Source organism: Synechococcus sp. UW86 (assembly GCF_900474085.1).
GTDB lineage: Bacteria > Cyanobacteriota > Cyanobacteriia > PCC-6307 > Cyanobiaceae > Parasynechococcus.
This window is the reverse complement of the sequence record NZ_UCNU01000017.1, coordinates 108171-217400: the sequence shown is the minus strand read 5'-3', so window position 1 is coordinate 217400 and position 109230 is coordinate 108171. Positions and strand designations below refer to the sequence as shown.

Genomic DNA, 109230 nt, shown 5'->3' with positions numbered 1-109230 from the left:
GAACCGGCTCCCTCTACAGCCTGCTGCTGGAGCAGAACATTGATGCTTTCTGGCTGCTCAAGCTGCACACAGGACAATTCGGCTGGCTCAATCTCCAGCCCGTGTACCCAATCCTGCTGGGAACTCTCACCATTGTTGTGACCGTGTCTGGGCTGACGATGCTGCTCAGGCCAACCCGTACGACAGGGAATTGATATCACCCCGTCCGCCTACTCCGCGCAAGTGCAGCCGCAGGAGCCACTGCCATGGCATGGCTCGTGGTTGGGATGGCCGGTGGCACAGGCCTCTGAACAGAAACTCTGGCCATCGCGAACAACAGCTTGGGACGCCTGCACCTCACAGGTGCAACGCGGACAGGCACAGGGAGCAGCAGGAGCCATCACAACAAATCAATCAACTGTTGTATAAGCCTAAAAAAGATGACCACAGAGCAAACACACCATTTCCACACACAATTCATACGAAAAGATTGACAATGATTCTCACATCACACAGCGACCTATAAGCAAAGGGCCACTCCCAATAGCAGCAATGAAGAAGAAGAATTACAAGATAAACGCCAACAATCACAGCGCAATAGGCCAAATAGCACAAGCAGAAGCAATTAAATTCACTACGAATCAATCAGAAAGCAGAAAAATAACGAGAGCAGCGCCTCAAAGCACATGAACAGAAATGATCAACTGAGAAGCAATACGCTGCGAGAAATCAATGCATGGTGCTACCGACGCGCATCTCACCTTTCACTCACAGGACACGACCAGGCAGCGCAAGCCCTAACGGAAGAGCACATGGAAGCACTCCAGAACGCTAAGCCCGAAGAGACGCTATGGGTCGAGAACTAACAGACAAAGCCTCTTTATCGCGCCGGCGCAATGTGTCATATCTTACCTCGAAGAAAGCAAATATCACAAGAGCAGACAAAAGCAGCAAGCCACATCGTGCTATAAAAAACATCAAACACGCACAAAATCTTGAACAATCTGTTGATACATAGAAAAAAGATTTTAGCAAAAAAATTAAGCGCATCTAGGCGTAGCAAAAATCACAAGTCAGCACATCAATGAATACGGATAACGACTCCCGACCTAAGAGAGGCAGACCAATATCCCTAAATCCGTCCGAAACAATCGGCCTAGAAAGACCTCAAGCCGGAAAGAAAATAGAATTAATAGTCAAAAACGGAGTCATCCGGATTGCAGCGAAACAATTCAATAACGCAGAAGACATAACTTTAGCCTTTACATGCAAAACAGATGTTTTCAAATTCCAGTATCCAAAAAACCTAAAACTCTCGATAGAGGCCATAACAGACACAACATATACAGTTGAATCAACAAGCAAGACAGAACCCGACACAAGCGATGCAATTATGGACTGGATCATTCAACTGCATATTGTGAGGCATGAGACAAATCTAGAAAATCGACTGATAAAATTTTTTAGATTACTAATAACAAGACTAGGAAAGAGGACATCAGAAGGGCTACTACTAGAGCACACACTGTCTCATGCACGTATTGCTGAAATCGTTGGGTCTACGAGATCAACCGTATCAAGAACGATTAGCACTCTTAGGAAGACCCGTCAAATTTATATTGATGAGCTAAGGGGCCAGATCGTTCTACCCGTGAATTAATTAACGCCCACAACGACATGTTCCACCTTTCCACTTGGAGCATTTGGATTTCTTGCAACCCTTTTTCTTATTTATCGAAAGACGCTTTTCGGAAGAATCAGCCAAGATCCTAGACATTCATTTCAACAACAATACTGCTCATCTCTGGGTTAGAACGACCCTGGAGAAGCAACAAAAGACACAAGCTCGTAAGTCATCTGATCAGAGTCAAGGAATCTCTGCATAAGATTTCGGGTACTCAAGGAGATACAAACAAACAGTAAGGGCCTAAATCAAAAGAACTCTCAGGCGTATAAAAAGCTACTTTGAAATGAAGTAAACGAGTAGCAGGCAAAACAGCGGAAGCGCAATATGGGGTCGCCCGTATGGGCTTTCCTGTGTGAGGAATCCAATGAAGCTTTTCCAGCAACTGCTGGTGGCTCCTGCTGCCCTTGGCCTTCTGGCCACCGGCGCTAATGCCGCCGAGCTGAACATCAACGGCGTTTCTGATTACGCGGCTTCCGCTGATCAGGTCACCAGCGTCACCCAGTTCTCCGACGTCTACCCCACCGACTGGGCCTATCAGGCTTTGGCTGGTTTGGTTGAAACCTACGGCTGCGTCGCCGGTTACCCCAACGGCACCTTCCGTGGCAACCGTGCCATGACCCGCTTCGAAGCGGCTGCCCTGCTGAACGCTTGCCTCGACCGCGTCACTGAAGTGACCGACGAGCTGCGTCGCCTCATGACTGAGTTCGAAACCGAGCTGGCCATCCTCAAGGGTCGCGTTGACGGCCTCGAAGCCAAGGTTGGCGAACTGGAAGCCACTCAGTTCTCCACCACCACCAAGCTGCGTGGTCAAGCGGACTTCTTCTTCGGTGGCGTCTCCTATGACGACCGAAGCGAGTGCAACGCTGAAGGTGGAGATTGCGAGGACGATGGAACCTCTCTGTCATATCGATACACCCTCAATCTCAACACATCCTTTACCGGTAAGGATCGCCTGTACACCCGTCTTCGCGCGGGCAACATGGACAACGTCTGGACTAACAAAAACTCTTATCTGAGTGATGCAAAATCCGGAGACAACACCCTGAAGGTGGACAAGCTCTGGTACAGCTTCCCCGTTGGTGACTTCAAATTCACCGTGGGTGCTCTGGTAGAGAACTACTACATGGTGGAGACACCGACCCGATACAAACCCATCCTCAAGGCTTTCAAGCTTGGTGGATACGGAGCCGTCATGGGTGCAAGCACCGGCCAAGGTGCTGGTGTGCAGTGGCGCCAGAACGGCAGACCTGGAGAAGCTGCGTTCAACATCGCAGCCAACTACGTGGCTGACGGTGGCGAAGGTGCAAAATCCGATTCTGAACTTGGAATGTTCGGTTCAGCAACCGACGGTTATTTCCTGAGCCAAGTCGGTTACGGCAACCGCAAGTGGTACATCTCTGCCTTGTACGCCCACAAGCAAGGTGCGGATGGTTCCAAGCCTGCAATGGGGTATTCCACTCCTGCAGCATCCAGCTACGACGAAGCTCTGAACGCTTTCGGACTTCGCGGCTACTGGACCCCTGAGGAGTCCGGCTTCATCCCTACGATTAGTGCAGGGTTCGATTACGGCGTTTCTGACGCGGATGCTGATGGCAAAACGGAAGAAGTCATCGGCTGGATGGTTGGCCTGAACTGGACTGATGCCTTCATCGATGGCAACAAACTGGGTGTCGGCTTTGGCACTTACTCCAGTTACGCCACTGAAGTTAAAGGAGACAGTGATCCTGGCGATTCCAACTTCGCCATCGAGGGTTACTACGATTTCCAAGTCACCGATAACATCACGGTGACGCCCGCTGTGTTCTGGATCCAGGATGCTGATGGCGATGCATCTGTTGACGGCTCAGACAGCCTGGGCGGTCTTATCAAAACCACATTCAAGTTCTGATCTTTCTCTGAACTAAAACAAGCGCCCTTTGGGGCGCTTTTTCTTGCAAAAAAATAGAGGGGCTAGCGCCCCTCAAACGACCTGAATCACAGATTCACCAGCAGTTCTCACCCTCACCAATGGGAACACAAACATCTTCTTGTTCAGCTTTTTTGCGAAGAGCCTCAGCCTCTTCGTTCATCACACTGTCGTCATCGACAGCTTGATCCGTCGACCACTCCTTCAATCCGCCGCCATCTTGGGCCTGCACTACCGGTAAATCAGCTGAGGCCAACAGCAGAGATGAAGCAGCTAAAAACACAGTGACTGCAGAGGGTTTGGCCATGGTCCAACGCCAAAAAATCATTCTGATTAACGCTAGCGCCCAAGCAGCCACGAATGAGTCAGGTCAACGCATCATTTGAAACACCATCAATCCGAGAGCCGCCGCACGGCGTTGGTATAGGCCTGAAAAATGAGATCAAGCTCATCCGAACGTCCATGTTTGGCCAGCAATCCGCGCGCCCCAGCAGCCAGATTGAACAGCAAGGAACGATCCTCAGCGGATTTCACATAGCTTTCGATCCAGCCGACACAGGCATAGCGCGTCCCCTGCGTTACTGGAGCAACGCAATGCAACAACGAACTGGGGTACACAACAACCTCACCAGCACAACAACGAAATTCCTCACCATTCTGCCCCGTCTGCAATTGCAAAACTCCCCCTTGATAGGAGGACGGCTCGCTTAAAAAAACGGTGAAGGACAGATCGCGCCGGCCATAACGGGAAAACGGATTATCCACATGCCATCCATATCCATCGCCAGGTGCACAGCGGGAAATCAATACACTGTGCACCTTGCGGATCAAAGCGAAACTCTTGATCAAAGGATCTGCTTTCAATGCCTTCGACACCAAGTTCGCCACCCGATTTGCTAAAGGGGATTCAGGATCAAGTTGATGATTCTTTTTAACCGAGGCCGCTTGCTCTCCCGCCGTGAGTCGTCCATCCAGCCAAGGCAAGTCGGCAGCACTCAGTTGCTGATGAATGGAACCAACATCAGCCTGCGAAAGCAGTGGACGCACAAGATGATCCATCCGCAATGAGGGCAAAAGCTTTCCTCACCCTAGGCAGTTGACCAAATGATACGAAAACATCGCACAAACTGACTCAGTGAGATCACATCCAAGACCTATGATAGTGAGATGAAGAGTAAAGCCATGATGAAGGTCCTCGCTGGACTCTGCCTAATCACTCCCTTGGTTGGATGCTCAGCTGTTGGTGCGCAGGAAGTGCGTGTTTATTCAGGTCGCCACTACAACACTGACCGACAGGTTTTTAAACGTTTTAGTGAAACAACAGGAATCAAAGTTCGCCTGATTGAAGCCACCGGTATCTCTCTGGTGGAACGACTCAAGCGAGAGGGAAGCAACTCCAAAGCAGACGTGATTCTGTTGGTGGATGCTGCGCGCATCAATGATGCAGCCATTGCAGGATTGCTGCAGCCGGTTCAGAGCAACACACTCAAAGCGAACATTCCCGAGCGCTATCGGGATCCATCCAACCGCTGGTTTGGCCTAACAAGGCGCGTGCGCTCAATCATCATCAACCCCAAGCTGGTTAATCCCTCCACGATCAACAGCTACGACGATCTCGGTAAGCTGGAATTGAAAGGAAAGCTTTGCCTGCGCAAGAGAAAGAATGTCTACAACCAATCCCTTGTTGCTGACCAAATTGTCTTAAAGGGTCAAGCCGGAGCAACAGTCTGGGTCAGGTCAATGGTGGGCAATGTCAAGCAGCCCTTCTTCTCCGGAGATACATCCCTCATTCGTGCCGTTGGCCAGGGCAAATGTGGCGTTGGCGTTGTGAATCACTACTACCTGGCACGCATGCAAGCCGGAGACAATGGCAAGGGTGATCAGGAGCTAGCAAAGAATGTGAAATTGATCATGCCCAATCCAGCACACGTGAACATCAGTGCGGCGGGCATTGCCACCTCAGCCCAAAACAAACGGGAAGCGCTGAAGTTGATTGAATTTCTCTCATCTCCGAAGGGGAGCCAGACGCTTGCTGGACCAACCCACGAATATCCTCTGAAAAGTCAGGGCTCCTCAAGCGTACTGAAACAGTACGGACGATTCATCCCAGACAACGTCTCCATCAGCGCGATCGGTGCCAACCAGAAGAAAGCGGTTCAAGTGATGGCGCAGGCTGGCTGGCGTTAAAAGCAACTTTCAAGTTATTTACAGGAGAAAGTTCTAAGATCGACTGGTTATTGATAATGAGTCTCATTTAACTTGGTGCAAATGACACGCCAAGAGTGCATTTCAATTCACCGGTATGTATCGTTTAAATATCAGCGGGCAAAAAGTGCTTTCAACATCCAATTCAAGCCCCTTTTCTTCGATTACCTGCGGACCATCAGGTCGTGCAATTGCAGAAGCAATTGACCCTGATCTTCTGAACGCAGTCCAAGCCCACCTCAACATGGAGAGGCAAGCCCATGCCTCCTATTTCGCTGCTGCAATCTGGTTTGCTGAACGGGAGTTGAGAGGATTTTCCCGATTCTTCCGAGACGAATCCAACAGCGAGCATGTACATGCTGCAAAATTCGCGGAATACATCATTGCTCGAGGGCAAAGCGTTGTACTACAAGTGGTCGAAGCCCCCCTGCAGAGCTGGGCATCTCCTGCAGATGTGATGGCAACAGCATTTCAAATGGAGGTTGATGTCACAGCTTCGTTGCAACAGCTGTATTCCATGGCAGAGAGAGTGAACGATACGCGTACCACAGTGTTTCTCGACCCGATAGTGGAAATGCAAACCCAGTCAGAACATGAGTTCGCGCACCTTCTTGGACGCGTGAAGTTTGCAGATAATCAAGCTGCAGCTTTATTACTCATCGACAATGAGCTTGATCAAGGAAATAACAAGCCTGCGTCTCTTCAAGGATAGAAGAGATTAAACGAAAGAAATTCGAATGACATACAAGACCACAAATACTTTCTAACTTTATTCAGCGCATCCAACATGTCATTTGAATAGTATTAAAACACCTTCGGAGCATTTCTTCAAGCAATAGCCTTTGAATCGAATGCGGCTTTGAATAGCAATTAATTTCCGGCAATATAGATTTTATCGACAAACATCGGTAGTGGTAGAAAGATATCTCCGCAAGAAGCCGTTCTACTAATCCCTGATCCTGGCATCGTTGAATTGATCGAGTGGCACATTGCATACGCCGCCAAATCCAATCAACTTCGCTGCAAAGGTCACCAAGTAAACCGAGCGAATTCACAACTTTCAGAATTGGAGTGGTGAAGAATCGATGAGCTCAGGTGAAATTCGCATGCTGACATCTCCAGATGCCATAGCCACCAAACCCGCTTGACGCCATTTGGAGAGGAGACGTGTTGTGGTTACCCGTGTAGCACCAATCAGCTCACCAAAGCGATCATGAGTGAGACGGAAAGGGAGCTGATAACAATCGCTGCAACGGACGCCTAGACGGTTCACCAAAAGGGCCAAAAGAGCATGAAGACGCTGCTCTGCCTGACCGAGATGGCGGACTCTCAGAAGCTGCAATGTCCATTCGTTCACTGCATCAAGACCCAGCTCATCCGTTGAGACAGCATCACGCCGAAATTTCAAGGCTGTAAGGGCCTCGATACACACGCCATCACTGCAGAGACGATCGGTGCGCAGGCGATCGCCAGACTGCAAAAACGCCAGGGTCATTCCCTCCGTTTCTTCGCAGGGGCAATACACGCGGCACACCCCTTCAATCACCTCAAGAACCGTGGCCTGATCACGCCCGGATGGATCAATCAGCACCGTCTGCGAGCGGGGCATGCTCAAAGGAGCAATCGGATTGTCCGGCAAGAAGCGGTAGGCGGACGCGGTCACGGATTATCGCGATTGAGAATTACTCGCAACAGTACAGATCTCTTGTCGATATTGCAAGTCATTCTCAATAAGGCCCCTGATTTGAGACCTTTTCTCAACTGCGGTCGACACCTGCTCGTTGGCTTGCAACAGCAGGGCACGGAGCAACTGGGCATCCCCTTGAATCCGAAGCATTGGCGTGGTGACGGGCTGCCACCACGTTCAACGGGGCCTTCAACACGAGGTTGATCCATTGCAACCGCGCGACGTCGCTATTGATTCACGGCTCAGAACACAAATGTCGTTTTGATCAGGCCGCCCAGTTGCTGGAAGGTTGAACCATTCGGTGTGAACCCACCCATCGGACGCGACAGATAGAACAGCGCCGGGGTGACGCTGATGTTGTCAGTCACTTTGAACTGATACCACCACTCCCAGATGAACTGACCATCAGCAGGGGTGTCACCACCACGCAGATCGGTCGCAAACACGGGCTGGCCGACAGCCATTCCGGCGTTGTTCCCCGCCATCAACACATCGTTCCACTGCAGCCCAGCCCTCCAGGACTGACTGGTCCTCACCTGGCCTTCGCGCTGGGTGTCGGAGTGATTGATGCCCCAACCGAGCGACAGCGATGGAAGCCAGCCGCTCTCCAATGGCTGCCAGAAACCACCCAGTGCATAGGCGTGAGTCACGCCCCGATCACTGAAGCGATCCTTGACGAAGGGCGAGACATACACGATCAGGTCTTGACCGTTCTGAACCTTGGAATACAGGGCAGCAACGCCCCAGTTGTCACCCTCCCAACCCAGCTGCAGGGTGCCGGTGCCTCCCGCCTCGTCGGTGGCGAAACCGCCGGTACGGGTGTCGCTTGATGCACCATTGGCCGCCACATAGTTGGCCGACGCGCGGGCTCCACTTTCCGCAGCCCAGCTGATGCCCACGCCTGCACCTTTGTTTTTGTTGTAGCCCCCCGGCGCTCCATTCACCGTGAGCACATCGAGAATCGGGTCACTGGGATAGACGCTCGGCCAGATCGCGAGCATGTCTTCCTGGCCAACAATCGGGCCGGTGGTGATGGTGATCTCATCCCCCAACGGGAAGGAATAGAAGAGCTTGTCGATCGCCACCAGATTGGGGCGATCACCCTCCTGAAACGCAGTTTCCAGGGTGGCCAGACCCGACGGACCACCACTGCCGAAAACGTTGCCGTCTCCGTCGAAGTTGCCGCCACGCAACACCGTGGTCAGTTGATCCTTGCCGGTGAAGGAGGTGGCCAACCCCAGCTGAAGGTCGTAATTGAATACCGTTCCGCCGAACTCGGAATTGCTGTCCGAACGCAGCCGGGATGCGGACCCTTTGAAGCGGCTGGCTCCGAACACCCAGGAGGCTTGTCCTTTGAGTTTGGTGGTGGTGGAGAACTGGGTGGCTTCCAGTTCGCCCACGCTGGCCTCGAGGCCGTCAACGCGACCCTTGAGGATGGCCAGCTCGGTTTCAAATTCCTTGAGCAGACGACGCAGCTCATCGGTCACTTCAATGATCCGGTCGAGGCAGGCGTTCAGCAGGGCAGCCGCTTCGTAGCGGGTCATGGCCCGGTTGCCACGGAAGGTGCCGTTGGGGTAGCCGGCGACGCAGCCGTAGGTCTCCACCAGGTTGGCCAGAGCCTGATAGGCCCAGTCGGTGGGGACAACGTCGGCGAACTGGGTGACGCTGGTGACCTGATCAAGGCTGTTGCCAATGGCAGTAGCCGCGTAATCAGAAACGCCGTTGATGTTCAGCTCGGTGGCTTGGGCGGCTGGGCTGTTGACCACAGCCAAAGGGGCGATCAGACCAAGGGCGGCGGGCGCCACCAGCAGTTGCTGGACAAACGTCATGACTGGGAAGAGATAAAAAAACCCCAGAGGTGATCCCTGGGGTCAGAAGCTGTGAAACGGCGTGCTCGTGATCAGTCGATCAGGGCCACCCAGGCAAAGGCCATGCCGATGCCCATCCAGATGCCGGCGCCAAGCCGTTGCCCCTGGGAGCCGAGGCGCTCAACCAGAGACTTGGACCAGTTGCTCACCACCAGCAGCAGTGCGCCTTGGCCAATCAGCAGGCCCAGGAAATAGGTGAACAGCGGGGTGGGTTCCGCTCCAACGATGGTGCTCCCCAGCAGAAAACCGTGCAAGGCCACCAGCGGCAGCAACCAACGGGTGGAGGCCACGGTGAGAGCCATCAAACCCTCCACCACCAGGCTGAGGGAGACCATGGCCTCCGCCCAGGGAGCCACGGCATCCGGCAGGGGGATGAACTGCGACAGAACACTGCCGCCCAGGCCTGCAGCCAGCAGAGGAATCACCCAGGCGCGGGGACGTTGCAGGCCGATGAAGATGATGGCCAGCAGGAACAGGAGATGGTCAGGACCCAGCAGCGGGTGACCAATGCCACTGAGCAATCCCTGCAGGGGGGTGAGGGCAGCGCTGTCGCCCATGCCAAAGGGGTGGTGGGCGAACGCCGGACTGGCCAGGAGAAGAACGGCCAGAAGCGAAGGGCCAGCGATCTGCAGCGGCCTGCGCAGGGCCAGTGGCAAAGAATTCAAAAGTCGATCCTCGTCGGTTTGATCTGGCGGGCGTTCTGACTGACGTGGGCGGAGGGCCGACGTTTCACAGCTGCGGGACAGCGGCAGATTTTCACTGCTCTTTCCCCGTTTCCTTCAGCGGCTGTTCCCCACTGAAACCAGCACACCACCCTACCGGCGCTTGGCCGTCGCGCCTGACCAACAATCATTCGGCCTTTGGCGGTGCATCGGCAAGGTCGGTGGTGTGGAAATTCCAGCGATCACCGTCTTCCAGCCAGAGCTCCCAGGCCAGACAGCGGCCGCTGCGTTTCAGTCGCAGCTGGCCGCCAAAACCCGCTGGAGAGGGCTGATAGAGCTCGGTGATGTCGTCAACAGGGGCTCCATCCCGGGTGAACACCTGCTCCACCTGCTCACCAAGCCGGGCCGTCAGGTCGCTGCGCAGCTCATCAACCGTCACGCCGACTGACTCGAGAAATCGAGCACCAGATCGCCAACGTCGTCACGGCTGATCTGAAATCCAAAGCCATCAACGGTGCCGGTCCACAGGCCCGCATAGAGATCCGCCTCGATTCCCTCCAGCTGCTCCACCTTGTGATCAAAGAGCAGGCCGAAGCAATGGGCGGCGACCTGCGCGGCCTGTGACGCATCCATTTCATCGAGTTCGTGGGCTTCCACCGGACACCCATCGAGCAGTTCGGCATCGATGACGTTGCCGGACCCAACGTCCTCCACAAGAGCTTGCAAGCCAGCCAGATCGTTCATTGCCGTCGCCGTTGAAGCAACACACGCACCACCATCATCCCTGGGCCAGAGCGGTGGTGAGGGCCGTGTCCACGCTCAAGGTGCGCGATCCCAGATGCACGGGCTGCGCGATCACCGCCTGGGCCAACTCCAATTCAAACGGCACAAAACCGCCCTCCGGCCCCACCATCACCACAGCCGCCCCCGCTGGGGTGTCGCGCAAGGGAAGGGAGGCCCCCATCTGGGCCATCCAGCAGGGCCGTCCGGCACAGAGATCTTTGAGCTGGTCTTCGACAAAGGGTCGAAAGCGCCTGTGATGATGCACCCGGGGCGCCACCGTGTCGCTGGCGCGCTCCATCCCCGCAAGCAGCGCATCGTGCACCTTTTCGGGTGCGAGCAAAGGCGACTGCCAATAGCTCTTTTCAACCCGGGCGCAGTTGATCAGGTGAAGGTTGGCCACGCCGTATTCGGCCACGGTGCGGAACAGACGGCGCAGCACCTTTGGCCTCGGCAAGGCAAGAACAATGTCAAACCGATGGCGAGGCGGCGGTGGCTGGTTGAGGTCCACCTCCAGCACCACGGCATCTGCATCCAGGGCACAGATGCGGCCCTGGCCCAGATCGCCATTCAGCTCACCAACTCGGATGCTGTCGCCCACCGCAGCTCTAAGCACCGAACGGATGTGATTCGCCCGACGATCCACAAGACGAACCCTCCGTTCATCCAGCCAATCGGAACGGTTGAGAACAACGATGTTCATGGCTGGATCTCAGGGATCAACAGCACGCCGTCACCAACAGATCCGTCAGTTCAGCACAACCATCCCCACGGCCAACAATCCTCAGCAGTGTTCGAACACCCCGGGGATCAACTCCTGCTCGCGGCGCGCCTGAAACTCAACGTCGGCAGCACGCAGCTCCGCAGGATCGTCCTGGAACCAGCAGCCGTAGAGAAGATTCAAGATCCGATCAACATCGAGATCACGATCAGCCACGTCCTGCCAGAGGCGTTGGCTTAATTCGGCATCAGCCAGCTGAAATTGAGCCTGGGCCAGACGTCGTGCTGCGTCGAAATGGGCCTGTTGCAACTGCCGCGACGGTGAGTCGTACTGAAGCAACCGTCCCTGGATCGTTTGAAGCAAACCCATGCCATCAGCTTGGCTGCATTCAGATTGAATCCTCAGATGCCGATCGACAATGGGTCGTCATGCTGGTTTTCAAACAGCGGCACCAAAGCCGATCAGTGTTGATCGATCAAAGGCTCGATCAACACTGATCAAATCCCAAAAGAATCCTGTCCTGCAAGCCAGCGTGATTGAGGCCTGGACGGTGCAATTGCAGGGCCGGAAGAATATCGAGCACAAGATTGTTGGCCCGGCGGGATTCAACGCAAACGCCAACGCGATCCCCCACGGAACGGGCCAGACGGATCTGATCCATCACCAGCTGCAACTGGAACATCTGCTGGTCGAGGCTTCTGGCATGAGCAGCCCCGTTGAGGCTGCAGCCCAGCAGCACGCTCAACCACCAACCCTGTGATCGCATCGGCATCACACCACCAGAAGGCATCCCCCCTCAACGTCCCATGCCGCCTCCCCCTGGGGTGAGCATGCGAATGGCCTCGCCCGCCTGGAGCTCCAACTGCACGGCACCGGGCAGGGGATGGGCCACCCCCTCACGATCCAGCCGCAGGTTCTCGCCACAGGCACCACTGGCCCCACCCTTGAGACCGAACGGGGCAACCTGCCGCGAGCCACTGATCAGCGACACACTCATCGGCTCGAGAAAACGGATCGTGCGCTCCAGTCCGTCGCCTCCTGGCCATCGGCCCTGACCGCCACTGCCGGAGCGCACCGCGAAGGATTCCAAGCGCACCGGATAACGGCTCTCGAGCACCTCGGGATCCGTCAGCCGCGAGTTGGTCATGTGCGACTGCAGCCCCACCGATCCAGCAAAGCCCTCCCCAGCGCCGCCACCACCGGCCACCGTTTCGTAGTACTGGCAGCGGCCATTGCCGAAGCTGACGTTGTTCATCGTTCCCTGGCCGGCCGCCTGGACGCCGAAGGCAGCGAACAGCAGATTGCAGAGGGCCTGAGACACCTCCACGTTGCCCGCCACCACAGCGGCGGGAGGTCGCGGATTCAACAGACAGCCCTCCGGCACCACCAGATCGAGCGGCGCGAAACAGCCCTCGTTCAAGGGGATATCGCTGTCGAGGAGACAACGGATCACGTACAGCACAGCCGCCCGCGTCACCGCCAGGGGGGCATTGAAATTGCCAGGCCGTTGGGGTGATGTTCCGCTGAAATCCAAACTCAACCGTTGGCGGTTGGGATCAAGGCACACCTGCACCACCAGACAAGAGCCGTCATCCAGGGCCAACTGATGCCGGGCGTCCGTCAGGCGCAACAGCAGCCGCTGAACATTGCAGGCTGCGTCCTGCTGCAGCAGGGTCATCTGCCGTTGCACCAGGGTCTGCCCTTCCCGCTCCACGAGGGATTGCAGCGCCACAATCCCCGCCTGATTGGCCGCCACTTGCGCCTGCAGATCGGCCAGCAGTTCCGGAGGGTTGCGGGGCGGGGTCGCCATGCCGCTCCACACCGCTTCCAAATCAGCGGCGAGAACCCGGCCCTGGCACACGAACAGCTGGTTGCGCAGCAGCAGGCCCTCATCGGCAATGGTCCGACTGAAGGACGGCATCGACCCGGGAGCGATGCCACCCACATCGGCGTGATGGCCGCGGCTGGCCACAAAGAAGCTGGGCTGATCCCCGTTGCAGAACACCGGCGAGATGGCGGTGATGTCGGGCAGGTGGGTGCCGCCGTGAAACGGGTCGTTGCTGAGCAGCGTGTCGCCGGGCTGCAGCGGCGCCACATCACCGGTCGCCACCTGGGCCAGCAGGTCGCGAACGCTGTCGCCCATCGATCCGAGGTGCACCGGAATGTGGGGGGCATTGGCCACCAGGCCCCCCGTGGCATCAAACAACGCGCAGGAGAAATCGAGGCGCTCGCGGATGTTCACGGAGCGACTGCTCTGCCGCAGCTGTTCCCCCATCTGTTCAGCGATCGCCATGAAGCGGTGGCGAAACAGTTCCGCCTGCAGCGGATCGTGGGTACCGGCCTGGGCCAGCTCCGGTGATCCTTCTGCGGGATGCGAGCGCTCCAGCAACAGCGTGCCCCCCTCCGCCACCCGGGCCTGCCAGCCCGGCTCCAGCACCGTGCAGCCCGTGGCTTCGGCGATCAGGGCCGGGCCTGCAATCCGCTGATTCAGCCGCAGGGCACTGCGGTTCAGCAACGGCACCTGCGTCCAGCCGCTCAACTCCAGGTGCATCGACACCTGCAGCGATGGCTGCATCTCTGGTGTTGGTTCGGCCTTCTCAGCTGCGGCTGTTGCTTTAGCTGCGGTTGTGGCATCGAACTGTTGGGGAGCTGTGACCTCAACATTGAGCTGTTCAACGATCAGGGCCTGATCGGCATCAATGCAGTAGCCGTAGCGTTGCTGATGGCTCGCCTGGAAGGCCGAGATCACGGCATCAACGCCTTGCTCGTCGAACCAGGTGAGCACCAGGGTTTGCTCAGCAGAGGGATAACGCAGGGCCAGGCTGACCCAGACCTCCGGCTCCCCCTCCTCGGCATCAGCGCGATCCCCCTGGCGACGCAAGGTCTCCTGCGCTTCTCCCATCAGCCGCTTCACCTGATCCGGCAGGGCCGCCAACAGTTCAGGAGAGAGAGCAGCGCCGAGATGCACCTGCCGCCGGCAGCGCTGGCGGGCCTGACCCATGCCAAAAGCGGAGAGAACGCCGGCCATGGGATGCAACAGCACTGTGTTCAGCCCCAGTTCATCAGCCAGGCGACAGGCGTGCTGACCACCAGCCCCCCCGTAGGCCACCAACACCCCGCCGCGAATGTCCTCACCGCGATGCAGCGACACCCTGCGGATCGCAGCGGCCATGGTTTCCACCGCCAGTTGCAACGCCCCGGATGCCACCCGCTCCGGGGTCTGCCCCAGCGCTGCCGCTAGCTCGGCGAAGCGATGCCGCACCACCTCCACATCCGGTGGTAGATCCCCAGACGGGCCGAACACCGCCGGGAAGCGGTCCACCTGCAGACGCCCCAGCAGCAGGTTGGCGTCGGTGATGGTGAGCGGTCCGCCGGCGCGATAACAGGCCGGGCCCGGTTGCGCTCCGGCGGAGCGGGGGCCCACCCGCAACCGCTCTCCCTCGAGCTCCAGCACCGATCCGCCTCCGGCCGCCACGGTTTCAATCGGCAGGCGTGGGGCCAGCAACTGCAGGCCAGCGATCTCGGTCTGCTCCTTCACTTGCCGCAAAGCCTGCACATCGGCGCAAGCCACACAGAACACATCCGTCGACGTGCCCCCCATGTCGAATCCCAGCACCGGCACCCCGTCAAAGCCGGCCATCCGCGCCGCGGCGATCGCCCCAACCATCCCCGCCGCCGGCCCCGAAAGGATGGTGTCTTTGGCCTGCAGCCTGTCTGGAGCCTGCAACGCTCCACTGGAGGTCATCACCCGCAGGGGCGTGGCGGCACCCAACGCCCCTTGCACCTGTTGCAGGTAGCCATCCAGCACCGGATGCACGGCCCCCTCCACCAAGGCCGTCTGCCCCCGCGGCACCAGGCGGGGCATCACACTCACCTGGTGGGAACAAACCACGGTGCGAAAGCTAAGTTCCCGCAGCAATGCAGCACAGCGCTGCTCATGGGATGGGTTGCGCTGGGCATGCAACAACGCCACCACGGCGACGTCCAGGCCGGAACGGCGCAGCTCCTCAAGCCGCCGCCGCAGCGGCTGATCCAGCACCAGGGGCTCCACCTCCTCACCCCGAGCATCGAGCCGACCGGTCAGCTCCAGCACCGTTTGCGCCAGGAAGGGGCGCTGGGGCTGCTCAAGCGCGAACAGATCGTCGCGATGTTGATCGCCGATCCACAGCTGATCCCTCAGCCCGGCGTTGGTGAGCAACAACAAAGGAGCGCCAGCCCCCTCCAGCAGCGCATTGGTGGCCACGGTGGTGCCGAGACGCACGTCGTCGACGTCCCCCAGATCCACGGGCGGTGAAGCCGACGCCAACATCTCTTTCATGGCCGACACCGCAGGGTCTCCAGCACCGGCCTGCTCCGAGAGCACCTTGCGCACGTGCAGCTGGCCTTCTGAATCGCGACCGATCAGATCGGTGAAGGTGCCACCGCGATCAATCCAGAAGCACCACCCCATCTCAGGCCCTGGCCAACGTCGTCCCAGCCTGCCGCGCAGGCCGATCAACAAACCATGTCAACGCCCCCCGATAGGCGAGCTGAACTGAGAACGTTGAGAAGCAACTGCCGCCCGAACGCTTGGACAAGCTCGCCACGGCCTGGGCGATCTTTCAGGGGTTACTGCTGGAAGCCGTTCCGTTTCTGCTGCTCGGCGTTGCCATCGCAGGACTGGCCCGATGGGCCGTGCCATCGGGTGCCTGGATCGAGCGGCTCCCAAAGAACCCAGTGCTGGCACCGATCATCGGGGCCCTGATGGGTTTTGCACTTCCGGCCTGCGAATGCGGCAACGTCCCCGTCGCTCGCCGTCTGCTGGCCAGCGGGGCACCGATGGGCACGGCCTTCGGCTTTCTGTTTGCAGCTCCGGTGCTGAATCCCATCGTGCTGGCCAGCACCTGGGCCGCGTTTCCCGATCAGCCCTGGCTGCTGGTGGCCCGGCCATTGGGAGCCTTTCTGTTGGCGATCCTGCTGAGCTTGTTGCTGGTGCAACTGCCCGAGACGAAGCTCCTGGCCACTGCGCTGCTGGAGGAACGCCGCTTGAGCCAGCCCCTCAGCAACCTGGGGCTGCTGCAGCGGAGCAGTGGTGTGATCGGCGGATCACCCAGCCCCCCCCGATCCATAAACGGAAAGCGCCTCAAGGCCTGGCAGGTGCTGGACCAGAGCTGCCGCGAATTTCTCGATCTGCTGGCTCTGCTGGTGCTGGGGTGCGTGATTGCGGCCCTGGTGCAGACCTGGCTGCCGCGCAGTTGGCTGTTGGCCGTGGGGGGCGCGCCGACGGCATCAATCCTGGCCTTGATGCTGCTGGCGGTGGTGGTGTCGGTCTGCTCCAGCGTGGATGCCTTTCTGGCCCTGGGGTTTGCCGCTCAGATCACCCCCGGAGCCCTGCTGGCCTTCCTCTTGCTGGGGCCCGTTGTGGACCTCAAACTCGCGGGCCTGTTCACCGTGCTGATGCGGCCAAGGGCAATCCTGATCACGGCGATCGGTGCCATTCTTGGCGTGCTGCTGATCGGTCAGTGGATCAACCTGTGGCTGCTGTGAGGGGCCGGTTGTGCTGAAGCGCGGAACCCTGCTGCTGCTCTGGGGCCTGACGCTGTTGTGGAGCCTCCACAGCGGACGCCTCGATCTGCTGCTTCGCGGGGTCTTCCATGGCCTGGTGGGAGTCACCGGCCTGGTCTTGCTGATGCTGGGCGTGGCCCTTCTGCTGAAAAAAGAGAAGCAAAACGAACGCTGGCGCTGGCCCTGGCTGCTCAGCGGCGTGATGGCTGCGCTGGTGCTGGTTCTTCCGCCGAGTCCCTCCTTCAGCGATCTGGCCAGCAACCGCCCCCAGGGCCTGCCCGATCCACCGGAGTTGGCCTTTGTTCTGCCCCCCGAACAACGCAGCCTCACGGAATGGGTACGCTTGCTGCGCAGCCAGCCCGATCCCGACCTTGTGGCCGGCAATCCTGTACGCATCAGCGGTTTTGTCTGGAGGCAACCCCAGGGCCCACCGCTGATCGCCCGGCTCACGGTGCGCTGTTGCCTGGCCGATGCCACACCCGCTGGCCTGGCCGTGGAGTGGCCGGAGTCGTTCATCCCTCAAACCAACCAGTGGTTGGCCATCGAGGGAACGATGAGCGTGCAGACGCGGAAGGAACGGCGCATCCCCGTCGTGATTCCCCAAAACATCACGCCGATTGCCAGGCCCGAGCGGCCCCTGGAACCATGACGCGGCGGCCCTTGCTGCTGATGCTGATGGCCTGCGCCGCTGTTCTGGCGCAGCAACAACTGCTGTTACGCCGGCCTCCGCGGCTGCTGCGCCTGGTGCCCCAGCAGGTGCAAAGCGGCAGCGCGGCCCTGGATCTGCAGTTCAGTCGTCCGATGGATCGGCCGAGGGTCAGAGAGGCCACCCGAATCACTCCATCCGTGCCCCAGCAGTGGCTGGGGGAGACGACAGCACTGCGGATGGTGATCGATGCGGATGTCGTGCTCACGGCTCCGCTCGAGCTATCGATCGCAGGGAAGGACCAACGCGGGCTAGATCTGGGGCAGCAGCAATGGTGGTGGGACCCGAAACCCTGGCTGATCGCAACACGTCCCGTGCAGGGGGGTGAGCAGGTTCAACTGCAGACGCGATCAGGAGCATGGATACCGATCAGTCGGGTCTGGCCCGCCATCCCGAGCGTCGTCCCCCTCGGAAATGGCCGGGGTATCGCCCTGGTGGGACGCGATCAGAGCGGCACCGAACAAGTGTGGTGGGATCAACTGACGCCCCGCAGCACCGCCAACCGTCTGGCGGCCTTGGGGCCACCAACGCTGAGCCGTACGGAACCCCTGCTGAAAGGGGAGGTGCTCTTCGCTCATCTCAGCAGCAATCTCAATGGGGATCTGCTGGTGCAGAGCGGTGGGTTCCAGCCGGGCAGTGACCAAGCCCTTTTGCTGCAGGCCGATGGCAAACGCAAAGCTCTGGCACTGAAACCCTCCGGGCCGATGCAGTTGCTTCCGGCTGGAGGGGGGGTGGTGATGCCCACCAGCAACGGCCTGAGCCTTCGGCCCCTCCAAGCAACCGAGCAAAAGCCGCAGATGCTGCCGGGCAGCCGGGAGCTGGGAGCCTTCTGCGGTGCCTCAGGACGAGCCGTGCTGATCCGGCACTGGCCGGATTACAGGCGCTCGATCGAGCTGGTGGTTCCTGGACAGGCACCGAAGCAACTGCACCTCGGTGATCAGGCGGTGCTGGGGGTGGCCTGCGACAACCGCGGCAAACGGATCTGGGCTGTGCTGGGGCGATGGGAACAGCAACGGGGCAATCACGAACTGGTGCTGATCAGCGAAGCGGGAGAGGTGAGACAACGCAGGGCCCTGGAGCCGTGGACGCTCAAAGCGGGCAGCCCCATCCAGTGGAACCCGGTGACGAACCAGCTTTTGATGACGCTGACACGAGCGAACCAGACCCATGCCCGTGCCGGCCTGATCGATGGCGACAGCTTGAAGCTCATCAAGGTGATCAACACACCCATCAGCGAAGCCCAGTGGCTCAATGCAGGCTGAGCAACAAAAACTGAGCAATAAAAAAGGAGGGCAAAGCTGCCCTCCTGATCAAACAAAGCTCAAACGATTGTTGAAACCTAGAAGGTGAACGTCACGCCAGTGCCGACATGGTGCTGCCAACCTTCACCCCAGCCAGGCGCATCTTCCCAGCTGTAGGTCTGCTGCCAGTGCAGGAACAACGTGGCATCACCGATGGGAACCGAAAGTTCGATTTCACCAGCCAAATCTGTGCGCGGATCCAATCCTGCGTAGCTGCCAGGAACATAAAAACGAGGGCCCGCTTCAATCATCAAGGAGATCTCATCACCACCAAATGTGAAGCCCAGGCCCACACGAGGATCGGTGTAGTTGCCCACATACATCCCGTCGGATTCCCAACCCTGACGGTGATCAACTGACAGATAAACACCATTCACAAGATCTTCGATACCATCGCCAAGGGCGAAATTCACATCTCCATCACCCAAAGCCCAGATCGCCTTGGCACCGAGCTCATTCTTCAAGCCCTGAATGTCCTCACCCTGGTCTTTGGTGACGTAATAGGGGTTCCAGGACAGCTCAAAACTTAAGCGGTCATTCGGTGCATAACGGGCCTGAAGGAAGCCCTTGATATCGGTGCGCTTGAAGTCTGTGTCGTGACTGTGGTCATGACCGTGATCATGTCCTTCGTGATCATCATGATCTTCTTCATGGTCATGATCGTCATGTTCTTCTTCATGGTCATCGCCGTGATCATCAACGTGAACCTTGCCATAAAAGTGTTCTGCTTCTCCCCAAACCAAAGCAGGCCCAATTGCAGCTTCGATCGCAAAAGAACCGCCATTTGCGAGGCCCCACTCAAAGACGCCACCAAACATGCCATCGATGGCGTAGTGCTTGGGATCCCCTTCGAGGTTGGTGTCAAATCCACCATGGCCTTCGATGTTGATGATGGGCGTGAAATCGAATTCACCGGCCTCGAGAGACTCTCCACCACCACCATGGGAGCCATGGGCTTCAGCAGGTGAAATGGAGGCGAACGGGCTCAACAGAAGAGCCAGCAGGGCAAGGCGTGAACGGAGCATGAGACGAGAAGGAAGAAAAAAGAAGACCGAAGAGGAAAAGGCGTTACGTCACCGGATCGATGACCACTGCGTGTTCAAGGCATTAGCCCCAACGGTGTCGCAGGAGCCTCCCTGGCCCTTGACGATCGTGCAGACGTTGAGGGTCGCTGTTGAAACGGCATTACGACCGGCAGCAATGCCCTCTCCATAAAGAGGTGTGGACGCGATCGGCAATCCCGTGGACTTGCTGATGCGCCTCAGGGTTTTGTTCGGAGAAGCCGAAGGGGAAAAGATGGTTTTGGCACCGGATGCTTTCACCTCTTGGGTGATTGTTTTGAGGCTGGAGGGCCGCAAAACGCCACCGGTGGTGTGGCTGTCCAACATCGCGATCTCGACAAGTCCGAAGCGATCCGCGAGATGGCTGTAGGTCCTGTGATCGGTCACCAGGACCCGCTGGGCCGGGGGCAAAGAACTGAACTGCTTGGCTTCCCAGCTCTGCAAAGCCTGTAAAACAGCAACGGCACGAGCCGTGCGTTGCTGCAATGCCGCACGATCACTGGCTGGAAGAACGGGGGCCAGAGAACTTGAGATCACCCGCACCATTGCTGCGGAATTGGCCGGGTCGTGCCAGACATGGGGGTCGCTGCCGCCATAGGACGGCAGAGCGACTTCACCGACGGCCACCACCGTTCCTGGTGACTTGAGCTTATTGGCCGACGGGGTCAGCCCGAAACCGATGTGCAAAACCAGATCACTCTTGGCGGTCTGGCTGCGATCACTGGGCTTCAAGCGATAGGAATGGGGATCACCACCAGGAGGGATCAGGCACGTGACCGACGCGGCACCGGCAGCCAGGGTCTTGGTGAGATCACAGAGCGTGCCGTCGACGGCCACCACCACAGGTTGAGCCGAATGGGCCGGAACTACGGCAGCTCCAATGGCCAAAGCAAGGCTGACCCCCGCCGATCGAGCCAAAACAGGACGCATGGACGTCTTGGTGAGAATGATTATCATTTTGCTGAGCACTTGATCCCTCGCCAACATGGGGTGTGCAAAACATCAAGAGGCCCAAGTCCGGCCACCGAAGAGTTGATGAGCCATTCGTCGTGCGTGCTGAGCACAACCAAGCTGTGCTTCAGCTACGGGGGTCGCAACACCGTTGACCGCGTCAACCTGCAACTCCAAGCGGGAACACTGACGGCGCTGGTGGGGCCCAACGGAGCCGGCAAGTCAACGCTGTTGCACCTGCTGAAGGGGCGACTGAAACCCAGCCAGGGAACGGTCAACTCCAGTAAGCCCATCGGCCTGATGCCCCAGCGGGCCGCCATTGATTGGTCGTTTCCGATCACCGCCCGCGACATGGTGCAGCTGGGGGCGCCCAGAAAGGGCAAAGCCACAGCAGCAGACCACTGCGATCAGCTGCTGGAACGGGTCGGCATGGGAGCCATGGGATCCCAACGCCTCAACCAGCTCTCCGGCGGCCAGCAACAACGCGTCCTGCTGGCCAAAGCGTTGATGCAACAGACCGAGATCCTGCTGCTGGACGAACCCTGCAGCGCCATCGATCCACCAACGCGTGAGCACCTGCTCAAGGTGATGCGGGATCAGGCGGAAGCCGGCCAGACGCTGCTGGTGAGCAGCCACGATTGGGGCAGCGCCCTCGACAGCTACGACCAGGTGGTGGTCATGGACGGCCAGATCCTGGCCAACGGATCACCCGACACGGTCCGCGAAAAACTGAGCGATCTGACTTGCATGATGGGGAGTTCTTGCTGTGGCTGAGCCCGACATCTGGTGGCTTCTGCCACTCACGATCTCGCTGCTGATCGGAGCCATCTGCCCGGCCACGGGAGCGTTGCTGATCACCCAACGCCGGGTGTTGCTGGCCAACCTGATGGCCCATTCCGTTCTGCCCGGCTTGGTGATCGCCCTGGCCATCGGCATCGAGCCAAGCATCGGCGGTCTGATCAGTGGACTGCTGGGCGCCCTGGTGGCTGAACGCCTGAACCGGCGCTTCAAGGGAAGGGAAGAGGGCGCCATGAACACCGTCCTAGCGGGCTTCACGGCCCTGGGCGTGCTGTTGGTTCCACTGCTGGATGCCCGGGTGGACCTGGAAACGATCCTGTTCGGCGACCTGCTTGCCGCCAACACAACAGATCTGCTGCGAACAGCGCTTTCAACCTGCGCCCTGATCGCGATGGTGGCGTGGGGCTACCGCGACCTGGTGTTCGTTGGCATCGACCCTGAGGGAGCAGCCATCGCCAAACGACCGGTGCTCTTGATTCGGCTGATCTGCAGCCTGATCACCGCCCTGGTGGTGATCAGCGCCATCACTGCCGTGGGGGTGATTCTGGTAATTGGGCTGCTGTGCGCTCCGGTGCTGATGCACGTGGAGCGCAGCCGAAGCCTGAAGGAACTCATGCTGCGCAGCGCGAGCACGGGGCTGCTTCTGTGTGGTGGCGGAATGATGCTGGCGATTGCTGTTGACCTGCCACCGGGCCCACTGATCGGAACACTGTGCTTGGCACTTCTGTTCACCTACAAGGTCAACACTGCAGAGCAACAGTGATAAGAGAAGCCTTCTTTACGGCTTTTGCTTCAGGAACATCCGATCAAGGCGGCGACGCATTTTCCGCATCAATGTGCGTTCCTGCTCCAGGCGGAAGGTGCGCCGAAAGGCCAGGAACAACACAGTCAGCGTTGAGGCCATCCCCACGCTGAATAGGGCGATCAAGCTTGCATCGCTCATGGCTCCATCCAACCCGCTACTGAACAACGGCGAACCAACCACCAGCCAGGGCTGCAATCAAGCCACAGGCGAGGGCTTGAAGCACAAATTGGCCTGAATCTTTCTTCTCCCAACGATCAATGGCCTTCAATGCCGTCACAAACGGTTCTTTGTTCCTGATCAACTTATCGATGTACCGCTCGATGAACTGAGCATCGAGGTCAAGCCGCCGCAGCTTGGAACGAATCTGGTTGAGCTCAAACTGATTCATGGCTCAAAACCCCTAAACTTTTCCGCCTATTCATCATTAAAGAGCTATTCCTCAAAACCTCATATTGAATGATCCAGAATTTTAGCGAGACAGTTATCTCAACGTGACCCTCCCGGAGAAGAAAGCCAAATGCATCTGTCTGAATTAATCCTAAGCCGATCAATGAACAGCACGTTGAACAAAACATCTAAAAGCCTTTGGCACGTCCTTGCCCCTTCGGTTGCATCACTTCAATTGTTGTTGGCCGTGTCTTACTGGAATACCAAACGCGTTGCGCTGCGTCGTAGCTCTCGACATCCTTGAACGACCCATCACACAACCAGACGCGGTAATGGTGACGGTCATAGGGGTCGGAACTGGTTTCGGTGAACTGTTTCATGCAACTCAATAACGATCGTGTCGAGCCAGGCCTGTTGGTCAATCAGAGCCAAGCCTGGTGAATGCTGCGCGGCGAGGATCTCGATACCGCTCCGCCACATGTTTGCCCCATAAGCCTTCCCAGTAGAAGAAGATCACGCCATGACCGCGTTGACGGGCCAGGCGAACTTTTTGTTCCAGAACGGCCATCGAGTTGGTGCGTTTGCCGAATCCCGCCAACACGCCAATCTGCGAAGGGATGCCCCAGCTGCGGGCTTTGCGCAGCGCCGGCTGATCCAGGTCTTTGGCGAATCCACGAACCGAATAGGCATAGTTCTGCACCACCAACTCTTCAATTAGCCCGCCCATAGCCCAGAGCTCCCAGTCCTGCAGCCAGAGGTTGTAGGCCGAACGGAAGGGACCTGGAGACAGGCTGATTCGGGTGGAAAGGCGCTCCTGCTTGAGACGTTGCCGCAACTCACGCAAGAGAGAGGTGAGTTGATTGCGCCGCCATTTCATCCACTGCCGATTGCTGTGATCCCGAGGAGGTGCCAGTCCCGTCTCCTGCCGATACAACGCCACGGTGGTGGGGTCATAACCGAACTGAACCGGCCAGGCGAAGTGATCATCCAGTTGCAGGCCATGCATCGGACAGCGCTTCAGGGTTTCCACCACCAATCCAATGAAGCGGGCACGAACCTCCGGATGGGCAGGATTGAGCCAAGCCATCCGATGGTTGCCATGCATCGCCATCCAACGCTGGCCATTGGCTTTGGCCAACACCCAGCTGGGGTTGTTGCGCACAACGGATGAATCGGCCGGCTCCATCAGGCCGTACTCAAACCAGGGCATCACCTTGATGCCACGGCGCCGACCTTCCGCCGCCAGGGTGCAGATGGGATCAAGACTGACCCCAGCCTTTTGCAGCGGCGGCTCCACTGGAGCGAAGCGGCTGCGATGAAACGTGGTGCCACGGCTCCAGACATTCGGCACCACACGATTGAAGCCCGCATCCTGCAGCTGTTGCATTGCAGCGCTGATGCGCTTCCGGTCGTAATAAAGCTGGCTGGGGCTGTTGGTCAGCCACACCCCCATCGTGCTGCGGTTTCGGAGCAACCGGTCCAATCGGGACTCAGCCATCAGAGGTGTGGGAAGCCCCGCCATCAGGCTGGCCAGAGCAACACCAAACAGAGGCTTCCACCGCTGAGCCAACGCCGTTGAAGCACCGGGCCTCAAGGATGGCGCGGATCAACCGTGATCAAGCCGAACCAAGCCCGCTCGTTCAACAGTCCATTGGGCCGCGGCCAACGATCAGCGGAACATCGAGCTCACAGAGCTCTCTTCATGGATGCGCCAGATCGCTTCCCCAAGCATGTTGGCCACGGAGAGCACCTTCAGCTGAGGGAAGACCCGGTCCTGCGGGATCGGGATGCTGTTGGTCACCACCACCTGCTCAAACAGGCCCTCGACGGACAGGCGTTCGCTTGCGGGGGGAGAGAAGACGGCGTGGGTGGCGCAGGCCAGCACCCGCTTGGCCCCTTGCTCCCTCAACAAGCGAGCGCCGGCGCAGATCGTGCCGCCGGTGTCGATCATGTCGTCGATCAGGATCGCTGTCCGCCCCGCCACATCACCAATCACCGTGAGGCTTTCGGCCATGTTGTGGCCGGTGCGGCGCTTGTCGATGATCGCCAGCGGGGCATCGTTCATCTGCTTGGCGAAGGCCCGGGCCCGCGCCACACCGCCCACATCCGGAGACACCACGACGACATCCCCCAGATCCTGGGTGGAGAGGTAGTCCACCAGCACGGGAGAACCGTAGATGTGATCGCAGGGAATATCGAAATAACCCTGAATCTGGGCGGAGTGCAGGTCCATTGCCAGCACGCGGTCAACGCCCGACTTCACCAACAGGTTGGCCGTGAGCTTGGCGGTGATCGATTCACGACCAGCGGTCTTGCGGTCGGCACGGGCGTAGCCGTAGTAGGGCACCACAGCGGTGATCTGCCGTGCAGAAGCCCGTCTGCAGGCATCCACCATGATCAGCAGCTCCATCAGGTGATCGTTCACCGGTGCGCAGGTGGGCTGGATCAGGAACACGTCGCAGCCACGGATCGACTCCTGGATCTGCACGTAGAGCTCACCGTCAGCAAAACGCTTGCAGACGCGGGGACCATCAGGCACCCCGAGATACGCGGAAATCTCCTTGGCCAGAGCAGGGTTCGAAGTGCCGCTGAACAGGCGCAGACGGCGACTGTCCGGGGTCATCTGCTCCTGTTCGGCACGGGCTGCTGTCAGGAAACTTGTCACGGCGCCCGCGGAACGAATTCTGCTGTAATCCGATGGTAGAGGTGAGCAGTGCCCCCATGTCCACAGGTTTCCCACTGTTGGTGGGTGCGGGCCCCCTGCCTGAACTCAAAATGCGTCAGGCCTGTGAAGCCCTGGCAAGGGCTTGCCGATGCCCTCTCACCACGGTGGCCAGTGGTGCATCACCGGCTGAGGTTCTGCAGACCAACCCGGCGGCAACAGGGCTGGTGCGGCTCAGCGGCGACGCAGCCCGGCCGACCCCGCAGGGTGATGCCAGCTGGCTGCAGGCACTGGCCGACTGGCGTCAGCCGGTGCTGCTGCTGACCACTGCTGAACAGGACGGTTCAATCTCTGGCGCAGCCGCGGCCTACGCCGCCCTCTGCCGGGAACTTCAGGTGCCCCTGCTTGGCCTGGTGCAGCTCCAGGGTCCCTGGAATGGCCCAGCGCGACGCCGGGACGGCCTCAGCTGGCTGGGCTGGATTCCCGATGAACAGCATCCGGAACAGAGCGAATGCGTCGACGCCCTCGCCCGGAGACTGCAACTCCGCAGCCCCGCTTAACGCTGGGGCCAGAGGGGAAGGCTTGCGCCGGCGTCGATCTGGCGCAAGGTCTGCTCACCGGCCCGCTTGGCCAGGGGCAGCCGGCTGATCCGTGCGGGTTCAGGGCTGGCGATGATCGCCGCGGCCAAGCTCAGCTGCTCCGAACGACTGAGGTTGGTCTCCAGCTCAGTGTTCAGTTGGTTCACCAAACCAGGGATCACTTCGATTCCACTGGGGGCCTTGACCTGTTCGATCAGACCCTCAACAAGGGTGTTTTGGCGCTGGCGACGCTGGGAGACAGCCTTGGGATCGGGCAGATGGCGCACCAGCTGTTCCGCCTGGGCACCGTCGAGACGCTGTCGTCCGGCCTGAAGCATGACGGTGTAGTCCTGCGTCTTGTCCTGGCGTTTGTAGGAGTCGCTCAACACCACCTCCACCTCGCCCAGACCATCCACCAGGCGGCGCAGGGCGGCACGGGGCATCACCACATAGCGCTTGGGATCACCCTGCTGAAGACCAACAATGTCTCGGATGGCATCGCCGAGAAGACTGACGCCACCCCGTCGCCACAACTGAGCCAAGGGGCCTGGATTCTCTTCGCCAGGGAGCTGAACACTGAGCTCCGTGGGGATCTGGAGCACCTGAAGCGGCTCCTGGGCAGCAATGCGAAGCAGCAGCAGTGCATCGGCATTGGGGGGGGCCTTGGGCGCGGCCTGATTGGAGGCGGCACCCAGCCGATCCGCATCAACACCGACCACCAACACCGTCACCGGGACCTCCGGAAAGGGGGCCAGAGTTTCAGGTTGATCCGCACTCAGCGGAGCGCCCGCGGCAACGCGATCGGGTTTTGGCCAGAGGGTCGCCATCAACCACCCGGTCACACCAATCCCGAGCACGCCAGCACCGACACACAGCGCACCGCGAACTTGGGATGGCGACAACCAGTTCATTTCGCTGGACGAACCGCAATGGCGCTTAGTTTCGCCCAGATCTCCAGTTCCTAGCCTGGGCCCCGTGAAGCCGTCATCGATGTCCCTCCGCCACGACTACCGCAGCCGACCACCCGAACAGGTGCGCGTGGTGGTGTTCGGAGCCACGGGCTACATCGGCCGCTTTGTGGTGAAGGAACTGGTGGACCGGGGCTACCAGGTGATCGCCTTCGCCCGCGAGCGCAGCGGCATCGGTGGTCGTCAGAGCAGGGACGAGGTGATCGCCGATTTCCCGGGTGCTGAGGTGCGCTTCGGGGATGTCATCGATCCAGCCTCAATCGCCGCCGAGGCCTTCGATCAACCCACGGATGTGGTGGTGAGTTGCCTGGCGTCCCGCACCGGCGGGCGAAAGGATTCCTGGGCGATTGACCACGCAGCCACCCTCAACACCTACGAGCAGGGAAGGGCGGCCGGGGTGGCCCACTACGTGCTGCTCTCGGCCATCTGTGTGCAGAAGCCGCTGCTGGAATTTCAGAAGGCGAAGCTGGCCTTCGAAGCCGTGTTGCAGGCGGATGAGGAGATGAGCCACTCCATCGTTCGCCCCACCGCCTTTTTCAAAAGCCTGGGCGGACAGGTGGAAAGCTGCCGCAAGGGCGGCCCCTACGTGATGTTCGGAGGCGGAACCCTGGCCAGCTGCAAGCCGATCAGCGAAGCCGATCTGGCCCGGTTCATGGCCGACTGCATCCATGACGAGTCCAAACGCAACCAGGTGCTGCCCATTGGGGGGCCGGGTCCGGCGCTGAGCGCCCGGGAGCAGGGAGAGATGCTCTTCCGCGCTCTGAACAAGCCCGAACGGATGCTGTCGGTGCCGATTGCCCTGATGGATGCACCGATCGCCGTGCTGGACGCCTTGGCTCGCGTGTTCCCAGGCATCAACGACACGGCGGAATTTGGTCGGATCGGCCGCTACTACGCCAGCGAATCGATGCTCGTCTGGGATGAGCAGAAGCAGTGCTACGACGCGGATGCCACGCCGTCCTATGGAACCGACACGCTGGAGCAGTTCTTTGAACGCGTGGCCCGGGAGGGCATGGCCGGGCAGGACCTGGGGGATGCGGCGCTGTTCTGAAGCCGCCATCCTTGGGTGACCAAGGCCCCCCCATGGATCAGTCCACCGTTGACCCGGCCAAGGCCGGATGGGGGCGCAGCACCGGGGTGCTGCTGCATCCCACCGCTCTGCCGGGCAGCCCCGTCTGCGGCAGCTTTGGTGAGCCCTGCCGCCGTTGGCTCCAGCTGCTGGCCGACCATGGCATCGGCGTCTGGCAGATGCTGCCCCTGTCCCCGCCGGATCCCACCGGCTCGCCCTACAGCTCTCCCTCCTGCAATGCCCTAAACCCTTGGTTCCTCGACGGACAGGACCTGGCCAACGAGGGGTTCATCGGCGAAGAAGCGCTCAGGGCCGCTCCAGGGGCTGATGCACCGCTGGAGGGTGCGGGGCGTGTGGAGTTCAACCTGGCCCAGCAACGGGCCAGTGCCCTGGGGGATGCCCTGCTTGACGCCTGGCCTGAGCAGGATCCAGCGCAACATGACGCCTTCAATCGCTGGGCGCAACAGCAGCGCAGCTGGCTGCAGGACCATGCCCGTTTCCAGGTTCTGCACGATCAACACAACACCGCTTGGTGGGAGTGGCCGCTGCCGCTGGCCCGGCATGACAACAAAGCCCTCAAGGCCTGGGCGCAGCAACACCATGACGCGTTGCTGCGGGAACAGCTGATCCAATGGCAGCTCGACCGGCAGTGGCAGGCGATCCGCCGCCAGGCGACCAACCTGGGCATCCAGCTGTTTAGCGATCTGCCCTTCTATGTGAGCAGTGACAGCGCCGATGTCTGGAGCAACCGTTCGCTCTTCACAGTCAAGGAGAACGGCCAGCTCACCACCCAGAGCGGTGTTCCGCCCGATTACTTCTCGGAAACCGGACAGCTGTGGGGCTCACCGGTGTACCGCTGGGGGAAGCATCGGATCACGCGCTTCCGCTGGTGGCGGCAAAGAATTGCGCGCCAGCGGGAGATGGTGGATCTGCTGCGCCTGGATCACTTCCGGGCCCTTGCGGCCTTCTGGGCTGTCCCCGGAGGGGACAGCACCGCAGAGAACGGTCAGTGGCAGCCCTCGCCGGGTCATGCCCTGCTGCGCAAGCTGCGCAGGGATGCCGGTGGCTCCCTTCCCCTGATTGCCGAGGATCTCGGCGTGATCACACCGGATGTGGAACAACTCCGCGATGCCTTCCGGTTGCCGGGCATGAAAGTGCTGCAGTTCGCGTTCGACGGCGCATCCGACAACCCCTATCTGCCGGAAAACACCGATGGGCATCGCTGGGTCGTCTACACCGGCACCCACGACAACCCCACAACGCTGGGCTGGTGGAACGGGCTGGATGCCGACAGCCGCGCCCGCATCGCCACGCGGGTGAATGGTGAGATCAGTGCTCCGGCCTGGCATCTGCTCGACATGGCCTTTGCCACGACCGCAGGCCTGGTGATCGCCCCATTGCAGGACCTGATGCACCTCGACGACCGGTCCAGGTTCAACACCCCCGGCACCTGCGAAGGCAACTGGAGCTGGAGGCTGGGCAGCTTTGATACCGCGCTGGGGAATGCCCTGGGCGGCTACGGGAGCAGGGGAGCTGTCTGGGGGAGGTCGCTCTCCGGAGCCGGCAATTTGTTGACCCGGTAGATCCCCGGCCGCTCTTGATCCAAAGGCAGAGGCTCTCCATTCCAGAGCACCTGATCCTCAGCACCAGCCGGGGGGTTCAGGCGCACCTCGATCGGGGCTATCAATTGCAAGGTCAGCGTGCCGGCGCTCGTTGCGAATTGAACCCGATCTCCCCCACCGCTGGAGAGCTGCAGCTCTCTTGGCTCAGCCACAACAACCTCCAGCACCCCCTGGGACTGCGGCAGGGCATCCCGCACCAGATCAAGCCACTGCTGAGGCGTGCGTTTCTGAACCTGTTCCAGGGGGCGCAGGGCCGCGATGCCTTCGTCTGAACCCACCGGGTTCGGACCACGGCTGATCGCCTCCACATCAGCACGCACGGGCTCGAGGCTGAGGCTGTTGCGCAGGGCCAGGTCCTGTTGTTGACGGTTGATGGCCAGCAGGCTGAAGGCGATCACCGCCGCATAAACGACCGTTCCCTGCCAGGTGGTGAACACATCGATGTTGCCCAGGGTGAAGCGACCCAGGCCAGCTTTGGCGGGTCCGCGGCGCAGCAACACCGGCGGGGGAAGCAGGGGGTCGAGGCATCCGCCGGGCAGGGCCAGGCGACGCTCGATCTGAGGGAGCATCGAGGCGAGGTAGGCACGCTCGGGCAGGCGATCACGCCAGCCCCGCTCCAGCGCCTCGATCACGGGGGTGGTGATTCGGGTCTCATTGGCCAGATCACGCAATGAGAGGCCCAGCTCCTCGCGGCGCCGTCGCAGCAGCAGCCCCAGATCCTGACGCTGCTGCTCCTGGGCCTCAACCGTGCCGGCATCAGGGATGGAACCCTTGCGCGGACGTCGCCACCAAAGTCCTGGACGCTTCAGTCGCATGGGCTGTTGGGCCACTCCATCGGGTCAGCCCGCTCGAGCAAGGGCTTCCATTCTCCCTCGCTCAACCAGATCCAGCACCCCTCGGCCAGATCACCGAGCGGCAACCCTGCAATGGCCGTGCGCTGCAGGTCCAGCACCGGATGGCCCAGGGCTTCCGCCATCCGGCGGATCTGTCGGTTTCGCCCTTCCCGCAGCTCAATCTCCAGAAGCGAGCGGTCACCCCAGGCCCGCAACCGGCGCACCCGAGCGGGGCGGGTCAAGCAACCATCCAAAGGGAGACCCCGCCGCCAGCGATCGAGGACCGGCTCCGGCGGCACACCCTTGACCCACACCCGGTAGGTCTTGGCGTGGCTGTAACGCGGGTGGGTGAGTTTCAAGGTGAGCTCACCCAGATCGGTGAGCAGAAGCGCACCATGGCTGTCGGCATCCAGGCGGCCAACGGGGTGAAGACCAGCCCGATGCTCCAGGGGCAGCAGGTCCAGCACCGTGCGGCGACCCTGCGGGTCATCGCAGCTGCAGATCACCCCCACCGGCTTATTCATCAGCAGCACCCGCGCCACACCACGGGACGGCAACGGCTGACCATCCACATGAATCGTCTGCTGCTGCGGATCGGCCTGGTCGCCAACGCGGGCGACCTGACCATCCACCGTCACGCGGCCGGCCTGCAGCCATTCCTCAGCGCGGCGCCTGGAGCAGAGGCCTGCAGCAGCGATCAGTTTCTGCAGGCGCTGGCGCGTCATTGCAGAGGTTCCCGTGGCAGGAGCAGATCCATGCAGGCTCCACCGGCGGGATGATTGCGGGCTTCGATGCGGCCGCCATGGTTAACGGCGATCTGCTGCACGATCGCCAGTCCCAGGCCACTGCCGCTGCGGTTGGAGCGGGTGCGGGAGGGATCCCCCCGATAGAAGCGTTGAAACATGCGCGTGAGATCGGCCTCACTCAAGCCAGGGCCATGGTCACGAATGCTGAGCAACCACCATCCGCCGCTCTGGCGGACGGACACGTCGATGCTGCTCTCATCAGGGGAGTAGCGCAGGGCATTGTCGAGAAGGTTGAGCACCGCACGGTGCAACCGGCGCTGATCACCACGCAGGGGGCCGGATTCGCTGCGGTCCAGCTGCAGCGTCACCCGCCGTTCCTCCGCGATCGGGCCAATGGATCCCCAGGCGCTGTCCACCAGATCCTCCAGGGTGAGGGGCACATGCTCGCTGTCGTCCTGCGGCAGGCTGTTTTCCAACCGCGACAGCTCCAGCAGGTCTTCCACCAGCAGCTGAAGACGCCGGAGTTCTTTCTGCAGCCGTTGCACCAGAGCCGTGTCGTCTTCCTTGACGGCCAGTTCCAGCCGATCGCTCACCAGCATCAGGGCGGTGAGGGGGGTCTTGAGCTCATGGGCCACATCACTCACCCAGCGTTCCTGCTGCTGTTGCTGGGCTTCGAGGGACTGACGGCTCTGGATCAGCACCAGCCAGCATTCGTCACTGCCCGGCAGAACAACCGCCTCCAGCGGGGTCCCCTGTTGATCCCATTCACAACGCTGGGAACGCAGCTGATAGCGGCTGCTGAAGATCAACTCCTCCAAGACAGGAATGTCGAGGACATCCCGGAGCTTCATGCCACGAACCAGGCGATTGGAGGGGATATGAAGAAGGCGTTCGGCCCGGTCGTTGATGTAGGCGATGGAGTGGTCCGGGGCCAGGATCATCCAGCCCTGGGTGGCCGCATCAATCCAGGCCAGCAGCTGGGGAGCGTTCAAGACGATGGAGCGATCCTTGGACGTTCGCTTCGACGCCAGAACGCGGCGTCGACGCTGCAGCAGAAGCGTGATCCCAATGCCAGCTGCAAAGCCGAGTGCGGCGGAGATCACCACAGCACCCTCAGCCGAAGCGATACCCGAAGCCGCGAACCGTACGGATCAACTGAGGCGATGAGGGCTCCTGCTCAACCTTTTCCCGCAGCCAGCGGATGTGAACATCCACGGTTTTGGTGTCACCGATGAAGTCGACACCCCAGATTTTCTCCAGCAGCTGATCGCGACTCCAGACGCGCTTGGGGTTCTGGATGAACAGCTCGAGGATCTTGTATTCCTTGGGAGAGAGGGTCAGGTCCGTTCCATCCCGGGTGACCCTGCATTCACTGGGATACAGGCACAGGTTGGCGTGAGTGAAGGAATGCTGTTGGGAGGGCGACCTCTCCGATTGACTTGACCGCCGCAGTAAGGCCCTGCAGCGGGCCACCAGTTCGCGCAGCCCAAAGGGTTTGACCAGGTAATCGTCGGCGCCCACCTCAAGCCCCAGCACCCGATCGGTCTCACTGTCACGGGCGCTGATCACCAGGATCGGGGTGGTGTTGTTGATGCGACGGAGCTCGCGGCAAAGGTCAAGCCCCCCCAAGCCGGGGAGCATCAGATCGAGCACGATCAGATCCACCGGATCTGAAGTTTCAGCGGTGATCAGATTGAGGGCTGAGGCGCCATCGGCGCAGGTTTGCACCTCAAAACCTTCCGCGCGCAGGGCCTCTCCGACTGTTTCCCGGATGCTGTCGTCGTCTTCCACCACGAGGAGACGACGGGTGGAGACGGCCGCAGACAGGGTTGTCACGTCCATGAGGCGGGAGCGCATCCATTCTGACCGAGGACGAAACCCGACAAAGCAGAACAGCGGCTTCGCTTAAGGGCCCAGATCCCAGAGGAACAGGCCCGGCGAAACAACGCTCAAAAGAAAAGGCTTAGAAGAATTCGTCGAAGTTGTCGAAATCAACCGCTTTGAACTTGCCCGCTTCCACCTGCTGCATCAGGCGCTCCAGCTGAGAGAACAAGGCACCACCGGTCAGCAGCGAGAGCAGCAGGGCCACCAGCAGGGCAGCGCCAGAGGCAAACCCGAAAATCTGAAGGCAGCAACCGATGAACAGGGTGACCCCGATGAGGGTGCCGGCATAGCTGAGGTTGATCTCGGCAGTCCCCAGGGGCATCAGAGGGAGTCGGTCCTGCTTCCAGCCATCCAGTTTGTTCTGCACCTGACGGCCGAAGGTGAGGCCGCAGAGCACACCCATCAACAGACCGATGCCCGCCAGCAGGTAGGGGGGCTGGGGCAGGGTCATCATCTGGAGCAGCTGCTCAAGCTCCTGGGCGCTGATCTCCTCAGGCATCGACGCCGATCTCAAAGAGCTGAGACCTTAGCGGTGAGTTCCACAATCTCGCTGGAATCGTGATCTCAGGATCACGCTGCCGCCAACGGGTTGAGGCGCTGCAACAGGCCGCCGGCCAGACGCCCTGGGCCGAAGGTGCGACCCAGCAGGCCGACCAGGGCACGCACGTCGTCGGTGTGCAGACGATCGTCACGGATCAGCGTCATCAGCAGACGCTTGCGCAGGTCGGCACCATCTCGGCTGAGCAGCAGCCGCAGACCTGCCCCAGCCACAGGGATCAATTCCTTCCCAGGAGCGGGAGCGTCCTGACCCACCACATCCAGCAAGCTTTCGAGCCGATCCAGGCGCAGGCGGCCTGATTCATCAAAGATCACCTCCAGCAGCTTCTCGCGCATCTCGCTGGTGTCTCCCGCCAACAGTCGACGGGCCACGTATGGATAGGCCACAGCAATGATTCGAAAGTTTGGATCCAGCCGCAAGGCAAGGCCTTCCTGGCTGACGACGGCCCGGATGATCAAGGCGAAGCGCGCCGGAACCCGGAAGGGGTAATCGAACATCAGCTCCGAAAAACGGTCGGTGATCGCCTTGAAGTTGAACGATCCAACCGAGTCGCCGAGGCTGCCGCCGAGCACCTCTTCAAGGGCAGGAATGATCGACGTGAGATCGGCCGTGGGGCTGAGAAACCCGAGGGATTGGAAGTCCTTGGCCAACCCGGAGAAGTCACGGTTGATCAGGTGCACCACAGCACCGGTGAGGGTGAGCCGGTCGCTGTCGCTGATGGAATCCATCATCCCGAAGTCGACATACCCCACATGGCCGAGATCGCCGGTGCGACCAGGCAGGGCAAAGAGATTGCCGGGGTGAGGGTCGGCATGGAAATAGCCGAACTCCAGGAGTTGCTGCAGGCCGCAGATCACGCCCGTGCGGATCAACGCCGTTGGGTCAAGACGCTGGGAACGCAGCTCTTCGCTGTCACGCATCTTGGCGCCTTCGATCCAGGTGGTGGTCAGCACCCGGGTGGAGCTGAGCATCCGCTCCACCTTCGGGATGTAGACCGCATTGTTATCTGCAAAAAGCGCCGAAAACCGCTCGGCATTGGCCGCTTCCAGGCCGTAATCGATCTCCTCGAACAGGCTGCGGCCGAACTCATCAATGATTCCGCCCAGCCCGAAACCGAGGTTGAGCGGCAGCAGCGGCGCCGTCATCACCCCCAAAGCCCGGATCAACACCAGATCCCGCCGCAGGATGAAGGTGAGATTGGGCCGCTGAACCTTCACCGCAACCCAGTGCTGGCCCTGCAGACGGGCCTTGTACACCTGGCCCAGGCTGGCGGCGGCGATCGGCGTGTCGGGAAACTCCTCAAACAATTCCTCTGCCGGCGCACCGAGTTCCTCGCGAATGCAAGCCAGGGCGGTGGCATGGGGAAAGGCCGGCAAATCGTCCTGCAGGCGTGTCAGTTCCTCCAGCCAGTCCCGACGCACCAGATCAGGTCGGGTGGAGAGGGCCTGTCCCAGCTTGATGAAGCAGGGCCCCAGACCCGTCAGGGTGTTGAGAATGCGACGCGCCAGCCCCTGCTGAACGGCGGGGTCATTGCTGCCTCCACGCAACAGCAGCACCAGCACCAGCCCCGCCAGGGACCACAGCACCTGAACAAGGCGCGGAATGGCGACCCAGGGACGCAGCAGCAGCCAGCCGAGATCCCGCCCGGGGTCGTAACGCATCGCATCGCGCTGAGTACAGAGAGAGACTTTAAGGAGATCAGGGGGATTTGATGGCGCTTCTGCCCCAGCTCACCCGTCGCCTCGGTCAGCCCCTGTTTCTGCCGGCCCACGGACGGGGGGCTGCCCTTCCGGATGGACTGCGTCAATTGCTGCGACGCCGCGCCGGCGTCTGGGACCTGCCGGAACTACCAGCCCTTGGCGGTCCGCTGGAGGCGGACGGCGCCATCGCAGACAGCCAACGCTCCGCCGCGGCAGCGATGGGGGTGGCGCGCTGCTGGTACGGGGTGAACGGGGCCACGGGGTTGCTGCAGGCCGCACTGCTGGCCATGGTCCGGCCCGGAGAGCGGGTGCTGCTGCCCCGCAACGTGCATCGCAGCCTGATTCAGGCTTGCGTTCTTGGGGACCTGCGGCCGGTGCTGTTCGATCTCCCCTTTCAAAGCGACCGGGGCCAACCGGCACCGGCGGATTCGGCCTGGATCGAACGGGTGCTTCAGGCCCTGCCTCGCGATGGAGCCCCCGTCCGTGCTGCAGTTCTGGTGCATCCCACCTACCAGGGCTATGCCAATGACCCAACGGCAGTAATTCAGCGGCTGCAGCAACAGGACTGTTGCGTGCTGGTGGATGAAGCCCACGGCTGTCATTTCGCCGCTGGGGTGGACCATCCCCTCCCCCCCAGCTCTCTGCACTGCGGCGCTGATCTGGTGGTGCATTCCCTGCAGAAGTCTGCTGCAGCACTGGCGCAAACAGCGGTGCTCTGGCTACAGGGGGAGCGTCTGGATCCCGTGCGCGTGGAACGCAGCCTGGGCCTGCTGCAAACCACCAGCCCCAGTGCGCTGCTGCTGGCCTCCTGCGAAGAAGCCCTTCAACACTGGCAGCGGCCCAAGGGACGCCGTGATTTGCTGCAGCGGCTGCAGGAGGCTGAAGCGCTCGCCAATGGCCTTCGCCACAGCGGCGTGCCTCTGCTGAGCAACCAGGATCCGCTGCGCCTGATCCTGCACACGGGGCAGGCGGGCATCACCGGCCTGGATGCCGACGATTGGTTCCTGCCCCGCGGTTTGGTGGGCGAATTGCCGGAGCCAGCCAGCCTCACCCTCTGCCTGGGGCTGGCACGCCACCGAGGGCTGGGACGGCAGATGCGACACCACTGGCAGAACCTGCTGCGGAGCTTCCCCGATCGCCCTCCCTTGCCAGCCTTCGAAGCCCCACCGCTTCCGCTGGTCACCTCCCCAGCCCAGTCACCGACCGAGGCCTGGACGGCGGAGCATCAACAGATGGCATTGAAGGATGCGGAGGGGTGCATCGCGGCTGAATTGCTGTGCCCTTACCCACCGGGCATCCCCCTGCTGATTCCCGGCGAACGCCTCGATCGCCAGCGGCAGCGCTGGCTTGAACGGCAGCAACTGTTCTGGGGAGACCAGATCCCAGACGCACTGGCTGTGGTGAGAGGGGGCTGAGCTGGGACAGCAAAGGTGGCCTCAAGCCTCGAGATCAAACCAACAGCGATTGATAGTGTGAATCCAGGACGCCTCCAATCAGCGTGATCCATGAGGGTGTCCTCGATCTGAGCCAAGCACCAGCAGCCCAAGCAGCCCTGCGCAAGCGGTTGATCAGTGGCCTCGGTGTGGGGGGCTTTGGCCTGCTTGTCGTGAGCCTGGGGGGCTGGTGGTTCACCGCCGCGCTGGGGGGAATGGTGCACCTTGGCCTGCTGGAGTTCTTCCGGATGGCGCAATTCAAGGGAATTCGCCCCGCCACCAAAACCACCCTGGTGGCCTGCCAACTGCTGCTGTTCACCACCCAGTGGGCGATCCAGGGCGGGCTGCCGGCTGATGTGGCCCACGCTGTTCTGCCCCTCTCTGGAGCCGCCATCTGCGGTTGGCTGCTGCTGCAACCGGTGACGGGGTCCATCGCCGACATTGCGGCATCGATCTTCGGGCTGTTCTACCTGGGGTTTTTGCCCAGCCACTGGCTGAGTCTGCGCGGTTTGGACAACGGTCTGGAGATCACCCTGTCGGCCTGCCTGATGATCGTGGCCACCGACATCGGCTCCTGGGCCGTGGGACGGCGTTACGGGCGACGGCCCCTTTCACCGATCTCCCCAGGGAAAACCATCGAGGGGGCGATCGGGGGATTCATCTCGGCCATGCTGATCGGCCTGATCTGCGGCCAGCTGATGGGCTGGGCGCTGCATGGCCTGCCGGGCCTGCTGCTGGGGGCGCTGATCGCTCTGTTCGCCCTGGTGGGAGACCTGACGGAATCGATGATGAAACGCGATGCAGGCGTGAAGGACTCCGGTGACGTGCTGCCCGGCCATGGCGGGATCCTGGACCGGATCGACAGCTATCTGTTCACCCCAGCGGTGGTCTTTTACGCGATCGCTTTATGCCAACCACTGTTGGCCCCATAAGCAGCGCTATGGGGTGACGCTGGCCTGACCTTTGAGGGCCAGCTGGCCCCCCGCCAGCTGCACCTGCTCGATTCGAATGGCGGGGTCCATCGGCAGCAAGGTGCGCGGTTCATCGGCAGTCTCCGGCCGGAAGCACAACGTTCCCTGCTCCGCATTGAGGCGGAAGCGACGGCGAACAGGGTCTTGATGGGCCGCGACGGGCACCTGCAACTCGAGCAGATCCACGTCAATGCGCAGCGCCCCTAACGGGCTGAGCCCCATCAGCTTTTCAGCCATCCAGTCCCCGAGCCAGCGCCAGGGTTCGGCCAGCAACGCGCTGTTGAGCTGACGGCCGTTGAAGCTCACCTCGCCCGCCACCTGGAACGGCTGCTTCAGGGCCAGCATCTGACCGGGACTGAGCAGCTTCATGTCCACCGCAATCGAACCGCTGCGCAACTCAACATGCTGAAAGGGCAGCCCCTGGAAACAGGCATCCCTCGCCGTGAGGGTCACACCATCCAGACGCCCCCGCAGCAATGACCAGCTGGAGCCGTTTAGGGCCAGTTCGAGGCTGCCGATGCTGTCGCATTGGCTGCGAATCCAAAGGCGCAGGGCCCCTGCCAGCACATTGAGAACAGGATCAGCCATGGTTCAACAGCGCCTGACACCGCTCAGCCACCTTGCGGGGCTGATCGATATGGGGGAGATGGCCGCAGGAGAGGAAGGTTTCCACCGGCTGATCCAGCAAAGCCTGAAGCGCCTGCTTCTGCGGAGCAAGCAGAATCCGATCGTTGTCACCCCAGATCACGTGCAGTGATTGAGAGGGGAGTGGAACCCCACATCCGGCGAAACCACCACTGCGTGCGAAGGCCGCCAAGGCCTCCGCCCAGCCAGGGCATTGCAGGTGCAACGAGGCGATTTGCTCTTCCGGAGCACCCACATCCGCATCGGGATCAGCGAAAGCCTGGCGACAAAGTCCCCGCCGCACGCCCGGACGACCCAGGAACCAGGCCCCAAAACGATCCAACAGGGGCGGAACAGGCATCGGACGTCCCGTGAGACCGGCAGGAGCCAGCAGCAGCAGAGAAGCCACACGCTCGGGATGACGCCGGGCCAGCTCCACGGCTACTGACCCTCCCATGGAGGCCCCGATCAGGCTCAGGGGAGCGTCTGTGGGAAGCCGCTCGATCAGGGCATCGAGATGCCGCATGACAGCTTCTGGCCCGTAGGTGAGGCCCCGGGGACGCGGCGAAAAACCAAAACCGAACAGGTCGGGGATGAACAGCTGAAAGCGATCGGCCAGGAGGGGAGCCAGGCGCCGGTATTCGAGAAAACTGCTGTCGAAACCATGCAGCAGCAACAACGGAGCGCCCTGGCCAAGCACCGCCACGGGGAACGGATCATCCACACCCAGACCTGGCAACGTCCACCACTGCACCTCAGCGGCCAGGTACTCGGCCTGCGGGTCAAGCAGAGCCGGCCGCAATTGATCCAGAAGCGTCTTCAAAGGCTGCTGGGGCTGAGTTCGGCAGCGCCCACAAGGGCCTCCAGCAAAGCACCAGGCGTCACAGCAAAAGGCAAATGATGCAGATCGGAACCCTCGCGGCAAGCGAAGCGACACACCTCCTGCAACTCACTGAGGCTGGCCTGCGCCAGACCCAGATCATCAAGGCTGACGGGCAAACCAAGCTGCCGCAGCAACGGCAACAGCTGGCGGTGTGCCTGGCCTGCAAGCCGGTTGCTACCCAGACGTTCCTCCAGGCGAAGCTGCACAAGAATTCCGAAGCCCACCTTCTCGCCATGCAGAACGTGGTGACAGGCCTCCAGCTGGGTGAGGCCATTGTGAACGGCATGGGCCGCAACAGTGCGGCAACGGGCACCGCCCAGTCCCCCCATCACGCCAGCCGTAAGAGCACAAGCTTCGGCGGTGCGCACCCAGGCTTCACTGTCTGGATCCTTCAGCGCCGTAAGGCTGTCGATCAGCAATTGATCCCGCAGCACCCGTGCCATCTGCACGGCCTGCTGCACCAGACCATCGCTGCTGTCGCCGCTGCTCACCGAGGCCTCATACCACTTGGCCAGGGCATCAGCGACACCACTGGCCAGCGTGCGGGGTGGGGCCTGGCGCACCAGGCCGTGATCGAAGACAAGAAGATCAGGACAGCGATCAAGGGCCACATCCCCTTCGAAAGCACCCTGAGGGGAATAGATGTTGGAGAGAGCCGTCCAGCCGGCACAGGTGGAGGCGCTCAGTGGAACGGTGATGCAGGTCAGGGAAAGGCGATGGGCCAGTAACTTGCCGGCGTCCAGCACTTTTCCGCCCCCGGCAGCCAGAACGGCGTCACAGCCCTGGGCTTCAGCAGCCACCCTCTGGAGATCCTGCTCACAGCAGTCGAACTGAAGCTGAGCTTGAAGGGGTTTGAGCCCATGGGCCAAGAGATCCGACACCAAACGCTTTCGCTGATCGGCAGTGAAAGCACTGCGACCCAGCACTAGCGGACGTGAGCAGAGAGATTTGATCTGAGGCAAGGCCTCATCCCAGGCTCCATCCCCCCGCAAGACGCTGGCGGGGGCAATGGAGTGGGACGAGATGGATCGACCCATCAGACGCTGGCACCGGCGAGTTGCGGTGCCGTGTCCACCTGACCTTTGTGACGGACCACCACCTTCTTGTTCTCATCGACATCAACTTCGGCGTGGTCGCCGTCCTTGATCCGACCAGACAGCACCTCTTCGGCGAGGGAATCCTCGAGAAGACGCATGACAGCCCGACGCAGCGGACGTGCGCCATAGGCAGGGTTGTAGCCCTCCTCCACCAGGCGCTCCTTGAACGCATCGGACACGGTGAGGGTGATGCCCTTCTCGCCCATGCGGCCAAAGACCTCCTTGAGCATGATCTCGGCGATCTCCTTCACCTCGTCGCGGTTGAGCTGGCGGAAGACGATGATTTCGTCGAGACGGTTGAGGAATTCAGGCCGGAAGTACTGCTTGAGCTCCTCATTCACCAGGGAACGGATCCGGGTGTACTGAGACTCCTCAGCGCTTTCACCGGAGAACTCGAAGCCGAGGCCACCGCCACCCTTCTCGATCACCTTCGAACCGATGTTCGAGGTCATGATGATCAGGGTGTTCTTGAAGTCGACCGTGCGGCCCTTGGAATCGGTCAGACGGCCGTCTTCCAGAAGCTGCAGCAGCAGGTTGAACACATCGGGGTGCGCCTTTTCGATTTCGTCGAAGAGCACCACGGTGTAAGGCCGGCGACGCACCGCCTCAGTGAGCTGACCGCCTTCGTTGAAGCCCACATAGCCCGGAGGCGAGCCGATCAGCTTGCTGACCGTGTGGCGCTCCATGAATTCCGACATGTCGAGGCGGATCATCGCCTCTTCGCTGCCGAAGAAGTAGGTGGCCAGAGCTTTGGTGAGCTCGGTTTTACCCACACCGGTGGGGCCGGAGAAAATGAAGCTGGCGATCGGGCGGTTGGGGTTCTTCAAACCGACCCGAGCACGGCGGATGGCCTTGGACACCGCCTTGACGGCTTCGTCCTGACCGATCAGGCGCTTGTGGAGGGTTTCCTCCATGTTGAGCAGCTTGACCGACTCGCTCTCGGTGAGTTTCTGCACCGGAACACCGGTCCAGGAGGCGACGATCTGGGCGATGTCCTCCTCGTTCACCATTGGTGAGCTGTCTGAAGCAGGCGCTTCAGTTGCAGCTGTTTCACCGGATTCAGAGGTGGCGTCAGCTTTGACCTCGTCCTTGTTGGCCTGAAGCAGTGAACGGATCTGCTCCCGCAGTTCCACTTCCTTCTCGCGCAGTTCACCGGCCTTGGTGAAGTCCTGATCGCGAACGGCATCTTCCTTTTCCTTCTGGACGGAACGCAGTTCCTTGTCCACTTCCTTGGCCGCGGGGGGCAGCTTCGAATTGAGCAGTCGCACGCGTGAACCGGCTTCATCGATCAGGTCGATGGCCTTGTCGGGCAGGAAGCGATCCGAGATGTAGCGATCGCCGAGAGTTGCTGCTGCCACAAGGGCATCGTCGGTGATCTTGAGGCGGTGGTGCTGCTCGTAACGCTCGCGCAGGCCACGCAGGATTTCGATGGTGTCGTCGATGGACGGCTCACCCACATTCACCGGCTGGAAACGGCGCTCCAGGGCGGCGTCCCGTTCGATGTGCTTGCGGTACTCGTCGAGGGTGGTGGCACCGATGCACTGCAGCTCACCGCGGGCGAGGGCCGGCTTGAGAATGTTGGCGGCGTCGATCGCCCCCTCAGCAGCGCCGGCACCGATCAGGGTGTGCACCTCGTCGATCACGAGGATCACGTTTCCGGCCGCCTTGATCTCCTCCATGATCTTCTTGAGGCGCTCTTCGAACTCACCTCGGTACTTGGTGCCGGCCACCAGCAGACCGATATCCAGGGTCAGGACGCGCTTGTCTTCAAGGATGTCGGGAATGTCGCCCTGCTGAATGCGCTGGGCCAGACCTTCAGCGATGGCGGTCTTACCGACACCGGGCTCGCCGATCAGAACGGGATTGTTCTTGGTGCGGCGACCCAGGATCTGGATGACGCGATCGATTTCGTTGTGACGACCCACCACCGGGTCGAGCTTGGCTTCGGTGGCGAGCTGGGTGAGGTTGTTGCCGAACTCGTCGAGGGTGGGGGTTTTGGTGGATCCCTTGGCACCGCCGCCACCGCCGCCGGCGGAGACTTCAGCGGTTTCACCGAGCATGCGGATCACCTGGGTGCGCACCTTGGCCAGGTCGACGCCAAGGTTCTCCAGCACACGGGCAGCAACACCTTCGCCCTCACGGATCAGACCGAGCAGCAGGTGCTCGGTGCCGATGTAGTTGTGGCCGAGCTGACGGGCCTCTTCCAGAGACAACTCAAGAACACGCTTGGCGCGGGGTGTGAAGGGGATCTCAACAGCGACAAAGCCGGATCCACGGCCGATGATTTTCTCAACTTCAACCCGGGCATCCTTGAGGTTGACCCCCATGGACTTGAGCACCTTGGCGGCAACCCCGGTTCCCTCGCCAATCAGGCCGAGGAGGATTTGTTCGGTACCAACGAAGTTGTGACCAAGTCTGCGGGCCTCTTCCTGGGCCAGCATGATCACCTTGATGGCCTTCTCGGTGAAGCGTTCAAACATCGCTGGGCCAATGCAGTGATGTGACCAAGCTATCAGGGTTGAGGCACTGCTGCGAGTGTTCGGTTTGTTCGGTCACTTTCCAGTCTGAGACTGGCCTGAAGCGCACAGAAAATAACAATGAATCCCACAAGATTCACCGCTTTTTTTGTCTCCCAGGGACGGGAAACCGAACAACTTCAAGCCGCCGACGTGGGCGACGGCGCTGACGGGATGCGACACCACTGAATGAGGGCGTCGCGACCATCGGAGTAGTACCCGGAACGGGTGCCTGCGGTGCGGAAACCAGCTTTGGCGTAGAGCGCCAGAGCGGCAACGTTGTCGCTGGCAACCTCGAGGGTGGCGTGCACGGCACCGTGCTGTCGTGCCCGTTGCAACAGTGCTTTCAAAAGCACACCTCCATGGCCGCTGCGACGCCTGTCGGGATCCACAGCCACCGCAGTGATGTGCAGTTCATCGGCCACCATCCAGCCGCAGGCCACCCCCAATAGGGCTTCGGGCTGCACAAGACCGATGCAGAGGCGCCGGGGGTCGTCCAGCTCACGCCGCCATTGTTCTGCGGTCCAGAGGCCGTTGAGCGCCCGTTGATCCAATGCCAGACAGGCTTGCTGCCAGGACGGCTCAAGGCGCAGGATCTGCGCAGTCGGTTCTCCCCCTGCAGGGTCGATTCCTAGATTGCCCTTCGACGCCGCCACTCCGTGACCCAAACCATCACCAGTCAACGGCCCTTCGAGGCCAACCGGGATGCGGAGAGCCCCAATCGCAACCTCACCCCGATCACCACAGAACTCGACGACACCGACCGTCTTGTTGTGGGCGGGTGTCGTCTCAGCGATCTGGCCCAGCGTTACGGCACACCGTTGTATGTGCTGGACGAAGCCACCGTTCGGGCCACGTGCCGGGCCTACCGCCAGGCCCTGGAAAAGCATTACGCCGGGCCATCCCTGCCGATCTACGCCTCCAAGGCCAACAGCTCTCTGGTGATGAGCAGCCTGGCGGCCTCCGAGGGGCTGGGTCTGGATGCGGTGTCAGCCGGTGAACTGCTGACCGCACTGCGCGGGGGGATGCCCGGAGAGCGGATGGTGCTTCACGGCAACAACAAATCCGACGAGGAGCTGCTGCTCGCGTACGCCAACAAGGTGACGATCGTTGTGGACAACCAGCACGATCTCGATCGCCTCGCCGAACTAGTGCCCGCTGGAGCAGAACCGGCTCGCCTGATGCTGCGCTTCACCCCAGGCATCGAGTGCCACACGCACGAATACATCCGCACCGGTCACCTGGACAGCAAGTTCGGCTTCGATCCCGACCAGGTGGAACCCGTTCTGCGCAGCCTGGTGGGACAGCCCTGGGCACAACTCACCGGGCTGCACGCCCACATCGGATCCCAGATTTTTGAACTCGAGCCCCACCGGGATCTGGCGGCGGTGATGGCCGACAAGCTGAAACTGGCCCGTGACCTGGGCCATCCCGTGAGCGACCTCAACGTGGGCGGCGGCCTGGGAATTCGCTACGTGGAGTCGGACGACCCCCCGAGCATTGAGCAGTGGATCCAGGTGGTAGCCGAAGCCGTCACCACCGCTTGCCAGGAACGGGGCCTCGAGCTGCCGCGGTTGATGTGCGAACCGGGCCGTTCCCTGGTGGCGACCGCCGGCGTAACCCTCTACTCGGTTGGCTCACGCAAAACGATCCCGAACGTGCGCACCTACGTGGCCATCGACGGTGGCATGAGCGACAACCCTCGCCCGATCACCTACCAGTCGCTCTACACCTGCTGCCTGGCCGATCGCCCCCTGGCCAAGCCAGACGAAAGCGTGAACCTGGTGGGCAAGCACTGCGAATCCGGCGATGTGCTGCTGAAGGACCTGCCCCTGCCCACCACCGAAAGCGGTGACATCGTCACCGTGTTTGCCACCGGTGCCTACAACGCCTCGATGAGTTCGAACTACAACAGGATCCCGAGGCCCGCTGCCGTTCTGGTGCACGACGGGGCAGCTGAACTGGTGCAGAAGCGGGAGCAGCCGGATGACCTGCTGCGCTACGACGTTTTGCCAGAACGATTCAACGCGTTACGTTGACAGCAGTAATGAGAAAGGCGGAGTGAACGTGTTGGCGGTGGTGGATCCGCGCCTGGTGCTCGACGTTCTCTTTGCCTCTTCCATCGGCTTTTTGCTTTTTTCCCGCGTCAACGAGCAGCGCACCCTTTGGCTGCTTAGAGGTTGGTTGTTTCTGGTGGCGATGGCCTGGTTCGTCCAGCGCTTCGCCAACCTGCCCCTCACCACAAAGCTGGTGGACGCGCTCGTCATGGCCTGTTCGCTCTCCCTGGCCATCCTTTGGCAAGGGGAGCTGCGGCGTCTGATGGAACTGCTGGGCACCGGTCGTCTGGCCGTGTTGCTGGGCAATCCCCAGAAAGAGTTCAGCGCTTCGGCAGGCACCGTCAGCCAGATCACCGAGGCAGCAGGCCGGCTGTCGCAGTTGCGGCGTGGAGCCTTGATCGTGGTGGACCTAGGCAGCGACCTGAGGCCTGAGGACTTTCTCAATCCCGGCATCCCCATTGGTGCTGTGCTGAGTCGCGAGCTGATGCTCAACCTGTTCGCCGCCGACACCCCCCTCCACGACGGTGCCGTGCTGGTGCGGGGCAATCGCATCGAGTCGGCGGGGGTGATTCTTCCCCTGTCGAGGGACAGCGTGAGCCGTTTCGGCACCCGCCATCTGGCGGCCCTCGGGATCACGGAGCGCTTCGATCGCTGCATCTGCATCGTTGTGTCGGAAGAAACTGGAACGCTGTCTCTGGCGAACCAGGGCAAGCTGGAACGACCGATCACCAGTTCACGCCTCCAGGAACTGCTCACGGAGCTCTTCAGCACCGCCGAATCGATGCCGCCAGCACGGCGTACGGTGGGTAGCGCTCCGTCCGAATCGCTGTCTTGAGCCGCCCTCCGGCCACCAGCACTGACACGGCCGATCGTTCGCTTCTGCCTGCGGACCTCGACCCGGGTCGGCTCCCACAGCACGTGGCCCTGATCATGGATGGCAATGGTCGCTGGGCGAAATCCCGCGGTTTGCCCCGCGTTATGGGGCATCGGGCTGGGGTTGAAACGCTGAAAGCCACCCTGCGACTCTGCAGCGACTGGGGGATCCAAGCCCTCACGGCCTACGCCTTCTCCACGGAGAACTGGTCGCGCCCAGGGGAGGAGGTGAATTTCCTGATGACCCTGTTCGAACGGGTGCTGCAGGCCGAACTGCAGGCGCTCGAAGCCGAACAGGTGCGGATTCGATTTCTCGGCGATCTGAAGGCCCTGCCCCAGAAACTGCAGGAGCTGATTGCCGATGCCACGGCCCGGACGGCGGGCAACACCGGCATTCACTTCAACGTCTGCACCAACTACGGCGGCCGACGGGAGCTGGTGCAAGCCGCTCAGCGTCTGGCCCAACGCGCTGCTGCCGGGGAGCTAGACCCCGACAGCATCGACGAGAACAGCATCGCCGCCGAACTGTTCACGGCTGGCGAACAGGATCCCGATCTGTTGATCCGCACCAGCGGCGAACACCGGATCAGCAATTTCCTGCTCTGGCAACTGGCCTACGCCGAGATTCATGTCACCGATGTGCTCTGGCCTGACTTCAATGCCGATGCACTGAAAGCCGCCCTGCTCGATTTCCAACGCCGCCACCGCCGCTTCGGCGGTCTTGATCCGATCCGCCCATGACCCTCAGCATCCGCCACGACTGGACCACCGAGGAGATCCAGACCCTGCTGGAACTTCCCTTAATGGAGCTGCTCTGGCAGGCCCAAACCGTGCATCGGGAAGCCAACCCGGGCTACCGGGTGCAGCTGGCCTCGCTGCTGAGCGTGAAAACGGGGGGCTGCGAAGAAGACTGTGCTTACTGCTCGCAGTCGATCCACAACAGCAGTGACGTCACCGCCTTTGAGGCCCAGATGCAGGTGGAGCCGGTGCTTCAGCGGGCCCGGGCCGCCAAGGAAGCCGGAGCTGATCGCTTCTGCATGGGCTGGGCCTGGCGCGAGATCCGGGATGGCGCTCCCTTTGAGGCGATGCTCGAGATGGTGCGGGGGGTGCGCGGCATGGGGATGGAAGCCTGCGTGACCGCGGGGATGCTCACCGACCAGCAGGCGGAACGCTTGGCCGAAGCCGGCCTCACGGCCTACAACCACAACCTTGACACCAGCCCCGAGCACTACGACCGGATCATTTCCACCCGCACCTATCAGGAGCGGCTGGAAACCCTGCAACGGGTGCGCAAGGCCGGCGTCACCCTCTGCTGCGGTGGCATCATCGGCATGGGTGAGACCCTGAGGGATCGCGCCTCCATGCTGCAGGTGCTGGCCAGCATGAACCCCCATCCCGAAAGCGTTCCAGTGAACGGGCTGGTGGCGGTGGAAGGCACCCCCTTGGAAGAGCAGGCTCCCTTCGAACCGCTGGAGCTGGTGCGGATGGTGGCGACGGCAAGGATCCTGATGCCCCATGCCCGGGTGCGGTTGAGCGCCGGCCGTGAATCGATGAGCCGGGAAGCGCAGATCCTCTGCCTCCAGGCGGGGGCCGATTCGATCTTCTACGGCGATGTTCTGCTCACCACCGGCAACCCGGACGTGGAGGCCGATCGCCAACTGCTCGCCGATGCGGGGGTGACCGCCAACTGGCAGGAGAGCGACGTGGCTCCGGCCAGCTGCTCACCCCGCTGATCAGCTGCACCCACATAACGATCACCTCACTGGCACACAGGTTGAGGGGGCGCAGGGCTAAACCGGAAACAGCCCTTCGATGAGGCGCCGTGATTGATCCCGTCGTCATCCCCTCGCTGCTCGGTCTGTTTGTTCTCTCGGTGATCGTGGAAGCGATCAAGGACGACAAGCAGCGTCACCACCATCACCGTTATTGAGATCCGGCCGGACAGGTCCTGCGGGGACCATCCCGACTGTCACCAACCGGAAACACTGCACAAAACACTCATTGTGGGTGGCATCCCGGTTGAGCTACACCGTGCTGGTCTGTGGCTCAGCCATGAAGATCGACAGCGCCAACGCTCAACCGATGGGAAGCCTGATCTTTGAAGGAGGGCACAAGCCCTTCCATGCCCTGGCCTGTCCCCTGAAGCCGGCTTCGGTGCGGATCAGCAGGAAAGCCTGACAACAAACAACGCGGTGGCACGCCCCGGCCTGATGCAGGCTGGAGGACTGTTGAACCGGTAAGAGCGTGGATCCAAGCAACCTGGAGCCTGTGCTGGCCAAGGACAGCCGACTCCTGGTGGCGGCGTTCTATGCCTTCACGCCCCTGGATGACGAGCGTCGGGAGGCATTGCTGACCAGCTTGCCGAGCCTGGCTCGCCAAGGCAGCGTGCTCGGATCTGTGTTGGTGGCCCATGAAGGCGTGAATGGCACGATCAGCGGACCAGAGCACGGCGTTAACTCGGTGCTGGATCACCTGCGCGCCTCGTTGGATCTGGGCAACGACCACTACGCACGGCTCGAGGTGAAGCGCAGCTGGGCCGAAAAACCGGTGTTCCGCCGTTTCAAGGCCCGCCGCAAAAAGGAGATCGTGACCATCGGCGTGGCCAGCGTGGATCCCAGCGCCAACGTGGGCACCTATGTGGAACCCGAACACTGGAATGCCCTGGTGGATGATCCCGACACCCTGGTGATCGACACCCGCAACAGCTACGAAACGGCGATCGGCAGCTTCGAGGGGGCCATCGACCCCAGCACCGAGAGCTTCCGCGACTTCCCGCACTGGGCAGAGTCCACGCTGCGGCCACTGATCGAAGAGAAGGGCAGCAAGCGCATCGCCATGTTCTGCACCGGCGGGATCCGCTGCGAAAAAGCCAGCAGCTACCTGCAGCAACAGGGTTTCGGGGAGGTGCACCACCTGCGGGGCGGCATCCTCAAGTACCTCGAGCAGGTGCCGGAAGCCGAGAGCCGCTGGCAAGGGGAGTGCTTTGTTTTTGATCAACGGGTGGCGTTGAACCACCGGCTGGAACCTGGAGAGCACAGCCTTTGCCACGCCTGCGGCCTGCCGGTGTCAGCCCAGCAACGCGAACTGCCGAGCTACATCAAAGGGGTGCAGTGCGTGCACTGCGTGGATCGCTTCAGCGATGCCGACCGGGAACGCTTCGCCATGCGTCAGCGTCAGATCGATCAAAGCCAGATTGATCAACGCCAGATCGACCAACACAACATCGACCAGCAGCAGGCCTGAGCAGTCAGTCCGCATCGGACAATCCCTGCCAGGGACCACCCCGATGCCGTGCTGCCGATCCTCTACAGCTTTCGACGCTGCCCCTACGCCATGCGCGCCCGCTGGGCTCTGCTGGAGGCAGGACTGTTGGTTCAGTGGCGGGAGATCGCACTGAAGGCCAAGCCGGCGGAGATGTTGGCGGTCTCCCCCAAGGGCACCGTGCCCGTGTTGGTACTGCCGGACGGCAGCGTGATCGAAGAAAGCCTGGCGGTGATGCACTGGGCCCTGGATCAAGCAGACCCTCGCGAGCTGCGCAACGCCGGCGATGCCTCAGCGCTGATCGAGCAGAACGACGGTGCGTTCAAACATCATCTCGACCGGTTCAAGTACACCGACCGCTACCCCGGCACCAACAAAGAGGAGCAACGCACCGCCGGGCTGGCCATCCTTCAGGACTGGAACCAGAGGATCGCTGATCAGGGCTGGCTGCTGGGCGAGCGCTGCTCGCTGGCGGATGCCGCGCTCTGGCCGTTCGTGCGGCAGTGGCGGATCGCCGATCCCGAGGGATTCGACAACGACAACAGCCTGGAAGCTCTTCGCCACTGGCTCCAGCACTTCCTCGAGGATCCCCGCTTTGAGCGGCTGATGCAGCGGGCCGACCCCTGGAATGCCGGGGGGCAACAACACCACTTCCCCGCCGATGCCGTGGCAGTTCCCAAGGATCAAGCCCTGTTTCACCTGGTCCTCAAGGCCGACTGGCAGGCCGCCCAGGCCAACGGCAGTTACCGCATCTCTACCCGGGGAATGAGCTTGGAGCAGGTGGGCTTCATCCACTGCTCCTGGCAAGAGCAGGTGCAGGCCACCTTTGAGCGGTTCTACGCCGACGCCGGCGAGGTGCTGCTGCTGGAGATTGATCCCGCCGCAGTGAACGCTCCCCTGCGGGCCGATGCCATCCCCACCGGCGAACTGTTCCCCCATCTCTACGGGCCGCTGCCTTTGAAGGCAGTGCGCTCGGTCGGCACCATGCCCGCGGCAGCATGACCGGACGACCATGACCGTGGCCAGATCCCAATCGATGCTTGAGCAACTGGAAGCCGAAGCCCGTGATCGGGGACTGCTGCTGAGGTTGCAGGTGGGCCGCCCCCTGGGGCTGTGGAGCCTGCGGCTGGTGGTGGCCCAGCAAGCCTCCAGCGGCAGCCTGCTGCTGCTGGGGGAAATGAAGGGATGGGCCTATTCCGCCGCCACAGGCCTGCAGCTCGACACGATGCGGGTGATGCCAAAGGCGCCTGCCGGCGTGGGTGATCTGATCTGGGCGGCCACCATGGCCTGGGCCCAGGAGGCCACCCCCTGCTCCCGGGCCCGATTGCTGGCCATCCGCGACGAAGAACAGCAGCACCGCCGGCTGGTGCGTTACTTCCGCCAACGCGGCTTCAGCAAATCCCACGATGTGGAAGCGGCGCTCTGGGATCTGCCCCTGCGGATGGTCTGGGGCGGTGCCGGGGCCCTGATGAGTGGTGATGTGGCCACCGTGCTGGAGCGCAGCCTGCGGGGCTGGCGTCAGTCGGCGGCGTGATAACTGCTACGCACCAGCGGACCACTGCGCACCTGGGCAAAGCCCAGCTCGCGGGCCACCTCTGCCAGCTCATCGAACTCCTGGGGAGTCCAGTAACGGGCCACCGGAATGTGCACCAGCGAGGGGCGCAGGTACTGCCCCAGGGTGATCTGTTGGCAATCGACGCTTCGGAGATCCTTGAGGGTGGCAATTACCTCATCGCGGCTTTCCCCCAAGCCGAGCATCAGGCCACTCTTGGTGGGGATCTCCGGCGCCAGCTCACGGGCGGCCGCCAATAAACCCAGGGATCGTTCATAGGTAGCACCGCGACGCACCTCCCCCTGCAACCGCTGCACCGTTTCCAGGTTGTGGTTGAAGCACACCGGTTGGGCCGCCAGCACCGTGGCCAATCGCTGCCGTTGAGCCACCAACGCCTGATCGTGACCCGACACGCCCCCCCAGAAATCGGGGGTGAGCACTTCAAGGGCGATCAGCGGATTGCGGGCTCGGATCGCCACCATGGTGCTGGTGAACAGGCTGGCGCCGTGATCGGCGAGATCGTCGCGGGCCACCGCCGTAAGCACCACATAACGGAGCTGCATCGCCTCCACCGCATCGGCCACCCGCTCGGCTTCGGCAGCATCCACCGGCATCGGAGCCTGGCCCTTGTCCACCTGGCAGAAGGCACAGCTGCGGGTGCAGATCGAGCCACCCAAGAGAAACGTCGCCGTTCCGGCGGCGTAGCACTCGCCGCGGTTGGGGCAGCGCCCCTCCTCACAGATGGTGTGGAGGCGGTTCTGCTTCACCAGCCCCTGCACCCGCTCCAACTCCGAGGCGTTGCCGATCGGCCGCCGCAGCCAGTCCGGCAATCGCTCGGCAGGGGGGATGGCGCTGTACTTGCTCATACCGGCCGGCGCCCCTCAAGGGCGCGACTGAGGGTGACCTCATCGGCGTATTCCAGTTCACTGCCCATTGGAAGGCCGTAGGCGATTCGGCTCACGGAGCAGAAGGGCTTCAGCAACCGCCCCAGATACAAGCTGGTGGTATCCCCTTCCACGCTGGGGGTGAGGGCCAGGATCACCTCACTGATCTCCTCATTGGTGATGCGCTGCACCAGTTCGGTGACGTGCAGCAACTCCGGACCAACGCCATCCATGGGTGAGATCAGACCACCGAGCACGTGGTATCGCCCCTGGAATTCACGGGTGCGCTCCAGCGCCAGCAGATCGCGGGAATCCGCAACCACACAGATCACGCCGTTGCGGCGCTCGGGGTTGCGGCAGATCTCACATTCGGGATCGGCGGAAAGATGGAAACAGGTCTGGCACTGGCCCACCTGGGTGCGGGCCGCCAACAAAGCGTCAGCGAACTGATGAATCTGCTCCTGCGGTTGGTTCAGCAGATGCAACGCGAGCCGCTGGGCCGTGCGCGGGCCGATGCCGGGCAGACGCTCGAACTGATCAATCAGTCGAGCCAACGGTTTGGTGAAGCCGCTCAGGGGTCTGCCGCCGATGCGGGAAATGTAGGAGTTGCGGAGATCATCTGCCGCAACAGAGGTCACGACCATCAGGCCACAACGGCAGAATGTCCCGTGGATTGATCTCCCCGCTGATGCAGCTCCTCCAGTCTCTGAGTCGCGTGATCCTTTGCGGCGTTCTGGCACTGGTGCTGGGGGCCTGCGCGGCGGGACCGACAGCAGGGCTGCAGTCGTACCAGAGCCCGGATGGCCGTTTCGCCTTCCTCTATCCCACCGGTTGGACTGAGGTGCAGGTGAGCAACGGCCCCCGGGTGGTGTTTCACGACCTCATCCACAGCGATGAAACCGTGAGCCTGATGATCAACAAGGTGAACGAAGACAACGAGCTGAGTGAACTGGGCAGCGCCGTTGCCGTTGGCGAGCGCCTGCGCCGTGAAGTGATCGCCACCGCCGGCAGCGGCCGCACCGCCGAGCTGGTGGAAGCCCAGGAGCGTGAAGTGAATGGCCACACCTTCTACGACCTTGAATACGCCGTGCACCTGGAAGACCGCGACCGCCACGAGTTGGCGACCGTCGTGGTGGACCGAGGCCGGCTCTACACCCTGGCTACAAGCGTCAACGAAGACCGCTGGGGCAAGGTGGGTGACCTCTGCGGCCGGGTGGTGCGCTCTCTGACCCTGCTGATCTGATCAGAACAGGAAACGGAAACGCCGACCTTTGGGGTCCCCTGAATCGGCGCCAGTGCTCGAGTGTGCCGGCCACTCCGTATCCAGATAGCTGATGCCGTCGGCATCGAACGGAACCGCCCTCAGGCTGGAGGCCTTCAGTTCGGTGGTGCCCATGGCGGTGACCAACCCGCCCAGTTCCATTGGCCCCAGATCCGTCTCCAACGCCTGCCCCGCCGCAGTGATCAAGGCCGGCAGGCGTATCAGATTCTGCGGTTGTTTCATCTGCTCAAACAGCCCCTTCAGCGCCAGCTGCTGCCGTTCCAGCCGGCCGAAATCGCCGCGGCCGTCGTTGCGCCAACGCAGAAAGCCCTCCAGATCCTTGCCCTTCAACAGCTGAGGTCCTGGCTGCAGGTCGATCAACAGGTTCTGACTGCGATCGACGTAGTACAGGCGCTTGGGAACATCCACTTTGATGCCCCCCACCAGGTTGGCCAGGGTTTCGATCGCGTCCAGGCGCACCACGATGTGATGACGGATCGGGCGGTTCATCAGACGCGACAACTCCCGCTCCACCGCCTCCACACCGCCGTAGGCCATCAGCGCATTGAGCTTGATGCCGCCGAAGCCTTCGGCATCGATGTAGCTGTCGCGGGGGATCTGGGTGATCGACGTGGTGGTGCCATCCACCCGCACCGTGAAGATCACATCGGTGTTGCTGCCGGTGCGGTCCCGGCCCAGCACCACCACCTCCCTGGCCCCGAAGCCGGTCCACCCGGCAAACGGGTTGGCCAGCGGCGCGGGCTGAGGCAGCGCGAAGGGTTGATCTGCCGTACTGGATGGCGCCGTGATCAACCGGCTCAGCGGAACCGAAAGAATCAGACCACCGCTGAGACCCGCCACCACAGCAGCAACCACCGGCCAGTTGATGGCCTCAGATGACGCCTTAGCAGGGGGAGCTTGTGGCATGGAACACGTGCTATGAAGCATCTTGGCGCGCTCGTCCCATCTCGGGTAGAGGGACGCAGGCCTCTGTTAAACCAACGGATCGCTGATCACCATCGAGGCGCAGGGGAGCTGACGGATCAATTTGCTGGTGCGATCACTGCCGGGAATCGGCAGACCGGCAACCCGCCTGCGCTGGGTGCGCAGGATCACCAGATCGTGTTCGCGACTGAGACGATGAATGGCCCCGTCGATGCCGGGCCCCCGCACGATCACGATGTGGAAGCGCTCCTCCGGAATCCCCGGCGGGCGCCAGCGGATCAGCTGCTGTTCCATCCAATGACGGTCCTGGCCACTGAAGCGGGGGTCGTGCACATGCAGCAGGGTGATCCGCACGCGCTGATCCTCCGGGGCTGAGTTGATCACCCGCAGCGCCAGTTCGAACTGCTCGCGGGCACTGGCGGAGAGGTCTTTGATCGGAACGAGGATCCGGCCCAGGCTGTTATCGGTCTCACGGCCCAGGTTCACCACCACCACAGGGCAGTGGGCCGTGCGGCAGACCCCATCAACGATGTCGCCCATCAGCCAGGCCCGGAGCTGATCGCTGCGGGCTGCACCGATCAGCAACAGATCCGCGGCCTGCTCCAGGGCTGTGCGGCTCATGCCGCCAGCGATGTCTTCATCCAGCCGCAGCAGGCTGCGGGTGGGCACAGCCAACTGGGCGCCGATGCTCTCCGCTGTGCTGAGGCGTCCGCGCGCTGCCGCAACGGCCCGGTTCAAGCCACCGCGCATCTCCTCGAGGCTGGGATTCACCATCGCCAGGGGCAACAGCACACCTTCAGCCCCCGATGAGCCCTGCACCAGCCGAGCCGCCATGCTCAGCAACCCTTTCTCGGTGCTGGGGTTGGCCACCGGCACCACGATGCGCAGGGGGCGCTGCACCACCTCGTTAACGCCATCCAGCACCGCCGCCTCCTCACCGAAGCTGACCGGCACCGCATCGGGGCTGGGATCCTTGAGCCGGGTCACCGACTGCTCAGTGAGGATCGGCCCCAGGGTGGCGGTCACCACCATCACCGCCAGCACGCTGTTCAGCACGGTCTGATTGAGCAGGCCCGCCTGGTAGCCGATGAAGGCCGTGGCCAAGGTCGCTGCCACCTTGGGCATCGTCAGCGACCACATCATCAGGATCTGGGCACGGCGATAACCGAACAGCCGTCCGCTGACCCACGACGCCAGGCCCTTGCCGCCGATGGCGCCCACCAGCATCAGCGCGGTGAACTGAAAGTTGCCCAGGCTTTCGCCAAGGCTGCCCAGATCCAGCAGCAATCCCAGATCGATGAAGAAGATCGGGATGAACAGCACCCCACCCACAAAGATCACCTGCTCCTTCACCCGGCCCTCGGGCAACACGGAATTCACCGCCAAACCAGCCAGAAAGGCGCCGACGATCTTCTCAACGCCGGCCAGCTCAGCCCCCAGGGAGGCCAGGAACAGGGCCACCAGAACAGCGAGCACCATCCGGTTTTCATCGCTGATGCCGCGCAGCACCAGGCGCCGGCCCAGCCAGCGGATGCCGATCACCACCACCAGAGCGAAGCCACCGATCTTGAGCAGCAGCAGGCCCAGGCCCAGCCCGCTGAGGCTGCCCTGGCCCAGCCCCAGCCCCACCGCCAGCAGCAGCAGAGCCACGATGTCGGTGAAGATCGTGCTGCCCACGCTCACCACCACCGACTCATCCTTCTGAGCGCCGTAACTGCGCACGATCGGGTAACCCAAAGGGGTGTGGGTGGCCATGAGGGCGCCGAGCAACAGGCACGAAACCGAGGCGAAGCCCGCCATCAGGCCGATCGACACGCCCGTGCCCACACCGATCAACAGGATCAGCAGGCCATAGATGAACGAGCGGCGCTTGACCCGGTTGAACTCCTCGAGGTCGATCTCCAGACCCATGGTGAACAGCAGATACACCGCTCCGAGATCGGAAAGCAGCCGCACCGTTTCGCTGCTGCTGTCGACCCAGTTCAAGGCATGGGGGCCCACCACCACACCAGCCGCCAGCAACCCCACCAGGTCGGGCAGACCCAGCCGCCGGATTAACGGCGGCACCGCCGCACTGATCGCCACCAACATCGAGAACACCCCGAGGGGGTGGTGCATGACGTGGCTGATCGAGGCCTGCATGGCCATGGCTGCACCGCCGGCTTGCGGACCCAGCATGGTCGCGGGATCTGCCGGCAACAACAGCTGCTTCAGGAAGCGATAACCCCTCCGCCGGCCTGCACCTGCCAGAGGTTGGTGTAGATCCCGCCCTGGGCCACAAGGCTGTCGTGGCTGCCCTGCTCCACAATCCGGCCCTGATCCATCACCACAATCCAATCGGAATGGCGCACCGTGCTGAGCCGGTGGGCGATCACCACGGTGGTGCGGTTTTGGGTGATCTGCGCCAAGGAGCGCTGGATGGCGGCTTCGGTGTCGTTGTCCACCGCAGCGGTGGCTTCATCGAGCACCAACACCGGCGCATCCTTGAGGATGGCGCGGGCCAAAGCGATGCGCTGACGCTGTCCGCCGGAGAGGCGCTGCCCTCGCTCCCCCACCAGGGTGTCGTAACCCTGGGGCAAGGCGTCGATGAAGCCAGCGGCTTCCGCCAGGCGAGCGGCCTGCTCAATCGCCACCGGATCGGGATCTGCAACGCCATAGGCGATGTTCTCGGCCACGGTGCCGTGGAAGAGGTAGAAGTCCTGACTCACCAGGGCGATGCAGCGGCGCAGGTCCTGCAGTTGCAGGGTGTCGATGGGGACCCCATCCAGACAGATGCGTCCGCCATTGCGCTCATAGAGCCGCAACAACAGCTTCACCACGGTGCTCTTGCCAGACCCCGTCGCACCGACGATGCCCAGGGTCGATCCCGCTGGCACGGTGAGATTGAAGCCCTTCAGCAGCGTTGATCGGCCGGCATAGGCGAAATCCACCTCTTCAAAACCAATCTCACCCCGCAGCCGCTGCGGATCCACCGGCACCGTTCCTCCCTGGATCAACACCGGCGTATCGATCAGATCGAGCACCCGTTGCGTTGAGGCCATCGAGCGCTGGTACTCATCGAGGGTGCGGCCAATGGCGGTGAGCGGCCAGAGCAGCCGCTGGGTGATGAACACCAGAACGCTGTAGGTGGCCACCGGCAGCTCCCCGGCCAGGGCCTTGAAACCGCCGATCAACAGGATCGCCAGGAAGGCGAACAGGATCGCGAAGCGAATCAAAGGGATGAAGGCCGCCGAGAGACGAATCGCCCGGGCATTGCTCTGGCGGTAGGCCAGGCTTTCCGCCCGCAGCCGCTCCAGTTCCAGAGCCTCAGCGGTGAAGCTCTTGATCGTGAGCATGCCCCCCAGATTGTTGGCGAGCCTGGAGGCGAGGTCGCCCGCCCGAGCCCGCACCTCCCGATAGCGCGGCGCCAGCTGGCGTTGGAAATGCAGCGATCCCCAGAGAATCACCGGAATCGGCAGATAGGCGAACAGGGCCACCTCCGGCGCCACCATCGCCATGCCGATGCCCACCACCAGCACGGTGGTGATCAACTGCAGGATCTGGTTGGCACCCCGATCAAGAAACCGTTCGAGCTGGTTGATGTCGTCATTGAGCACCGCCATCAGGCGACCGGTGCTGTCCTGCTCGAAAAAGGCCAGCTCCAGCTTCTGCAGATGGTCGTAGGCCTCGAGCCTGAGGCTGTGCTGAGTGGTTTGCGCCAGGTTGCGCCAGAGCACGTCGTAGAGGTACTCGAACAGCGACTCCGCCGCCCAGATCACAAAAGTGAGCAGGGCCAGACCCCACAGCTGCTGGCCGGCGGTCCTCAGACCGAAACCCGCCAGCACGGATTGCTCCTTGAGCAACACCACATCCACGGCCAGGCCGATCAAGATCGGCGGGGCCAGGTCGAACAGCTTGTTGAGCAGGGAGCAGATCACCGCTGCAACCACCAGGCGGCGCTGCGGCGCCAGATGGCGCAACAACCGCATCAAAGGGGAGCGATTTGCTGAAGCTTTCCTGAGGGTTCGTTCCGACACGGTTTTCACCCCTGAAGACGCACTACAACGGAACCACAACTGAAGGAGGTGCCATGAGCCGATCAAGGTCGTTCAACCGCTTTCACCGCTACCTGGCGCGGCAGAAACGCCGCGGACTGCGGGCTGTCTTGCCCCAGTTCCAGGACGACCGTGAGCATCAGGAAAGCTCAGCCAACAGCAGCGATGGCGTGCTGCGTCGGCTGAGCTTGCGTGAAATGGAATTGGGCCTGATGGAGGCCGAGGCCTGAGCCTCAGCCGCGGTAACCGCCACCACCACCACGGGGGCCGCCGGAGCGCTCCCGAGGGGTGGCTTTGCTAACGCGGATCATGCGGCCCATCCACTCCACGTCCTGGAGATCGTCGATGGCTTTCTGCTCATCGGCATCGTTGACCATTTCAACGAAGGCGAAACCGCGTTTGCGGCCGGTCTCTCGATCCAGGGGCAGGCTGCAGTTCTTGACCTCGCCGTACTCACTGAAGAGATCGAAGAGGTGCTCCTGCTCCGCCTGGAACGAAAGATTGCCGATGTAGATGGTCATGGACCGTGGAACCGTTGAACGTGCTCAGTCGCTTGAGCTGGTTCCGAAAGCTCGGAAAGGGCCAGTGCTCAAGCTTGAACCCGATGACGTTACAGGGCAGTCGCACGAATCAACACAAAAAAAGAAGCAATTGCGAAGACTCGCCCGCAACCGAGCCATCCACTCCATTGTCAGAAGACCCTGACGCAGGAGAGAGATGACATTCGACAGCCTTTGTTTCCAAGCCCTGGCCTGGACCGCCGACGGAGAACTGGATCCCGTGGACAAACTTGTGCTGCTCAACAACTTGATCCGGCAGGGCACGCCGAGCGAGCAGATCGAGCTGATTCAGGTGGTGGAGAAGTTGGCCCTGCTCCAGCCCGAGGTCACCGTTCAGGTGAGCCATTTCTGACGGCTTTTGATCCCCGGGGATCAGAGGCCGTAGGTCTCGGCGGCTCTGGCCTTGCAGGTGGCCTGGGCCGTCTGAATCCCCGCCCCGTTCTGCACCTTGGCCAGGAAGCAACGGCAGGTGTCATCCACCATTCCCTCCAGACCCACTGTCCCAGCCCTATGAAGCTCGGCTTTGACGGCCGTTTTGCAGAACTGGGTGATCAGGCTGTTGTCCGAGGCTGAAGCAGCCAGGGGAGCCGACATCAGACCAACGGCCAACAGCACACGCATCAAGAGGCCTTGCTGATTTGCAGTTCGCGGTTCATTACGCGCAGGCGCTGAAGGCTGTTGAACACATCTTCCGGCATGCCCTTGGGAAGATCCACCAGGCTGTGATTGTCAAAAATCTGGATGCGGCCGATCATCCGGCCCTGCAGACCGGTCTCGCCGGCGATGGCACCCACCAGGTTGCCCGGCTTGACCCGATCACGGTGACCCACCTCAACGCGGTAGCGCTGCATGTTCTCCTCAGGAGCCCGGGCCGGACGCTCGCGCCGCTCACGGCGGTCCCCTGAATGGCGATCGCGGTCTCGGTCATTGCGACGGGTGTTCTGAATCCAGTCGTCATCACCCTTGCGTAGCAGCGCATCGGGGCCGATGGCCAGGTTGAGTGCCGCCATGGCCAGCTGCTCGGGGCTGAGCTCAAGTTCCGTGGCCACGCGCTGCATCAATTCCTGGAGCAGGGCCGCTTCATCGGCGTCAGGGCGTTGCGATTGGGCCGCATCACTCAAACGCTTGCGCAGGCGGTCCAGCCGTCCCTGGTTGATGGCCGTGTTACCGGGCACCTCCATCGCTTCGATCGGTTGGCCCGTGGCCCGCTCGAGGTTGCGGATGAAACGGCGTTCCCGTGGCGTCACGAACAGAACCGCTTCTCCGGTGCGTCCAGCCCGGCCCGTCCGGCCGATGCGGTGCACGTAGGCCTCGCTGTCGAACGGCATGTCGTAGTTGATCACCAGGCCGATGCGCTCCACATCGAGACCCCGCGCTGCAACGTCGGTGGCAACAAGGATGTCGACCGATCCACTGCGCAGCCGCTCCACGGTGCGTTCCCGTTGGTTCTGGGGAACGTCGCCATTGAGCACCGCCACCTGATGGCCACCGGCCTCAAGGGTTTCGGCCACGGTCAGGGTGATCGCCTTGGTGCGGGCAAAGATGATCACACCCTCACCACCACAGGCGTCGAGAACCCGCTGCAGGGCCTCGAGCTTGTGCGGCATCGGCACCGTGATCGAACGCTGACGGATCCGCTTGCCTTCCTGATCCTTGGTGCGGATCGTGACCTCGGCCGGATCCTTGAGATAACGCTTGGACAAGCGACGGATCTCAGGAGGCATCGTCGCGGAGAACAGCACCACCTGACGCTGCTCAGGAAGCTGATCGAGGATCCACTCCACATCATCGATGAAGCCCATGCGGAGCATTTCGTCCGCTTCATCGAGCACCAGGCTGCGCAGACCGCTGGTGTCGAGCGTGCCCTGACGCATGTGGTCCATCACCCGGCCGGGGGTGCCCACCACCACATCAACCCCGCGCCTGAGGGCACTGATCTGGGAGCGGAAATCCGTGCCGCCGTACACCGCCAGCACCTTCAGATGGGGATGGCCGGCGGAATAGGCCTTGAACGATTCGGCCACCTGCATCGCCAGCTCCCGTGTGGGGGCGAGCACGAGGGCCTGGGGGGTTTTCTGGCCGCTCTCAAGACGCTCGAGCAACGGCAGGGCAAAGGCTGCTGTTTTGCCGGTGCCGGTCTGGGCCTGCCCAACCAGATCGCGGCCGAGCATCAGCTCGGGGAAGGCCGCCTTCTGAATGGGAGAAGGTTCGCTGTATCCCTTGTCCGCCAGGGTGCGGAGCAGGGCCTCACTGAAACCAAAACCGGCAAAACCGGATTCCGGTTCAGCCGATGTGATGGTGGTGGTGAACACCTCAGCATTGGTGTTGGATTCCGGCAGATCGGACGCAGAAAGATCCACTGCGCAGGCGGAATCGTCGCGCTGCTGTTGCTGTTCAGTCATGAAAGGTGGCTTCGCCTGATTGATCTCTGAAATCAGGCTCACAACCTCCCTGCAACGTAAGAGTTGCGCTCTGGTTGTGTTGCCTACGCTTCAAAGGTTGGCAATCAAGTTATCACCCGGCCGTAATCATCCTGCAGCCGTTCGATGTCGTCTTCCCGCAGATCATCACCGTGCTGAACTTCCAGAATCAGCAGATCTGACTCGTCTGCACGGGCGCGATGCACAGCGCCGCAGGGGATCGAGAGCATGACGCCCGCGCTGGCGGCGTGCCAGGTGTCTTCGCAGAGCAGAGCCCCCGAGCCGGACACCACGGTCCAACTTTCGCTGCGATGACGATGCCGCTGCAGGGATAACTGCTGCCCGGCACGAACCAGCAGCCGTTTGACCAAATAGTTGTCCCCCTGGGTCAGCGTTTCGTACCAGCCCCAGGGACGCTCAACCCGCATCAGTCCACCCGCGTCTGATCAGCGTCACCAGATCAAGGCTGGCACGGGCACGGGTGATGGCTGTGTACAGCAATCGGCGTTGATGTTCTGCAGCCGGGCCATCCTCAAGGGGATCTGGCCAGAGCACGATCACCCGATCCGCCTCACTGCCCTGGGCCCGATGGATGGTGAGCGCAACCGCCGGCTCCAGACGCCGCAAACGGGCTGGATGCAAACGGCGCACCTGCAGCTGGCCGTCCGGATCCACCACCTGGAACAACAGGCGTCGTTCAGAGCCTGCCCCGATCACCACCCCGAGGTCACCATTGGCCAAGCCCAGTTCCGGTTGGTTGCTGCCGCAGATCACCGGCAAGCCGATCGGCCAACGCTCGACCCTGCCGGCGGCATTGGCCCCCAGCAGCGTGCGGTGCACATCATCAAGACTCCACGGTCCCCGGCGACGTGGACAGAGCAACAGGTCCTGCTCGAGCAACGCAAACAAAGGCCGGGATGCCGCCATCAGCTCCTGCTCGGTGCAGCGGTCGAGATCAACCGTCAGTGCCTGCAACTGCTGGAGGCGCTGAATCCAGCGCTGGCGCACCAAGGCAGGGAAACGACGCAGGGGCCAGGGATGCACCTGAAGATTGGCCTGCTCAGGCAGGGCGGCCAGATCCGCTGCAAAGGCCTCCAGATTCCCCTGGCGCAGCTGTTGCGCCACCTGGGCCAGGGCACCGCGGTTGCGGTAGGTGCGCTCCAAATGCACGGCGCCGGCACCGAAACGACCGCGCACGTCCGGCTGCTGCAGCCGATGCCAAACCGCTCCACTCCCCACCGGCGGCAACTGAGCTGGATCCCCCACCAACAGCAGCCGGCAACCACTGGGCAACGCCTCCAACAGAGCCTGGGTCAAGGCCAGATCCAGCATCGACATCTCGTCGATCACCAGCAGATCCAGCTCCAAGGGACGCTGGCGGTGCCTGCCGAAGCCACGGCTTCCGGCCTCCAACCAGCGGTGGAGGGTGCTGCAGGTCAACGGAGCCCGCTGCGCCATCACCGCCTCCCCCAGACGCCGGGCCGCCTTGCCGGTGGGGGCCGCCAGACCGATGCGCAGGCCGGGATGGCGGGCTTCCGCCCGGGCCAGAATCTCCACCACCGTGCTGGTTTTGCCCGTGCCCGGACCACCGCTGAGCAGCACAACCGAGGCCTGATCCAGGGCGCGCACGGCGGCGCACTGTTCAGCGTTGAGACGATCCGACAGCTCGGGATCGGCAGCCTCGACGGGTTTGGGAAGCGGAGCATGGGCCCGCTCCACCAGCTCGGCCACCACCTGCTCCATGGCCTGCAACCAGCGGCGCCAGCCCAGCCGTTCACCCTGGAGCAGCAGGGGGGAGGCATCCCCCTCCAGCCAGCCACTGGCTTGGGCAGCGGCCAGCCGCTCCGGCGTCAGCGCCACCGTCAACTCCCCCTGCTCCAAGGCCAGCACCAGATCGCGGCTGAGCTCCTCCAGGGCGGGGCCATCAGCCCGGGGCGGGATCCGTCGCCGCAGGGCGGCATGGAGTCCGGCCGTGAAGCTGGAGGGCCAGGTGCTGGTTCCCTGGGGCAGCTGCTCCGTCACGCCGGCACCTCCCCCAGGGCTCGATCCAGGGCCGCAATGCGATTGAGCGGCACGGGTTCAACGATGCGCCCCGGCCCAACAGCATCTTCTGGAGAGGCAGTCACCGCTCCGGGCATCCCCCGCAGGAAGCAGTAGACGTAGCCCCCCAGATGCTGCTCCGGGTCGTAATCCGGCAGCCGCCAACGAAGATGGCGATGCAGAGCCACCAGGTAGAGGTGGGCCTGCAGGGGGTAGTGGTGGTGCAACATCTGCTCCTCCATCGCCTCCTGGGAGTAGTGATGCGGACCGCACAGCCCTGGCTCAGCACCGGTGCGCCGTTCACCGATCCAGTTGCTCTTCCAGTCGAGAACCCACCAGCGTTGGTGCTGGGGGTCCTGGAACACCAGATCGATGGAACCGGTGAGAAACCCACGGCTGTTGATTGAGAGCGATGCCAGCGCCGGGCTGTAGGTGCGGCCAAAACGGGCCTCGGCATCACAACCGAAGGCGGCCACCAGATCGGCCGTGCGCACGTGCTGCACCGGCAGATCAAAACTGAGTTCCGGCAGGCGCTGGTGCGGCCCCAGCCGATCCAGAGATAACGCACCCAGCGGTCCCCCCAGGGGCGTCTGCAACACCTGCTCCAACCCCGTCAACACATCGTTCTGAAGATCGGGATCAAGCCCGGCCCGGCGCAACTCGGCGGCGATCAGCTCGAGCCGTTGGCGGGGTTCAGAGGCCTCCGCCGCAGAGAAGGGGAACTGTTCGAGGATCCGGTGCAGACAGTCCCCGGCCCCGGCCCCGCGCGGGAAGGCCGCCAGCGGCCCCGTCTCGGACCATGCCGGTTCTGCCCTCGCCGCCATCGATTCCACCGTCGATTCCTCGGCGCCGGGATCGCGATCACGACCCTGTTCATGCAGCTGAACGTCGTCGGATGAGGCAATCCAGGCCGAATAACTGGCCCGGCCCCAGCTCCGGTCGATCCGCTTGGGGATGGAACCAAGGGCCAACGGCTCGGCCAGCAGCGGAGACCGCCAACGCTTGCCGCTGGGCTGGCTCTCGACCAGGCCAGCGATGCTGATCGGAACCTGTCGCTCCGCCAGGGCTTGGCTCAGCCGCTCATCAGTGAGGCTGTCGATCGGATCCCCAGCGGCCTCAGCACCGAACAACCAGGCGGGCAGGGGGGAATCCTCCTGGCCGTTGGCCTGGGCCCAGATCAGAACCAACTGGGATTGGGCTCGGGTCACCGCCACATAGGCCAGCCGCTCGGCCTCGGCCGCAGCCTCCCGCTGCGCCTGTTGCGCCGCCTGCCAGCCCTCCCCCCAGTGGACATCCACCCGCACCAGGCACTCTCCGGAGCGGGGGTCACGCCAGAGCGGACCGGACACAGCTGGGGGGGACTGCCAGAGGTAGGGGCAGATCACCACCGGATATTCCAGACCCTTGCTGCGGTGGACCGTGACCACGGCGATGGCGCTGTCGGCCTGATCGCTATGAGGCTGGCGAGCCTCAGGCACCGGCTGGCTGGGGTGCAACCGCTCCCTCCGCAACCAATCCGCCGCGGTGGCCACATCAAGCCCCTGGCGGTGCATCGCCTCCTGCACCAGCCGCGCCGCCTGCTGCAGATCCCCCAGCATCCGGCCCCGTTCCGACAGCCCCGCCATCTGTTCACCCTTGAGCAGATCGGCCAGCGCCCCGAGCAGGCCCAGCCGCGGCATCGCCTCAGCCAAACCGCGCAACTGCAGCGCCAGCTGATCCAACAGGGCCGGCTCCAGGGCATCGGGCGCGATGGTCATCAGTCCCGAGCAGGCCAGCAGACGCAAGCGAGCGTCATCGCCCGGTTCCGCCAGGGCATCGAGGAACCACTGCAACAGCAGGGCAGCTTCACTGTCGAGCACATCCCCCTGAGTCACCAGGCGGGTGGGGAGTCCGCAGACCCCAAGGGCGCGGCGCAGGTCTTCGGCCTGTTGATGACGACTCACCAGCACGCAGAGATCTGCTGGGGTGAGGTCCTCCCGTTGCTGCAGTTGCTCCAGCACCATCGCAGCGAGCCGCTGGGGCAGATCTGCTTCTAGGGCACTGCGGCTGGAGGGCGCCTCGGTGGAGAGCAGCAGCAGTTGCAACGCCGGGGCGTCCTGCGTTGGGGTGGCGGAGCTGCGGGGCTGCACCGCGGGCACAGGCAGTTCAGATCGGGGGAGCCCCGGAGCCATCAAGCGGTTCAACCCCTCCATCAGCGGTGCCGTTGTGCGGAAGTTGTCGAGCAGGTGATCGATCCGCTCCACCTGATCCCGCGCTGCCATGTAGGTGGCCAGATCACCACCCCGGAAGCGGTAGATCGCCTGCTTGGGATCCCCCACCATCAGCAGCAGATGGCGTTCACCACCACCGAAGGCCCGCTGCAGTAGACGCCACTGCACGGGGTCGGTGTCCTGAAACTCATCCACCATCACCGCCCGGTAACGCTGTTGCAGAGGAGCAAGCCAGGCAACGTCGCCATCGCCGGGGTCCATGGCAGCCAACAAGCCACCAAAGGTGATCACCCCGCGGCGGCGACGGCGGCGGTCCAGCTCCTGCAAGCCCCGTTCGAGCAGGTACTGCCAGGTGCGCTCAATCGGTGCATCCCATAGCGCCGCAACAGCGGCCTGCAAGGCCGGCGTCACCAGGCTGGGGTCGGTCTCACCGCACTTGCGCGCGACCTTGCACCAACTGCCGGGGTGGAAGTACTCCTTCAGCGGCTTCTCATGGGAGGCAATCTCCAGCAGTGACGGCACTGCGGTCTGCCCATGCAGCCACTGGTTGATCTGGGCGCAGCGATCGCTCTTGGGCTTGGCCGAATAAGGGGTAGTGGTTCCACAGCCCTGGGCTTTCCACTGCTCGGCCGCCTGACGGAACCCGGCATCCAGGGCGGCATGGTCCCGCTGCCAGAGCGGCACGAAGTCGTCCCAGAGCTGCGCCAGCCAGTGCTCCAGCTGTGGGGCGAGGGGCTGGTCGAGATCGATCGCCCCATCAACGGCCCTGAACCGCGGCTGCTGTTCGCCATCGAGTTGCGCCAACCCCCTGCGCAGGGTCTGGGGCGAGAGGCCGCGTTGACGCAACGCCTTGAACTGATCCGGCGGCAGTCTGAGCAGTTCCTGTTGCCACAGGTCCTGAACCACCTCGGCCTGGAGCGGGGTGGCGTCGGTGTCCAGCTGAGGCTCCATGGCCGCGGCGTTGCTGAGGGCCAGACGGCGCAGACTCCGGCGGCAGAAGCCGTGGATGGTGGTGATGTCGGCCCGGTCCAGCTGCTCGAGGGCCACCAGCAAGCGCCGAATCCACCGCTGACGTGCCTCCCCTGGCTCGGAACCCGACAGCCAGTCCGCCAGGACGGGGTCTGGAGCGGAAGCCTCCATCCCCTGCTCCAGCTGCTCGAGACCCTGCAACGCCTGTTGCAGCCGCTGGCCGATGCGGGAGCGCAGCTCTTCGGCCGCCGCATCGGTGAAGGTCACCACCAACAACGCTTCGAGGGCGTGGTCGGCCTCCGTGATCAGCCGCAGGCAGAGATGGGCCAGAGCAAAGGTTTTGCCGGTGCCAGCGCTGGCCTCAAGCAGGCGGACCCCAGGGCCGAGGGGGTAGGTGTTGGCATCGAAGCGCTGGGCCATGGATGGAGTCTGCTCAACTTCGGCCTCAAAACCAGTGTTAACTTCCATGAAGCAGCCGGCGAAAGCTGCGAACTGGACTGGGTGTTGTCACACCCCAGAACAGAAGACGACCTGAGCGGGGGCCTGAAGAACCCTCGCTTTTTTATGTGCTTGTGAACGGATACAACCCAACCCTTGAGAGAACAGGGGCTTGTGCGGGTGCGGGGCCATCAGGCCAACACGTTGGTGAAAGCCACCGGCCTGTTGTGTCCCCCGAACGTCGTCAGAAATTGGCCCAGCTGCTGGTGCGCAAAGCCGCCGCTGTTGAAAGCATCAACCAGGAACATCGGGCCTACTTCTTCCGCCGTCAGGCCGGCGAGCCCATGGTGATTTCCAACGAACGCATGCGCGAAATGCTCGACGAGCTGTTCGACTAACGCAGCTGGGCCAGAAGGGGGCCGTACAGCAGCTGACACGCCTCCTGGAATCCGGCCTCATCCATCAATTGCTCCGCAGCGATCTCCGTGCCGAAGCAGAGCTGCATCACCGGGGTGGCCCCTTCCTCCTGCCAGGTCTTGCGGAAGTCCTGCGGCCCCTCCCCCGGTTTGCGCCGGTCTTTGGCCACCATCTGCCAGCCGCTCTTCGGGGGGACCGGCCAGCACCGCTCCAGCCCCTGTTGCGCCAGCCGCGCCAGCTGCTGCAGCTGGTGCTCGGCTTCAGCCGTCGGCAACGCCGACCAACGCAAGTGCACCTCGGCGCCGGCAACCCGGGTGCTGCGGGCCACCACCGCTGAGCCGGCAGCAGGCGCCAATCCCTCAGCGCAGAGCAACAGATGCTGCAACCAGCCGCGCATCACCGCCGCGGCCGTGAGCATGCCGGGCTGCACCACCACCTGGGTGTCGCCGGCGTAGAGCAGGGGCATCGGCAGGCCGGCGAGCACAGGCACCTCCCGGCGGCAGGGGCCAAGCGATGCCAGCTGCCGTTGCAGGGCCTGCCAACGCTGCTGCAGTTCCTCTTGCTCAAGGGCCGCACCAGCCCCCGCCGGCAGCACACCCTGACCCGCCAGCGACGTCGTCCAATCCGGAGCCGATCCAAGAATGAACTGCTCCTCAAGCTCGTGGTTGAGCAGCAAATAGCGCTGCAGGCCCTCCAACTCGAGCGCCTCAAGATCCTCCACCGCCTCAATGCCTTCCCCAGGCCGCAACCCCCGTGCCTGCAACCAGGCCTTCTGGGGCTGCTGCATCCAGGCCAGCAAGGCTTCAGGGTCCAGGGCCAGGTCGTCTCGGTCACGTCCCTCGGCCTCTACCTCGTCATCGACATCTCCATCGACATCGACATCGACATCGTTCAGGTCTTGCTGCCAGAGCGATGCCCAGGCCAACCCCTGGACCTGGTCCGACGCCGGAGCACGATCCAGGCAGCGCCGGGCCTCCAGCTGGCGGCGATCACAGCTGAGCGGCGCCTCGGGCCGAAAGTTCTCTCGGGAGAGGGGGTTGGCCGCCGGCGTGATCAACAATCCCTCCGTGGAGGAACCGGCCCGTTGCAACTGCTCCTGCAGCACCGCAAGCCACTGTTCCACTGGCGCAGCAGGCGGCTGGGGCTCACCGGTGCGCTCCAGCCGCCCGCACCAGCTGATCAGCAGATGACGGCGTGCCGACATCAAGGCCTCCAGCAGCACGTAGCGGTCCTGGTCGCTGCTGCGGGGATCCCCCAGACGCCGTTGCTGCTCGAGCAAGTGAAAACCAGGGCGGCGGCTCGGGCGTGGAAAGTCGGCGCTGTCGAGGCCCATCAAAACCACCACCTTGTGGGGGATCGCCCGCATCGGCTCCAGGGCACTGATGGTGAGGGCGCCACTGCGGTGACCGAAGCGACCACTGTCCACCGACAAGGCCTCCTGCAACACCTCCAAGGCCACGGCTGCATCGAGGTCCAGGGGGCAGTCTTGGGCTCGCAATCGCCACTCCTCAAGGGCCGCCGCCCAGCTCTGCGACTCATCGGCCCAGGCCCCACCCTCAGCGAACAGCTCCTGCAACAGGGTCTGCAGCAGCTGCACCCAGTCATGGCAAGGCCGGGGCTGTCGCAGGCGATCGAGCATCCGCGCCAAACGGTCCAGCAGCGTCCACCAGCGCACCAGGCGATCGGGATCCAGCTCCTGCTGGAACGGTGCCGCCCCTGCTGGAGCCAGGCCCGGCTCCACGGGCAGCACCAAGCCCAGCAGCCAACGGTCGAGACACCAACGCAGGCTGTGCACCTCATCCCCACCCCGCTCGCGGGCATCCAAGCCCCAGCGAAAACCGCTGCGTTGCAGCGTCTCGGTGATCAGCACCGCCTCCTCCGGCGTGAGTCCCTGCTGGCCCTGCAGGGCCGGATTGGCCAGCAGACGTTCCAGCCCCGTGGCGGTGAGGCGTGTGGCCGCCAGCTCCAGCAACGTGAACATCGCCATCGACAACCCCGGACTGCTCTGCTGACTGCGGTCAGTGAGACGCCAGGGCAAATCGACACCGATGGCCGCCATGTCGTTGAACACGGAGCTGAGCAGCGGTGCATAGCGCTCAATCTGCGGCGTCATCACCAGCACGTCGCGGGGCGCGAGATCGGGATCGGCCGCCAGCCACTGCAGGATGCGATCACGCACCAGTTGCACCTCCCGCCAAGGCCCCGGTGCCGCCTGAAACAACAGCGACTGATCGTCGGAGGAACGCTCCAGAGCGGGGACGCTGTCGGCATCCACCAGCTGCTGCTGAAGCTGATCGAGCAGGGTGGGTTGGCGCTCTTCCGCTGCGGCCATCTGCAGGGAACCTGCAAACAGATCCCCCTCGCGTCGCTCCCCCAACTGGGCTTCACCGGAGCCCTCCAGCAACTGCTGAAATTCGGCGCCCATCCGCCCAAGCACGGCCTCCAGGCGCGGCGCCTCCGCCAACCAGCCCCCGTCGGGCGGAACCAGCCAGTCATCCCCGAGCGAGGCACGCCGACTGCCGCAGCGCTGCCACAGATCCGGACACGGGGTGAGCAGGTAGATCTCCACCTCCAGCAGACCGGACAAGGCCTGAATCAGATCCACCTGCACCGGTGCCAGGGCACTGATGCCAAACAGCCGCAGCCGCTCCGGCAGCAGGACTGGATCAACGTCTCCTCGCCGGAGACGATCGACGGCCTCACGCACCTGCAGCCCAAAGGGAGCCCGGGGAAGCCGTTGGGCCAGCAGTCGCCAGAGCACGGGCTGCCAGTCGTCATCGGGCCGCGGCCGTTTCCACTGCTCCAGTTGATCGGGGCGGTAGAGGGCGTAATCGTCCATGGCATCGGCGATGGTGCGTGCCAGCTGCCAACGGTCCCGCGTCAACCCCGAGGCGGTTCCTTCACGCTGGGTAAGCCAGGTCCGTAGCGGCTGGGCGACGGGCTGCTCCAACAGCTCCGGCAGCAGCTCGAGCACAGCCCACACCAGCTGGCCCGCTCTCCAGGGATCGTCCTCCTGCGCGGGGAGATGCAGCACCTGGCGCACCAGCTGCCGCAGGCGACTACCCGGGAAGGGGAAGCGCACAAGGGAACTGATGCCGTTGGCCGTGGCCAGCTGTTCCCCCAACCATCGGCTGGTGGGCCAGGTGTTGACCATCACCTCCACCGTTTCAAGGGGGGCCGGCTGCTGCTCGATCAACTGACGGGAGAGCAAGCGAGCCAGAAATTCAGCCCTGTTGCTTCGATAAACCGTCAGCAAGGGCCAACTCCAGCCAGCACGGCATCGGTTGCAGCTCCTTCAACCTGAACGACCGCATCGGTTTGCGGGCAGTAGGCCGATAAACAACCGCCGTAGACCGCACCGGTGTCGATCAGAACAATCGCGCCAAGGCGTTCCACCTGGAGACGGGGCGTATGGCCCACAACAACCTGGCCAAAACGACCGTCATAGGCCTCCCAGAAGGGATCACGAATGGAGAGGTCCGGTTGACCCGCTGCATCGAACCCGGCATGGGTGGCGCACCAACCGTCACCGCGATAGACGAGCGGGAGCTGTTGCAGGCGCGGCAACCATTGGCGAGCGCTGCTGTCGCCCAACTGGGCATAGGTGGCGTGCTGACTCAAGCCGTCCCTGGATTCCAGGGCATCAATGAGGTCTTGCTCATGGTTCCCGCGCAGCCACGTGGCACGGCCGGCCTGGACCAGATCCCAGACCAGATTCATCGTGGCGGGAATGGCCTCACCACGGTTGATCACATCCCCGCAGAAGACCAGATGGTCGTTCGGCGGCAGGGTGGCGAGCAGTTGGCATAGGGGCTGATGGCAGCCATGCACATCTCCAATCACCCAGTGCCGGCGGCTGTGCAGGTTCAAAGCAACAACCTGGAGATGCGTCAATTCTGATGCTCAGCCAGGCAGCGCCAAGAATCCGGCATGCAGATCAGAACAAACCGAGAAAGCGCTTGCGTTCCTTGGGTTGGTTCGGGTCTGGCTTGGGTTTTTCGGGGGTTTCCCTGCGGTAGCGGGGCTTGGCATCACCAACGGTGACCAGGGGATCGTTGTTCTTGAACCAGATCCAGTCGCGAATCGGCGGCGTCTCCGTGAGATCACGGCGGGTCAGCCCCAACCCCAGCTTGGCCGAAGCCCCCAGCAGGATGTCCACCATCGCGTCCCCGTCGGGACAGGTGGCCAAGGCCTTGTTGGTTTTCTCCGCACCATCGAGGGCCTGCACCAGGAGTGCAATGCGCTGCTGAACGGGAAGGGAACTGGGATTCATCAGACGGCACTGGCAAGGGCATCGGGAATCCCCGCGGAGGGAGCTTCAAAGGTCCCCACAGCCACGTACTCCAAACGGAGTTTGAGGAAGGTGATGAAGGTGGGATCGGTGGACACCACAGCGGCAGCGGGCTGGGGAATGGTTGCCTTGAGCTCAGCCAGCTCAGGAGAAGAGAGGAAAGCCGGTTGCTTCACCAGCCAGAAATCGATGGTCTTGCCGGTTTCGGCGTAGTTGCGTTGGCGCTCCCGCAGCACTTCCTCCAACGGCTCCTCCACGGTGAGGAAGCGCTCGCTGGCTGCAACGAAGTGATAGGTGGTCATCCGGGCGCCTGTCCGAAAAGGGGATCAAGGCGGGGATTCTGAACCAAGACCTTCATATCCCGCACAGCCTGTTGCAGTCCGACGGCGACAGAGCGGGCCACGATCGTGTGGCCAATGTTGAGTTCTTCCATCCCAGGGATGGCCGCGATGGGCTCAACGTTCTGATAGGTGAGGCCATGGCCGGCATTGACCCGCAGACCGAGCTGCCGGGCGATGGCCGTGCCCTCCTGCAAGCGCGCCAGCTCCTGGGGCTGGGTGCTCCAGTCGGCATCGGCATAGCGCCCCGTGTGCAATTCCACCCAGCAGGCCCCCGTTGCTTTGCTGGCCTGGAGCTGGGTGGCCTCCGGATCCACAAACAAGCTCACCGGAATCCCAGCGGCCTGAAGGGTGTGCACCATTCCCCCCAGGGAGGCCTCTTGTCCGGCCACATCCAGGCCCCCCTCCGTGGTGACCTCCTCCCGCCGTTCCGGCACCAGGGTGACCATGTCGGGCTTGATCCGCAGCGCAATCGCCACCATCTCCTCGGTGGCGGCCATTTCCAGGTTGAGGCGGGAGCGCACGGTCTGGCGCAGCAACTCCACATCCCGATCTTGGATGTGACGCCGGTCTTCCCTCAGATGCACGGTGATCCCATCGGCGCCACCGAGTTCGGCCAGCAGTGCCATCGACACCGGGTCTGGCTCGACGGTCCGCCGCGCTTCACGGATGTTGGCGATGTGGTCGATATTGACGCCGAGGCTGGCCATGACGGGGCAGTCGTTGGCCGGATCCTATGCAGCTTTGCCTGGGGGATTTAGGTTCTCAGGCATCGAATCCGATCAGCCCGTTGCAAGCGGCCCTGGCGACCCGAGAAAACAGCCTGCGTGTCGGCATTGACAGGTTCTGGGCCCCCCTGGCGATGTTCACCACCCAGGATCTGGCGCTGCGCTTTCAATTCCGTGAGCGTCTGGTGCTCAACCCAGAGCACCTCCCCCATCAGGGCCCGGTGCTGCTGGCACCGACGCACCGCGCCCGCTGGGATGCCCTGATGCTGCCCATGGCCGCCGGCCGTCGGGTCAGTGGCCGCGACTGCCGCTTCATGGTGACCACCACCGAAATGCGGGGGCTGCAGGGCTGGTTTCTGCAACGGCTCGGCTGCTTCCCGGTCGACCAGGGACGGCCCTCGATGACAACCCTGCGTCTGGCCATCGACCTGCTGGCCGACGGACAGCAAGTGGTGATGTTCCCCGAAGGCAGGATTCACCGGCAGGACGCGGCGATTGAACTGCGGCCCGGCCTGGTGCGTCTGGCCCAACTGGCCCAGAGCCGCGGCGTTTCCGTTCCTGTGGTTCCCGTTGGCTTGGGCTACAGCCAGGCCCCACCACGGCCCTTCAGCCGGGCAGCGCTCTGTTTCGGGGCACCGCTCAGCGTTCCAGCCAAGGGAGATCGCGACGCGACGCGGCAGTTCAACATCGAACTCGCTGCAGCGATGCATACGGCTGAACAAGCGGCCCGTGCTGCCGTTGGCCGACCGCTTCGGAGCTTCTAAAGTCCGCGCACGTTTTCTTGCTGGTCTCATGGGTTGTCGCGCATTGCTGACGACTGCTGCACTGGTGGCAACCCTGGGCGTCACCGCAGCTCCCGGCATCGCCCAAACCTCAGCCGAGAACCGCGTTCTGGCTCAGAGCCAGGGTGGATTCAACCCGACGGCCGTTCGTTCGATGCTGGCTGAGGGCGATGCAGCAGCCAGCCGTGGGGACCTGGCCGAGGCGCGGGCTGATTACGACAAAGCCCGCAAAGCCTCCAAGCAGCTCCTGGCCTTCTATCGCGACCTGAGTGGTGCCTTCCGGGGGCTTGATGCTCGGATCCCCCGCGAGATGGACACCAAGGGCCGTGAAGCCCTGGAACTGCTGGCGGAAACCAACCTCCGCCTGGCAGCCCTGTTCCGCCGTCAGAACCAGCCCGAAGTGGCTGTTCCGGTGCTGGTCGAGGTGGTCAAGCTGATGACGCCGGCCAAACCCCAGGGTCAGAAGGCTTATCAGAGCCTGCTGGAACTGGGCTTCGTTGAAACCGAATTCCGGGGTGCATCGGCTGCCGGCCAATGAGCCGGTCTGTCAGCATCTGAGCCAGTCCCCTTTTGCACAACCGCCGCCATGGTGCAGCCGGATGCCGTTGAAGCCGCAATCCAACAGGTCATTCCCGACGCCACCGTCACCGTTGAAGACCTCACCGGTGGCGGTGATCACCTCCAGGTGACGGTGGTGTCGTCTGCTTTTGCTGGCCTTTCACGCATCCGGCAGCATCAAATGGTTTACGGCGCGCTGCAGCAGGAATTGGCCAGCGAAGCGATTCACGCCCTCGCCCTCAACACCTCAACCCCTTCGGACGCTGCGTCCGCTTAACGCCAACTCACGTTCAACGATGGACACCTCCACCAAAGCTCGCATCGAAACTCTGGTCGCATCCAGCCCGATCTTCGTGTTCATGAAGGGCTCCAAGCTGATGCCCCAGTGCGGATTCTCAAACAATGTGGTGCAGATCCTGCACTCCCTCGGTGTGGCATTCGAGACATTCGACGTTCTCTCTGATCCAGAGATTCGTCAGGGAATCAAAGAGTTTTCCAGCTGGCCCACCATCCCCCAGGTGTATGTGAAAGGGGAATTCATCGGAGGCTCCGACATCCTGATCGAGATGTACAACTCCGGTGAACTTCGCGAAAAGCTGGAAATCGCTCTCGCCAGTTAACTCAATAACCCTGGGGTTGGCGCATATACAAGCTGCTCACATCCCCGTCAGGACCGATAAAGCTGGACGGATCCATGATCCAGCGATCGATCAGTTGTTCGAGGCGATGCTGAGAGCGTGGATCAAGCGATCCTGACTTCCGCAATGCATGCAGGTAGCCGTCGGAATACAGCCGTAGCTCCGACGGGGTGTGGTATCTCGTCGTCAGCTCCTGACAGGCATCGCAGAGCGATTGGAAATGACGGATGGCTTCAGGGTCGTCGAGTGATGTCATGAGATACAACAGCAGCCCCTGCTACCAGCCTGCCAGGAATTTCGGCTTAGCGTAGGCGTGCCCGGGCCGATCCAGTGACCTCCACTCCCCACGACCTCACGGCGGAAGCGTCTGCAGCTAGCAGCGATCCGGTGGTGATGCCAAGCGCAAACACCGGTCAGGAACCTTCGCGAGTGTTGGTGGTCGAGCCGCACCCCACCCTGCGCACGGTGCTGGTGCAGCGGCTGCGTCAGGACGGTCATCTCACCGCAGCAGTGGCCAATGCCGCTGAAGCTTTGGAGGTCTGTCAGGAACAGTCACCCGATCTCCTGGTGAGTGCAGAACTGCTGGAGCGCAGCTCCGCCCTGCGTTTAGCGGAGCAGCTGCGTTGCCCGGTGATTGTGCTGACTGCACGGGCCGGAGCCGAACCGGTGGTGGGCCTGCTGGATGACGGTGCAGACGATGTGCTGCGCAAACCCTTTGGCCTCGAGGAACTCGCCGCCCGCTGCCGCACCCTGCTCAAGCGGGGGCACAGCGGCCTGCAGGAGCGGGTCACCGTTGGTCCGCTGGAGGTGCATCTGCTCCTCCGTCAGGTGACGCTGCGGGAGCAGCCGGTGGAGCTCAGCCCCCGCGAATTTGCCCTGCTTTGTGCGCTGTTGATGCCGCCTGGGCTGGTGCGCAGCAGACAGGAACTGCTGCGAATGGCCTGGCCTCCCTTCAGCGGTGGCCCCCGTTCGGTGGACACTCAGGTGCTGACCCTGCGCCGCAAGCTGGAGCAGGCCGGTCTTGGCGAGGGCGGTGGAATCACCACCGTGCGTCAGCGGGGCTACCGCTTCAGCCTCGACAATCTGCCGGCCAGCTGAATCAAGTGAATTCATTCCAGTCAGCGACTGGAATTCTGGGGTCAGGGTTCATCAACGCCACCCCGAAGCAACCTTGATGCTCAAGCCCTCGGAAGAGCCTTATTCGTCTTGTGATGACGCAGGGCCTGCTTCAGCTGAGCCTCTTTGGTCGGGACCAGATGGTGCGAGGTCACCCAACCCCATTCACAGAGGTGATTCACGCAAACTTTGAGCTGAACCGTGCCGCAGGGGAGGTTGGTGAGTTCGGTTGTCATCCGATCGGAACAACTGCATTGATTTCAACGTCTGAGCGCCCCATGGCAACGCCGGACATCTGGACAAAATCAAGAGTTGTTTGCAGGCGTCTTCATTGCTTGATCAGCGCAGCCGGGTCAACATGGCGCTGTCGACACCCGGGAGCCCCCGCCGTGATCGGATTAACCAGGCTGTATTGCAACCAGGGCGAGAGATTTCTCCTCATCGATGTTGCCTCTGAAGAGGCTCCGAAACGGGCCGAAGAGCTGCTCAACGACGGCTGGGAGATCGAAGCGGCAATACCGGTCTGAAGCGAGACAGCGTTTCACGTCCGGATTGAGAGTGGCTGGTGGGATGACGTCCCTGGAATGGGGGAGCTGCGCTGGTGAACAAATCCCTCAAATAGGGGAGTTTTTCTGAGACAGGTACGGAGATGGTGTGCGCAGAGAGGAGAACACGATGCTTCCATTGCTCACCATCGCCCACATACAAGTGGATTGCTGATGCCTGAACGATGGCGTCGGGGAGCCTGATGCCTGCCAAGGGCGTCTCTGAGACAGGCTGAAAGCCTTACAAGACCCGTCAAGGGAAAGCAGGGAGGCGTTGATGTTGTCGCTATCCATCTCCCGACCAAACCTCAAACACTCCACCCCGTCAGCCATGGCGGGGGTTTTTATTGCATACCCAGATGAGGGATGCGATCCGTTGAAAAAATCCCTCAACTCAGGGAGTTAATTCCCTGTTGGAACGGAGATGGTGTGAATACAGGGCTGAAGCCCACAGATCAAGCAAGGAGGAATGATCATGAAAACCACAACCATCGGAATCGCCATCGGCACAGCAATCGCTGCTCTTGGTCTTGCGATCACTGCTGTTCCCGAAGCCAAGGCGGGTGGTGTTTATTGGAACAACAACGGTGGAGGCGGTGTCGTCATCAATCGCGGTTACACCTACGGTCCCCGCGGTTATTACAACTACGGACCGAACCATTACAGAGGTCGCGGTGTTGTTGCAGGTCCCAATGGTGCCTGTGCTCGCGGTTACTACGGTCGTGGTGGATGCGTCCGTTACTGATCCATCGATCGATAGCAAATCAAGCCATTTCACCCCGTCAGCCCTGGCGAAGTTTTCTATTGAAAGAAACAGCTCTGATCAGCCTGGATAACCAGCCGGCAAACTGATCCAGCCCTGGGCCAGCGCCAGAGACGTGACCAGTTCGCCGGCGATCATGAGCACGGCCAATCCAGCCAAGAGCTGATACGTCCAGGGCGGGGTCAGACGCCCGATGCCCTTTGTCGACACAGGGGTGTTGGCGGCCAGCAGCTCCAGGAATCGATCGAAGCGCTCAATGCGTTGCGGCAGGAGCTGGTGGCGCAGATCGGCTGCCTTCACGTAATACACCGTTCCCCCCTGACTGGTGCCAACGGGAACCAGGGCCCGAATGTCCTGCCAACGCATGGACCAGCCGCGCCGCAGCAACCAGCGGATCCAGGCGGGGTAACGCACCTGAATGCCTTCGGCATCGGTCTCCACCCGTTCACTCAACAGACCGATCACCAACACCAAGCCCAGCAGCAGCCCTGCCACCATCAGCCAGCTCGACTCCGCAGGGGCCAGCAATGGCAAGGGCAGCACCAAGGCCCCATACAGGCTGAGCAGGGTGAAGCGGATCAGGGGCGATAACCCGAAACGTTCGATGCCGTTCATCGGTCGTCTGGAGAACCGGGCAGCGGTTCAATCAGTTCAGACGGTTGGTAGGTGCCACAAAACACCTCCTGTTCACGCCCCTTCCAGAACTGACCGAGCCGCATCAGATCGGCATGGGCCTCCTGCACCTTCTCGAGGTAGAGCTGAGGATCCATCGAGTCCTTTGCTTCCTTGAGCTTCTTGATCCGCAGCATCTGCAGATTCCAGGGCTTGGTCAGCTCGCCCCTCTGCTCGAGGTAGCGGGCCAGATCGTCCGACGACGGCTGAAACTCAGGCGGCATCCCAACTCCTATAGACGATCACGCTAGGAAGAAGATCAGGCCGGCAGCGCCCAGGGGTTAAGACCGAGGTCGGCCCCAACCCGATGGGCACAGGCAAACCCACTGAAGGCCACAGCGTTGAGGCCCTGGCCGGGGAAACAGGAATCACCCACGCAATAGAGGTTTTTCAGGCCCGTGCGGTTGAACGGCATCGGCAGCAGTCCCGGCAATTGCATCGCCGGAATCGGGCCGTAGCTGCCCTGAAAGCGACCCAGAAAACGCCGGTGACTGCGGGGCGTGCCGATTTCCTTGTGGGTGATGGCATCGGCGAGGCCGGGAAGGATCGCCTCCAGGCGCTGGATCAACCGTGCAGCATCCGCCTCCTTTTTCTCGCGGTACTGGCTGGGGGTCAGTCCCTGCCAGGCCTCCATCGATGAGGGCGTGAAGGTGTGAACGATGTGATGCCCCGCCGGGGCCAGATCCGGATCCAGCAGCGAGGGCATCGACACGAAGATCACCCCCTGCTCGTCCTCCATCCGGTTCCAGTCTTCGAGCAGGAGGTGATGGCAGTGGGTGCCGGCCGGAATCAGGTCAGCCCGAACCCCCAGATGCAGCGAAAGGAACGAAGGGGAAGGCACATAACGCTTGCGCCAGAACTGCTCCTTGCCCGGCGTGTGGGCGGCATCCACCAGGGCCTGGCCGGAGCGGCGCTGCTCATCACCCGCTCCCGAGAAGGTGTCCCAGCGGGTTGCATTGGAGATCACACGCTTGGCACGGATGACCTCGCCATCGGCCAGCTTCACGCCAACCGCCTGATCGTTCTCGATCAACACCTCGGTGACTCGGGCCTTGTAGCGAATGGCGCCGCCGTGACGTTCCAATCCCTTCACCAGCTTTTCGGCGATCACGCCGACGCCTCCCTTGGGGTAGTTGATCCCGCCCGCATGCCGATCGGAAAACACCATGCCGGCATTGATCATTGGCGTGCGATCCGCCGGCATCACCGACCAGCAGAAGCACTCGATGTCGATGAACTTGAGCAGCTGCTCATCCTTGATGTGTTCGCGGGCCACCGCACCGACGTTGAACGGCAGCCAGCGGGCCAGCCCCAGACAGGCCAGTGGTGCCTTGAAGAACACCTTGGTCAGGTAGGCCGGATCCTCCAGCGAGAGAAGCGGCATGGCATCGAGGCAATTGAACACCTGCCAGCAGGTGTCGTAGAAGCGGCGGATCCCCTTCGCCTCATGGGGAAACCGCGCCGTGAGATCGGCGATGAACTGCTCGTAGTCGCGATCCACGGCGATGCGCAGCCCACCGGGCATGTGGTACTCGAGCTGGGCGGGGTCGGGGATGGTGTCGCAGTGCTCCCCCACATCGGCGAGGGCCCGGGTGAGCAGGTTGGTGAAACCCTTCTTGCCAAAGCCGAAGATCATCGAGGCCCCCACATCGAAGGTGTAGCCCTCGCGTTTGAAGGCACCACCACTGCCGCCGGGGATCAGATACCGCTCCAAAACGAGGGTCTTGGCTCCCTTGGCCGCCAACTGACTGGCGGTGACCAAACCACCGATGCCGGAACCGATCACAACGGCATCCCACTGCTGGTTCTCGCTCATGGCATCACTTCTTTGGGGGTGACGCTAAGGGGCCGTCTGCGGCCTTGGATCCTGGCGGTGAATCGGCGGCATCACCGTGAGGATCACCTCAGAGCGCACCGGACGTCCGAGTTCGGCACTGCAGCGGGCATCGATGTGATGGCGCAACCCATCAATCACCCGACTTTCCTGGGGCTGCAGCGGATTGATGTAAACCACGACAAAGGCCGTGCGGCCGAGCTGCTGCACCGTGAAATCCATCATCTGCAGCTGAAGCCCCACCAGCTCCTGCATCAACACCATGCGGGTGCGCTGGAGCACATCCGGGTCAGCAGCACAGCCCGCGGCCTGGGCCATGGCATCCCGCAGCGCCGCCAGCGGTTCGCGCAGCAAGGCCAGGCTCACCGCCAGCACCAGCAGGGCATCGGTAATCGGCGCAAGGACAGACAACGGCGTTGCCAAGAGCAGCGGCGACGCCAGCAAGGCCAGCCCCGTGGCCAGGGTGATCACGGCATCGATCCGGGCATTGCGGGCCTCTGTGAGCAGCAGCAGCGACACACGACCCGTGCGGCGCCAATCCCGGCGGTGCCGCCAGGCCAGCAATCCACACAGTGCTGTCATCAAAGCGGTGTAGAGCGCCACCGGCTCCAGATGCAGCGGCGCAATGCTGTTCCCCCGCCACCAATCGATCAAGGTGGAGCAGGAGCTGCCGACGCCAAAGCCGATCACCCCGAGCAGCACCAGGGAGCGAAACAGCACATACAGGGCTTCCTGGCCTTCGTAGCCGTAGGGCCAGGCTCGATCCGGTGGCCGCACCACGTTGCGGCTGATGCGACTGGCAATCAAGGACGACCCCACCAACACGGCGGAATAAAGGCCGTCCAACAGCAGGGCCGAGGATCCGGTGAGCACATGGGCGGAAAACCCAGCCAGGGCCATCACTGCGTTGGCTCCAACACCGAAGCGCAGGGAGCGCTGTTCGATCCGGCGAGCCTCCGCAGGGGTTGTCATGCCGTCACGGTCTGGGGTTGGAGGGCCCGCATCGGCTCCAAGTCCTGCAGGGCACGATCGCGGTAGGCGCCATAGCGCGCTCGCTTGTCACGAATGCGTTCCGGCAGCTCCGGCAACAAACCGAAGTTGGGGGGCATCGGCTGGAACTTGGCCGTTGGTGCCTCGCTGACGAAATGGGTGAGGGCTCCACTCATGCAGGTGGCCGGCAAATCAATGGGCTCCAGGCCCAGGGCCAGCCGGGCCGCATTGGTGCCGGCCAACCAGCCACCGGCCACGGCGGCGGCATAGCCCTCGGTGCCGGTGATCTGGCCTGCCGCCAGGAGGTTGGGGCGCTGGCGGAACTGCAGGGTGGGCTGCAGCAGCTGCGGCGACTCCAGGAAGGTGTTGCGGTGCATCACCCCGAAGCGCACGAATTCCGCCTGGCCCAGCCCGGGGATCATCTGCAGAACTCGCTTCTGCTCACCCCACTTGAGATTCGTCTGGAAACCCACCAGATTCCAGAGGCGCCCGTCCTTGTCTTCCTGCCGTAGCTGCACCACCGCGTAGGCGCGCTTGGCCCGGCGCACATCGCGATCGTTCACATCGCCCCAACGGGGGTCCCAGAGCCCGATCGGCTTCAGGGGGCCATAACGCATGGTGTCTTCACCACGACGCGCCAACTCCTCAATCGGCAGGCAGCCTTCAAAGAAGGTGGCGTCGTTTTTGTCGAAGTCTTTCAGTTCCGCCTGTTCCGCCTCCAGCAGGGCCTGGCGGAACGCCAGGTACTGCTCCTTGTCCATCGGACAGTTGATGTAGTCGGCATCCCCCTTGTCGTAGCGGCTGGCGCGGAAGGCCACCGACAGATCGATGCTGTCCCCATGCACGATCGGACTGGCCGCATCAAAGAAGTGGCAGTCGGCACGGCCGGTGAACTGGCGCAGATCCTCCGCCAACGGTTCACTCGTGAGCGGCCCCGTCGCCAAAACGGTGATCGCATCATCCGGCGGTAGAGCCTGCTGCTCACGCCGTTCAATCGTGACCAGAGGATGCTTGTCGAGAGCTTCCGTGAGGGCAGCGCTGTAGCGACCGCGATCCACGGCCAAGGCTCCGCCGGCCGGCACGGCATGGGTGTCGGCCGTGCCGATCACCAGAGAGCCAAGCCTGCGCAGTTCCTCCTGCAGCAAGCCTGCGGCACGGTCGCTGCTCAGAGCGCCAAAGCTGTTGCTGCACACCAATTCAGCGAAATCACTGCTGTGGTGCGCAGGGGAGCGTCGAATCGGACGCATCTCCACCAGGGTGACCGCAACTCCTGCTCGGGCGATCTGCCAGGCCGCCTCAGTACCGGCCAGACCGGCACCAAGAACGGTGACATGAGGAGATTGAGACAACCGGCTGCATCAAGCAGCCTTCAGCCTACGAAGCTCGCTTGCCTGGATCAGGCGCGGCTGCGCTTGAGCATCAGCTGCAGTTGACCCACAGCCGCACGGCCGATGTTGAAAGCAGCCCAGCTGACGGCGGCCAGGATCGGGGCAACCACCAGGAACAGGCGGGCATCGATACCCAGAACCTGGCCCGTGGTGATCACGCTGAAGGCCGAGTAACCGACGATCACCAGGATGAGGACCAGACCGATGGCAACTCGGACCATTCTTGAAAACGGAAATCTGTGTCGTCGATCTTACGGACTTCTCCGTTGATCCCACGACCTTCCTTGAAAGCTGATCGAATTCGCAGCAATCAGAGGAGTGCGTTCAAGGCCTGATCTGGGCGTGGGATGCCGCCAATTGCGCGTAGCGCCGGGCATGGCAGCGCTGTTCATCAATCGCTTCAGGCGACAACTCCCGCTTCACCGCCGCTGGCGCACCCATCACCAGGGTTCCGGGAGGCACATCCTTGGTAACAACAGAACCAGCAGCCACCAGGGCGCCTGCACCGACGGTGACGCCATTGAGAACGATGGCCCCAATGCCCACCAGGCATCCATCCTCGAGCGTGGCGCCGTGGATGACAGCCCTGTGCCCCACGGTGACGTCATCACCAAGGCGAACCGGCTGTCCGGGATCGCCATGGAGCACGGCACCGTCTTGAACATTGCTGCCCGCTCCGATGCTGATCTGCTCGAGATCACCGCGCGCAACGGCCGTCGGCCAGAGGCTGCTGCCCGCTGCCATCTGCACATTGCCAATCACGACGGCGGATTCAGCAACCCAGGCGTTGGCATCAATCTGGGGATCGAGCCAGGGCTTGGAGCCAGTCATGGCCATGGTTCAGCAACCACCAGTCTCCCCGGCGACCTGAGTGATAACCTCATTTGGTGCCGAAATGGCATGCCCAAGCGGGCACGGGTCGCTAGCTCAGCGGTAGAGCATCCGGCTTTTAACCGGCTGGTCCTGAGTTCGAATCTCAGGCGACCCATATCCACGATTTGATGTCGTCTCGTGACTCAACTGAGCCGACGACCGAGCGGCTGTTAGAAAGCCGTGAATCTCTGATCAGGCCAACAGTTCAGATGGCGTATTTCGCATTCTTTGGCGTCACGATTCTTCTGGCATTGCTGGGTGGTTTGTTTTCTCGAGTGGCCGCAGAGCGCTATTGGATGTGATCGGCGGCAGAGGCTTCAGCAGACGTGGCTGAGGTTGATCTCGCCGTTATCGGTGCAGGACTTGCTGGCTGCAGCCTGATTGGCCGGCTCCAGCAGCTGGGATCCGATCTCAACATCGCTTTGATCGAGGCCGGCCGGGGTCCAGGTGGACGCACGGCCACCCGCAGGAGACGCGACAAAAGTGACTGGCTGCTCAACCATGGAGCACCGGGGTTCAATCTCAGTGAATCCATGCTGGAGGGCATGGATTCACTGCTGAAGCCATTGCGCTCAGCAGGTGTGCTCCAGCGGGACGAGCGAGCTGTGCTTTCCCTCGATGTCGAAGCCGGTTTGTCGCCTGCCACCAGCCCAAACGCCTGTCCAAATGGTGGATGGTGGCATGGTGTACCCAGCATGGCCAGCATCTGCGAGGCGCTTCTCGATACGGCTGGCACCGCACAACTGAGCCGTCAGTTCGAAGCCCGTGTGCGCTGGTTGGAGCGACGCCGGGACCATTGGCTGCTGGAGAACGAGGATCGAACCTGGAGCCTCAGGGCCAAGCGCCTTGTGCTCAGTGGAACCCTGCTGGCCCATCCCCGCTCACTGAAGATGCTGGCCTGGGATGACGTCCCCCTGCGCACAGCCGTTGCAGAAGGCGTGGATGACGACCTCGACAAGGCATTGAGCCTGCTGCAACACAGCCAAGCCGAAGCGCGCTGGAACCTGATGGTGGATCTGGGCGTGCTCGCGCTCAAGGCGGAGGAGCTTCCCGCTCAGATCTGGTTGGACGACGCCGCAAAGGCGCGCTGGAAGGTGGAACGCCTCGCGCTGCAGCCGCAAAGCGATGGACGCTGGGGGCTTGTGGTGCATGGATTGGATTCCGGGGAAGCAATCACGCCCGAAAGCCAGGGGCACCTGCTGGCTCAGGAGCAACAGCGCCTGGTGGAGCTGTTGCCCGAACTGCTGCAAGCCCTCCCGGTTGTTTCAGCTGCATTGAACCAGGCGACGCCGTTGGGTGTGATGCGCTGGGGGGCATCACGGCCCCTCAACAACCCCTTGCCACAAGAACTGCAGTGGTGCCCCACCAGCGCCGTGGGGTTCTGTGGCGACTGGATCGCAGGGCCTGGCTTCGGCCGAGCGGAGGGAGCGATCAGCAGCGGCGTCAACCTGGCTGAACAGCTGCACGCTGACCGCTAATCTCTATATGCGCCGGGGAGTGGCGCAGTTTGGTAGCGCGCTTGCTTTGGGAGCAAGATGCCGCAGGTTCGAATCCTGTCTCCCCGATGCGATCAAAAACCAGTCCCCAGCTGGTGTTTAAACCGTCCCGCAAGGGGCGGTTTTTTATTGCTCTCCCTGCTCAAGCAAGCTGCTTGAACGGGCTTCTCACTGCGCGGTGGCGCCAGAAATCCCAAGGTCCCCACCCTCGTCCAAGTCGCAGAGGTGGACAACGGCCATATCAACTGACTCAACGCTGACCTGGCCACCCACATCGCGCCAAGGGCCTGAATTGAAATTGCGCCTGTTAAGCCATCCAAGGATTTGTAACAGGCTGAACTCTTTGTCTCAATTCGCCTAGTCGGGACTCATCTTGTTGTCTATTTGTTGGATCAGCGGAGATCAAGAACATGAAAGGAACAAAGACCAGACTCACCACCGCTCCAGAGGGCTTCGAGTACTACAGGGTTTGCGACCAGGAAGGTGTCTGCCAAGTCGTCAGAGGCATGTGGGCAGCACAGCACCTCACAGAAGACATCCGTGAACTGAGCGCCACCAAGACAAAGTATTCAGATGATTGGGTTTAGGACTCTGAACGACAACCCGCTTCTTCCCCCCATACAAGGGCGATGGCATACGCCAAAAAGAGGAGATTGAACAAATCGAAAGAGCACTGGCAGCTCTGACGACCACCGAAGAAAAGCCCTGAACGAATCGACAGGACTTTGATCTTCGTGATGAAGAGATTCCTGGTGCCGTCACGCGCCGGAGTTTTTTCTTGCCCCTACCAGCAATGAAAGCGGCTCCGTTGGTGGCTCAGATGATCTCTTTACGGCCAGCCTTGATCTTGGCTTTGGCAGATACAAGACCAAAAATCAGCAGGATCAGAAGCCCCACATTCACGCCAACGAAAAACATTGTGTCCATGACTTCAAGATGGCTTTGCTCGTCATAAGGAAAGCGAACAAAACAGCCCATCGGTCAAAAGACTCATTCAGCTCCGAAGAAAGAAGAAATCTTCGGCTGATCTTGGGAGATCTGGCGAGACCAACTACAACTGCCAATCGCCATCGCCATCAGTGCAGTCCTTCCCTTGCAACTCTTGCAAACGCGCCAAGAGCTCTGGATCACCAACAATCTGCCGGCGGCATCCGTCTTCACCCATGTACGTCAGATGCCCATCGGCATCGATGACCAGCGCGGTCATGGGGGTAACTGGAGACGTCTCGTCGATGGCGATGCGCTCCTTCTTCAGATCCACCCAGTCTGCGTCCTCTAAGCGCACAAGCCCAAAGCCATGAACAAACCAGACAGTGGTGGCAGCCGCCTGGGCAGCGTTACTCTACGAAGGGTGCGATGGACTGGCACCTTTCCAAACGCGTGACTGAACAACAAGGCAAAGACAGGGCCTACTGGATTGATGAGATCGCCTTCCTGGAGGCACGCTTGAACGGCAGTCAGGGTGACATCGACAGCGAAGACCGAGCGGCCTGCGAGGAAGCCCTGAAGGCAGCGAAAGCGAACTTGGCTGCCTCTCGGTGAACCCGAGGCTGACGGAGGCCCGAGCAACAACTAGGGTTTGAAGGTGAGAGGGAGACCTCTTCGGGCGTGGTTGCTTGATTTGGTGGGTGGTGTCACGACCTACTGCCTCTCTCACACCTCTTGATCAAGGCTGAACCAGGCCCCTCTCCTTGGCATAACTCTTGTAGTGATTGGGAAATTCATCGGCAAGCCGAGCAAGTACATCACTTGAAGAGCCCATTTGCTCGTTCACTTCATCAAAAACTGATGCAAAACAGCTCTCACACCTGATTTCAAGACAAAGCTCATCCCAGCTCGTGCCTTGTTTGTTGAAACTGGCCACAAGCTCTTTAAAGGTCACGAGAAACAGATTGTTCTGCTGCGGACAAGCTTAGAGGCAATGACAACAACCAATTTGATGCCGAATGAAATCAGGATTGGCATAGCCTGATGGCACATGGCTTTGATGAACCAACATTCAAGCGATGAAACGATTGCTTCAGCTGCTTCGGCGATGGACTGGCCAACGGGAGAAACCCCCATTGCATACACCCGAAGAGTTGGAGTGCTTTAAAACAGATGCGATCGACAATCGCGGCAAGCACTACTGATGCAGGGGGCAACTGAACTGGCACTACTCGCCCTGGCGTTTGTCGGGCTTCAGCTCTGGTGGCTCAGCAAGGTCTTTTTGAATCGACCCCGGCAGCCAAGGCCACTGGGCAACCCCATGAGGGCGAATTCGCTTCAAAACGAGCGAACTGCCCTGCAAAAGATCTTTGATCAATCCTGAGAACCGCCAAACCTTGGGATCGAACTAGGGACAAACACCGATGCCTGATGCGATCTGAACAATCAGCGTGGTGCATCAGCAACAACAGCCATGGCACTGATTTGTTGTGCGCACTGTGGTCACATGCACTCGAGCCTGAGAGGGGACTGCCCCCAGTGCCATCAACAGAGGCGCCTATGGTCGCCCCAGGCGTTGTCAGAACGGATCAAACCAACGCCGATCAACACCAAGGAGTGACCACCATGGCCTTTGAAGCCCCCCCCAGCAGAGGGACGTCAGTGCATCCGCTGCGGTGACATCAAACCTCTGAATTTCTTTGGCTTGGATCAACAGGAGTGCCGGAACTGTGAATCAAGTCGATGCCAACAGGGCATCAAACAAAACGCCGATGATTCCGTCGAGGAGGCTTGAATCAAACCGAGCCTCAATGAGCATATGCACCAATGTTCAATTGATATCCATGGGCTATCACATGGGTAGCGTTGCAAAGAGGTGTCATGGGCAAGGTTCTGTCAGCAGCAAAGTGGTCATTCGAACTACTTGGCCAACGCATCACTGCACTTCGTCTTAAAAAGAGCTTTTCAGAATCAAGGATTTACAGCGACTGGGCTTATGACGAATCACAGATGAAAGAGGCCGATTTTGGCAAGCGTGAGCAGAAATCTCATCTCGAATACGATTGCTGAAGCCACAAGCTGATTCATCAGAACCAAAAACAGCGGCTTAACAGGCATCCACCCAAAGCATTGAATGGCGAATTGACCAGCCTGAGAGAAAGGTTGGCAATTTGCGTCCAAGTCTCCTAGAACGCTGTTCAGCATCGTTGTTGTAATGGCCTTGATTCCCCGCTGGCAGTTCATGACTGACAGCAGCAAAGCCATGGTGCAGCGATCTACGATCACACTTGTGGTCGTCCTGATTGGATTAACACTGCTGCGCGCAATCTTTCCCTGGATCCTGCTTGGCCTTGCCCTTTATGGTGCCTGGTGCCTGTTGAACCGGAAATAACCGATGAGCGATGACTCAACCCGAGCCAGACGCACGCTTTATCTCTGGGCCCTTGGCCTCAACGTTGTCGCTTGGGGCGGCTACCTCGTTCTAACCAAAGTGATGGGTATCGATTTTGAATCGATTCGGCAAGCCAGATTGGCTGGTTGAGGTCCCATCCCCCAAGATCGATCTCACTGGTTCGACCACTGCGTTATTCCGAGATGCACACGTGACCGGATAAGAATCCTGATTCCCCTGGCACAAATCTACGCGATCGCGTCATAACCTCCTCTTAATGAGAAGGCTGCTTCGTGAATCGCCCCCTAACGCAAGACTTCGAGGCTGATCCGTCCCCAAGAAGACGCGATCCGAGAGCTTGACCAGACAGAAAACGGTGCAGCGGATCTGCGGCCAGGCCCTTGTGTGGTTTGGAATCGCTGTTCTCGGGGTCTCTCTTTATAAATTCATCAGCGCTTTTTGGCTTGATGCTTCGCCTTTGCCTGAGTTGCAACTTGGTACAGCTGGCTTGATCTTGGTCGCGGCAGGACGAATTTTTCGCAACTCAGCATTCATAACAACACTGCTGTCGGAAAACAATCCTTCAGCACACGCAAGACGAGCTTTTTTCATGCTCACCCTTGCATCATTCCTCATCGGCTGCGTTGTTTTAGTGAAACTTTCTTTTCAGGACATTTATCGCTACAAACGCCTGCTTGGCGAAGGAGGAATTCTCGAGTATTCACAAGCCCTGATTCTTTTTACATCCGCTTGGATCGGGTGGCTCATCTCCAAAGATTTCCGCCAGCGCTTGTCCATGCGCCTGCATTCAGTGGTTTACGCGATCATTGCTTTCGTGATGCTGCTGGTTGGCCTGGAAGAGATTGCCTGGGGGCAAATCCTGTTCGGCTGGAAAACACCTGAGGACATCGCTGCAGTCAACGCCCAAAACCAGACAACGCTCCACAACCTTGAATTCTTCCAGAATTACCTCGACCTCAATCTTTTCCTGGTTTCGGTCGTGCTTTTGGTGTTAGTGCTGTGGCGGCCTTCAATTCGAAGGATGCGCACAACGATCCTTGATGACGGTCGGATTCCCAACAGCAACTTTTTCATTCCGCGATACTTCTGGCCCCTCTTCTTCTGCGCGGCATTTCTGTCTTACTTCGTGGCGACAGAGTCGGGAACGGAGCTTGTGATCAATATCGATCAGGAGTGGGCCGAATTTCTCCTCTATCTCGCTGCTGGTCTGAACTTATTGAGAACCTACATCCTTCTTGGCAACGCTCAACCGCAACCAAGCCACTGAACAACTGCTCAATGCGCCCGGCCTCCGCCTTGCCACTCTCCAAGCAAGGGGCTCAGGTGCAGATGCATAGCTGACCTGATCCAGCCTCAGCGGACTTGATCCACAGGGCACCAAGGGTATAAATCGACTGGTGCAGACAAAAAAACCGCTCCATCCCCGGAGCGGCTCAATAGCCAAGGCAATCCCCATCACCCGGCGATCTGCACCAATCTTTGATGCGATGAAAAAATAATACCCACCAAACACCAGATGTAGTGGACGTCAACACTCACTTAAGACTCTGGTGAACATGCGTGAAGTGGCCAGATAACGCAACAGCAGCACTGCATCCAGTGCAAGGGAGCCCGCTTTGAGGAGACACTAAATCTGGAGAAGGAGGTCCAAACCCCTCGGAACTGTGATGCTTCATGCTGAAGACATCCTTAAAGGAGAAGCCATGATTTCTGGCCCATCCTGCCCATTGCGGCTGGGAGTTCTCGATAGTCCCGACTATTGGACTGATGACGCACTGATGTCTGCAGTGCGTCCATTGAATCCAGAGGAACTTCACCACCTGGCCGTTGGATCCCAACAACGAAGGAATCAACAACGCGGTGTTCGCACCACCCGTTCATTCAATTCCGGCGGCTGAACGCAGCCAGGAGTTGATGAATCGGCTCGACAAGCTTGTCGACCCAGGTGCCTGAGCGCCGACCAGCAGGCCGCTGCAATGCCGAGGCATGCAGCATTGGCCCATTGGAGCCATACCCCTCAAAAGCAATCAAAGCGTCTTGAGCTCCCTGCAGCTCCTGGTCGATTCGACGGGAGGAGAAGCGGCTGTGGGCTCGGTTTCGCGACGTTGACATGACTGGAGCGGTTGCACCTACATCCGGTCTGGCTACGGACCGAGCTGCTTGGCAGCAATTGGTGATGCTTCTTAGGGAGCCCAAGCACCACCCATTTACAAACCGTTACAATGGGCTTAATATTTCGCAACTTGACTACGAGCAATGGCTTCTTCAACTCCCAACGACGACTGGTTCCAAAGCGCCGCAGCAGCTCAAATCCGCAGCGAGCGTTTCGAACGGGCAGAGCTCCTCAATGGCCGCGCCGCCATGATCGGCTTCGTGGTGGGCGTGCTGACGGAAGCCCTGACGGGGCACGGGATCGTGAGCCAGATCACCTTTGGCGTGTTCGGCTGCAACTGAATCGATCAGGCCAATGGGGCAGAACGTGCCATTGAAATCACGCGCTCCTCACCCCATTGGCCGTCGCCAAGCTCTGACATATTCCATTTTTTGGGTTGAAACGCTTGATATTGCAGGCGTTTTGCGATAAAAGGTTATGAATCGGTTATGAAGAGATGAAGACAAGTACTGCCCATTCACGCCTCGAGTCCCTCCAGCTCGCTGCTGAAGAGTGCCTGACCCGCGATGAAGCTCAGAAGATCTTGAGGAAGGCAGACAAGGCCCACGCCAAGCTCGAGTCGTCCGCAGCCCCCTTCCACCGCCCCAAGAACTGACAGGCACCTCAAGCCTGCAGCAGACGAAGAAATAAACCCTCTTACTCATGAACTGGAGTGTGTCCATCCACTCCAACGCCCATCAAGCCAACGCGGGATGGCTGTGCCGCCCTTGATAGGTCGTTGATTCATGGGCTGGATGGCGTAACTCCTTTCCATCAACAGAACGGTGGCCGTCCTGTTGATCTGTGGAGCTGCCGAGAAAAACTGCAGGGCGCAGATCGATCATGGGCGATCTGCTGCCACACCATCCGGATCTCTCCAGAAGCCGTTACCAGATCAATCAGGGAAGACGGAGATGGCTTGAAACCTCTGCAACGGATCTCTTCGCCTATCCCATATCGAGCAAGTAGTGCATGACGGCAACCCGATGGGACACAGCAATGCCCTCGGGGGAGTCGGGACCGATCAACGCCTCGGGAACACGATGAATGCGCGTGAGAGGTTTGATCTCATAGGCCGTCCCTTTGGGAGCACCGGAACCGCGACTGCGGTCCCAGATGCCACTGGCGTCACCCTTGTAATTCCCAGCCACCTGCGAGAGGTGCGCATAGAAATTGGGCCCGATGCGACAGACCACGATGGCCAGACAGGCATCAAAATCGTCGGACGAAAGCACATTGATCCCATCACGGACAGCACGTTCGTCAACCCCGAGAACCATGTCCTCGAGAGCTGTTTTACCCGTCAACTGCCTGCAACGGATGGTGACCGCATCGTGTTGGCTCACTTTCTGCGGGTGAGATCACCAAAATCATCATCGTTGGGCTGCAGAAATTGCCAAACGACAGGAACGGTGAGGGCGACCGTCAGGCCAATGGTGACCCAGATCGCTGTCGTGTAGTCACCCATGTCATGTCCCCATTTCTGCGGACCTTAACCAGTCCGGGCCGAAGCAGCAGCGAAAACGCCAGTCACACCTGGACACGCCCTCACCACAACCTGGCCATCCTTCACATGGCCGATGCCAAGACACTTCATTCGGGGAACGAGACACCCAGCACAAACGGACCAAGGGTCCTTAGCAAGTCCAGCGCGCCTCATCATGGGATGATTAAGCAATCCTTAAGGGCTGCCCTATGGGTCACTTCGCTAAGCAGCTCAGCGCGCAGGAGATCAAGCAGGGCTACGCCCTGCTTAACCTGATGGAACATCTCGACCGCGAGATGGACCTGCTCAATCAGCAGCGCATCCGCGTTGGGCCAACAACCCAGGAAGGACAGCGACTCACCCAGATCAAGCAGAGCCATCTGCGAAAACTGCAGAGCTGCATCAGCGAACTGAACACCAGTGGCTTCAACGACTGGTTGCTGCACCAACAGCCTGCCTGACCCTTGAATGGGGCTGAGCCATCCCGGGTGAGACAACCCCTTGCCGCTTCCGGTCGTTTACCACCCGCATTACTCCGCGCCGCTGCCGAGCACCCATCGCTTTCCGATGGCGAAATTCCGGCTGCTGTATCAACTCCTGCTGGAGCAGGGAGTCGTTCAGGCCGACGAGGTGCATCGGCCCTTGAGCATCGCCCGCAAAGATCTGGAGAGCGTCCATCCCCGCAAATATCACGAAGCCTTCAGCCGTGATGACCTGACCCGACCGGAGCAACGTCGCATCGGGCTTCCGGCCACGCGACCTTTGGTGCAGCGCACCTGGCTTGCCGTGGGCGGCACCCTGTTGACGGCACGACTGGCTCTCCAGCGGGGCTTGGCCTCTCATCTGGCGGGCGGCACCCACCACGCCCACCCCGGCTTCGGGAGTGGCTTCTGCATCTTCAACGACTGTGCTGTCGCCGCTCGGGTGTTGCTGGGAACAGGGGAAGTGCGGCGAATTCTGATCGTGGATCTCGATGTGCACCAAGGGGATGGTTCAGCGGCCTGCTTTCAAGACGACCCCAGGGTGACCACCCTCTCGGTGCACGCCGCCAGCAATTTCCCCTTGCGCAAAGTGGACGGGGATATCGACATCCCCCTCGCCGACGGCACCAACGACGACGACTATCTCGCTGCCATTGCCGACCGGTTGCCCGATGCCTTGGACAGCATCGCCCCGGACTTGGTGCTCTACAACGCGGGCGTCGACCCCCATCGCGATGATCGGCTCGGCCGCCTCGCCCTCAGCGATGAGGGATTAAACATGCGCGATCGCCTCGTGCTCGATGCCTGTCTGCGCCGCAGGATTCCTACCGCAACGGTGATCGGCGGCGGCTACGACGCCCTCGCTCCCCTGGTGCAGCGCCACGCCATCGTGGTGCGTGCTGCTGCCGAGCAGGCTCGCTTGTTCAACCTTCCATGACTGAGGGAATCTCTGGGGCCATCACTGAGCCCATCACTGGGGCCATCCCCCCTTGGAGACCTCTGCTGCGCGCGGCCATGCAGCGGGAGGGACGCTCCGTTGCCGCCCGCTGGGTACAACTGGCCACAACAGGACGCGATGGCGCACCCCGGGTGCGAACCCTCGTGTTCCGCGGCTGGGCCGGTGAAGACCAGCTCGAACTGTTCAGCGATCAGCGCAGCGAGAAGGTGACGGAACTCGTCAACGACGGAGCCGCTGAACTGTGCTGGTTGTTCCCCAAAGCTCGCCAGCAGTACCGCCTGCGGGGAAAGGTGACGTTGATCACAGCCACAGAACAACCTGAGCTCTGCCAGCAGCGCTGGCAAAAGCTCTCCGACACAGGACGAGCCGTCTGGGGCTGGCCCACCCCAGCGGATCCACTGGACTCCACCGCGGCCTTCCCCGATCAACTGGCTGAAACTTCACCGCTACCTGAGCATTTTGTGGTGCTGAGGCTGCAGGTGATCAGCGTTGAGCGGCTCAACCTCGGCCCCCATCCCCATCAACGCACGCGTTGGAACGCGGACACGCTCTGGCAAGAGCAACCGCTGAACCCCTAATCACCACCAGCGCTCAACGCGACCAACCGACGGACGGCCCGGTTCACTGGGCACCGTCACCACCGACAGCCGCTGCAGGTCTCGGCGGTAATCAAAGCGGCAGAAGCCAACGCCCGTGCCGGAACAGGCCGAAAGGCTCTCGAGCGCAACAGAGGCCTAGCGCCGTTCCTGAGGCGTTGGCTTTTTTTCCGGCGCGGGACGCCAGCCATCGGCAATCAGGTGGCGATTCGCCTCGAGGATGGTTTGCCTGGCGCTGAGCTGCGGCTCAGGTCTGGCCAAGGCAGACCCGCCCACCAACCAGGGCAGCAACAGCGACAAGACAACACAACGGGCCATGGAGAGGCTCATCCCTCTCTGACCTAGCCATGGATCAAGGCGCTGGCCACAGGGATCAGCCTGCGGTGAGCTGAGCGAGGGGCTGGATGCTGATGGCGATCACCACACTCACCACAACGCCAACGGCGGCTTTCCAGAGATCCGTGCCGATGACCTTGGCCAGACTTCCCCCCTCCCGGTTGGTGAACGGCAGATCTGATGTGTGTTGCTTGATCCGCAAGGCCAACTCACGGCCGCCGATCAGCCCCAGAAACACCCAAGTGGTGCTGAGGGGGAAGCTGGAGAGGAAGGCCTTGTAGAGCAGGCAAAGACCGAACAACAAATCAATCAGCGTGGCCGAACGCAAATCGGAGCTGTTGGTCTTGGTGCGGAGCACGGCCTGGATCGGCCCTCCACCGGTGGCCACCAGAACACAGAGGCCCACGCAGAGCACCAGCGTGCAGATGAGCATCGGGACGAGGTCCAACTGGCGCGGCAGGAACACAAAAATGTTGGCCAGGTCCTGCACCAGCCACATGCACCAGAGAAAGCCGGTGGAGAACCACTGCAGGCCGTACCAAACCTTGCTGGGGTCTTTGCCGTCCTTGGAACGACAGAACACCCAGCGCTCCAGCGACCACAGCCCCAGGCCATAGGCCGTCAGACCCACGCCGAAGGCGAGGCCATACCCCGTCAGCGAGCTGCTGAGCAGCGTGCCGATGTTGGCTGGCATAAACGATGACAACACCAGAAATGAGGTGCTCACCGGTGCTCCCCACTGGGTCAAGGCCACAACAGCGAGCGGTGGAATCACGTAGACCCAGGTGAACGGCTCGGGCCAAGGAAACTCCTTGCCAGGCACACTGAGGCGCCCCCAGGTGGGATCACCGTTGTTGAGGAACCAGCCCAACAGCAGCACTCCACAGGTGACCGTGCAAATGAACAGCATCTGCACGAGCTTCGGCGTGCGTTTCCGGTTGGAGGAGAGATAAGTGCCGAGGGTCTGGAGCGAATCGTTCGCTACCACGGAATAGGCCGCCAGCAGAAATCCGACGAGCATCCAGATGCTGACGTCCATGAATCCGATCAAGCCGATGGTTTGCCTTCCTTGTATGGAGCTCTAGGAGGAACGTCGGTGCTCCAGGGCACTCAAACGTGTCGTGATCAAGGAATGTTGTGTGGTCGACGGTGATGCACCACCGGAGCGATTCGACCACGAACGTACGTTGACGGACGGATCGGTATTTAGGGATACACACCCAAATGTCTTAAGAACGAACGGATTTGACCTCAGCCAAAGCCGAAGCCAAATCGCAGTTCCCGTCGGGCATCGCTCGGCCCGGCTTCCAAGCCCCTTAGCGGCTTGGCTCACGCATCATGAGCCGAAAAGAACGAGATTGCAGGACAGTCGGCGACGATTTTTCGACATTCACAAATTCCGTTCGAGACCGAATTTGGGACAGCTGCACGTCAAGGCTGTCGCATCAGTTCACCACCTTCAGGCTGCGAATCCCAGTGGCCTTGACCCAACTGGCGAGCGCATCGATATCAGACCGCTCGGGAATGCAGATGCAACCCGTGCCGGGGTAACAGCGGTGGATGCCCAATGCACTTCGGGTGGTGTCGAAGCGAGGGGTCAGATCAAACCAGAAATCATTCCCCCATGGTTCCGGACGCCCCAGGCTGTACTCACCAGCGGGCAAAGGGGGCTGCATTGCCGGGGCTCCAGCGGCGATCAGCACTCTGGCGCCGGGCCACACCACTGTCTGCTGGCCAGCTGGCCAGCAGACGCGGGCCGCGATGCAGTTCAACCTTCCAGATGCGGTTGCCGTCCGGGAACAGCTCGGCCGTACGACGGGTGCTGAGCTGCAGTGGGCCGCCCTGCAGCAGCGCTGTTGTAGGCCCCTGTTGCCCAGGGAGATCAACGGCCGTTGCAGCGACGCAGCTCCCCAGCAGCACAGGCACCAGAAGGGCGTGGCGCAGCATCAGGATCGTCATGAACGGTGCACCCACTTTGGGGCTGCCACGATGGCCTGCAGCAGACCAAGCCTTGGTGGACGTTCTCGATCTGTTTCCCCGCTCCATCCTTCGGGGCACCCTTCCGGATCCTCTGCTCCAACAGCTGACTGCGCTGAGCGAAAGCGTGCTCGCCCATCCCGAGTCCAGCCCCGATGCATCAGCGAAGCTGGCGGGTCAACTGCGTCAGCAGCGCGAATTGAGGCCTGATCAACCCGGTGTGCAGGAGCTCAGCAACAACCACCTGCTGCCGGCCTGTGATCGCTGGATCCGCCATGTGATGGACCGTCAGCCTCCCCAGGGTCGCGGCCCCTGGGTTCCCGGTCGCTACCGCCTGCAGATGATTGATCTCTGGCTCAATTGCCAGACCGCCGGTGACTACAACCCCACCCACACCCATGGCGGCAGCTTCTCCGGAGTGATCTTTCTGAAAGTGCCACCGCAGATCACCGCCAACAGTTTTGATGGCCAACTCTGCTTCCACGGCCCGGAAGACTGGCACATTCAGTCGTTCCGCACCGGCATGGCGCACTACGTGCTGCCTGTGCCCGGTGAGTTCTATGTGTTCCCGGCCTGGCAACCCCATTCGGTGATGCCCTTCCGCGGGGACGGGGAACGCTGGTCGCTGGCATTCAATGTGGTGGCGGCCCCCGGTGTTCCGCCCACAGCGATGCAGCAGCCCGCCCCCCAGCAACAACCCCTGGGCAACGTCTCGCTCTCGAGTCAGCGACCCACGGCCAAAGGATTCTGAGGAGAACTGTCAGAGTCGTCCGATTGCATCTGTTCAGGATTCATGGGTGACTCCGCGCCGCTCCAGCAGGCCAAAGCGATTGCAGCGTCGCTGGAGCAGCTGGCCGACCAGCTGCGCCCTGAGGTGATTCGTGCAGCACGACTGGATGACGACGGACGCCGCGACCTCGACCGGATCGAATACGCCCTCGGGACCATCGGGAAGGCCTTGATCCTGACGGACTACTCCATCGACGAAGAGAAGGACATCGACAAACTCAAGGCCTTCCGCGAGTCGCAGAAGGGAATGGGCTGAATTCAGTTGCTGCTCCAGCGCAGCACCCGGTGCTGAACGGCTCCATCTGGCGTCAGATCGAGCAGCCTGCCCCCCGGATCATCGGCGCGATCCAGGGGGCAGGGCTGCACCGCTTTGAAACTGCAGAGCGTGGATGGGCATCCGAGCAGCAGCACGTCTGGCCGCGTGGCCCAGGCCCCCTGCCAATGCTGATGGATGTGTCCAAACAGCACCGCCCGCAGGGCCCGATGGGGACGCAACAGCTCCTCAAAATCTGCCTGATCGACGAGCCTGATCGCATCCATGCAGGCATCCCCGATGGCGACCGGTGGATGGTGCAGGGCGACCACCAGAGGCAGATCACGGCGCTCCGAGCACCGCAGGCGCTGGGCCAGCCACTGGAGTTGAAGCGAGCCAAGGGCACCGGCGGCTGAACCCACCCGATGGCTGCTCAGCAGCAGCACTCTCATGCCTTGCACCAACAGATCAGCTGGTGCCGTCGTCCAGCGTCTCCCCAGCACCGCATCGAGCAGCAGCGGGTGATCGTGGTTACCGGGCAGAAGAGCCACCGAGCAGCGCACGTGTTGGCTCAGGGCCCGCCGAAGCCGGACATATCCCCCCCAGCTTTCGTCCTGGCAAAGGTCCCCCGTCACCAGCACCAGAACGGGGTTCAAGGCCCCACCAAGCTGGAGAGCTCGCTCGAAGTGAGCCAGGGCCGGCCAACCGCGCACCAGCCCCTGATCAGCGGCCACCAGGTGTGGATCACTGAGTTGAAGAATCCTCATCGCTCTCCGGAATGGACTGCCAGCCGCTGCTCCAGAGGGTTGGATCCTTGAGCTCACTCCAGAACACCCGCTCGCGATGCGACGGAGCCAGCACAGCCGCCAACTCAACCCATCGCAGCGGACCACGCCCGCCTTGCGTGATCAGCTCGAAATGGCGGTAACCGGCAACCGGACGCTGGCTGGTCCAGGCCCGGGCAGGACGCCAGGCCATCAGCTGGCGACGAAGACCTGACTCACGGTGCTCTCAATCACGTGCCCCGAAGCCGCGATCATGTCGGTGTTGTCGGCGATGAATTGCTCCATCACCCCGGGAGCGGCTTGCATCACCGCGCAGACCTTGCTGGGATCGTCCTTGCTGACACCTCGGTAGAGCGAGGTGATGCCAGCGATTTTCTGAAGCGGCAGGGATGCGTCATAGGTGGCGACCCATTCGGCAAATGACTTGGTGATGGTGAAGGTGAGGACGTGGGTTTCCATCGACCAGAACAACAGCGTCGGCGGACGCTATCACCAACGTTCATCGTCCTCATCAGCGACCGTTGGGATCCGACGAAGGGCCTGATCCTGAGGGCGAGACATCACTCTCATTAAGGCCTACTCTTGAGAATGAGCGAGGAGAAGCTGTGACATCGTCCTCCGCGCCTGCCGCAACGGACATCACCCTGCAGCAGGGGCTGCATCAGGACGGTCGCCGTCTGACGCCGCAGCGCAAACGGGTTCTTGAGCTGTTCGAGCGCTGTGGGTCCGGCTGCCACCTCAGTGCCGAAGAGGTGCACCAGCAGCTGGCGGCCCTTGAGATGAAGGTGTCTCTGGCAACGGTGTATCGCACCCTGCGCCTGCTGGCCGATATGGGTCTGCTCCAGGAACTGGAGCTCAGCGAAGGGGGTCGACGCTTTGAGCTTGCCGTTGACGATCACCGCCAACATCACCATGTGGTGTGCATCCGCTGCGGCCGCACCGAGGAATTCGAAAGTGAACCCGTGCTGGCAGCAGGAGCTGCCGCCGCTGCCCATGTTGGTTTTCAGTTGATTGAGTCGAGCCTGAACGTGCGTGCGATTTGCCCCAAATGTCAGGGATAGATCGCAACACCTGATTCATTCATTCGGCGCGAAATTCCTTGTCGTAGAGATCAGCCACCAGAAGCTCGATCAGCTGAACGGACACCAGTTCCTTTTCCCGTCTCAAGGTGTTCAGCAAGATCTGAACCTGGCGGTGATGCATCAATGACACTTCACCCATCTCCAACCATCGGGCACTGAGCAGGGTTTGAAGACGTTGGCGTGGCGACGATGGTGACATCAGATGCGCCCTGTTTCGCACACTGAAGCCAGCAGCACAGCCTATGAAAAGGCGTGAGCAACAGAAGTCTTCCGAAGCTTTTGTGAAGCAGACGCGCGGGCTGCTTAGTGAGGATGCTCGTTGCAGGGCATCCAGTAACGATCGCCCATGCGATGCACACCCTCACAACCGAATTGGCGCGCCTGTTCCTCCGCCTCTTCGCGACTGGGATAAGCCAGATAGCGGGGATTGGTGGTGGAGCGGATCTGAATCAAGCCCATGCTCATCGGGCCAGCGGTGATCACCCCCATGGTGTTCACACCAACCGCCACCAATCCCATCCCGACGATGGCGGCATTGATCACGCCCATCGCGACCACACCAATCGAAACCACACCCATCGGCACCACACCGATGCAGATCACCCCCATCGGCACGATGCCGATGGAGATGGTGCCGAGGGGAGCCACGCCGATCGCGATCCGCTTCGGCTTGCTGCCGCAATGCCCGCCTTCAGTCATTGATCAGTGGGCTCCCTGGTGATCCGCATCACCGTGCTTGTCGCAGACCATCCACATCTCGCCCATCTGGTGAGCCCCCGTACAGCCAAAACCTGGGGCCGCCGCCTCGGCTTCAGCCTGCGTTTTGAACATTGCCTGCTTGGGCTTGCCGTGGGATCCGGCCATGGCCGTTGTTGCCGTGAGAATCAACGCGGCGACAGCAAAACAGATGCGTTGCAACGGGATGGCCTCTTCGCACATCCACCCACTATGCCCATAACGCGCTGATCAGCCCTGAAGCGCCCCGCCACAACTTGAGCCGGCGCCAGCGGTGCAGCCAAAACAATGCGGGGCTGTGTGGATGGGCTGATCCAGCGGAACGGCCTCAAGCTGGATCAGATCACGAAGGTGACGCACCTCACCGGGGCAGGGCAGGCCGAGCTGCTGATTGAAATCACAGTCGTAGAGATGGCCCTGCCAATCCACACTGATCAGCTGACGGCACATCACAGCCCCCAGATTGTCCGGGTTGTGCGCATCCTCAAGAAGGGTCTGATAACGCTGCAGATCGCCACTGCGTTCCAGTTGCTTGGCGAAACGTTGGATGGGCATGTTCGCCAACGTGAGCAGACGATCGAAACGGATTCCCAACCCGCCCAACACCTTCTTGTAATCCGCCTCCAAGGCTTGCTGAGGAGGAGGCAGCACCGGACCCAGCGGGTTGTAGACGAGATCCAACTGCCGGTTTGGATCACCCGTTCCATAGCCCAGGGCATTGAGCTGGCGCAGTCCGCTGATGCTGCGCTCAAACACGCCATCGCCCCTCTGTTGGTCAACGTTCTCGGCGCTGTAACAGGGCAGGGAGGCGGTGATACAAACGCCCTGCTCCGCCAGGAATTCAGCCAGATCGTCCTGGCCGGGTTCGCTGAGGATCGTGAGATTGCAGCGGTCAATCACGGTGGCACCGCGTGAGCGTGCCTGGCGCACCAACGCGCGAAAGCCCGGGTGCAACTCCGGTGCTCCCCCCGTGAGATCGAGGCAGGAAATGGAATGCCGTTCAAGGATCTGCGGAATCAACGCCAGCAGATCCGCACTCATCATCTCGGTGCGGGTGGGCCCTGCATTGACATGGCAGTGGGCACAACTCTGGTTGCAGCGGTAGCCGAGATTGACCTGCAACGTTGTGAGCTGTCCGCGCTTCAGGGGCGGGAAAACGGTCTCAACAACAGCCACCGGCTCCACGCGGATGAGGCTGATTCTTCCAGACAGAACATGTCCTGGCGAAAGAAACGGATGCTCCCGCTGCTGCGCAGCTGATCAACCCACCCGGCGACGCTCAGAAAGCTGACGGAACCAGGCGATGTACTGCTCCGGGCCATCGGGCATGAGCGTGTCAATCCGCAGGGGATCCTCCGGATCGGTGATGCCTCGCAAAGTCCCATCGGCATGGCTGGGGCGATCCACCTCTCCATGGCTGCTGTCAACAAGGACAACGCGATTGGATCGACCGCACCAGGCACCGAGGTCCTGCAGCAGGTTGAGGAAACCGCGATCACTCCCACCCCGTAACCAGCCCGTGCCATCAGCCGATGCCGTGGATGTGACCGTGTCTCCCACACCCACCAGCAACGGCATCCGTTCCGCGGGGATGCTCTGCTGCACCAACGCCAACAGCGCTTCGGGATCGTGGGGAGCCGTTCGCACATTGAACGTCTCACCCAAGGGAGATTCACCCCAACGGCGCTGGATGTGCTGATTGAGCAGCACCAGAAGGCCGGCCTCCTTGATGGAGCCGGTGAGCATGAATTGAATGTCGGTGGTTCCCACATCACCTGCAGCAGCGGTCTTGATCCGTTCCTGACCTTCCGCATCACGGCCCAGGTTGGGAGCCACATGCAGGAAAAACGATTCCTCCAGGCCCTGGCCTGCAGCCTCAGCAAGCAACTGATGCATCAGCTCCGAGAGCATCGTCTGCAGGGCCTGCTGAGTGCTGACATCAGCGGGGACAAGTTCAAAAATCCCGTTGAGATTGATGGTGGGTGACACCTGGGTGTCCAACACCGCGGCTTTGGCCACCTCGGCCAGATCATCCACACCCAGCTGCGGCAGCAGGCCGGGCAATCGCTCCATCAATAGATCTTCCATTCGGGTGGGGGCTGCAGCGAGGAACGCCATTTCCGCCGGCGAGACCCCGGGGTGGCTCAAGTCGCCAAAGCGATCCTGCAGCTGCACCCCTCCAGCCGCCAGGCCTGGCAGATAACGGCCCTCATGTCTAGGGAGATCGGAATTTCCCAGGGCCTGCTCCACGAGGCGGTTCACCCCGCGCCGCCCTTCATGCTCACCGTTGGTCAACACAGCGAATTGACCATCCAGAGCGGCGACCGCATCCACATAGAACGGGTCCATGCGCCGCGTCAGTGGATCCTTCACCAGTTGCATGCAGACGCCGTCCAGGTCCTGCACGATCAGCAGATCCTCAGCACCAGTGAGTTCCTGCAGCAACTGGTCGGGCGTCAAACGGGGCATGGAGGTTCTGGGGAGGTCGCTGCAGCCGACGGAACAGCGGTGCACTTTCATCGCGCAACTGATTAGTGCCAAACCCGTAAGAAGTCCAGTGGGGGAAGGCAGTCAGAAGCACGGATAACAAGCGAAACACCACAGCCAAGCCATCCGGCCAGCGAACATGACGGCCTTGATGCTCCTGCCATGCACCCCACCTGGACAGAACAGTGGTGGCCGATCAGTTATGTGCAGGACCTCGACCCCAATCAGCCGAGCCGGTTCACACTGCTGGAACGGGATCTGGTGATCTGGTGGGATCGCGCCGCATCGAGCTGGCGGGTCTTCCCGGATGTCTGCCCCCATCGTTTGGTGCCCCTCAGTGAAGGGCGGATCAACGAGGAAGGGCTACTTGAATGCCCTTATCACGGCTGGAGTTTCGACGGCGGCGGCCAGTGCCAGCGCGTGCCGCAGGCTCTCGAGAACACCCAGCCCAACAACCGTCGATCCCGCTGCGCCAGCCTTCCCACAGCCACGGGGCAGGGGCTGCTGTTCGTGTGGATGGGGGCCCCCGATGCCGCAGACCCCAGTCAGCTCCCCCTGGTGCCAGCCCTGGAGGAGAACCCCGACAGCTGGACGGTGCAGGACACCTTCCGGGATCTGCCGATGGATGCCGTGACCCTGCTGGAGAACGTGCTGGATGTGAGCCACGTTCCCTTCACCCACCACAAGACCGTCGGCAAACGGGAGAACGCCGCGCCGGTGGAAGCTTCCATCACGGGGGAAGACGCCAGCGGCTTCACGGCCCACTGGGAGGAGGGGCCGCGTCGGGGCAAACTCGGCGCCCAATCCACCACCTTTCATGCCCCGCAGCTGATGTGGCATGACCTCACCGCCAAGGGCTTCGGGCGAATTCTCACGGTGGTCTACGCCGTTCCGATTCGCCGCGGCGAGTGCCGCCTCTTTGCCCGCTTCCCCTTCCAGTTCCAATCCGCCGTCCCCCGGCTGCTGATCGGATTAAGGCCCCGCTGGTTGCAACACATCGGCAATCACAAGGTGCTGGAAGACGATCAGGTGTTCCTGCACTGGCAGGAGCGGGTGCTGGAGAGAGCCGGCGGCAGCCCCGCCGTGGAACGCAGTTTTTTCATGCCCACAACAGCAGACGTCTACGTGGCGGCTCTGCATCGCTGGTTGAACGCCAACGGCGGCGAGCCCTTTGCAGGACAACCCCTACCTCCACGGCAAAGCACCACGGCGCTGATGGATCGATACAACAGCCACACCATCCATTGCCGCAGCTGCTCGTCGGCGCTGAAGCGGATTCGTGCGGCACGCCCCTGGGCTTGGGCCCTGCTCTGGGGATCCGCCGTGCTTGTGGGCATCCAGCAGGGCAGCGGCTGGAGCAGCACCGGCTTGGTCACTGCCGCACTGTCGGCCCTGGCACTGCGACAACTCAACCGCTGGGAGCAGGGGCTGACCATTGGCAGCGGCGCGGCCCCCCGCAACCGCTGATCAGAGCCCCGGAACAGGAAGCAAGGTCGGCTTCACCTTGCCCTGGATGTCGACCTTGCCGCCGATGGTGACTTTGTTGTCGACAGACACGTCTGCGCGTACCGCAAGCGGGTCTTCAGCTGTGACGGACACAGCTCCTTCAACCGCCAGAGGGGCATTTCCGCTGATGGTCACCGGGCCTTCGATCGCGAGGGGCGCAGCGCCACCAATGGTGACCTGCTCCTGCACCACGACCGGCAAAGGGGTATCGGAGCGGATGGTGACACTGGGCGGAAGCACCAACTTGTCGACCTGCAATCCGCCCTTAATCGCGATGGTGATGGGCCGACTCAAAAGCTTGGCGGCCGTGACCGCCAGAACCAGGCTGGACAACACAACCGCTGCAGGCCAGCGATACGCCATCAGCAGATCACGCTCTGGGCAATGGTTTGAGCGCATTACAGCGTGTTTGACCCGGTCCTGCCCGGGATGACGACCGACCAGCCCCATCAGGCCGCTATCGACCAGATGTTTTTGCGTGCACGCCGAAGCAAAAGATTGACATGTCACATGTCCACCACAACGGGATCCCCATCAATGCATCCAACAAGGCATCCAAATTGCGAGCAACATTGACATCAAACCCCACCAGAGCTTGCACCACGCAACGTCACTGGTTCATTCCAATGGATAGCATAGAGAAAGTTAATAGTCAGCGATGACGCTTTATCTCTACGGCGGCCCGAAGACCCGTGTTTCAATGCCGAAATGGTACTTAGCAGAAAAAGGAATTTCTTACGAATACGTCAACATTGACCTGGCAGCTCGTCAAAATCTTGCAGCGAGCTATCTGGAGGTCAATCCTTTCGGCAAACTGCCTGCCCTTAAAGACGCCAGCAATGGTTTGGTGCTGTTTGAGTCGGGCGCCATTCTTCAGTATTTGTCTGAGAATTACGCCAACGAAGTCCATGACGCCGCAACACGAGCCTCGATCAGCCAGTGGATTCTTTTCGCCAACTCCACACTGGCAATTGCTTTGTTCGTTCCCTCCAATAAAGAGCGGGAGTTCCCCAGGCTGATGGCAACTCTGAATGACATCTACGCCAAGAAACAGTTTCTGGTGGGGGATTGCTGGACCGCAGCAGACTGTGCAGTCAATGCATACCTCGGCTATCTCCCCATTTTCTATCCCAACGAAGACCTCTCCGCTTATCCCGAAATTCAGGCTCTCAATGAGCGAACACGATCCAACCCGAATTACAGAACAATCATGGGGCTTTGAATCATTCAATTGCCGTTGAATTTCACGTCTTTCTTTCATTTAATTTCCCGCCCTGCTCGATGCTTCCAACTCCGCATCACCCAAGGGACTGGCGTCTGTCTGCTGTGAGCAGTCCTATCTGGAACACTGCTTAGTCTTGCCGGCATGCGCAATTCCTTCTTCGATCAGAGCCTCGACGCCGGCGCAATCCGTCGGCGCGTACAGGAGCTCTCGACCGGCAAGGTGGGGTTCTACAGCGTCGGGCTTTATCCAGCTTCGCTGGCCTACAACTGCGCCATGCAGAACGCCAAAGGGCGTCTGGTGCTGGCCCCTCGCCCCGGCCGGGACCTCCTAGGAGCCTTCCTCCAGGAGACGATTGCAACGATGGACGATGAGCACGTGGAAACCGTGCTCAACATGGGCGGCCAGCGCATCGGAGGTGAGCTGGTTGCCAACACCCTGAGCGATCTGATCCAGCGCTGCGAGCTTGTGGTGCTCAGCGCCAACAGCAATCACATCGAAGAAGACCTCCAGGAAGCCTGCCGCCTGCGCAAGGAGCTCCATCGGGAGCAGGTGGTGCTGGCCTGCCTGGCGGGATCCTTCAGCCATGACCCGATCAGCAACAGCGCCTATGTGCTGTGCGAACAACAACCCGAGCTCGCCTTCTTCTCCGGCTTCCATCGCCATGGGGCTCTGCGCAACCCCTTCGACAGCTTCACCGCCAATTTCTGCCATCCCAATGCCCTGACGGCCATGTTGGGGGCTCAACTGATGGATCAACTGTCCCCGAACATCCAGGTCTCCGCCGGTGTTCACAACGTGGAGGGGCAGTTCATCAAGGCCGCCAAAAACATGGCTTCGGTGTTCGCCGGTTTCGGCTACGGCTTCCATCAGGACAACCCCGGGGTGTTGCCAACGCTGCTGACCCTGCTGCTGAACCAGTGCCTGGACCAGGCGGCCACCGTGTCGATGGCACGCCCCGACCGTCAACGGCTGTACCACCGGCAGCCCTTTCCGCTCACGGAACTGGGCTACGCCGTCCCCAGGATTGAATCCACCCTGGTGCGCGATGGCGACTTTGAGCGGGTGCGGGACCACACCTTCAGCCAACTCACGGCGATGGTGGCCGATGTGCGCGGCAGCATGATGCTGCCGGTGTCCGGAAGCCCCACCCGCAACTTCCAGGCCGGGCAAGTGATGGCCGAGGCGATGCGCGCTCAAGGCCGCTGCCCCCATTCCATGGAGGAATTGGAGCAGTGGTGTGAAGCCGCAGGCCTGCGCAAGGGTGGACTGGAGGGGCTCAAATCCCTGCGGTACTGGCCTCAGATCGCCCGCAAGTACGCCATCCCAGCCAACGACGCCTCAATGGTGAACCTGCTGTACATGGCGATTTACGGGCGGGCAGGCGTGAAGGAGACCGCCTACCGGGTGATGACGGAAAGCCGTGAACTCTCCAGTTACTGCCAGGAATCCGTGCGGCCCAGCCACAGCCGTCGCTACGCCGAGGCACTTCAGAACCTCGACGTTCCCAAAGCCCTCGAGCTGGTGGTGAATGCCGTGATTGCCGACAACGCCAATCAGGCCATGGGCAGCAAGATGGCCCTGGACGAGAACGGTGAGACCGGGGTACCGGCCTATCTGGAGCTCATGGATGTGATCGAAAGCCAGCTCGATGCCTGAGTCGGCTGTGGTTCTGCACACCTGAACGGGGCAAGGCACCGGAAGAACGGCAAGGTGCCATGTGAGACCCATGCGACCGTTCATGACCGAGGCCCTGGAAGCCATCGCCGATCGCTTCCATCCTCGCGAGGGGATCAAAGCCATCCGTTCCCTTGGTTCGGGCAACGTCAACGAAACGTTCCTTGTGACCCACGAGGGACAGGACGGTGCCTTCGTCATGCAACGCCTGAACACAAACGTGTTCGATCGGCCTGACCTGGTGATGCAGAACCTGCAGGCCCTGGGCGACCACATGGAACGCCGTCTTGCCTCTCCACCCCCACAATTGAAGGGGCGGCGCTGGGAAGTGCCCAGGGTGGTTCCCTGTCGGCGAGAGGCCTCCCCCTGGATCGAACAGAACGGAGAGTTCTGGCGCTCGATCACGTACATCGGCGCAGCGACCACCAGCGATGTCATCCGGGACAGTGCCCATGCCCAGGAAGTGGGCTACGGGCTGGGAATGTTCCACCACCTGATCAGCGATCTGCCCATCAATCAACTGGCGGACACCCTCGAGAATTTCCACGTCACGCCGGCCTACCTCCAACACTTCGATGCGGTCGCCAAAGCCACAGACCGCCTTAAGCCTGCCGAACGTGACGCCTGCGCGTTCATCGAGGCCCGTCGTCAGGGCGTCGATGTGCTGGAAGCAGCGCTCAGCCGCGGTGAACTCCATCACCGCCCCATCCATGGGGACCCCAAGATCAACAACATGATGATCGATGAAGCCAGCGGCCAGGCGATCGGTCTGATCGATCTGGACACCGTCAAACCGGGGCTTGTTCACTACGACATCGGTGACTGTGTGCGCTCCTGCTGCAATCCAGCCGGTGAGGAAACCCTCTGCCTCGACGATGTGAGCTTCGACATGGAGCTCTGTGAGGCGATCCTCATGGGCTACCTCTCCGTTGCTGGTGGGTTCCTGAGTGACTGGGACCTGCACTATCTGCCCCACTGCATCCGCCTGATCCCCCTCGAACTTGGCCTGCGCTTTCTCACGGATCATTTGGAGGGCAATGTGTATTTCCGCTGCGATCGACCTGGGCACAACCTGCAACGGGCCCTGGTGCAGTTCCGTCTCACCGAAGCGGTGGAAAAGCAGTTCAACGTCCTGGAGCAACTGGTTGCGCGGCTGAAGCAGCAGCCAAGTCCAAGCCTCTGAGATGGCACGTTCTGCCGTGATGCTGCGTCAGGCCTGCCGCCTGATTCCCTTTGAACGGTGCATTCCAGCGGGGGTCCAGATCAGCGCTGAGCTGGTGTGGAGGCGCGAGGGTTGGCTGGAACTCAGCTATGGGGTTCTGGCCCGCGCGGCCAAGGGCATTGGCGTCCTGAAGCTGCCGGAGCAACTAAACGACGGGCCCCAACAGGGGCAGCGCAAAGATGAGCTCTGGACCACCACCTGCTTCGAAGCCTTCATCGCTGCCCCCGGGGAGCAGCGTTACTGGGAAGTGAATCTGGCTGCCAATGGCGATTGGGCGCTCTATCGCTTCGATGGCTATCGCAGTGGACAAACGCAGCAGAAATTGAGCACACCCCCAACGGTGCGGCTGCAACGTGGGTTGCACCAACTGCGGCTCGACGCCCGTATTGCATTGGAGCCCTGGTGGACACCAGACGTCTGCCCAGACCTGGCACTGACAGCCGTGATCGACCGTGGACAGGAGGGGCTGAGCCATTGGGCCCTCCGCCACGGCCCCAAGGCCGACTTTCACGACCGCAGCACCTTTCTTGCCGCCTGAACCGCACCGGTAGGGTCAACACAGCGCCCCTGCCCCACCATGCGCAGCCGCAATGTGCTTGTTGTCTCGGCCATCACGGCAAGCCTGCTGACAGGGCTATGGCTGAGACCCAAACAGCCGCAGGCCGCAGCCGAGGCCATTGTTTCCAAGCAAGCTGCTTCCAAGCAGGCTGTCTCCAAGCCAGGGGTGAAATCCCCTGTGCTGCTTCCTGCCCAGGCCAGCCAACCGAAAACCAAAGATGGCCGGCAGTACCCCCTTGTGCCAGCTGAGCCAGCCGAGCTGGCAACACTGCTGGCGGCCGTTGAACAGGCGCTGAGGGATCCCGCCACAGCGGCCGAGGCCCTGCCCGATCTCGGCCACCAACAACAGGTGATCTACCGGGTCTTGTCGACAGACCAACCCAGATCTCAGCAGGTCATCAAGGCTCTACCTCCACGCTGGCGCAGCGTGGCCGAACGCCACCTGGCAGCACGGCGTGAATTCGTTCGCATGAGCCGCGGCCGTGGACCGACGATGCTCCCCGCCTGGCGGATCATCCAGCCCGAACCAGCGGAAAATCTGCTCAGTTATTACCGCAAGGCCGAGGCAGCGACAGGGATCAAATGGGAGGTTCTGGCGGCCGTGAACCTCGTGGAAACCGGCATGGGACGCATCGATGGCATCTCCGTGGCCAATGCCCAGGGCCCGATGCAGTTCCTGCCCACCACCTGGGCCGAACCCGGCATTGGCGCCGGGAACATCCGCGATCCCCACGACGCCATCCAGGCAGCAGCGCGTTACCTGGTGAGGCGGGGCGGACTGCAGGACATTCGGCGTGGCCTCTGGGGCTACAACAACAGCGATTACTACGGCCGCGCCGTGCTGCTCTATGCCTCACTGATGAAGGAGGACCCTGCGGCCTACACCGGCCTGTATCACTGGGAGATCCACTTCAATGCAGCGGCAGGTGATCTTTGGCTGCCGGTGGGTTACAACCAACCGCAGCGCATCACGGTTGAGCAGCATCTGCAGGCCAACCCAGCCAGCAGATCACCAAACGGGTGAGCATCGACACCTACGCTAAGACCTGGCGTGATCCAGGAAGCGGGTGTCCAAGGAAACCTCCCATCGCGGTGATGAACTGAAGGGTCTCGGCTGGTCCGAGGCGGATGTGGCTCGCTACGTCGAGCTGTGGGAATACCGGCAGCGCTGGGGGGCCATGAATTTGGAACGGGAGGATCGCCTGTTCCTGCGCAAAGCCGAAAAAGCTCTGCCGGCGATTGTGACCGGACGGGCCGCCGCCAAGAAATCAATCAAAGACAAGACCTACTACCGCTGGCTGCGCTTCCATCTCGATGCGATGACCGAAGCCGAGGCGGGCATGGGCCTTGGCGACGGTGAACGCGGAGCATGGCCGGTGCTGCTGGAGGCTGAACTCCGTTTGCTCGACCATTACGAACCCGTGCTCGGCTTGCCCGACACGTTGAAAGCCAAAGTCCTCA

At 61.6% G+C, this 109230-nt stretch carries 125 protein-coding genes, 2 tRNA genes, 1 pseudogene and 1 riboswitch (2 of these 129 running past the window's edge); of the genes and pseudogenes, 53 read left to right on the top strand and 75 right to left on the bottom strand.

Features of this window, described 5'->3' with window-relative positions; translation table 11 throughout:
• Positions 1–194: the 3' portion of a hypothetical protein gene (locus tag DXY04_RS09515; RefSeq protein WP_115161876.1), read on the top strand. The gene continues 91 nt to the left of window position 1, outside the view; 194 of the gene's 285 nt are visible here — the last part of the coding sequence; its start codon lies off the left edge, out of view; the stop codon is at positions 192–194.
• A 15-nt stretch (positions 195–209) separates the two neighbouring features.
• Here DXY04_RS09515 and DXY04_RS09510 read toward each other — a convergent pair whose 3' ends face one another.
• On the bottom strand, positions 210–380 hold the full coding sequence (locus DXY04_RS09510) for a conjugal transfer protein TrbI (RefSeq protein ID WP_115161875.1): 171 nt from the start codon (positions 378–380) through the stop codon (positions 210–212).
• Between the two features lie 683 nt (positions 381–1063).
• Here DXY04_RS09510 and DXY04_RS12655 point away from each other — a divergent pair.
• Together DXY04_RS12655 and DXY04_RS09500 are read left to right on the top strand one after the other, a co-directional pair.
• Entirely contained in the window at positions 1064–1639 is a 576-nt protein-coding gene (locus DXY04_RS12655) for a helix-turn-helix domain-containing protein (RefSeq protein WP_115161874.1), read from the top strand.
• Between the two features lie 391 nt (positions 1640–2030).
• Entirely contained in the window at positions 2031–3554 is a 1524-nt protein-coding gene (locus DXY04_RS09500; protein WP_115161873.1) for an iron uptake porin, read from the top strand.
• Positions 3555–3648: 94 nt separating this feature from the next.
• Here DXY04_RS09500 and DXY04_RS09495 read toward each other — a convergent pair whose 3' ends face one another.
• Together DXY04_RS09495 and DXY04_RS09490 are read right to left on the bottom strand one after the other, a co-directional pair.
• The gene (locus DXY04_RS09495; RefSeq protein ID WP_115162221.1) at positions 3649–3879 is read right to left on the bottom strand and encodes a hypothetical protein; all 231 of its coding nucleotides are present in this window, start codon (positions 3877–3879) and stop codon (positions 3649–3651) included.
• 86 nt (positions 3880–3965) lie between these two features.
• Positions 3966–4631, bottom strand: a complete 666-nt coding sequence (locus tag DXY04_RS09490) for a Fe2+-dependent dioxygenase (protein ID WP_115161872.1) — start codon at positions 4629–4631, stop codon at positions 3966–3968.
• 126 nt (positions 4632–4757) lie between these two features.
• Here DXY04_RS09490 and DXY04_RS09485 point away from each other — a divergent pair, with 126 nt between their 5' ends.
• A complete protein-coding gene (locus tag DXY04_RS09485; protein WP_170951420.1) occupies positions 4758–5759 on the top strand; it encodes an extracellular solute-binding protein in 1002 nt (333 codons plus the stop codon).
• A gap of 115 nt (positions 5760–5874) precedes the next feature.
• Positions 5875–6489: a ferritin gene (locus tag DXY04_RS09480; RefSeq protein WP_371634532.1), complete on the top strand. Its 615-nt coding sequence runs from the start codon at positions 5875–5877 to the stop codon at positions 6487–6489.
• A gap of 348 nt (positions 6490–6837) precedes the next feature.
• Here the strand turns inward: DXY04_RS09480 and DXY04_RS09475 are convergent, their stop codons facing one another.
• The 9 genes from DXY04_RS09475 to DXY04_RS09435 all read right to left on the bottom strand — a co-directional run bounded on the left by DXY04_RS09475 (position 6838) and on the right by DXY04_RS09435 (position 15945).
• The gene (locus DXY04_RS09475) at positions 6838–7386 is read right to left on the bottom strand and encodes a Crp/Fnr family transcriptional regulator (protein WP_115162219.1); all 549 of its coding nucleotides are present in this window, start codon (positions 7384–7386) and stop codon (positions 6838–6840) included.
• A gap of 320 nt (positions 7387–7706) precedes the next feature.
• Positions 7707–9293, bottom strand: a complete 1587-nt coding sequence (locus DXY04_RS09470; RefSeq protein ID WP_115161870.1) for an iron uptake porin — start codon at positions 9291–9293, stop codon at positions 7707–7709.
• 71 nt (positions 9294–9364) lie between these two features.
• Positions 9365–9997, bottom strand: a complete 633-nt coding sequence (locus DXY04_RS09465; RefSeq protein WP_115161869.1) for a HupE/UreJ family protein — start codon at positions 9995–9997, stop codon at positions 9365–9367.
• 7 nt (positions 9998–10004) lie between these two features.
• Positions 10005–10154, bottom strand: a riboswitch (cobalamin riboswitch).
• Between the two features lie 27 nt (positions 10155–10181).
• Entirely contained in the window at positions 10182–10433 is a 252-nt protein-coding gene (locus tag DXY04_RS09460) for a hypothetical protein (RefSeq protein ID WP_115161868.1), read from the bottom strand.
• Complete coding sequence (locus tag DXY04_RS09455) at positions 10430–10738, bottom strand: hypothetical protein (protein WP_115161867.1); 309 nt, start codon at positions 10736–10738, stop codon at positions 10430–10432. The genes DXY04_RS09460 and DXY04_RS09455 overlap by 4 nt, the downstream gene beginning before the upstream one ends.
• 34 nt (positions 10739–10772) lie before the next feature.
• Positions 10773–11477: a 16S rRNA (uracil(1498)-N(3))-methyltransferase gene (locus DXY04_RS09450; protein ID WP_115161866.1), complete on the bottom strand. Its 705-nt coding sequence runs from the start codon at positions 11475–11477 to the stop codon at positions 10773–10775.
• An 81-nt stretch (positions 11478–11558) separates the two neighbouring features.
• Positions 11559–11864, bottom strand: a complete 306-nt coding sequence (locus DXY04_RS09445; RefSeq protein WP_115161865.1) for a hypothetical protein — start codon at positions 11862–11864, stop codon at positions 11559–11561.
• A 118-nt stretch (positions 11865–11982) separates the two neighbouring features.
• Positions 11983–12267, bottom strand: coding sequence for a hypothetical protein (locus DXY04_RS09440; RefSeq protein WP_244278647.1), 285 nt, complete (start codon positions 12265–12267; stop codon positions 11983–11985).
• A gap of 24 nt (positions 12268–12291) precedes the next feature.
• A complete protein-coding gene (locus tag DXY04_RS09435) occupies positions 12292–15945 on the bottom strand; it encodes a hydantoinase B/oxoprolinase family protein (protein WP_115162218.1) in 3654 nt (1217 codons plus the stop codon).
• A gap of 119 nt (positions 15946–16064) precedes the next feature.
• Here DXY04_RS09435 and DXY04_RS09430 point away from each other — a divergent pair, with 119 nt between their 5' ends.
• From DXY04_RS09430 to DXY04_RS09420, 3 genes are read left to right on the top strand one after another with little or no spacing between them, the layout of a single operon-like run.
• Positions 16065–17021, top strand: a complete 957-nt coding sequence (locus DXY04_RS09430) for a permease (protein ID WP_115161863.1) — start codon at positions 16065–16067, stop codon at positions 17019–17021.
• Between the two features lie 13 nt (positions 17022–17034).
• Positions 17035–17688 carry a TIGR03943 family protein gene (locus DXY04_RS09425; RefSeq protein WP_115162217.1) on the top strand — a complete coding sequence of 218 codons (654 nt, stop codon included), beginning with the start codon at positions 17035–17037 and terminating at the stop codon, positions 17686–17688.
• Positions 17685–19007 (top strand): hypothetical protein, encoded by a 1323-nt coding sequence (locus DXY04_RS09420; RefSeq protein WP_115161862.1) that lies wholly within the window; start codon positions 17685–17687, stop codon positions 19005–19007. The genes DXY04_RS09425 and DXY04_RS09420 overlap by 4 nt, the downstream gene beginning before the upstream one ends.
• 77 nt (positions 19008–19084) lie before the next feature.
• Here DXY04_RS09420 and DXY04_RS09415 read toward each other — a convergent pair whose 3' ends face one another.
• Together DXY04_RS09415 and DXY04_RS09410 are read right to left on the bottom strand one after the other, a co-directional pair.
• The gene (locus DXY04_RS09415) at positions 19085–20071 is read right to left on the bottom strand and encodes a hypothetical protein (RefSeq protein ID WP_115161861.1); all 987 of its coding nucleotides are present in this window, start codon (positions 20069–20071) and stop codon (positions 19085–19087) included.
• A 48-nt stretch (positions 20072–20119) separates the two neighbouring features.
• Positions 20120–21037, bottom strand: coding sequence for a metal ABC transporter substrate-binding protein (locus tag DXY04_RS09410; RefSeq protein ID WP_244278646.1), 918 nt, complete (start codon positions 21035–21037; stop codon positions 20120–20122).
• Between the two features lie 105 nt (positions 21038–21142).
• On the opposite strand from DXY04_RS09410, the gene DXY04_RS09405 reads away from it, so the two are divergent.
• Both DXY04_RS09405 and DXY04_RS09400 read left to right on the top strand, forming a co-directional pair.
• A complete protein-coding gene (locus DXY04_RS09405; RefSeq protein WP_115161860.1) occupies positions 21143–21832 on the top strand; it encodes a metal ABC transporter ATP-binding protein in 690 nt (229 codons plus the stop codon).
• Complete coding sequence (locus DXY04_RS09400) at positions 21825–22619, top strand: metal ABC transporter permease (RefSeq protein ID WP_115161859.1); 795 nt, start codon at positions 21825–21827, stop codon at positions 22617–22619. Before DXY04_RS09405 ends, DXY04_RS09400 begins: the two co-directional genes overlap by 8 nt.
• Positions 22620–22634: 15 nt before the next feature.
• Here the strand turns inward: DXY04_RS09400 and DXY04_RS12180 are convergent, their stop codons facing one another.
• The 5 genes from DXY04_RS12180 to DXY04_RS09380 form a co-directional block, all read right to left on the bottom strand.
• Positions 22635–22799: a hypothetical protein gene (locus tag DXY04_RS12180; RefSeq protein ID WP_170951387.1), complete on the bottom strand. Its 165-nt coding sequence runs from the start codon at positions 22797–22799 to the stop codon at positions 22635–22637.
• A 16-nt stretch (positions 22800–22815) separates the two neighbouring features.
• Positions 22816–23049 (bottom strand): hypothetical protein, encoded by a 234-nt coding sequence (locus tag DXY04_RS09395; protein ID WP_115161858.1) that lies wholly within the window; start codon positions 23047–23049, stop codon positions 22816–22818.
• Positions 23050–23236: 187 nt separating this feature from the next.
• Positions 23237–23428 carry a hypothetical protein gene (locus DXY04_RS09390; protein ID WP_115161857.1) on the bottom strand — a complete coding sequence of 64 codons (192 nt, stop codon included), beginning with the start codon at positions 23426–23428 and terminating at the stop codon, positions 23237–23239.
• 38 nt (positions 23429–23466) lie between these two features.
• Positions 23467–24570: a glycoside hydrolase family 10 protein gene (locus tag DXY04_RS09385; protein ID WP_244278674.1), complete on the bottom strand. Its 1104-nt coding sequence runs from the start codon at positions 24568–24570 to the stop codon at positions 23467–23469.
• Positions 24571–24717: 147 nt separating this feature from the next.
• On the bottom strand, positions 24718–25713 hold the full coding sequence (locus DXY04_RS09380) for a ribose-phosphate pyrophosphokinase (RefSeq protein ID WP_115161855.1): 996 nt from the start codon (positions 25711–25713) through the stop codon (positions 24718–24720).
• Positions 25714–25769: 56 nt separating this feature from the next.
• Here DXY04_RS09380 and DXY04_RS09375 point away from each other — a divergent pair, with 56 nt between their 5' ends.
• Complete coding sequence (locus DXY04_RS09375; RefSeq protein WP_114987799.1) at positions 25770–26270, top strand: hypothetical protein; 501 nt, start codon at positions 25770–25772, stop codon at positions 26268–26270.
• On the opposite strand, the gene DXY04_RS09370 is transcribed toward DXY04_RS09375, so the two are convergent.
• Positions 26267–27199, bottom strand: a complete 933-nt coding sequence (locus DXY04_RS09370) for an LCP family protein (protein ID WP_115161854.1) — start codon at positions 27197–27199, stop codon at positions 26267–26269. The genes DXY04_RS09375 and DXY04_RS09370 overlap by 4 nt on opposite strands.
• 79 nt (positions 27200–27278) lie before the next feature.
• Between DXY04_RS09370 and DXY04_RS09365 the strand changes: the two genes are divergently transcribed.
• Both DXY04_RS09365 and malQ read left to right on the top strand, forming a co-directional pair.
• Positions 27279–28307, top strand: coding sequence for an NAD(P)-dependent oxidoreductase (locus tag DXY04_RS09365; RefSeq protein ID WP_115161853.1), 1029 nt, complete (start codon positions 27279–27281; stop codon positions 28305–28307).
• 32 nt (positions 28308–28339) lie between these two features.
• Positions 28340–29908 (top strand): 4-alpha-glucanotransferase, encoded by a 1569-nt coding sequence (malQ, locus tag DXY04_RS09360; RefSeq protein WP_115161852.1) that lies wholly within the window; start codon positions 28340–28342, stop codon positions 29906–29908.
• Here the strand turns inward: malQ and DXY04_RS09355 are convergent.
• The 6 genes from DXY04_RS09355 to DXY04_RS09330 form a co-directional block, all read right to left on the bottom strand.
• On the bottom strand, positions 29842–30777 hold the full coding sequence (locus DXY04_RS09355) for a helix-turn-helix domain-containing protein (protein ID WP_244278645.1): 936 nt from the start codon (positions 30775–30777) through the stop codon (positions 29842–29844). The genes malQ and DXY04_RS09355 overlap by 67 nt on opposite strands.
• Positions 30753–31505 (bottom strand): pseudouridine synthase, encoded by a 753-nt coding sequence (locus DXY04_RS09350; protein ID WP_115161850.1) that lies wholly within the window; start codon positions 31503–31505, stop codon positions 30753–30755. Before DXY04_RS09350 ends, DXY04_RS09355 begins: the two co-directional genes overlap by 25 nt.
• Positions 31502–32632, bottom strand: coding sequence for a cell wall metabolism sensor histidine kinase WalK (locus DXY04_RS09345; protein ID WP_115161849.1), 1131 nt, complete (start codon positions 32630–32632; stop codon positions 31502–31504). The genes DXY04_RS09350 and DXY04_RS09345 overlap by 4 nt, the downstream gene beginning before the upstream one ends.
• Before the next feature lie 7 nt (positions 32633–32639).
• Positions 32640–33383: a response regulator transcription factor gene (locus DXY04_RS09340; RefSeq protein ID WP_244278644.1), complete on the bottom strand. Its 744-nt coding sequence runs from the start codon at positions 33381–33383 to the stop codon at positions 32640–32642.
• 106 nt (positions 33384–33489) lie between these two features.
• Complete coding sequence (locus tag DXY04_RS09335; protein ID WP_006850033.1) at positions 33490–33909, bottom strand: hypothetical protein; 420 nt, start codon at positions 33907–33909, stop codon at positions 33490–33492.
• 71 nt (positions 33910–33980) lie between these two features.
• A complete protein-coding gene (locus DXY04_RS09330) occupies positions 33981–35630 on the bottom strand; it encodes an AarF/ABC1/UbiB kinase family protein (protein WP_115161848.1) in 1650 nt (549 codons plus the stop codon).
• A 50-nt stretch (positions 35631–35680) separates the two neighbouring features.
• Here DXY04_RS09330 and DXY04_RS09325 point away from each other — a divergent pair, with 50 nt between their 5' ends.
• Positions 35681–37084: an aminotransferase class I/II-fold pyridoxal phosphate-dependent enzyme gene (locus DXY04_RS09325; RefSeq protein ID WP_115161847.1), complete on the top strand. Its 1404-nt coding sequence runs from the start codon at positions 35681–35683 to the stop codon at positions 37082–37084.
• 83 nt (positions 37085–37167) lie between these two features.
• Entirely contained in the window at positions 37168–38034 is an 867-nt protein-coding gene (locus tag DXY04_RS09320) for a phosphatidate cytidylyltransferase (RefSeq protein WP_115161846.1), read from the top strand.
• A gap of 6 nt (positions 38035–38040) precedes the next feature.
• Here the strand turns inward: DXY04_RS09320 and DXY04_RS09315 are convergent, their stop codons facing one another.
• The 5 genes from DXY04_RS09315 to rimI form a co-directional block, all read right to left on the bottom strand.
• Entirely contained in the window at positions 38041–38661 is a 621-nt protein-coding gene (locus DXY04_RS09315; protein WP_115161845.1) for a DUF2993 domain-containing protein, read from the bottom strand.
• Positions 38654–39520 (bottom strand): alpha/beta fold hydrolase, encoded by an 867-nt coding sequence (locus tag DXY04_RS09310; protein ID WP_115161844.1) that lies wholly within the window; start codon positions 39518–39520, stop codon positions 38654–38656. The genes DXY04_RS09315 and DXY04_RS09310 overlap by 8 nt, the downstream gene beginning before the upstream one ends.
• A complete protein-coding gene (locus DXY04_RS09305; protein WP_115161843.1) occupies positions 39517–40617 on the bottom strand; it encodes an iron-containing alcohol dehydrogenase family protein in 1101 nt (366 codons plus the stop codon). The genes DXY04_RS09310 and DXY04_RS09305 overlap by 4 nt, the downstream gene beginning before the upstream one ends.
• On the bottom strand, positions 40617–43157 hold the full coding sequence (locus DXY04_RS09300; protein WP_115082544.1) for an ATP-dependent Clp protease ATP-binding subunit: 2541 nt from the start codon (positions 43155–43157) through the stop codon (positions 40617–40619). Before DXY04_RS09300 ends, DXY04_RS09305 begins: the two co-directional genes overlap by 1 nt.
• A 176-nt stretch (positions 43158–43333) precedes the next feature.
• Positions 43334–43849: a ribosomal protein S18-alanine N-acetyltransferase gene (gene rimI, locus DXY04_RS09295; RefSeq protein WP_115161842.1), complete on the bottom strand. Its 516-nt coding sequence runs from the start codon at positions 43847–43849 to the stop codon at positions 43334–43336.
• Between the two features lie 3 nt (positions 43850–43852).
• On the opposite strand from rimI, the gene lysA reads away from it, so the two are divergent.
• From lysA to DXY04_RS09260, 8 genes are all read left to right on the top strand, one after another.
• A complete protein-coding gene (gene lysA, locus DXY04_RS09290) occupies positions 43853–45232 on the top strand; it encodes a diaminopimelate decarboxylase (RefSeq protein ID WP_115161841.1) in 1380 nt (459 codons plus the stop codon).
• Positions 45233–45254: 22 nt separating this feature from the next.
• Entirely contained in the window at positions 45255–46085 is an 831-nt protein-coding gene (gene cdaA / locus DXY04_RS09285) for a diadenylate cyclase CdaA (RefSeq protein ID WP_115161840.1), read from the top strand.
• Positions 46082–46864 (top strand): isoprenyl transferase, encoded by a 783-nt coding sequence (locus DXY04_RS09280; RefSeq protein ID WP_115161839.1) that lies wholly within the window; start codon positions 46082–46084, stop codon positions 46862–46864. Before cdaA ends, DXY04_RS09280 begins: the two co-directional genes overlap by 4 nt.
• Positions 46861–47856 carry a biotin synthase BioB gene (gene bioB / locus DXY04_RS09275; RefSeq protein WP_115161838.1) on the top strand — a complete coding sequence of 332 codons (996 nt, stop codon included), beginning with the start codon at positions 46861–46863 and terminating at the stop codon, positions 47854–47856. Before DXY04_RS09280 ends, bioB begins: the two co-directional genes overlap by 4 nt.
• 274 nt (positions 47857–48130) lie before the next feature.
• Positions 48131–48301: a hypothetical protein gene (locus DXY04_RS12175; protein ID WP_170950638.1), complete on the top strand. Its 171-nt coding sequence runs from the start codon at positions 48131–48133 to the stop codon at positions 48299–48301.
• A gap of 66 nt (positions 48302–48367) precedes the next feature.
• Positions 48368–49366, top strand: a complete 999-nt coding sequence (locus tag DXY04_RS09270) for a rhodanese-related sulfurtransferase (protein ID WP_115161837.1) — start codon at positions 48368–48370, stop codon at positions 49364–49366.
• Positions 49367–49414: 48 nt separating this feature from the next.
• Positions 49415–50386 carry a DUF952 domain-containing protein gene (locus DXY04_RS09265; RefSeq protein WP_115161836.1) on the top strand — a complete coding sequence of 324 codons (972 nt, stop codon included), beginning with the start codon at positions 49415–49417 and terminating at the stop codon, positions 50384–50386.
• Positions 50387–50420: 34 nt separating this feature from the next.
• Positions 50421–50918 carry a hypothetical protein gene (locus DXY04_RS09260; RefSeq protein WP_115162214.1) on the top strand — a complete coding sequence of 166 codons (498 nt, stop codon included), beginning with the start codon at positions 50421–50423 and terminating at the stop codon, positions 50916–50918.
• Here DXY04_RS09260 and lipA read toward each other — a convergent pair.
• On the bottom strand, positions 50903–51802 hold the full coding sequence (gene lipA, locus DXY04_RS09255) for a lipoyl synthase (RefSeq protein ID WP_115161835.1): 900 nt from the start codon (positions 51800–51802) through the stop codon (positions 50903–50905). The two genes, DXY04_RS09260 and lipA, sit on opposite strands and share 16 nt — an antisense overlap.
• Positions 51799–52374: a recombination mediator RecR gene (gene recR, locus DXY04_RS09250; RefSeq protein WP_170951418.1), complete on the bottom strand. Its 576-nt coding sequence runs from the start codon at positions 52372–52374 to the stop codon at positions 51799–51801. Before recR ends, lipA begins: the two co-directional genes overlap by 4 nt.
• Positions 52375–52481: 107 nt before the next feature.
• On the opposite strand from recR, the gene psbP reads away from it, so the two are divergent.
• Entirely contained in the window at positions 52482–53063 is a 582-nt protein-coding gene (gene psbP / locus DXY04_RS09245) for a photosystem II reaction center PsbP (RefSeq protein ID WP_170951386.1), read from the top strand.
• Here the strand turns inward: psbP and DXY04_RS09240 are convergent, their stop codons facing one another.
• From DXY04_RS09240 to DXY04_RS09230, 3 genes are all read right to left on the bottom strand, one after another.
• On the bottom strand, positions 53064–54008 hold the full coding sequence (locus DXY04_RS09240; protein WP_115161833.1) for an LCP family protein: 945 nt from the start codon (positions 54006–54008) through the stop codon (positions 53064–53066).
• 66 nt (positions 54009–54074) lie between these two features.
• Positions 54075–56174, bottom strand: coding sequence for a cation:proton antiporter (locus DXY04_RS09235; RefSeq protein ID WP_115162212.1), 2100 nt, complete (start codon positions 56172–56174; stop codon positions 54075–54077).
• A 62-nt stretch (positions 56175–56236) separates the two neighbouring features.
• Positions 56237–57994 carry an ABC transporter ATP-binding protein gene (locus DXY04_RS09230; protein WP_170951385.1) on the bottom strand — a complete coding sequence of 586 codons (1758 nt, stop codon included), beginning with the start codon at positions 57992–57994 and terminating at the stop codon, positions 56237–56239.
• A gap of 101 nt (positions 57995–58095) precedes the next feature.
• Between DXY04_RS09230 and DXY04_RS09225 the strand changes: the two genes are divergently transcribed.
• Complete coding sequence (locus tag DXY04_RS09225; RefSeq protein ID WP_115161832.1) at positions 58096–58290, top strand: hypothetical protein; 195 nt, start codon at positions 58096–58098, stop codon at positions 58288–58290.
• A gap of 3 nt (positions 58291–58293) precedes the next feature.
• Here the strand turns inward: DXY04_RS09225 and DXY04_RS09220 are convergent, their stop codons facing one another.
• Positions 58294–58581: an RNA-binding protein gene (locus DXY04_RS09220; protein ID WP_011364605.1), complete on the bottom strand. Its 288-nt coding sequence runs from the start codon at positions 58579–58581 to the stop codon at positions 58294–58296.
• Between the two features lie 196 nt (positions 58582–58777).
• On the opposite strand from DXY04_RS09220, the gene DXY04_RS09215 reads away from it, so the two are divergent.
• Entirely contained in the window at positions 58778–58972 is a 195-nt protein-coding gene (locus tag DXY04_RS09215) for a hypothetical protein (protein WP_115161831.1), read from the top strand.
• 20 nt (positions 58973–58992) lie between these two features.
• Here DXY04_RS09215 and DXY04_RS09210 read toward each other — a convergent pair whose 3' ends face one another.
• The 5 genes from DXY04_RS09210 to DXY04_RS09190 all read right to left on the bottom strand — a co-directional run bounded on the left by DXY04_RS09210 (position 58993) and on the right by DXY04_RS09190 (position 66727).
• Positions 58993–59214, bottom strand: coding sequence for a hypothetical protein (locus tag DXY04_RS09210; RefSeq protein WP_244278643.1), 222 nt, complete (start codon positions 59212–59214; stop codon positions 58993–58995).
• 26 nt (positions 59215–59240) lie between these two features.
• Positions 59241–61022, bottom strand: a complete 1782-nt coding sequence (locus DXY04_RS09205) for a DEAD/DEAH box helicase (RefSeq protein ID WP_115162210.1) — start codon at positions 61020–61022, stop codon at positions 59241–59243.
• A 104-nt stretch (positions 61023–61126) separates the two neighbouring features.
• Entirely contained in the window at positions 61127–61468 is a 342-nt protein-coding gene (locus tag DXY04_RS09200) for a phosphomannose isomerase type II C-terminal cupin domain (protein ID WP_115161829.1), read from the bottom strand.
• Complete coding sequence (locus tag DXY04_RS09195; protein ID WP_115161828.1) at positions 61458–63062, bottom strand: ATP-dependent RecD-like DNA helicase; 1605 nt, start codon at positions 63060–63062, stop codon at positions 61458–61460. Before DXY04_RS09195 ends, DXY04_RS09200 begins: the two co-directional genes overlap by 11 nt.
• On the bottom strand, positions 63059–66727 hold the full coding sequence (locus tag DXY04_RS09190) for a UvrD-helicase domain-containing protein (protein WP_244278642.1): 3669 nt from the start codon (positions 66725–66727) through the stop codon (positions 63059–63061). Before DXY04_RS09190 ends, DXY04_RS09195 begins: the two co-directional genes overlap by 4 nt.
• Before the next feature lie 197 nt (positions 66728–66924).
• Here DXY04_RS09190 and DXY04_RS12480 point away from each other — a divergent pair, with 197 nt between their 5' ends.
• Positions 66925–67095 (top strand): hypothetical protein, encoded by a 171-nt coding sequence (locus DXY04_RS12480; RefSeq protein WP_006851171.1) that lies wholly within the window; start codon positions 66925–66927, stop codon positions 67093–67095.
• On the opposite strand, the gene DXY04_RS09180 is transcribed toward DXY04_RS12480, so the two are convergent.
• From DXY04_RS09180 to DXY04_RS09160, 5 genes are all read right to left on the bottom strand, one after another.
• On the bottom strand, positions 67092–70370 hold the full coding sequence (locus DXY04_RS09180; protein ID WP_115161826.1) for an exodeoxyribonuclease V subunit gamma: 3279 nt from the start codon (positions 70368–70370) through the stop codon (positions 67092–67094). The genes DXY04_RS12480 and DXY04_RS09180 overlap by 4 nt on opposite strands.
• Positions 70364–70984: a metallophosphoesterase gene (locus DXY04_RS09175; protein ID WP_115162208.1), complete on the bottom strand. Its 621-nt coding sequence runs from the start codon at positions 70982–70984 to the stop codon at positions 70364–70366. The genes DXY04_RS09180 and DXY04_RS09175 overlap by 7 nt, the downstream gene beginning before the upstream one ends.
• Before the next feature lie 67 nt (positions 70985–71051).
• Positions 71052–71387, bottom strand: coding sequence for a hypothetical protein (locus DXY04_RS09170; protein WP_115161825.1), 336 nt, complete (start codon positions 71385–71387; stop codon positions 71052–71054).
• The gene (locus DXY04_RS09165; RefSeq protein WP_115161824.1) at positions 71387–71707 is read right to left on the bottom strand and encodes an MgPME-cyclase complex family protein; all 321 of its coding nucleotides are present in this window, start codon (positions 71705–71707) and stop codon (positions 71387–71389) included. Before DXY04_RS09165 ends, DXY04_RS09170 begins: the two co-directional genes overlap by 1 nt.
• A complete protein-coding gene (locus DXY04_RS09160; RefSeq protein ID WP_115161823.1) occupies positions 71704–72453 on the bottom strand; it encodes a pyridoxine 5'-phosphate synthase in 750 nt (249 codons plus the stop codon). The genes DXY04_RS09165 and DXY04_RS09160 overlap by 4 nt, the downstream gene beginning before the upstream one ends.
• Before the next feature lie 26 nt (positions 72454–72479).
• Between DXY04_RS09160 and DXY04_RS09155 the strand changes: the two genes are divergently transcribed.
• From DXY04_RS09155 to grxD, 4 genes are read left to right on the top strand one after another with little or no spacing between them, the layout of a single operon-like run.
• Positions 72480–73235 (top strand): 1-acyl-sn-glycerol-3-phosphate acyltransferase, encoded by a 756-nt coding sequence (locus DXY04_RS09155; RefSeq protein WP_170951384.1) that lies wholly within the window; start codon positions 72480–72482, stop codon positions 73233–73235.
• Between the two features lie 28 nt (positions 73236–73263).
• Entirely contained in the window at positions 73264–73791 is a 528-nt protein-coding gene (locus DXY04_RS09150) for a hypothetical protein (protein WP_115161822.1), read from the top strand.
• A gap of 48 nt (positions 73792–73839) precedes the next feature.
• Entirely contained in the window at positions 73840–74088 is a 249-nt protein-coding gene (locus DXY04_RS09145) for a BolA family protein (RefSeq protein WP_115161821.1), read from the top strand.
• Between the two features lie 19 nt (positions 74089–74107).
• Complete coding sequence (gene grxD, locus DXY04_RS09140) at positions 74108–74431, top strand: Grx4 family monothiol glutaredoxin (protein WP_115161820.1); 324 nt, start codon at positions 74108–74110, stop codon at positions 74429–74431.
• Position 74432: 1 nt separating this feature from the next.
• On the opposite strand, the gene DXY04_RS09135 is transcribed toward grxD, so the two are convergent.
• On the bottom strand, positions 74433–74705 hold the full coding sequence (locus tag DXY04_RS09135; protein WP_115162206.1) for a DUF6761 family protein: 273 nt from the start codon (positions 74703–74705) through the stop codon (positions 74433–74435).
• A 74-nt stretch (positions 74706–74779) separates the two neighbouring features.
• Here DXY04_RS09135 and DXY04_RS09130 point away from each other — a divergent pair, with 74 nt between their 5' ends.
• Positions 74780–75547, top strand: a complete 768-nt coding sequence (locus DXY04_RS09130; protein WP_115161819.1) for a response regulator transcription factor — start codon at positions 74780–74782, stop codon at positions 75545–75547.
• Positions 75548–76585: 1038 nt separating this feature from the next.
• Positions 76586–76855, top strand: a complete 270-nt coding sequence (locus tag DXY04_RS09125; RefSeq protein WP_136975385.1) for a hypothetical protein — start codon at positions 76586–76588, stop codon at positions 76853–76855.
• A 78-nt stretch (positions 76856–76933) separates the two neighbouring features.
• On the opposite strand, the gene DXY04_RS09120 is transcribed toward DXY04_RS09125, so the two are convergent.
• The 7 genes from DXY04_RS09120 to DXY04_RS09090 form a co-directional block, all read right to left on the bottom strand.
• The gene (locus tag DXY04_RS09120; protein ID WP_115161817.1) at positions 76934–77488 is read right to left on the bottom strand and encodes a hypothetical protein; all 555 of its coding nucleotides are present in this window, start codon (positions 77486–77488) and stop codon (positions 76934–76936) included.
• The gene (locus DXY04_RS09115; RefSeq protein ID WP_115161816.1) at positions 77485–77769 is read right to left on the bottom strand and encodes a hypothetical protein; all 285 of its coding nucleotides are present in this window, start codon (positions 77767–77769) and stop codon (positions 77485–77487) included. The genes DXY04_RS09120 and DXY04_RS09115 overlap by 4 nt, the downstream gene beginning before the upstream one ends.
• 35 nt (positions 77770–77804) lie before the next feature.
• Positions 77805–79361, bottom strand: a complete 1557-nt coding sequence (gene crtH / locus DXY04_RS09110; RefSeq protein WP_115161815.1) for a carotenoid isomerase — start codon at positions 79359–79361, stop codon at positions 77805–77807.
• Positions 79362–79385: 24 nt separating this feature from the next.
• On the bottom strand, positions 79386–80351 hold the full coding sequence (locus DXY04_RS09105) for a cation transporter (RefSeq protein WP_115161814.1): 966 nt from the start codon (positions 80349–80351) through the stop codon (positions 79386–79388).
• Entirely contained in the window at positions 80348–81718 is a 1371-nt protein-coding gene (gene trmFO / locus DXY04_RS09100; RefSeq protein WP_115161813.1) for an FADH(2)-oxidizing methylenetetrahydrofolate--tRNA-(uracil(54)-C(5))-methyltransferase TrmFO, read from the bottom strand. Before trmFO ends, DXY04_RS09105 begins: the two co-directional genes overlap by 4 nt.
• A 47-nt stretch (positions 81719–81765) precedes the next feature.
• Complete coding sequence (locus DXY04_RS12170) at positions 81766–81888, bottom strand: photosystem II protein Y (protein WP_025362202.1); 123 nt, start codon at positions 81886–81888, stop codon at positions 81766–81768.
• 193 nt (positions 81889–82081) lie between these two features.
• Positions 82082–82594, bottom strand: coding sequence for a gamma carbonic anhydrase family protein (locus tag DXY04_RS09090; protein WP_115131999.1), 513 nt, complete (start codon positions 82592–82594; stop codon positions 82082–82084).
• Between the two features lie 79 nt (positions 82595–82673).
• Between DXY04_RS09090 and DXY04_RS09085 the strand changes: the two genes are divergently transcribed.
• The 4 genes from DXY04_RS09085 (at position 82674) to DXY04_RS09075 (ending at position 84195) form a co-directional block, all read left to right on the top strand.
• Positions 82674–82745 (top strand) — tRNA-Lys (locus tag DXY04_RS09085).
• Positions 82746–82758: 13 nt separating this feature from the next.
• Positions 82759–82932 carry a hypothetical protein gene (locus DXY04_RS12375; protein ID WP_170950646.1) on the top strand — a complete coding sequence of 58 codons (174 nt, stop codon included), beginning with the start codon at positions 82759–82761 and terminating at the stop codon, positions 82930–82932.
• A 24-nt stretch (positions 82933–82956) separates the two neighbouring features.
• Positions 82957–84108, top strand: a complete 1152-nt coding sequence (locus tag DXY04_RS09080; protein ID WP_115161812.1) for an NAD(P)-binding protein — start codon at positions 82957–82959, stop codon at positions 84106–84108.
• A 13-nt stretch (positions 84109–84121) separates the two neighbouring features.
• Positions 84122–84195 (top strand) — tRNA-Pro (locus tag DXY04_RS09075).
• Positions 84196–84942: 747 nt separating this feature from the next.
• Here DXY04_RS09075 and DXY04_RS12165 read toward each other — a convergent pair.
• Together DXY04_RS12165 and DXY04_RS09065 are read right to left on the bottom strand one after the other, a co-directional pair.
• Positions 84943–85104 (bottom strand): hypothetical protein, encoded by a 162-nt coding sequence (locus DXY04_RS12165; protein WP_170951383.1) that lies wholly within the window; start codon positions 85102–85104, stop codon positions 84943–84945.
• 73 nt (positions 85105–85177) lie between these two features.
• The gene (locus DXY04_RS09065; RefSeq protein WP_244278641.1) at positions 85178–85411 is read right to left on the bottom strand and encodes a hypothetical protein; all 234 of its coding nucleotides are present in this window, start codon (positions 85409–85411) and stop codon (positions 85178–85180) included.
• Between the two features lie 95 nt (positions 85412–85506).
• Between DXY04_RS09065 and DXY04_RS09060 the strand changes: the two genes are divergently transcribed.
• A complete protein-coding gene (locus DXY04_RS09060) occupies positions 85507–85668 on the top strand; it encodes a hypothetical protein (protein ID WP_244272388.1) in 162 nt (53 codons plus the stop codon).
• A gap of 124 nt (positions 85669–85792) precedes the next feature.
• Here DXY04_RS09060 and DXY04_RS09055 read toward each other — a convergent pair whose 3' ends face one another.
• A complete protein-coding gene (locus DXY04_RS09055; RefSeq protein WP_114987852.1) occupies positions 85793–86008 on the bottom strand; it encodes a hypothetical protein in 216 nt (71 codons plus the stop codon).
• 1049 nt (positions 86009–87057) lie between these two features.
• Positions 87058–87318, bottom strand: coding sequence for a hypothetical protein (locus tag DXY04_RS12160; protein ID WP_170951382.1), 261 nt, complete (start codon positions 87316–87318; stop codon positions 87058–87060).
• Positions 87319–87803: 485 nt separating this feature from the next.
• Between DXY04_RS12160 and DXY04_RS09035 the strand changes: the two genes are divergently transcribed.
• Positions 87804–88733, top strand: a complete 930-nt coding sequence (locus tag DXY04_RS09035) for a pectate lyase (protein WP_136975383.1) — start codon at positions 87804–87806, stop codon at positions 88731–88733.
• A 614-nt stretch (positions 88734–89347) separates the two neighbouring features.
• Here DXY04_RS09035 and DXY04_RS11825 read toward each other — a convergent pair.
• Positions 89348–89578: a hypothetical protein gene (locus tag DXY04_RS11825; RefSeq protein ID WP_115010180.1), complete on the bottom strand. Its 231-nt coding sequence runs from the start codon at positions 89576–89578 to the stop codon at positions 89348–89350.
• 144 nt (positions 89579–89722) lie between these two features.
• Here DXY04_RS11825 and DXY04_RS09030 point away from each other — a divergent pair, with 144 nt between their 5' ends.
• A complete protein-coding gene (locus DXY04_RS09030; protein WP_115010181.1) occupies positions 89723–89920 on the top strand; it encodes a chlorophyll a/b-binding protein in 198 nt (65 codons plus the stop codon).
• Between the two features lie 645 nt (positions 89921–90565).
• On the opposite strand, the gene DXY04_RS09025 is transcribed toward DXY04_RS09030, so the two are convergent.
• Positions 90566–90964, bottom strand: a complete 399-nt coding sequence (locus DXY04_RS09025; RefSeq protein ID WP_115161806.1) for a hypothetical protein — start codon at positions 90962–90964, stop codon at positions 90566–90568.
• Positions 90961–91086 carry a hypothetical protein gene (locus tag DXY04_RS12550; RefSeq protein ID WP_006850800.1) on the bottom strand — a complete coding sequence of 42 codons (126 nt, stop codon included), beginning with the start codon at positions 91084–91086 and terminating at the stop codon, positions 90961–90963. Before DXY04_RS12550 ends, DXY04_RS09025 begins: the two co-directional genes overlap by 4 nt.
• 227 nt (positions 91087–91313) lie before the next feature.
• Here DXY04_RS12550 and DXY04_RS09020 point away from each other — a divergent pair, with 227 nt between their 5' ends.
• From DXY04_RS09020 to DXY04_RS09010, 3 genes are read left to right on the top strand one after another with little or no spacing between them, the layout of a single operon-like run.
• Positions 91314–91565, top strand: a complete 252-nt coding sequence (locus DXY04_RS09020) for a hypothetical protein (protein WP_115161805.1) — start codon at positions 91314–91316, stop codon at positions 91563–91565.
• Between the two features lie 40 nt (positions 91566–91605).
• Positions 91606–92523: a histone deacetylase gene (locus DXY04_RS09015; protein ID WP_115161804.1), complete on the top strand. Its 918-nt coding sequence runs from the start codon at positions 91606–91608 to the stop codon at positions 92521–92523.
• A complete protein-coding gene (locus tag DXY04_RS09010) occupies positions 92520–93122 on the top strand; it encodes a pyridoxamine 5'-phosphate oxidase family protein (RefSeq protein WP_115161803.1) in 603 nt (200 codons plus the stop codon). Before DXY04_RS09015 ends, DXY04_RS09010 begins: the two co-directional genes overlap by 4 nt.
• Here the strand turns inward: DXY04_RS09010 and DXY04_RS09005 are convergent.
• The 4 genes and pseudogenes from DXY04_RS09005 to DXY04_RS12470 form a co-directional block, all read right to left on the bottom strand.
• A pseudogene (locus tag DXY04_RS09005) lies at positions 93123–93458 on the bottom strand (hypothetical protein).
• A 55-nt stretch (positions 93459–93513) separates the two neighbouring features.
• Positions 93514–94515 carry a hypothetical protein gene (locus DXY04_RS09000; protein WP_244278640.1) on the bottom strand — a complete coding sequence of 334 codons (1002 nt, stop codon included), beginning with the start codon at positions 94513–94515 and terminating at the stop codon, positions 93514–93516.
• Between the two features lie 406 nt (positions 94516–94921).
• Positions 94922–95152 carry a hypothetical protein gene (locus DXY04_RS12475; RefSeq protein ID WP_244278639.1) on the bottom strand — a complete coding sequence of 77 codons (231 nt, stop codon included), beginning with the start codon at positions 95150–95152 and terminating at the stop codon, positions 94922–94924.
• Complete coding sequence (locus tag DXY04_RS12470; protein ID WP_244278638.1) at positions 95127–95450, bottom strand: hypothetical protein; 324 nt, start codon at positions 95448–95450, stop codon at positions 95127–95129. Before DXY04_RS12470 ends, DXY04_RS12475 begins: the two co-directional genes overlap by 26 nt.
• Positions 95451–95490: 40 nt before the next feature.
• Here DXY04_RS12470 and DXY04_RS08990 point away from each other — a divergent pair, with 40 nt between their 5' ends.
• Both DXY04_RS08990 and DXY04_RS08985 read left to right on the top strand, forming a co-directional pair.
• The gene (locus DXY04_RS08990) at positions 95491–96204 is read left to right on the top strand and encodes a putative 2OG-Fe(II) oxygenase (RefSeq protein ID WP_115081914.1); all 714 of its coding nucleotides are present in this window, start codon (positions 95491–95493) and stop codon (positions 96202–96204) included.
• 42 nt (positions 96205–96246) lie between these two features.
• Entirely contained in the window at positions 96247–96498 is a 252-nt protein-coding gene (locus DXY04_RS08985) for a hypothetical protein (RefSeq protein WP_115161801.1), read from the top strand.
• 2 nt (positions 96499–96500) lie between these two features.
• Here DXY04_RS08985 and DXY04_RS08980 read toward each other — a convergent pair whose 3' ends face one another.
• The 3 genes from DXY04_RS08980 to DXY04_RS08970 are packed head-to-tail and all read right to left on the bottom strand — an operon-like array spanning position 96501 to position 97739.
• On the bottom strand, positions 96501–97262 hold the full coding sequence (locus tag DXY04_RS08980; RefSeq protein WP_115161800.1) for a metallophosphoesterase: 762 nt from the start codon (positions 97260–97262) through the stop codon (positions 96501–96503).
• Positions 97240–97473, bottom strand: coding sequence for a TIGR02450 family Trp-rich protein (locus DXY04_RS08975; protein WP_115161799.1), 234 nt, complete (start codon positions 97471–97473; stop codon positions 97240–97242). The genes DXY04_RS08980 and DXY04_RS08975 overlap by 23 nt, the downstream gene beginning before the upstream one ends.
• Positions 97473–97739: a DUF3764 family protein gene (locus DXY04_RS08970; protein WP_114987863.1), complete on the bottom strand. Its 267-nt coding sequence runs from the start codon at positions 97737–97739 to the stop codon at positions 97473–97475. Before DXY04_RS08970 ends, DXY04_RS08975 begins: the two co-directional genes overlap by 1 nt.
• A gap of 146 nt (positions 97740–97885) precedes the next feature.
• Here DXY04_RS08970 and DXY04_RS08965 point away from each other — a divergent pair, with 146 nt between their 5' ends.
• Positions 97886–98341: a Fur family transcriptional regulator gene (locus DXY04_RS08965; RefSeq protein ID WP_006851655.1), complete on the top strand. Its 456-nt coding sequence runs from the start codon at positions 97886–97888 to the stop codon at positions 98339–98341.
• Between the two features lie 19 nt (positions 98342–98360).
• Here the strand turns inward: DXY04_RS08965 and DXY04_RS08960 are convergent, their stop codons facing one another.
• From DXY04_RS08960 to stpA, 5 genes are all read right to left on the bottom strand, one after another.
• The gene (locus tag DXY04_RS08960) at positions 98361–98561 is read right to left on the bottom strand and encodes a hypothetical protein (RefSeq protein ID WP_006850862.1); all 201 of its coding nucleotides are present in this window, start codon (positions 98559–98561) and stop codon (positions 98361–98363) included.
• A 104-nt stretch (positions 98562–98665) separates the two neighbouring features.
• Positions 98666–99061, bottom strand: a complete 396-nt coding sequence (locus tag DXY04_RS08955; protein WP_115161797.1) for a hypothetical protein — start codon at positions 99059–99061, stop codon at positions 98666–98668.
• A 3-nt stretch (positions 99062–99064) separates the two neighbouring features.
• Positions 99065–99301: a DUF3721 domain-containing protein gene (locus DXY04_RS08950; protein ID WP_115132027.1), complete on the bottom strand. Its 237-nt coding sequence runs from the start codon at positions 99299–99301 to the stop codon at positions 99065–99067.
• Between the two features lie 27 nt (positions 99302–99328).
• Complete coding sequence (arsS, locus tag DXY04_RS08945; RefSeq protein ID WP_115161796.1) at positions 99329–100282, bottom strand: arsenosugar biosynthesis radical SAM (seleno)protein ArsS; 954 nt, start codon at positions 100280–100282, stop codon at positions 99329–99331.
• A gap of 75 nt (positions 100283–100357) precedes the next feature.
• Positions 100358–101566: a glucosylglycerol 3-phosphatase gene (stpA, locus tag DXY04_RS08940; protein WP_115161795.1), complete on the bottom strand. Its 1209-nt coding sequence runs from the start codon at positions 101564–101566 to the stop codon at positions 100358–100360.
• A 180-nt stretch (positions 101567–101746) separates the two neighbouring features.
• Between stpA and DXY04_RS08935 the strand changes: the two genes are divergently transcribed.
• The gene (locus DXY04_RS08935; RefSeq protein WP_115161794.1) at positions 101747–103051 is read left to right on the top strand and encodes a Rieske 2Fe-2S domain-containing protein; all 1305 of its coding nucleotides are present in this window, start codon (positions 101747–101749) and stop codon (positions 103049–103051) included.
• On the opposite strand, the gene DXY04_RS08930 is transcribed toward DXY04_RS08935, so the two are convergent.
• Complete coding sequence (locus DXY04_RS08930; RefSeq protein WP_244278637.1) at positions 103052–103540, bottom strand: hypothetical protein; 489 nt, start codon at positions 103538–103540, stop codon at positions 103052–103054.
• Positions 103541–103748: 208 nt separating this feature from the next.
• On the opposite strand from DXY04_RS08930, the gene DXY04_RS08925 reads away from it, so the two are divergent.
• From DXY04_RS08925 to DXY04_RS08900, 6 genes are all read left to right on the top strand, one after another.
• Positions 103749–104312, top strand: coding sequence for a glutathione S-transferase family protein (locus tag DXY04_RS08925; protein ID WP_115161793.1), 564 nt, complete (start codon positions 103749–103751; stop codon positions 104310–104312).
• A gap of 144 nt (positions 104313–104456) precedes the next feature.
• On the top strand, positions 104457–105971 hold the full coding sequence (locus tag DXY04_RS08920; RefSeq protein WP_115161792.1) for a hypothetical protein: 1515 nt from the start codon (positions 104457–104459) through the stop codon (positions 105969–105971).
• Between the two features lie 82 nt (positions 105972–106053).
• Entirely contained in the window at positions 106054–107172 is a 1119-nt protein-coding gene (locus DXY04_RS08915; RefSeq protein ID WP_115161791.1) for a phosphotransferase enzyme family protein, read from the top strand.
• Position 107173: 1 nt separating this feature from the next.
• Entirely contained in the window at positions 107174–107749 is a 576-nt protein-coding gene (locus DXY04_RS08910) for a DOMON-like domain-containing protein (protein ID WP_115161790.1), read from the top strand.
• Positions 107750–107788: 39 nt separating this feature from the next.
• Positions 107789–108793 carry a lytic transglycosylase domain-containing protein gene (locus tag DXY04_RS08905; RefSeq protein WP_115161789.1) on the top strand — a complete coding sequence of 335 codons (1005 nt, stop codon included), beginning with the start codon at positions 107789–107791 and terminating at the stop codon, positions 108791–108793.
• A gap of 43 nt (positions 108794–108836) precedes the next feature.
• Positions 108837–109230: the 5' portion of a hypothetical protein gene (locus DXY04_RS08900; protein WP_115161788.1), read on the top strand. Its footprint extends 278 nt past the window's final position; only the first 394 of its 672 coding nucleotides appear in the window; the start codon lies at positions 108837–108839; the stop codon falls past the right edge of the window.

Excerpts from the sequence above, each read along its gene's own strand:
- DXY04_RS08935 (WP_115161794.1), top strand. The coding sequence starts at position 101,747 with ATGCACCCCACCTGGACAGAACAGTGGTGGCCGATCAGTTATGTGCAG.
- DXY04_RS09440 (WP_244278647.1), bottom strand. The coding sequence starts at position 12,267 with ATGCCGATGCGATCACAGGGTTGGTGGTTGAGCGTGCTGCTGGGCTGC.
- DXY04_RS09125 (WP_136975385.1), top strand. The coding sequence starts at position 76,586 with ATGAAAACCACAACCATCGGAATCGCCATCGGCACAGCAATCGCTGCT.
- malQ (WP_115161852.1), top strand. The coding sequence starts at position 28,340 with ATGGATCAGTCCACCGTTGACCCGGCCAAGGCCGGATGGGGGCGCAGC.
- grxD (WP_115161820.1), top strand. The coding sequence starts at position 74,108 with ATGGACACCTCCACCAAAGCTCGCATCGAAACTCTGGTCGCATCCAGC.
- DXY04_RS09420 (WP_115161862.1), top strand. The coding sequence starts at position 17,685 with ATGACGCGGCGGCCCTTGCTGCTGATGCTGATGGCCTGCGCCGCTGTT.
- DXY04_RS09385 (WP_244278674.1), bottom strand. The coding sequence starts at position 24,570 with ATGGCGGGGCTTCCCACACCTCTGATGGCTGAGTCCCGATTGGACCGG.
- DXY04_RS09340 (WP_244278644.1), bottom strand. The coding sequence starts at position 33,383 with ATGCGCTCCCGCCTCATGGACGTGACAACCCTGTCTGCGGCCGTCTCC.
- DXY04_RS09435 (WP_115162218.1), bottom strand. The coding sequence starts at position 15,945 with ATGGGGTGGTGCTTCTGGATTGATCGCGGTGGCACCTTCACCGATCTG.
- DXY04_RS09230 (WP_170951385.1), bottom strand. The coding sequence starts at position 57,994 with ATGCGGTTGTTGCGCCATCTGGCGCCGCAGCGCCGCCTGGTGGTTGCA.
- DXY04_RS08985 (WP_115161801.1), top strand. The coding sequence starts at position 96,247 with ATGGGTGACTCCGCGCCGCTCCAGCAGGCCAAAGCGATTGCAGCGTCG.
- DXY04_RS12375 (WP_170950646.1), top strand. The coding sequence starts at position 82,759 with ATGTCGTCTCGTGACTCAACTGAGCCGACGACCGAGCGGCTGTTAGAA.
- DXY04_RS09395 (WP_115161858.1), bottom strand. The coding sequence starts at position 23,049 with ATGAATCAGTTTGAGCTCAACCAGATTCGTTCCAAGCTGCGGCGGCTT.
- DXY04_RS12475 (WP_244278639.1), bottom strand. The coding sequence starts at position 95,152 with ATGCAGCCCCCTTTGCCCGCTGGTGAGTACAGCCTGGGGCGTCCGGAA.
- DXY04_RS09210 (WP_244278643.1), bottom strand. The coding sequence starts at position 59,214 with ATGTCGGCTCCCCTGGCTGCTTCAGCCTCGGACAACAGCCTGATCACC.
- bioB (WP_115161838.1), top strand. The coding sequence starts at position 46,861 with ATGACCCTCAGCATCCGCCACGACTGGACCACCGAGGAGATCCAGACC.
- DXY04_RS12180 (WP_170951387.1), bottom strand. The coding sequence starts at position 22,799 with ATGAGCGATGCAAGCTTGATCGCCCTATTCAGCGTGGGGATGGCCTCA.
- DXY04_RS09415 (WP_115161861.1), bottom strand. The coding sequence starts at position 20,071 with ATGCTCCGTTCACGCCTTGCCCTGCTGGCTCTTCTGTTGAGCCCGTTC.
- DXY04_RS09145 (WP_115161821.1), top strand. The coding sequence starts at position 73,840 with ATGGTGCAGCCGGATGCCGTTGAAGCCGCAATCCAACAGGTCATTCCC.
- crtH (WP_115161815.1), bottom strand. The coding sequence starts at position 79,361 with ATGAGCGAGAACCAGCAGTGGGATGCCGTTGTGATCGGTTCCGGCATC.
- DXY04_RS09350 (WP_115161850.1), bottom strand. The coding sequence starts at position 31,505 with ATGACGCGCCAGCGCCTGCAGAAACTGATCGCTGCTGCAGGCCTCTGC.
- DXY04_RS09000 (WP_244278640.1), bottom strand. The coding sequence starts at position 94,515 with ATGGACGTCAGCATCTGGATGCTCGTCGGATTTCTGCTGGCGGCCTAT.
- DXY04_RS09215 (WP_115161831.1), top strand. The coding sequence starts at position 58,778 with ATGACATTCGACAGCCTTTGTTTCCAAGCCCTGGCCTGGACCGCCGAC.
- DXY04_RS09225 (WP_115161832.1), top strand. The coding sequence starts at position 58,096 with ATGAGCCGATCAAGGTCGTTCAACCGCTTTCACCGCTACCTGGCGCGG.
- DXY04_RS08960 (WP_006850862.1), bottom strand. The coding sequence starts at position 98,561 with ATGTCACCATCGTCGCCACGCCAACGTCTTCAAACCCTGCTCAGTGCC.
- DXY04_RS11825 (WP_115010180.1), bottom strand. The coding sequence starts at position 89,578 with ATGTCAACGTCGCGAAACCGAGCCCACAGCCGCTTCTCCTCCCGTCGA.
- DXY04_RS09200 (WP_115161829.1), bottom strand. The coding sequence starts at position 61,468 with ATGCGGGTTGAGCGTCCCTGGGGCTGGTACGAAACGCTGACCCAGGGG.
- DXY04_RS09305 (WP_115161843.1), bottom strand. The coding sequence starts at position 40,617 with ATGGGTCGATCCATCTCGTCCCACTCCATTGCCCCCGCCAGCGTCTTG.
- DXY04_RS09375 (WP_114987799.1), top strand. The coding sequence starts at position 25,770 with ATGTCCACAGGTTTCCCACTGTTGGTGGGTGCGGGCCCCCTGCCTGAA.
- DXY04_RS08930 (WP_244278637.1), bottom strand. The coding sequence starts at position 103,540 with ATGGGGCTGGTCGGTCGTCATCCCGGGCAGGACCGGGTCAAACACGCT.
- DXY04_RS09410 (WP_244278646.1), bottom strand. The coding sequence starts at position 21,037 with ATGCGTCCTGTTTTGGCTCGATCGGCGGGGGTCAGCCTTGCTTTGGCC.
- DXY04_RS09490 (WP_115161872.1), bottom strand. The coding sequence starts at position 4,631 with ATGGATCATCTTGTGCGTCCACTGCTTTCGCAGGCTGATGTTGGTTCC.
- DXY04_RS12655 (WP_115161874.1), top strand. The coding sequence starts at position 1,064 with ATGAATACGGATAACGACTCCCGACCTAAGAGAGGCAGACCAATATCC.
- DXY04_RS09485 (WP_170951420.1), top strand. The coding sequence starts at position 4,758 with ATGAAGGTCCTCGCTGGACTCTGCCTAATCACTCCCTTGGTTGGATGC.
- DXY04_RS09335 (WP_006850033.1), bottom strand. The coding sequence starts at position 33,909 with ATGCCTGAGGAGATCAGCGCCCAGGAGCTTGAGCAGCTGCTCCAGATG.
- DXY04_RS09105 (WP_115161814.1), bottom strand. The coding sequence starts at position 80,351 with ATGACAACCCCTGCGGAGGCTCGCCGGATCGAACAGCGCTCCCTGCGC.
- DXY04_RS12165 (WP_170951383.1), bottom strand. The coding sequence starts at position 85,104 with ATGGGCTGTTTTGTTCGCTTTCCTTATGACGAGCAAAGCCATCTTGAA.
- DXY04_RS08920 (WP_115161792.1), top strand. The coding sequence starts at position 104,457 with ATGCGCAATTCCTTCTTCGATCAGAGCCTCGACGCCGGCGCAATCCGT.
- DXY04_RS09220 (WP_011364605.1), bottom strand. The coding sequence starts at position 58,581 with ATGACCATCTACATCGGCAATCTTTCGTTCCAGGCGGAGCAGGAGCAC.
- DXY04_RS09240 (WP_115161833.1), bottom strand. The coding sequence starts at position 54,008 with ATGCCACAAGCTCCCCCTGCTAAGGCGTCATCTGAGGCCATCAACTGG.
- DXY04_RS12550 (WP_006850800.1), bottom strand. The coding sequence starts at position 91,086 with ATGGGTGACTACACGACAGCGATCTGGGTCACCATTGGCCTGACGGTC.
- DXY04_RS09165 (WP_115161824.1), bottom strand. The coding sequence starts at position 71,707 with ATGACCACCTATCACTTCGTTGCAGCCAGCGAGCGCTTCCTCACCGTG.
- DXY04_RS09090 (WP_115131999.1), bottom strand. The coding sequence starts at position 82,594 with ATGGCCATGACTGGCTCCAAGCCCTGGCTCGATCCCCAGATTGATGCC.
- DXY04_RS08925 (WP_115161793.1), top strand. The coding sequence starts at position 103,749 with ATGACGCTTTATCTCTACGGCGGCCCGAAGACCCGTGTTTCAATGCCG.
- DXY04_RS09330 (WP_115161848.1), bottom strand. The coding sequence starts at position 35,630 with ATGCGTTACGACCCCGGGCGGGATCTCGGCTGGCTGCTGCTGCGTCCC.
- DXY04_RS09135 (WP_115162206.1), bottom strand. The coding sequence starts at position 74,705 with ATGACATCACTCGACGACCCTGAAGCCATCCGTCATTTCCAATCGCTC.
- DXY04_RS09370 (WP_115161854.1), bottom strand. The coding sequence starts at position 27,199 with ATGAACTGGTTGTCGCCATCCCAAGTTCGCGGTGCGCTGTGTGTCGGT.
- DXY04_RS12160 (WP_170951382.1), bottom strand. The coding sequence starts at position 87,318 with ATGGCTTTGCTGCTGTCAGTCATGAACTGCCAGCGGGGAATCAAGGCC.
- DXY04_RS08910 (WP_115161790.1), top strand. The coding sequence starts at position 107,174 with ATGGCACGTTCTGCCGTGATGCTGCGTCAGGCCTGCCGCCTGATTCCC.
- DXY04_RS09120 (WP_115161817.1), bottom strand. The coding sequence starts at position 77,488 with ATGAACGGCATCGAACGTTTCGGGTTATCGCCCCTGATCCGCTTCACC.
- DXY04_RS09115 (WP_115161816.1), bottom strand. The coding sequence starts at position 77,769 with ATGCCGCCTGAGTTTCAGCCGTCGTCGGACGATCTGGCCCGCTACCTC.
- DXY04_RS09455 (WP_115161867.1), bottom strand. The coding sequence starts at position 10,738 with ATGAACGATCTGGCTGGCTTGCAAGCTCTTGTGGAGGACGTTGGGTCC.
- DXY04_RS09205 (WP_115162210.1), bottom strand. The coding sequence starts at position 61,022 with ATGACTGAACAGCAACAGCAGCGCGACGATTCCGCCTGCGCAGTGGAT.
- DXY04_RS09450 (WP_115161866.1), bottom strand. The coding sequence starts at position 11,477 with ATGAACATCGTTGTTCTCAACCGTTCCGATTGGCTGGATGAACGGAGG.
- DXY04_RS09150 (WP_115161822.1), top strand. The coding sequence starts at position 73,264 with ATGGGTTGTCGCGCATTGCTGACGACTGCTGCACTGGTGGCAACCCTG.
- lipA (WP_115161835.1), bottom strand. The coding sequence starts at position 51,802 with ATGAGCAAGTACAGCGCCATCCCCCCTGCCGAGCGATTGCCGGACTGG.
- DXY04_RS09470 (WP_115161870.1), bottom strand. The coding sequence starts at position 9,293 with ATGACGTTTGTCCAGCAACTGCTGGTGGCGCCCGCCGCCCTTGGTCTG.
- DXY04_RS09020 (WP_115161805.1), top strand. The coding sequence starts at position 91,314 with ATGGGTCACTTCGCTAAGCAGCTCAGCGCGCAGGAGATCAAGCAGGGC.
- DXY04_RS09500 (WP_115161873.1), top strand. The coding sequence starts at position 2,031 with ATGAAGCTTTTCCAGCAACTGCTGGTGGCTCCTGCTGCCCTTGGCCTT.
- DXY04_RS09390 (WP_115161857.1), bottom strand. The coding sequence starts at position 23,428 with ATGAAACAGTTCACCGAAACCAGTTCCGACCCCTATGACCGTCACCAT.
- DXY04_RS09475 (WP_115162219.1), bottom strand. The coding sequence starts at position 7,386 with ATGCCCCGCTCGCAGACGGTGCTGATTGATCCATCCGGGCGTGATCAG.
- DXY04_RS09170 (WP_115161825.1), bottom strand. The coding sequence starts at position 71,387 with ATGAATCCCAGTTCCCTTCCCGTTCAGCAGCGCATTGCACTCCTGGTG.
- DXY04_RS08955 (WP_115161797.1), bottom strand. The coding sequence starts at position 99,061 with ATGACTGAAGGCGGGCATTGCGGCAGCAAGCCGAAGCGGATCGCGATC.
- DXY04_RS09190 (WP_244278642.1), bottom strand. The coding sequence starts at position 66,727 with ATGGAAGTTAACACTGGTTTTGAGGCCGAAGTTGAGCAGACTCCATCC.
- DXY04_RS08905 (WP_115161789.1), top strand. The coding sequence starts at position 107,789 with ATGCGCAGCCGCAATGTGCTTGTTGTCTCGGCCATCACGGCAAGCCTG.
- stpA (WP_115161795.1), bottom strand. The coding sequence starts at position 101,566 with ATGCCCCGTTTGACGCCCGACCAGTTGCTGCAGGAACTCACTGGTGCT.
- DXY04_RS08980 (WP_115161800.1), bottom strand. The coding sequence starts at position 97,262 with ATGAGGATTCTTCAACTCAGTGATCCACACCTGGTGGCCGCTGATCAG.
- DXY04_RS09365 (WP_115161853.1), top strand. The coding sequence starts at position 27,279 with ATGTCCCTCCGCCACGACTACCGCAGCCGACCACCCGAACAGGTGCGC.
- psbP (WP_170951386.1), top strand. The coding sequence starts at position 52,482 with ATGTCCCGTGGATTGATCTCCCCGCTGATGCAGCTCCTCCAGTCTCTG.
- DXY04_RS09160 (WP_115161823.1), bottom strand. The coding sequence starts at position 72,453 with ATGGCCAGCCTCGGCGTCAATATCGACCACATCGCCAACATCCGTGAA.
- DXY04_RS09445 (WP_115161865.1), bottom strand. The coding sequence starts at position 11,864 with ATGGGTTTGCTTCAAACGATCCAGGGACGGTTGCTTCAGTACGACTCA.
- DXY04_RS09315 (WP_115161845.1), bottom strand. The coding sequence starts at position 38,661 with ATGGCTGATCCTGTTCTCAATGTGCTGGCAGGGGCCCTGCGCCTTTGG.
- DXY04_RS08970 (WP_114987863.1), bottom strand. The coding sequence starts at position 97,739 with ATGGAAACCCACGTCCTCACCTTCACCATCACCAAGTCATTTGCCGAA.
- DXY04_RS09030 (WP_115010181.1), top strand. The coding sequence starts at position 89,723 with ATGGCTTCTTCAACTCCCAACGACGACTGGTTCCAAAGCGCCGCAGCA.
- DXY04_RS09510 (WP_115161875.1), bottom strand. The coding sequence starts at position 380 with ATGGCTCCTGCTGCTCCCTGTGCCTGTCCGCGTTGCACCTGTGAGGTG.
- DXY04_RS08950 (WP_115132027.1), bottom strand. The coding sequence starts at position 99,301 with ATGTGCGAAGAGGCCATCCCGTTGCAACGCATCTGTTTTGCTGTCGCC.
- DXY04_RS09155 (WP_170951384.1), top strand. The coding sequence starts at position 72,480 with ATGCAGCTTTGCCTGGGGGATTTAGGTTCTCAGGCATCGAATCCGATC.
- DXY04_RS09495 (WP_115162221.1), bottom strand. The coding sequence starts at position 3,879 with ATGGCCAAACCCTCTGCAGTCACTGTGTTTTTAGCTGCTTCATCTCTG.
- DXY04_RS09480 (WP_371634532.1), top strand. The coding sequence starts at position 5,875 with ATGTATCGTTTAAATATCAGCGGGCAAAAAGTGCTTTCAACATCCAAT.
- DXY04_RS09260 (WP_115162214.1), top strand. The coding sequence starts at position 50,421 with ATGCTTGAGCAACTGGAAGCCGAAGCCCGTGATCGGGGACTGCTGCTG.
- DXY04_RS08975 (WP_115161799.1), bottom strand. The coding sequence starts at position 97,473 with ATGGCCTGGCGTCCTGCCCGGGCCTGGACCAGCCAGCGTCCGGTTGCC.
- DXY04_RS09300 (WP_115082544.1), bottom strand. The coding sequence starts at position 43,157 with ATGTTTGAACGCTTCACCGAGAAGGCCATCAAGGTGATCATGCTGGCC.
- DXY04_RS09325 (WP_115161847.1), top strand. The coding sequence starts at position 35,681 with ATGGCGCTTCTGCCCCAGCTCACCCGTCGCCTCGGTCAGCCCCTGTTT.
- DXY04_RS09405 (WP_115161860.1), top strand. The coding sequence starts at position 21,143 with ATGAGCCATTCGTCGTGCGTGCTGAGCACAACCAAGCTGTGCTTCAGC.
- DXY04_RS09235 (WP_115162212.1), bottom strand. The coding sequence starts at position 56,174 with ATGGCCATGCAGGCCTCGATCAGCCACGTCATGCACCACCCCCTCGGG.
- DXY04_RS09010 (WP_115161803.1), top strand. The coding sequence starts at position 92,520 with ATGACTGAGGGAATCTCTGGGGCCATCACTGAGCCCATCACTGGGGCC.
- DXY04_RS08915 (WP_115161791.1), top strand. The coding sequence starts at position 106,054 with ATGACCGAGGCCCTGGAAGCCATCGCCGATCGCTTCCATCCTCGCGAG.